Genomic DNA, 115,343 nt, shown 5'->3' with positions numbered 1-115,343 from the left:
TAGCATTCAAAATGGTGCGTCATTACTTAATTGTTTTACTGGGTCTGCTATTGGCGGCTTGCTCCACACCGCAAAGTGAATTTGGCGTCTATCAACAGTCCGATGGCACGATTGGTGTGCATGCACCTAAGGCTGCTAAAGAGACCGAGGCTCAGGAGGTGGCTCTTGCAGAATGCAAGAAGCAGGGTAAAAGAACTGCGACGATTCTAGAAAGCAGAAAAACGGTCAATGACCGTTTTCCCTTAACTTACATCTATCTTTGTAGATAGTGGCGGGTAGTTAATCCACCATTTACTAGTGTTGGTTAGCTAAGCAACCATTTTTTAATCGACTTATTGACGCACATCGCATCTAAAGCAAGACCAAAGAATTCGGAGCCATTGGTAACCATGCTCTCGATTGCCTCCACTTTGCCAGACTTGATGCCACGCAAATAGGTTGCGGCACGGTAACGCAAGAAGTGCTCAGTTTCACCTTCCTCATTCTCGGTTGGGCAGATTTCTAGGCTACCGTAGCGAGTTTCTGGATTGATGTTGAGAACCGCAAGGCTCAAGGCTCCGACCAATTTCTCGGGTACCGGAATCGGTACATAGGAGTAGAGGGAGATGAGCATTTCTTCTTCGTCTACTTCAATGATGTGATCAATATCCAATACATCTTTTTCAGTTAACTCAGTCTCGCCAGAATCACCACCACCAAAAGTAGACTCAAACTGCAACATCGCAGTATTGCTGCCTTTGGAGATCTCAATCATGTCAGGATAGCCAAGCAAGCCTTTCCACCAATACATGAGAGAGAAGGTGCATGGTTTCACTTCAACCAAGCCCTTTTGGGTGGACTTTGCAAAATACAGACCGTAGAACTCATCATCTTGCTCGAGCCCGTATTGGTCTACTTTTGTAGTTTTAGATGAAGCTGGCTTTTTAGTTGCAGTCTTCTTAGCAACTTTTTTAGCTGCTGGCTTTTTGGCCGCAGGTTTCTTTGCCGTTGTTTTCTTAACCGCTACTTTTTTGGTAGCAGGCTTCTTTGCAGCCACTTTCTTCGCTGCTGGTTTTTTCACTACCTTTTTCACTGTCTTTTTGCTTGCTACTTTTTTAGCAGCAACTTTCTTGACGGCTTTCTTTGCAGGGGCTTTTGATACCACCTTGGTAGCTACTTTCTTTTTTGCTGGAGACTTCTTTGTAGCCATGGTCTATTACCCTTCTTTTGGTAGTTATTGTGCTTACTGCACCATCTGATATTACTGCAAATTCCCTTTGGAATACGCCTTTCCTATATGGGGCTTGTCCTCCCAATTACAAGGGTAGTGTTAAAAAATAGGGGGCGACCATTGTTCTTGAATTGCAGGGTTGATACACTGAAAGCTAGTAGTTGCTATTAACTACTAATAACCCAAATATGAAGAGGATCTATGTTTCCTGAATATCGCGAACTTATCACTAAGTTAAAAACCTCAGATCGTCATTTCTCGCATTTATTTGATAAACACAATAATCTAGATCAGAAAATTCAAAGAATGGAGACGCATACAGAACCAAGTACTCCAGAAGAAATTGAGACTTTGAAGAAGGAGAAGCTTTTGCTGAAGGATCAGCTCTATGCCGTCTTAAAAAAGGCGAGTGCTGAGGTTTAGTTAAAGCGGTATCTAAGTAGAAAAGCCTAGATGAAGATCTAGGCTTTTTTCAAGAAGCAGGCCTTAAGCAACATATTGCCGGCTTCAGTTTTGCAATCAACTTCGTGGTCGCCAGAGACAAGGCGAATGCCTTTAATCTTGGTGCCAACCTTCAGTGTCGTGGATGAGCCTTTGACCTTAAGGTCTTTAATGAGGGTAACGGTGTCGCCATCCGCTAATAGGTTGCCATTGGCATCCTTAACGATTAGACCTACCTCCACCTCTTCTGCTGCGCCAGCGATGGGCCATTCATGGCCACATTGGGCGCAAACATAGTTTTCCCCATCAGGGTAGGTCATATCTTCCTGGCATGCAGGACACTTCGGTAAATTATCTGTACTCATGGGTATATTTTAGTCCAGGGGTTCTTGGCTCCCGCCAAACACCTTCACACGATTTAGAATGGTTGGGTGAATAAAAGCCTGAAGATATTCCTGATTGCCCTTATTGGATGCCTTGCTATGGCAGGTCTGGGTGCCTGGTATGCGGCATCCTTTATTAATCCTGCGCAGCTAACCAAGTTACTAAGCTCAACAATTAAAGACTCCACCGGAAGAGAGCTGAAAATTACTGGGCCAGTGAGTCTGAGTGTTTTCCCAGGAATCAGTGTCAGGGCCGAACAGGTGTCTTTGAGCAATGCATCATGGGCCAGTAATCCAAATCTGTTAACGCTCAAGCAGATTGAATTGGACATTCGCCTATTGCCGCTCTTGAAAGGCAGTGTTGAGATCAGCAGAATCGGCCTACAGGGATTGGAGTTGAATCTGCAAACCAATAAAGCTGGAGAAGGCAATTGGAATTTGACCCCTCCAGTATTGGCTGGAGCTATTACAAATGGTCAGACTGGGTCCGTCTCTAATAACACCGCCAATAACTCCACAGATAGTCCCGCAGACAGCGCATTTTTTACATTTAAGACCTTAGACGTTGTCGATGCCCGCATTAACTACCAAGATGGCAATCAAGCGGCAAAAGTCATTCATCTTCCTAAATTGGCTTTTGGGGCTATCGATGGTAAGTCCTCGATTCTGGCTGATGTTCAATATGCCAATTACACCCTCAATCTCAAAGGTACAACGGGTTCTCTGCGCAATGCATACTTTGCTTGGAATCAGACTCCTGTAAAAATGGGTCTCGATTTAAACCTCACATTGAATGGAAAGTCGCTCGCCATTTCGGGTGAGATAGATAAAAAGCCCCAGGCATTAGCGCAATTTAATATTGATCTGAATTCTAAATCCTTTGATTTGACGCCTTTAGTAGGATCAGCTGCAATAGCTGGGGCTGCGGGTAAAACAACTTCCACAGCTTCACACAAACCTCAAGGCAAGTATTTTTTCTCAGATGAGGCTCTGCCATTTGATTTATTGCCTTTAGCCGATGGCACCATCAGTATCAATATCGCCCAGCTTGGGGTGCCCGATCAAGCACCATTTACAAACTTCAAAACCACGCTGCAATTTAAGAAAGACCGAATCAACGCAAATGATTTAAGTTTCAATGTCGGCAAGGGAAGTGCTCAGGCTCAGCTATCCATTTCTGAATTTAGTAGCTCTGCGCCTAAAATTTCCATGAAGGGAATGGCTAAAGACTTTAGCCTGGAGCAAATCATTGCTTCTGCAGATTCAAGCGCAAGAGTTTCTGGCGGAGCCACACAGATTGCTTGGAATTTGAAGGGATCAGGTCTCAGCCCTCATCAATTTGTGAGTCGGGCTTCTGGGGCTATTCAGGTTTCAGTTGGGCAGGGAAAGCTGGATTCGAAATTTATCAACAAGGGCGGAGACTTTGTCGTCACTATTCTTGATGCGGTCAATCCCATGTATAAAAAATCCAATCAGACCGTCTTGGAATGTGCTGTCGCCTATTTGCCGGTAAATGGTGGATTGGTGGCTATTAAGGATTCAGTTGGGGTGGTTACTGATCGCTTGAATATTGTTTTATCTGGCTCCATCAATCTCAATACTGAGGCTTTGGATATCAACATTAATCCAAGCGAAAAATCTGGTTTAACTACAGGAGTTGATCTGGGCGGTCTTGTAAAAATTGAAGGTACTTTGCAAAACCCACAAGCTGGCGTCAATAAAGCAGGGGTTGTAAATAGCGCCGTCTCCATTGGCCTCGGTTTTTTAACTGGCGGCATTAGCATTGCCGCCGAGAATGCTAAATCACTGGCGACCAAGTCGCAGCCTTGTAAAACAGCGCTGCACTCTTGGTCGGAGATTTATCCTGCGAGTAATTAAAGAACGCTTCTTAGAAAACGAGGCCACTAACAAAGAGGCTGAATAAAGAAATAAAGATGCTGGCAAAAAATGCTGTCCAGAAGCTGGAGATCGTAAAGCCGCTAACCAGTGCAGAAACCAGCATCAAAACCAAGGCGTTGATCACGAGCAAAAATAGGCCCATGGTCACTACGGTGAGTGGCAATGTAAAGAGAATTAACAATGGCTTGACGATGGCATTGGCAAAGCCTAAGAGTAGGGCGGCAATCAGCAGCGAGCCACCGTCCGCAAAGCGCAAGCCGCTAAAGATATAACTAGCAACCCAAAGGGATAAAGAAGTTAAGCCCCACTGGACTAGAAATAGCGTTAAGTTGCTCATGATTTTCCTTTAAAGAAATTGTCTTAGGCTGATGCCTTCTGACTATATTAGCAGTTGCTTAATAGTGAGGGGGTATTTCATCTTTAAGACTTCCGCCACCACCCCCACTACTGTTGGCTTGTTCTTTGATTGCTTTGAGTTCGCGATACAAGAACTCAATTTGCTGTTGCTGCTTATAAATAGTCTCATTCAGCTTCTCAATGAGATCTTCTGTGAAGCTAAGCTTGATTTCGAGATTGGTGATTCGTTCTTCTGACATTTTCAAAAACTTTCCTATTCGGAGATGAGCTCAAAGCGCCCATCTTCCATTTCTGTTTTAGGTCTTACCCAAAAATCATGAGACTGCATAGATTCATAAACATAGGCAGGCTCTAAAGTTGCTTCCACATTGGCTAATAGGACGACTTTATAAAAGCCACCCGTCTTGACGTGTCGCAACTTGGCCCCTGGCTTAAAGAGGCCGTCATCTGGGTCAGCCATTTTTGGTTTACTCATGTCAACAATGCACTTTCTCGGTATGATCTAGCGATGGCGAATTCCATCCCGTACTCCGTCAACTAAGTGCGTACTGATGGAGCATGGACATATCTTAATGACTTTATAGATACTGGGAATTTACTGGTTTTTGCAATGTCCATGAAAAAGTGAGATTTTCATGGGTTTTGTAACTAAATGTCCATGCCTTTAGGGGCGGTTTTAGTGTGTACAGTAATGTAATGGCTAATAAAAGTCGGCTAGCTAAATTTTAGAAGCTCCGATGGTTCAATATTTAGCGCATCTGCCAGCTTACAAATATTGATGAGTGCGATATTTCGTTGCCCTCTTTCAACGCCACCCATATAACTTCTGGCGAGACCGCTTTCAAGAGCGAGCTGCTCTTGAGAAAGGCCTATTTCTTTTCGCAATCTTGCAATGTTTGAGCCGAATAAGAGTAGAGGGTCTTTTTTGCTGACATTAGTTTGTTTAGCCATAAGCCGATGCTATGGGTATGGACACTATCAGGCCACGCTCTATGAGTGACAATTTAACCAATTTAAGGTAAATTTATTGTCAATCAGGTGCGACTTTTGAATCCCTCAATAGGAGCCCTGTAGATCTGAGTCAGGAGATGGGTCGTGGAAAAAAGCAATATGGAGAGGCTAAGTAAAGAAGTCTTAAAGCAAGGAGCAGAGTCAGCTTTGCCATGCAATCTCCCCGATGAATGGTTGGATTTACTTGAGAGGGATTTGGAGATGATCCTACAAGAGGGGGATCACAGCTATTTGACTGCGCCATTAGCGATAGTTGCCCATCTTATGTTCCATAAGAATGGGGGGAATCGAAAAGAAGTTACCTTTTCAGAGGGGGATCTCTATAACTATCTACGGTATCTGCACTTTGAGATTGCTCTTGAGACGGTTCGACGCAATACAAATATTGCTCCAGAACCTGCAACACTGGAAACGATCCTTACAAATCGCGATGTTGAGTGGAGCAAATAGGCTCACCCCGTCAGAACCCTTTACCAAACAAAAACACAGCAGAAGCCAAAATTAACTGGACAGCTGATGCTAAGATTGCTTATGAAGAGAAGGTATAGATTTCTCGCTTAGGATCTTATGGGGTCATTCAAGTCTGCAAGGTTACAGCTTTCACCTAAGCAGGCTGCCCTTTGGGCTGCAAGCAGCATCCAAAATATTACCTTCAATATTATCTGGAATCAACATCCGATAATGCATGATCATCAGTTTCATTAAACATACGAGCTAAATTGCCCCTAAATGATAAATATTGAATACATAGCCGTTGAAAATTTACGTAGCTATACATCTACGAAATTAGACATAAAAAATTTAACAGTGCTAGTCGGGGAAAATAATGAAGGCAAAAGCTCATTATTAAAGATGTTAACTAGATTTATGTCGATAGAAGAAAATTTTTGGATTGGTCGGCCACTAGATTTGAATGATCAAGAAATTGAATTTTGGTACCCTGCAAATGAAGCAAAACACAAAGCGCGAAGATTCACGATTGGAGTTAAGTTTTTGGATGGTAGGACGGCTAGAGGTTTTAATCTTAAAAAAGGGGAAACAACAAAATTACGATTTGGAATTGACTCCACTGGCAAATGTAGGCTCAATCTTGGAGATCCAAGAAGAAATGAGGTTCATGATAAAAAGGCGCTTGAATTATTTAAAGTCATCAAAAGAGAAATAAAAATATTCTTCATTCCACCTATTAGGGATGGCAAATCGTCAGATTTTGCAAAAAAAATTACACGTGATGTAAACGAGTCCCTTAAGGAAAAAATACTTCACAATAAGCAGGCTGGATCCCCAATTGAGTATAGGAAAACGAAGGCTGCTATCGACGCGATTAAGGCGATCGTAAAACTTCATAGCAAAGAATTATCAAAATCGAACAGCAGCCCTTTAGCTGCGATGCTTCGAGCAAGTGAAGTTCGGGTTGAGTTATTTCCAAAAGATATATTTGAGTTGATTGAGAGATCAATCGCAATTCACCTGTCAACGGGGGCCCATGACAGCCTGAAGGTTCTTCCATGGGAGGTTGGTAATGGCTTACAAAGTTTAATCGATATTAACTTGACGATTGAGTCCCTACCAAAACTAAACGACTCAAAACAAGTCATAGTCATCATTGAAGAGCCTGAAGCATTTTTACATCCATCCGCGCAACGTCAATTCATGCAATACCTGAGATTTTCCATGGCCCAGAAAGGGTTCTCAACAATTCTTACAACCCATTCACCAATTATTCTAGATGAATCAAGGTACGAAGAAATCGTTTTAGTAAGAAACCAAAAGCATTACCCGCCAACCACCACAGACCCTACAAGAGCGTCAATTAATAACACTTTAATGACTGTGGCAACTTCTGAAATTTTCTTTGCAAGAACGATTGTGTTAGTTGAGGGCGAAGGTGATAGAGCGCTTTTAAATACCATCTTTCGAAAAATAAAAAACATATCTCCGAGTTTGCCAGAGTTAACTGGTCTGGTATTCCAGCCAACAGGTGGAAATACCAACTATGCACCATGGTTAAAATTACTAAACTCATACAAAAACCTAAATGACAGCCCATTTAATTACTTTTGGATTATGGATGGGGACTCTGCAAATAAATCATCTGGCAAAAGGCCGTTAGTGAGATGCATCCATGACAATGACCTGAAGCTTAATGGAGCTGATCTTGCCCATATCGAATCTTTTGGCAACTTAGGATGGGCTATTACGGAAAGAAGTTTTGGATGTAATTTGTCTGTCAATCAAGCAATCGATAGATTTAATGGTCACCTTTTTTGCTGCGATCTGGAGTGGGCGCTTTTCAATGGCAGTTCTAATAAAATTATTGAACAAATTAAAGCTGCCCTTGTTATCGCAGAAGTTTCATTTGACGATCAAAATATAAACCTACCTAGGTTACTTGGATCAAAGATTGATAACGGTAAAAGCAGAGAAGACGGCATCAAAAATCCAAGCGTTCGCGTCTTAATAGCGGAAAATTTAGAATTAAATAAATTGCCCCCAGAAATATTTGAGGTGGTGCATAAAATTCTCTTAAAGTGCTTTAATGACGACACTGCTAAAGTTAATTCACTTATATCTAAATGCAAAATATCTAGGTGATGGGCGCTTTATTAATTGAAGCCGATTTTGACGGCTGATTAATTACAGTGTTTTTATCAACACAGATAAAGATAAGTTCTTGGAAAATTTCCAAGAGTTGAGTTAATCTTCGTTTGTATTGACAAAAATGCTGTAGTTGACCAATCATCTACATCCGTTACAGGTATTAATGCGACTTCTGTTACTTCGCCCTCTATATCTATGGAGCAAGCAAAGGTTAAGTGCTTGGATTTGGGATTTAAAGCGGGTACAGATACTATTGGTCAAAGTGTATTAAAGATATCCAAATAATTATTGAGTTAGCTATTTAATATTTAGTTCGGCAATCGCATTTAACCCTTGAGAGATATTGTTTTGAGCAGCTCTTTCAACAGCCATTTGAATCCTATTAACTGCAATTAGCGCATCGCTGGTGGTGGCTTTACCGGTTGATTTAACTGATTTCTTCATGAGAACGCTTTTATCCGATCTTCTGGAAAGGATCCAGCCCGCCTCCATCGAAACTTCAAATGTAAATCCAAAGGATGGTTTCGAAAGAGAGGCAATGCTGACCTGTAAATCTAGGTCTGAATTTGAATCTTTCGTTATCTCGCTGAAAATTTTGCTTTTATTAATTGCATCCTCTATCGATGCCTTAAATTCTTCGTCAGAAATATTTGTACTTTCCATTGCCCCGGTATCAGAGCCGCCCGATACCAATACGCTTACTGTTTTATTAAATTTCTTAGTAGTGTTAAAGGATGGTAGTGACATTGTCTCCCGGTTAGCTGGAGAGGCGCAACCAGCTAATCCAAGAATTACTGAGACTATCGCAATGAGAAATGCAATACGTAAGAATCTAATATTTTTCATTTGAGTGGTGCGGACTCAGTAACTTTTCCGTTGTAAATATTGTTGATGGTTTCAGCAACCATATCTACTGGAGGGAGTCGTGTAAGTGAGCTGTGATATGAGCTTGCTGTTGCCATTGGAAATTCTGTCTTGGGATCCCGCACTGTTACAGTGAGTTGCAATAAATACATGGTGATATCCCACATCCACTTATCAACATAAGTTATAACTGCATCTACATTACTTGGGGCTGGTCCATCACCATTGCTAGCTTTTACTCCGCGCAGACGTAAGTTGTCAGCAATTAACGTATCAATTCGCTCCTTGTCTTTTGGTTGGTGTAAAACATAGATTGTTTTTAGTGCTGACATATCAGTTGTTGGGGCAACCGTTACCGATTGTCTATTGACACAGCCCGTCATAAATATGGCTGTAAACACAAGAATCAAGGCGCGCAATTTCATTTAATTTCCTCTTTGATGCGGTAAGTTAGGGTTAAACCTTGATTTCAAGGGTATTTATATCAATATATCACTAAGATTTATAATGAAGAAAATAATGTATGCAGGAAAAAATGAGTAAAAAAGCGCTAGAAACGATGCAAGACCTTCTTCAAGAGCGTCTTGGTATTGATAAAAATAAAGTAACGCTAGATTCGTCATTAGAGGATCTTGGCATTGACTCATTAATGCAAATCGAATTACTTTTTGATTTTGAGGATAAGTACAAGGTCAAGATACCGGATCTCACAGAAAAGCCAACAACGATTAGAGAATTGCTTGCAGTTGTTGAGCCATTTATTCCAAAACCTTAAATAACAGAGATCTTCAAGATGGAGAGACGGGTTGCTATTACCGGCGTTGGATTAGTTGATCCACTTGGCGATTCCATTGATAGCTTTTTTAATCGCACAATTCGTGGAGAGTCGTCTATTCGACATTACGCAACAAACGATATTCCGGTGCCGATTTCTATTCCTGCCGTTCATTGCTCAGGTTTTGATGGCGATGCGATTTTAGGAAAACCAAGAACTATCTCTATGGATAGGTTCTCACAGATGGGCTTAGTTGCAGCTTTTGATGCATGGACTAATGCGGGTTTCGATACCAGCGATAAATCACATAAACCTGATGTTGGGGTTTCTTGGGGAACGGCCTTAGGCGGAACTCGGATTTATGAACAAGGTTTAAAGGAGATGTGGCAAAACGGCAGAGAGCGTTTGCCGCCCCTAGCTGTGGTCATGGGGATGAATAATGCATGCTCCTCCCATATTGCAATTCAGTTAGGGCTTGGGAATTCATCGTTGAGTTATACGGTGGCTTGTTCATCAGCATCTGCGGCTATTGGTGAGGCTTATAGAAGGATTCGTGATGGTGAGGCCAACGTAATGGTTGCCGGCGGATCTGATACACCTCTTATATATGGGGTGATTCGAGCGTGGGATGGAATGCGAGTGCTATCGCCTGGCGATGAGAAGACGTCCCCCAATGCTTGTCGACCGTTTGATATAAGTCGTTCCGGCCTTGTGTTGGGCGAAGGTGCTGCAGCGCTAATACTGGAGGACTGGGAGCACGCGGTTGCTAGAAATGCCACAATCATTGCGGAGTTAGCTGGATATGGCTCAAATTGTGACCACACTAATCTAGTTAAGCCTGACTCAAATGGGCAGGTCGCAGCTATATCCCTGGCCCTTGATGATTCAAGTGTTGCTCCTGAGGATATTGGCTATATAAATGCACATGGAACAGCAACCGTCGAAGGTGATCCCAGTGAGATAGAGGCGCTTAGAAAGGTTTTCGGCAATCAAGCCAAGGATTTGGCTGTTAGCTCCACCAAATCGACGCATGGACATCTTATGGGGGCATCAGGGGCTATTGAGGCTGTTATTACAGTTCTCTCCATTAAGAATGGAGTTGTTCCTCCCACGGCTAATTTAAATAATATTGATCCAACTTGTGAAGGGGTGCGTCATATTAAGGTTGGGGATAACAATAAATTAAATCTCAAGGCTGCAATATCAAACTCATTCGCCTTTGGTGGTAGCAATGCAGTTTTAGTATTTAAGTCTGCTCAATAAGAGAGTGGCTTAATGAATTCGTCAACACGCTTTGGGATTAAAGCTTGGTCAGCATGGAGCCCATCACTAAGAACTGAAGAAGACTGGTTGTTATGGGCTAAAAACCCCTCTACACCAATTGGTGAGGATAAGCCAAAGGTAGAGGGAATGCAGCCAATGAATCGAAGGAGATTGAAGCGACTTGGCAGCATGGCCTTGGAGACTGCTTATAGCTTGCCGGAAAAAAATTCCCCAATAATTTTTTGCAGCAAGATGGGTGAGTCTGAAAGGTGTTATGAATTACTTAAAGAGTTAACGGAGACTGGTGCTTTATCCCCGCAGTCATTTAGCCTGGCAGTTCATAATGCAATCCCCAGTCTATATACGATAGACAAAAAGATGAACTCAAATGTTCTAGCCATTTCTTCAGAGGCTGGAGTTTTCTCGGCAATTATTGAGGCTCTGGGACTATTTGCATGCGGCGAACAGGCAGTTCGCATAATCGTTGCTGAAGAGTCTGTACCTAATGCATATAGACAATATTGCGACTTTACGGACGAATCATTTGCGTACGCTCTAGATGTAGTTCCAGAAGGAGACATTTCACTTTCCTTTTCGGGCAATGAAGGGTTGGGTGGAGAGCCTGCAGATTTATCCGTTAGCCTAGAAGCTTTTCGATTCCTTTTATCAGGTGATAGCGTATGCCAACATATTGTCGGCAGGACTTCTTGGAAGTTAAAAAGAGGTTTAGTTTGAATCGTTATTGGCGTATTTTTGCAACCGGTCTTTCATTTGCCATATTTGGAATTGGCGGTGTATTTCTAACCTGTGCGTTAGTTCCTTTTTTGGTTTTTACAAAAGATAGCGAATCTCGCAGAAGGCATGGAAAAAAATTACTTAAAAAATCATTTCAAAGTTTTTTATGGGGTATGCAATTTCTAGGTGTTATGGATTTGCAAACCAAAAATGTAGAGCGCCTAAAATCTGGCGGGCGCCTCGTTTTGGCAAATCACCCCAGTTTGATAGATGCAGTTATATTGATTGCGCTAATTGAAAACCCTAATGGGATTATTAAATCTGGTTTGTTCAATAATCCAAGTATCTATGGATTAGCCAAGATAGCGGGTTTAATGCGGAATGTTGAGGGGCCCGAACTCATTAGAAAATCTATAGAATCCATAAGTACTGGCGATAATTTGATAATATTCCCTGAGGGTACTAGAACAAAGGTTTTGGGGCAGCTTGCATTTAAGCAAGGGGCAGCCTATATAGCAATTAAAGGGGGTTTTAATATAACGCCCGTATTAATTTTTACTTCTGAGCCAGTGCTTAGAAAAGAGCACAGCTGGTATAGAGTTCCTTTGAAGAAGCCTTTATTCACAGTCTCGGTGTTGGAGGAAATTGATGTGGCTACAACAGTTATGCCTAGAGATGATCTGATTTTGGCATCTGAAGAGTTAACTGAGTATCTGGAAGAATATTTTTTACAAGAATTAAGAGAATATGAACGATCTTGAATTAGAGATTAAGAAATTAATTATTATTAGCTTAAATTTAGAAGACTATCAACCAGAGGATATTACCTCTGATGAATCTCTTTTTGCTGATGGTCTTGGCTTGGATTCTATTGATGCTCTTGAGCTGGGCGTTGCGCTCCAGAAAAAGTATGGGCTTGAACTTACAAATGTAACAAAAACCGAAGGTAAGCATTTTTATTCTGTTGCTACTTTGGCTAAATTTGTTGCTGAAAATAGAACAAAGTAAGCTGTTTAATTTAATAAATGGAAGTCAATGGAATTTCTGCTGGCAATTTTGCTTCCTATATCGATCTGGGTGTTCAAATATTTCGAAATACCATTCTGGGTAGCCGGTATTTTTTTGCTTCCTCTTATCTTCCTGAGGAAGAATCCCTACTGGGGTAAGTCGCTTGCGCTCATAGCCTTGGTGCTTGGCGGCGCTTCCTTGATATTTAGATCTTCGGATTTTGTGTATTTCTATCCAGTTATGGTTAATGGAGTTCTATTAGCCACATTCCTCTCAAGTCTCTATAGGCCGCAGACTATCGTTGAAAAAATTGCCAGAATAAGAGACTCAAGATTCTCTGATCGGGAAATACCTTACGCAAGGAAAGTCACAGTTGCTTGGTCAATATTTTTCGCTATAAATGGCTTAATAGCACTCGCGACAGTGTTGATTGAGAATAAGTTTTATTGGTCTATATATAACGGAGCAATTTCTTACGCGCTGATGGGATTTATGTTTGCCGGAGAGTTCTATTGTCGTAAAAGGTTTCTAAAGAGTGCTTAGCCATAGACTGTCGACCTTGCTATTGAGTGGGCATAACGATTCCGTCATTACGGATGATGGCCTAACATTTTCCGATCTCAGGAGTGACGTTGCCAGAGCAAGAGGTAGCATCAAAGTAATTTCTAATGATGAAATTGCATTATTTCATTCAGATGCATATATCTTCCTAGTATGGTTGTTGGCGGCCTGGCAAGAGGGTCGAAAAGTTCTAGTCCCTGTTGATAAAAATATTGCTTTAAGCCCGCGGTTTTCTAGCTGGTTCAAAATAGGCGAGTTTGAGGACCCTGATTTAATAAGTTGGGTCGCCAATAAAGATGCGAATGACGATGTATTTGGTGGGCTTGATCCTAAGTTTGAGGCGTTGGGGGTATTTACTTCGGGATCCACTGGTGAACCGGTGCGGATTGATAAAACGATACGACAACTCGAGAATGAAGTGGATGCTCTTGAGCATACTTTTGGTGAAATGATCCCCAAGACAGTAGTGTTTTATAGAACTGTGAGTCACCAACATTTTTTTGGAATGCCATTTGGCCTTTATTGGCCTATATCCAGAGGGTCAATACTTTCTAGAGTGGTAATTAGGGGTGGCCATGAATGGAATACTTTTAATCCGCAAGTGTTGATAACGAGTCCATCGTTCTTAAAGAGTATTGCTGAGACGGCATCTCAACATAAGAATGTGGGCTCTGGTATTCAATCAATTTTTAGTGCCGGTGGAATTCTAGAGGATTCAATATTCTCCATAATCAAAGAGATTACAAAAACTAGAGTAGTAGATATTTATGGCAGCTCTGAAACTGGTCATATTGCGTGGCGGAGTTCTCCCAATATGCCTTGGCAAGTCCAGGCAGGCGTGGAATTTAAAAGTCCCATTGAAGATGTATTGGAAATTAAATCTAAGTTTTGCGCTACCGATAATTGGTTTCCAACATCTGATTTAGCACGTCAAAATGGGGATTCTTTTGAAATACTGGGAAGAGCTGATCGTATTATCAAAGTTGAAGGCACCAGGGTTTCCTTAAGTCAACTCGTTGCATCCTTAAAGGAATCTGATTTGGTGGATGATTGCCTTATTAGCGACCTAGAAAATGGAAGAAGGTCTCAATTAGGTGCGGTATTGAAGCTAAGCCCATTGGGCATTCTTATTCTAGAGTCGGATGGGAGGCTTCGCCTAGTTAACACCCTTAAAGAATCGCTTCGGGGAAAAGTCAACTCAATCGCAATTCCAAGAAGATGGAGGTTTGTTGAGGAGTTTCCAAAAAATACCCTAGGAAAGGTTTTGAAAGCAGACTTAGATAGGTTATTCCTTGATGGGCTTAAAAGCCCAATCGTTGTAAGTCGTCAAAGCAATGAAAATACTATCGAATTAGTTCTAGACATGGTTAAAAGCCTAAATTGTTTTAACGGACACTTTGATGATTTTCCCGTTGTACCTGGGGTGGCATTAATTGAGTGGGCAATTAGAAGTGCTGATAGCCGCTTTATTAAAGGATTTGTTTTTGACGGTATGTCGCAGATCAAGTTTCAAAAATTCATCAGACCCAATCAAATAGTTCGCCTCAGATTAATTTTTAATCCTGAGTCCATGAATCTAAAATATCAATATCACAGCGGCGATACAATCTACTCCAGTGGTATTTTGAAGTTCAGGAATAAGTAACATGAAGCTTTGCATATTAATACCGTACTTTAATCATCCGGATGCCATTGGGGCTGTGGTTGATCAGTTATTGCCCTATGACCTCAATATTATTATTATTGATGATGGAAGTAGCGCTCATTCAAAGAAGTGCCTTGAGCCACTAATGCAATCTCCAAGGGTCTCATTGGTGACTCGGATAATTAATGGCGGAAAAGGTGCTGCTGTAATTACAGGTATGCGAGAGGCATTAAAGCAAGGGTATACACATACCTTGCAGGTTGATGCTGATGGTCAGCATGACCTAAAAAAAATTCCTGACTTAATTAGTTTATCGAAGCAATTTCCAGAAAAAATTATTTCAGGTATGCCTGTATATGATGAAACCGTACCTACCAATAGAAAGTTGTGGCGGTATGCGACACATATATTGGTTTGGATCCATACACTTTCCTTTGAAATTAAAGATTCAATGTGTGGATTTCGGGTATACCCATTGCAAAAAACTTTAGAGGTTATAGATTCTCGAGAGCAATTCGGGCAGCGAATGGATTTTGATATTGAAATACTTATCAGAGCTCAATGGGCAGGCTTGCATACCGAACAGCTACCTGTGGCAGTGAAGTATCCAATTGATGGGGTATCCCATTTTCAGCTATTTAATGACAATTTTTTGATTACTAAGATGCATATTAAGCTGTTTGTTGGGATGCTATTCAATTTGCCAAAACTTTTACTTAGAAAGTTTGTAGCTTGACACATTGGGCAGATATGAATGAGGTTGCCGCCTCCTTTGGAATGAAAATCCTATTTTTTATATATAGGGTTTTTGGCAGACTTCCTGTATTGGCGATTCTTTACCCCGTCATTCTCTGGTTCTTTATAGTCCGAAAGATCGCTAGAGAATCATCTCGAGATTATTTGTCGCGGCTATATGTATTTAGCAAAGGCAGGTCTCCAAAGCCAACTTCGCTGAATGTCTTCAGGCATATCTATGCTTTTGGGGAGTGCATTCTAGATAAGCTCATTATTTGGAGTGGTCGAATTGATGACCTTCAGTATTCATTGGATGGCCTAGAGGAATTTCATTCTCACGCTCAAGAGGATCTAGGTGCTGTAGTGATGGTTTCTCACTTAGGGAATTTAGATTTTTGCAGGGCCATTGCCAAGCTGTATCCTGACATTAATTTGACGGTTCTTGTTCATACGACCCATGCGGTTAAATTTAATCAACTTCTTAAGGCCATCAACCCTGAAAGCGCATTGAACATTATTCAAGTATCAAAATTTTCAATGCATGATGCGATGCTTTTGTCTGAAAAAGTTCAAAAAGGTGGTTTGATAGCCATAGCCGGAGATCGAGTTCCCTTGATGTGGGGGAATACTGTACCGGCAAAATTTTTGGGTTCCAATGCCGATTTCCCTGTGGGTGCCTACATGCTGGCTAAAACCTTGGGGTGCCCTTTATTCACATTAATGGCAATTAAAGTGGCTGGAAAGTATCAGCTTTCTTGTCGGCGGATTTCTAAATTCGGTGACGCAGGAAAATCTGAGTCCATTAAAGATGCTGCCCAAGTCTTCGCTAATTCACTAGAACAGGGTTGTTTGAAGTCTCCCTTTGAGTGGTTTAATTTTTACCCATTTTGGCAGCGGAAAAATCATGAATAAGATTGCTAAGAAGCTAATGGCAATCGTGTTGGTTCTATTTGCCGGCACTGTTTATGCCGATTCACTAGTAAACCAAATCGAAGGCTTGGTTGGAATATCTCCTACTGTACGTGGAAAATTTACCCAAACGAAAAGTCTTTCAGGGGTAAGTAAAAAACTAAATTCTGAGGGATTCTTTATTGTTGATAAGGCTAAAGGGGTTATGTGGATTACAGAGAGGCCTATTTATCAAACTCTTAAAGTATCTGCCTCTGGAATTCGCATAGCAAATAAGAGCGGTGTATTGATGAATTTAGATTCTAGTAGCGAGCCATCTGTTAAATACATTAACGAATTAGTCCTAGCCATTTTCTCTGGCGACATGGGTGTTTTAGAGAAGTTATTTAATTACTCTGGTGAAGTGACAAATAAGAGCTGGAACCTTGAATTAACGTCCAAAAATTCAGCCTCAATGCTTTTTAAGAAAATTACGATCGTTGGCAGCTCTGCAATCAGTAGCATTACCTTTGTGTCAAAAGAGGGCGACTTAACGGAGATTACTTTTTCTGACGTGCGCCTATCGCCAGTCCTAAGCAAAGATGAAGCCCTTCAATTCCAGTAAGCCCTTTGCGGCTATTTTTCTTGCTATTACTCTAGGGATTGCTGTTTGGGCAGCCTTCAATTTTCATGTTATTTCTAACCATCTGGATAACAACGTCTTTTCCCTACTTCCGAAATCAGAGCGAAATGTAGTGGCTGAGGAATTTATTGATCGTGTAGCTAAAAATGGCGAAAGATCACTAGTTCTACTGATTGGCTCTAGCAATCTTGAGACATCGCTAAGTGCGGAGAAGACATTCAAGTCATTAATCAGCGGTTTGGAGCTCGAAAATGCCCCCTCACAAGATGGCTATTCTAATTATGTGTCCAAACTTGCATCTCATAAGTCAGGATTGGTTACTCCGGACGATATCTCTCTATTGAATAGTCAGCCCGCAGTCTTTTGGGTAGACAAATCTAATGCGATGGCATATTCAATGGGCAGCTCAGCGATTCCGTGGAAAGATGATCCATTTGGGCTGCTGGGTGATTGGCTCTACAAACTCGGCAGCACTACCAAAGTACGGCCTTATGGGGAAAGCTTAATTACTGAGAAAGCGGGAACCACTTATGTTGTGTTGCCGATGGAGGTCAAAAGCTCGATAGACTCTTTATCGGCTCAAATTACCCTAGTTGATGCAATAAATGCGGCAATCGATGCGACCAAACTTAAGCATCAGGATGTTGATGTGCTTAAATCAGGGGTTATTTTCTTTGCCGCTGATACCTCTAAGACTATTCAAAATGATATAGCTTTGATCGGTTTAATTTCTGGGGTGTTCGCATTACTTCTAGTGATTTTTATTTTTAGAAGTCTCTATGCGGTCGGGGTTGTTCTGTTAACGGTATCAATTGGCTTTTTGTATGCTGTTTTGACATGCTTTTTTATTTTCCCTAAAGTCTATATCTTGACTCTAGCTTTTGGAACAAGTTTGATAGGTATGTCTGTTGACTATTGCCTTTATTGGCTAACAGCCTCAATTGACGATGACAAAACCCCGCGTGAGAGAAGGCGGTATTTATTGCCTGGAATGTCGTTGGCGCTAATTACAACCTCAATGGGTTATTTTTTAATGGCCATCACACCCTTTCCAGTGTTATCTCAAATGGCAGTTTTTTCTATTTCAGGTATATCGGCTGCATGGCTAACGGTTTTTCTTTTATTCCCGCATATAAATAAATTGCGGTTTAGTGTGAATAGCTCCATGTTTTTAGTTGGCGGTATTCAGGCTAAAAATTTACGAATTACTAATTTGGTTCGCGGGATTCTAGTAGCTGGAATGATCTTGGTATCTCTCTATGGCCTTATTACCTTTAGAACAAATGACAATCTTAGATCTCTAGCAAGCTTTGATAAAGATCTAGTTGCCCAGCAGCTAAAAATATCTGATATCTTAGATATACCAAGCCCATCCCAATTCTTTATAGTTAGCGGTGCTACTGAGGAAGAGGTGCTCTCTAGGACCGAGCGGTTAACTAATAAGTTAGATCAATTGATCTCTGACCGAGTAATTTCGGGGTATCAGTCGTTGACTAGATTTGTTCCTTCAATTGCCCTCCAATCCATGGCAAGTAAAGCTTACTCATCTCCAAATAAGGATAGCGCTTTAAAGCTAATCGCCAATGAATTTGGCATGGATTCGGAATGGATTAAAAATCAAGGTCAGCCTAATTCACCAATGACAATTGCTGATTTGAAGGGCACACCAATTTATGAGAAATTATCATACCTTTGGTTTTCATCAGATTCGCTATCAATTAAATCAACAGCCGTTCTATTGACTGGAGTGAATGGGTCAAAATCGGTAGACAAGCTTTCTGAGCTCACTGATCCTGATATTTATTGGGTTGATAAGCCTCAAGAAATCTCAGATGTATTTGCGAGGTATAGATTTTTATTCTCTTGCATTATTGCAGTAGGATATTTATTAACTTTTTTTGCGATTTATACAAAGTATAAAAACAATTCATGGCGAGCTGTTTTGCCACCCATTCTCGCAACGTGCATGACCTTGGCAATTCTCACAATTGCCGGGGAGTCTATAACGCTGATGACTGTGATTGCATTTGCCTTACTACTTGGAGTAGGCACTGATTATGGAATTTTTTTGCTCCAGTACCCCAGCGATAAGAAGGTATTGCTATCAATATCAATGGCTGCCTCGATGACATTAATTTCTTTTGGCAGCCTTTCTTTGAGCTCGGTGCCTGCCTTACATAGTTTTGGCATTGCATTGCTCTTAGGTGTACTGCTCTCTTGGGTGCTAACACTGTTTTTTGCAAAAAAGGTAGATCCAAGTGAGTAGGAGCTTAATTATTCGCTGTTTGGCGGTCTTCATCTTGACCTTTGCATTGAGCTCATGCGCGACTGTGTTTTTAAATAACTCCGATGGTGGCAGCCTCAATGCTTTGGGTGAGCCACGTGTTCTTGAGATGCAAATGCACTTAACTAGAGATACAGATTCTTATGCAATGGACTTAGTGGTTGATGTACGTAAGAATGGGTTGACTGTCATTGGCTCATCTTTTGGTGTTCGTATATTTACACTTTCATATGATGGAGATGTAATCTCGGAAGGAGTTGGGGCTGGGCTGCCTTTCTTCGTTCCAAATCAGCTCATTGTGGATGATGTCATTCTGGCGCTATCTTCAGAGCATTCGCTGCAACAATCTTTGCCAAAGAATTGCTTGCTGGTAAAAGATGCCGGAGTTGAGAAGATATACTGCAATCAAAGACTTTTGGTTAGCATGGGCCATCAAATGACCATTGATAAGAATAGGCTGGTTTCAATAGAAAGATTTGAGCCAAAATATAAAGTTAGTTTTGTTATAAGTGAAGTTAAGTGACTATTTATATCAATAATTACGCAATTATTAGTCCGCTCGGTTCAGGGACTATCGAAACACGAAGAAATTTATTTTCAGGCATTAGCCCTGGGATGGTTGTTTCAGAAAAATATAGCCCAGGAAGACCACTTTGTTTAGGTATTGTAAATAATTCTCTGCCAGATTTAAGTCAGTCACCCTTGGAGCATCGATCAAGAAATAACCAGTTACTCTTAGCGGCATTTAACCAGATTGAGGATAACTTCTATTTACTCTCAAGAGGAATCAATAAAAGTCGTATCGCAATTATTATTGGATCAAGCACTTCTGGTATTTCGGATGAGGAAGATGTGTTTCCTTATCTAATGGAAAACAATAGATTCCCGCAGACTTTCGATTTGGCGCAGCGTTTATTTTGTTCGCCAGCAAATTTCCTTGCAGATAGATTGGGCGTTACCGGAATTGTGCATGGGATCTCTACGGCATGTACATCAAGTTCTAAGGCAATTATCAGTGGCGCCAGACTTTTAAAGTCTGGGTTGGTTGATTTGGTTATAGCTGGTGGAGTAGATACTCTGTGTAAATTTACAGTCGCAGGATTTACTGCAATCGAGTCAGTCTCTGCGGATCGCTGTAATCCGCTATCTCTTAATAGATCAGGCATCAATATTGGAGAAGGAAGCGCGCTATTTTTGATGACGCGTCACCCTGGGGATGTATCCCTATCTGGGTGGGGTGAGAGTTCGGATGGTTATCACATATCCGCACCGGATCCGAGTGGCGTTGGTGGCGCACTGGCAGTAAATGGGGCCCTAAAGATGGCCGCAAAGATAAACAATCAAATTGAATATATCAATCTTCATGGTACTGCTACGCGACACAACGATTTGATGGAGTCTCGCCTAGTCGGCAATCTAGGTTTTGAATGTCCTGTAAGTTCTACAAAGCCTCTTACAGGACATACTCTGGGGGCTGCGGGGGCGATAGAGGCGGCGATATCTTGTCTTGTACTCACTGGCGACGGACGATTACCCCCTCACCTCTGGGATGGAGTTCTTGATCCTGAATTGCCTAAATTAAACATAGCCACAGAACGTGAAAATGCGCCTAAGGTGGTAATGACAAATAACTTTGCCTTTGGCGGGAACAATACTTCATTAATTTTGGAGGCATGTTGAGCTCTGAATTTCTTGGCTTGATTCCTCATTTGCCGCCGATGCTTTTGGTGGATAAGCTAATTTCAAAAAATGGTTCATCCGCGGTTATTGAGGCGACTATTAAAGATGACTATCCATTTACAAGTGAGGGCGTGGGCGTCTGGATTGGGCTTGAGTTAATTGCCCAGTCGGCAGCAGTACTATCAAAGCTAAGGCATTCTAAAGAATCGACAAGGCCTTCTCTGGGGTTCTTATTGGGCAGTCGTAGTTTTATTGCTCATAAGCCAGCATTTACTCCAGGACAAAGCATCATGATAGAAATTAATCTGGATCCAGAATCCATTGGGCTTCCAACCATTAACGCATCAGGGGTCATTAAGGATGCTTTAGGTGACCCAATCTGTGAGGGCACACTCACTCTTTTTGAGCCCAATGACGATGCTTTATATTTAACCAAATGAAACTAAATAAAACTGTTCTTATTACCGGTGCGAGTAAAGGCATAGGCAAAGCCGTTGCATTAAATTTGGCGTCAGAAGGTTATGATCTAGCGCTTCACTGTCGATCAAGTATTAATGAATTGGAGTCATTGGCCCACTTAATTAAAAAAGAATTTAATGTTGATACGTCACTATTGCAATTTGATGTTGCAGATAGGCTTGAATCAAAAAATGCATTAGAGATTTATTTGACCAAGGCTGGGGCTCCTTACGGAGTTGTGTGTAATGCAGGCATTACTGCTGATAACGCGTTTCCAGCCATGCTTGGGGAAGAATGGGATAGCGTTCTTGATACCAATTTAGACGCTTTCTATAATGTTCTTCATCCTTTAGTTATGCCTATGGTTTCATCAAGGAAGCCGGGAAGAATCATTACCATGTCATCGGTTTCAGGCTTGATGGGTAATAGAGGGCAAGTTAACTACAGCGCCTCTAAGGCTGGAATTATTGGCGCCACCAAGGCATTGGCAGTGGAATTGGCCAAGAGGAATATTACGGTTAACTGTGTAGCACCAGGGTTAATTGAGACTGATATGGTTTCTAGTGAGGTGGCTGATTCAGCCTTGAAGGCGGTGCCAGCGCAAAGAATGGGTAAGCCAGAGGAGGTTGCAGCAACCGTTAGTTTTTTAATGAGCGCAGGCGCTGCTTACATTACCCGACAGGTTATCTCTGTTAATGGTGGTATGGCCTAATGCAATCAAATAAATAGGGGAAGGGGAAGACCCCTAACTCCTATTTAAAGATGGAAAAACTAGTTATTGACCTGAAGCTTTCTTTTCATCTTTTTTGATTTCTCTCATAACCTTTTGACCGAATTCAGAGCTAACTGGACCTTTGCATCTAAAGTCTAGATCAATAATGCCCATTGTGGCAGTAGCTGGGTCAGGCCTCAAGTCCTCTTTGATAACTTCAATTCCATTGGCGCTCTTCTCGGCGCAGAATTTTTCAGCATGCTGATAAGCGCGCAGCTTAACTTTTGCCATGTCGCCGCGAGATACATTGATTGTATAAATCCCATCGCCTTTAGGGAGAACGCCTGTAGTAGTGGCGCATGCAACGACAAATAATCCAGCCGAAAGAATGAGAGCTTTTTTGGTTTTAGATAATTTCATTTTTACCTCCAATATTCATGGTTATACAAAGCCTACATATGATTATTGTATGTTAAATTTCACCTAATTCTTATAAACAACCTAGGTAGCTATACGAGCTATGATTTTATTAACAGGAGCAACTGGCTACATTGGATCGCACATCTGGATTGAGCTTTTAAGGGGCTCTAAACCAGTTATTGGGCTTGATAATCTATCTAATTCGAGTATTGATTGTTTGAATGCCATTGCCAAAATCTCAGGAGTAAGCCCAAATTTTATTCAGGGCGATATTCGAGATATGGATATTTTGGAGCATATCTTTTCCAAGTACCAAGTTGAAGAGGTAATACATCTTGCAGCTCTGAAAGATATTCAGGAGTCTATGTCCCGACAAACTGAGTATTTCGATGTAAATGTTCATGGCTTAAATCAACTGCTTAAAGTCATGAGAAATAATGGGTGCCATAAAATAATATTTAGCTCGTCTGCAGCTGTTTATGGCGATAAAGTTAAATCTCCAATACAAGAATCAGCAAATCTTGCCCCCACAAATTTTTATGGGGAAACAAAATTGCAAGATGAGCGGATGCTTGAGAGTGAATTTAATAAATCTCCGCCAATTAATTCTATTAGCCTGAGATACTTCAATGTAGCAGGCAGGCACATATCCGGCCTTCTAGGCGAATATGAGTTCTCTAAATCACATTCATTATTTTTTGAGATTGAAAAAGTTATGAAAGGGGAATCTAGCGAGCTATCAATATTAGGCGATGATTGGGGTACACCTGATGGAACATGTATCAGGGATTACTTGCATGTTGCTGACTTAGCAAGGGGCCATGTTCAAGCTCTTAATACTCTAAATGAGTCTGGGGGGTGCTTGGTGCTTAATCTTGGATTAGGTCTGGGAAAAAGTGTTTATGAAGTTATCTCGACTTATGAACAAATATCAGGAAAATCTATTCCTATAGTAATTGCACCCAAAAGAATGGGTGATGTCCCAGTATGTTTTGCTGATACCAATTTAGCAAGCGCGCTAATTGGTTGGAATCCCACTAATTTTCTTCCTGATATCTGTAGGGATAGTTATAGATGCTGTGCCTAATCTCAGATTAGGTTGCGCGCGTATATTATGATCTGAGAAAATCGCTAATCATTTTTCTCATGATTTATTTTGCATTCGAAAAATATAAAATTTTTGCAGCTGGTTGTAGTGCATCCAGTTTTGAAAGTAAGCCATCAACTGTTTCACTTAATTCAAGTATGCGGAGATTGGCATAATTTAGCCTATTCACGGCCGAATCCCTTTGCTTCTTTAGATCGGCATTAACTTCTTTTGCTTCTCGATTCTTACGCCGCTTTTTTAATAGCAATTGACGTTCCGAAACTAATTCATTATTTTTATTAACTTCAATCCATTCTTGAATTTCCATAATCAAGAGTGGATACCGTTTTTTGCGTAGGGCGCTTGCATCACTGCCCGCCTCTCTAGCAACATTATTTTGACTTACTCGAGCTCCTTTGGGCAGAACTTGTGGTGCGCCGATCTTAAGGCGCTCAAAAGCATCCCGTAGGTTATCTTCAGCATTTTTCTTTGTCTTACCGAATGTAGGCAAAATAATTCTCCAATCCTCTACGTTCTTGTTCAAGGTATTGATATCTGGGGGTATTAGGGGAGGTAGATTTGATTTGTTTAACTACCATGTCAAGGCGTACTCTATTTGCATCTGCACGATTCCGGTTAAACAAAGCATTTGCACAAGGCGCTCTGCCATCACCTCCAGTGCAGTCACTCAGTGCGGTGAATCCATCTCCATCGCAGCGACTATTTTTCATGCAGGCACCCACCGCTGTTAGACGAAAGTTAATTTCATGTGCACGGGCAGCCTTTTCATAATGAATTGCATCATTTTCCGAAATTAAGCGAACTGGGTGATCCATGCCAAAGTTAGAAAGGAGCGCCTTCTTTTGTTTTTCGCCGTGCGGGGATATAAATTGCTCGGAATGTAATTTAGCAATATCTTGCCCTATTGCCGCATACATTTCATTGACGATTAAATTTTTAGCCTCTTCATTTAAATTTAGGGATGTGTGCCCTCGACCATAGCAAATTGTCATGATTGGGCTTAAATGCTTTAGTAAGAGTTGGATAGTGGAGTCACTAATCATGCCAGAGGAGAACATATTGACTGCACCGGTACGGCGCAGTTGGTGCCAGGTAAACGGCCATGGCTTACCAATCTGATATGCTTCCCGATTAAGCGTTGGGGTAACCGCAAGAGCTATCTGAAAATCTTCTTCTGTGATTAATATTTGATCACTTTCAAATATCAAGGGATATCTGGATATGATACAAGCGTAGTTAGCTGGAGTTTGGCGAGCGGATAAGTCTACATTGCCCGCATTACTGCTCCATGGTTCAAGAGCATAGTTCATCAGATGTATATTTTCTTCACCAGCATTGCTAGGAATGAAAGGGCTGCGCATTTCGGCGACTGACTGCATGACATTGATTGCGGCCTCTACACTCGGGCTTGTTACCCATAGTGCGATGGGATCATGGCTTGTTTTAGTCGTGAGGCCTTCAATTAATGGTATGCGAGTAAATTTTTCATCTTCATGCCATCTTAGGCAATTAAAACGAAAACTCATTCCCTCATTAACACGAGCAAGGGTAAAATTTAGCGTATACGCTAGACCAACGTAAGAGGCCATACTTAGATAGGCTGAGAACATTCCTATGCCTCTGCCACCACCGTTAATACTTCCAACCCACTTTCTGAGAGTATCTCCGATGCCAAATCGATCTGCGGTTATTGAAAATTTTTCATGAGAAGGGTTGCTACCTGAAAAGGGCAGGAGGTGAGAAGCAGTCTTTCCTGAGTTGCGCGACTCTTTAATACCGCATTTCGAGTAAACCTCAACACAATAAGAAAAGCATTCTTCGATTTGATTTTGATGGGAACGATAGTCATCAATAAATTCTTTGAGTCGTTTAACTTGGTATTGCCAGATGCGTGGCGGGATATACGTGGTCTGACTGCCGCGATATTGGGGTTGGGATGCTTTTAAAAAACGTATCCCATTTGCATCCAATAAGGTAAATCCAATCTCTTCACTTGCATTAAGCAGTGTATTCATTTCGGCTACAAAGTTTTCATAGAGGCTTTCTGGAATCGCTGCCGCAATTTCTTCCAATATTTTTGGATATCGCGATAAATTACTTGCCAGAACTCCATGCCGGCTGCATATTACAAATAATGGCCTAATTAGTGCAAATTTAGTCGCCATTGTTTTTGCTACAAGAATTGGTCGACGCCCCCAAATCTTCCAAGTCATTATTAGCCTAAATAAATCTGCATTCCGCTGATCTATTTGAGGAGAAGTGATCATAGGTTTTTCACCGTCACCAAAATTCAACGAAACTTTTTTTCTGCACCATGGCCATAGGCGCCAAATTGAGTCACCCCAGCGAGTAACTGGATTGCCGTCACAATCTTCAATGCAAACCCAATCCCTTGGCGGAGGCCAGGTGGGGGGTCTATATGAAGAGGCGGATGGAAATATTGGGCTTGACGGCTTAACGCCTAAACTTAATTGATCTACGGATAAAGTGCTATTCATATTTAGTTGCCACACTTTCGATTAAATAGCTCCAATGCTGGTGAAAGTCTCCTTCGCGACAACGATCCAAAGCTTCGATTACCCATTTCTTCCGCTTTTCATTTGAAGATTGAAACCACTTCAATTTTGCCGATAATATTTCCAAAACCATTTCAACCTGACTGCCCATATCAATCTTATTTTTCTTTATAGGGGGAAATCCAGCGAGGATTAATACATTGAGGTGTCTCATGCTTGCAACCGACCAAATGTAATCTTGGCTATCAATGTCTCTGTGATGTTGGCAAAATAAGCAGCCGCCAGGGTTTATGCAATCCGGCTTTGGTGTTTCTGTCGATAATTTTGAAATAGGCAGGGGAATGCCATCGCAAAGACCAGGTGCAGGCGACATGCCAACCTGGGCTTGCTGAAGAGTTGGGTCGGCCATTCTCCAAAATTGAATTATCTCTACCTTAGAGACTTGGTGACTTGGCTTCTCGTAAATCTCTAGAAGCGTCCTTTTCGTGTGTTGCGCCTGCTCGGCAGTTAGATCGGGATCCCGGGAAATCCTAAGCATCCAATTGATCCTGCTTTTTCTCAATTCTCGCGGGCCATGATAGGGTGTATTAACAGCCTTGCAAATATCCCTTATACGGTCAAATGCAGGGGCTTTTGATAAAGGGCTTCCTAAACGTATAAAGGGAAACAAAAGATCATTAGTGTCTTTAAAAATCTCCTTTCTCCATGTGAGATATTTCTCAAAATGAGGTCGATATGCGGAAAATATTTCAAAAGATATATCCCCCTTTCTTCTGCGCTTATAGGCGCTAACTTTATAACCATCAATACTACTTGTGTAACAAGCACTTACCATCTTAAGTTGGTACGCCTGCGATAAATTCATGCCGGTCTGAGTAATGAAGATTAATAGCTCTGCCTCAATGCGGCGATTAATTAGTGGGTAGCGCGTACGTATTGAGTGATCTTTTTCCCAGGCCGACCTCTTTGCAGCGACAATTTTTCTATCCCAGTCGCTACCTTTGAAGTCGGGTAACTGCGATTTTACTTTGCATACATCGATAAGCCCTGACCATTCGCACCACTCTAAGCCGTTTCTCAATTTAATTTTTACTGGCAACTGTCCAAAAATGTCACTTATATTTAAGCCATTTGCTATATCCATTAATAAATCACAAAATTTTAAAAGACTTCCCAAATCTTGTTTGTCGGTGGCGTCAGTATTTTTGCGTTTAGAGGGCGGCAGAAGATTTGTCATAGAGATCAACTGCTGAGTTTTACCAAGTATTGCCGTTAGGACTCTAGATACCTTAACCGCCTTAGAGTAAGCCGTTTCTTCAGTTATTCTTTTGACTCGAGTTAGGAAAAAAAGATGATCAGCCCATTGCCGGTAGGTAGTTGCTACTGAAACAAATTTGAGTTCAATATCCTGTTTGTCTGCCCAAGCAAAAAATTCTCTAAAATGATTGAAGATTGCCTTAAGTGTTAGTTGAGCTTTGCCTCCAATTAATAGCGCATTCATTTCATCATGAATATGTTGAACTAATTCAATCCGTGCTTGGATGGGGCTTCCAAATCTCTCGGCAGCAATCTTATTAAAAACATTCTTTTGATTTTCTGCCGACGCTCCTTGATAAAGTAGAACCCTGAGATCCCACGGGATCTCACGTTCTCCATAGACAATCTTTGGAAACGTCAAATCCAAGGAATCAATATTAATCATTAGGATTCTCCGCTACCTTATTTCCTACGCCAAAAAAAGCGTCAGAAAAGGCATTTGATAACTCAATTTTTGCCTTTGTGTGCTCAAGAAAGGTTATGTAACCAAAAGTTGTAGATTCATGTTTGTGGTGCATGGCTCTTTTTACAAACTCAATTGCCGCCTTGGGTGATGTAACCTTTAAACAAAGTGAAGTTAGCCATGTTCCATAGGTAGCTCGGGTTTGGTGAAACTTGAATTTGGCGAGGAATTTAATGCCCGCTGCCAAACCTTTTCTTCGAAGACTAACCATCTCTCGGTCTATCGATTTTGGCGTATATGGATTACTGTAGCGCGTTAGAAATAAAAATGATTTATTTTCATTATTGGCATTTATTACTCGATCTAAATGCTGTCTAGAGGTTTTATATTCCATTAAGAGCTGCATAACTATGTCAGGAATCATTAACTCGCCGGAAACATCAAATTTCGTCGATATCCCTGTGCCAGGTCCGATAGGCAGACTCCAAACTCCTTTAACTATTGAGGAGCGCATTGCTCTATCTAGTGATTGACTGCGTAAGGTTGTGATGGTGCCTAATCGTGCACCCGTATAGAAACCAATTAGCAACATTAAATACAACTCTTCTGATCCAGTATCTTTTGTAAATCTCATTAATGCATGTTGATGTTCGGCTGAGATTGGTAGTAAACCGTCCTCCAAGCGAATTCCTTGGCGCGCACGATTTGGAATAGAAATATCTGTAGTAATTCTTTGTAGGGTGCGTTGAAACCCTGCGGAATCGTAGTAACTTATAAAAACACTTTTATCTACCCACATATTTTTAAGATCGATAAAATTGCGAGTATTTGCATATCGATAAAATTGGATTACAGCATTCATGCGTGAGCTGATGGTAGATGCACTGAGTACGCCTCTATCCCGCATGTCTATCAAAAAGCCTCGGAATCGAACTAATACACGCTCTGCCTTTAAGATTGGAAAATGCCTCCAATCTATCTGCTCTGCTTCGAGCCAATTTGCATACTTATGTAAATGCTCCATCTGAGTATTTACAGTTTTAAGTTTTACTCCGCTATTCCGTGCTTTTTCAAATGCCCAAAGATTAACTTCATCCCACTGATCACCGTTACGCCAAAAAATTAGAGGCAGATTTTCTATTGGACGAATTGTTTTGCTCGGAACCCATTCCACAACTCCGTTTTCAATCTGATCCATGATTGGGTTTGCGTGGATGTGTTCGAGTGTTGCCATTTACAGTCTTTTTTGTAAAAGAAAATTTCTATTAAACGTTATGCTACCATTTATCTGTATACCAATTAAGATATAAATTTAAAGGTATACAATCACAAAAAGTGATTACAAATTGATTGCAAAATTACATTCAAATGATGGGTGCAAATATGACAACTAAATTGATGGCTAATCCCCAAACCACCAAAGGCTGGGGGGATATTTTGGATGAGCTAAAGCGTAAGGAATCGATTGATAGCGATACAAGTTTGGCGCAAAGTTTAGGAGTCACGAGGGGCTATATATCCTTGATCCGGGTGGGAAAAAAGAAGCTTTCATCAAGGTTAGCTGAAGATGTATTTAGGCGTCTTGGGAGGGAGAATGAAAGTTATGCAATTGAGGCGTCAATAGTTGCAAATAAAATTCGCTCTCATTCGAATAACCTTTCGAAGCTTAGATTGCTTGTGATTGATAGGTCTGGCGGGATTTGTCAGCTTTGCGATAGTCAGGCACCATTTTTAGATAGGAATGGAAGGCCTTATTTGGAAATTCACCATGTAAAGCCACTGTCATTAGGGGGTAGGCATACCGTCGAAAATCTAGTTGCCTTATGCCCAAACTGCCATCAAAAGATGTGGGTTAACCCAATGCGGGCGGATGAAGAGAGGCTAAAGGCTATAAATGTTAGTTAGTGAATCTTTTGACCTATTAGATGGATAAATGGCATTAATTCGAATACGGCTATTTAAGAGGGCTGGGTGCAGACGATGCCTATCGCGGACTACTAGAAATCATTTATTAATTATGTCCATGGTCTAAACTGAGTACCTTCTATGTCAATACCCGCTTGCAAGTACTCAATTCTAGATATATCTCCAATTCCAGAGGGGTTTACTGCTGCAGATGCATTGCGCAACTCATTGGATGTAGCTCAGCATGCTGAAAAATGGGGCTATACCCGTTATTGGGTAGCAGAACATCACAATATGACGGGTAATGCGAGTTCGGCTACTGCTGTGCTCATTGGGTATATCGCTGGAGGCACTTCTCATATTAGAGTAGGTTCGGGTGGGGTGATGCTGCCCAACCATGCACCCTTAGTCATCGCCGAGCAATTTGGCACACTTGAGTCTTTGTATCCTGGGCGGATTGAGTTGGGCTTAGGAAGGGCGCCTGGCACTGATCAAATGACTGCTAGGGCATTACGCCGTGACTTACTGGGTAGTGATGATCGCTTTCCGCAAGATGTTCGCGAGTTGCAACATTACTTTGGCCCCCTGCAAGAAGGGCGGTCCGTTAAAGCGATTCCGGGGATGGATACTAATGTCCCTATCTGGATCTTAGGATCAAGCCTCTATGGTGCTCAGTTAGCAGCGCACTTTGGATTGCCTTATGCCTTCGCTTCCCACTTTGCACCAGAGCAGCTTTTGGAGGCTATGAAGATTTATCGTGAGCTCTACAAGCCCTCAGCCCAGCAAGCCAAGCCTTATTCTGCATTTGTGATGAATGTCGTTGCAGCTGATACCGATGATGAGGCGCAACATTTGTTTACTACACTGCAACAGAATGTCGTCAGAATGCGTCGCAATACTCGTGGCCAATTACCGCCCCCCATTGCCGATATCAATGATTTTTGCGAACCCCACGAAAGAGCAGCAGCAGACCACACTCTGCAGGTATCCGTTGTAGGTTCACTTGAGACAATTCAAAAAGGCATGCGTCACTGGTTAGATTTAACGGGTGCCGACGAGCTGATTTTTACTGGCCAAATACACGACCATCAGGCCCGCTTAAAGTCTTTTGAGATTGCCGCGCAGGCTGCGCAAAGCCTATAGCACTGCTAGCTTGTAATCCGCTGTAATGAGCACTTGATCATTTACAGCTTTTTTCTCAAAGCGCAAGACTTCATTGTCTTTGCTAACCAATGTGCAGGGCTTATTGGTATAGGCCAGATCCAGAAAGACTTGATCATCAGGATCTTGACACACCCAAGGTGCTTTAGTTAACGCCTCATCCGGAATAACTCTTGCTAAGTCATGCCACTGGAGCGTTATTTGCTTCTGTTGCTCCGGGCTTAATGCAAACAAGGGGCGTGCAATCACATCGGAAAATTCTTCTAATGTTTTTGGGCTAGCTAGTGCATCAATTTTTCCATCGATCAAAGCTTGCTTTAAATGAAGTGCTCTAAAGTCATTAAAGACAAAGAGATCTAGCAATACATTGGTATCGAAAACAACAATCTTCATCGATATGAGCTATTGATTGTTGCGCCAGATCTCGGGGGTAATGGTGACTTGGCCATGATCGGATGAAACGTAGGCTTCACCATCTTGAATATTCACATGGAGAACCATGCTGCGCTCAACCAGCTTATTGAGTTCCTCAGCTTGCTCAGCCGGAATGGATATCACTTGCAAGTTGCGTGCACGAGTCAGTTTGTTGGCGATGCCATCCCACCAGATTTTGCTAGTGTGGCCGCCATAACAATAGACAATGACTTGATCAGCGCGACCGCAGGCTTTTAAAATGCGGCGCTCGTCTGGTTGACCAATTTCAATCCACAGTTTGATTGCATCCGTGAGGTCTTTGATCCAAAGGTCGGGCTCATCGGTATCGCTCAAGCCCTTGGTAAATACTAAATCCTCATGGGCCTGCAGCGCAAAGGCGATGATGCGAATCATCATGCGCTGCTCAGTTTCTGAGGGATGTTTGGCAATGGTTAGGGAGTGACTGCCATAGTAATGACGGTCAGAATCTGCGACATGAAGGTCGGCTTTGTGGATAGTTGCGTGTAGAGCCATGACGCATTATCGCCTTTATGCCCAACTATCTAGTGCCAACTGCTCCTGCCTCCAGTATTAACCAGTATTATTTGGCTTATGGCCCTGCATATTGTCTTTAAGGGGCCTGCGAAAGCCTCAATTTACTGTGTATCGTAGAAACCCATGATCCGTATTACCGAACTGCGTTTACCGATTGACCATGCTCCCGAAGCTGTGGAGGCGGCGATTCTGAAGCGCCTTAATTTGACCTCTAAAGACTTGATTCAATTTCAGGTCTTTAAGCGTAGTTATGATGCCCGCAAGAATGTCGCTTTGTCGTTTATTTATACAGTCGATTTATCAGTTAAGAATGAAGAAGTTTTTCTGAAGAAGTTTGCTGGGGATGTTCATATCAGACCATCTCCAGATACGAGTTATCACTTTGTTGCCAAAGCACCTGAATCAATAATTGATGGCAAAGCACTACGACCAGTTGTCGTTGGGTTTGGCCCATGTGGAATTTTTGCAGCCTTGGTCTTGGCGCAAATGGGATTCAAGCCGATTGTTCTTGAGCGTGGCAAAAAAGTACGTGAGCGTACTCAAGATACTTGGGGCTTATGGCGTAAAAACGTACTCAATCCAGAATCCAATGTGCAATTTGGTGAGGGTGGTGCTGGAACGTTTTCAGACGGGAAGCTATATAGCCAAATCAAAGATCCCAAGTTCTATGGGCGCAAAGTCATTAACGAGTTTGTTAAAGCAGGTGCCCCAGAAGAAATCACTTACGTAGCTAAACCCCATATTGGTACATTCCGCTTGGTGGGCGTCGTTGAAAAAATACGCCAAGAAATTATTGACCTTGGCGGAGAGATTCGGTTCACACAAAAAGTGATTGGCTTTGATATTGAGAATGAGCAAATTACCGGGGTCAAAATAGAGGGTCAGCCAGACCTTCCGGCCAGCCATGTGATCTTGGCGCTTGGGCACAGTGCGCGCGATACCTTTGAAGCCTTGCATCATGCTGGTGTCTATATGGAAGCGAAGCCATTTTCTGTTGGCTTTCGTATTGAGCATCCCCAATCGCTGATTGATAAAGCACGCTTAGGCCCTCATGCTGGTAATGAACTCATTGGCGCAGCAGATTACAAATTAGTGCATCACGCCAAGAATGGTCGTGCGGTTTACAGTTTTTGCATGTGTCCAGGCGGCACAGTAGTAGCCGCTACCTCAGAGCCCAATCGCGTTGTAACTAATGGCATGAGCCAATATTCTCGTAATGAGCGTAATGCGAATGCAGGCATCGTGGTTGGTATTACGCCAGAGGACTATCCAGGCGGTCCACTTGCAGGTATTGAGTTCCAAAGGGCAATTGAGTCCAAGGCTTTTGAATTGGGTGGCAGAACATACGAAGCTCCCGGTCAGCTCATCGGTGATTTCTTAGAAGGCAAACCTTCCACTGAGTTTGGTAGCGTTCTGCCTTCATATAAGCCCGGTGTTCATTTAACGGATCTTGCAGAAAGCTTGCCTGCTTATGCGATCGAAGCGATACGGGAAGCGATCCCAGCATTTGAAAAGCAAATTAAAGGCTTTTCCATGAAAGACGCTGTCTTAACAGGCGTTGAGACTCGTACATCTTCTCCTTTGCGTATTACACGTGGTGCTAATTACCAGAGTCTGAATATCAAAGGCCTCTATCCGGCAGGTGAGGGCGCCGGATATGCGGGTGGAATTTTGTCTGCAGGGGTTGATGGGATTAAAGTGGCGGAAGCGGTAGCGCTAGACTATTTATCAAAGCAAATTCCATCAAGAACTCTATGAACTCAGTAGTAAATCATTCAATAGCGGAAGAAAAAGAAGCTTTATTTCATCCGGAGCTGCTGAAGAAGTTTGATATTAATGGGCCGCGTTATACATCCTACCCAAGCGCTGATCGTTTTCATGGACACTTTTCTGAAGTAGATTACTTGGGTGCGCTCAAGCGTGTTGCCAAAGCAAACGAACCCCTTTCTTTATATTTTCATTTGCCGTTTTGCCCCAATATTTGTTACTACTGTGGCTGTAATAAGATCATCACCAAAGATCATGGACGCAGTGCTAAATACATCAAGTACCTTGCTAAAGAGATGGCGATGGTTACCAAGGCTATGGGTGCTCAGCAAAAGATTCCGGTAACCCAGCTGCATTGGGGTGGTGGTACACCGACCTTTCTCTCGCATGAAGAAATGACGGAGTTGATGTATCACACTCGCGAGCATTTTGATTTATTGCCTGGCGGTGAATATTCGATTGAGATTGATCCACGACGCGTGACTGAGCAGGATATTGCGCTCTTGGCGGATCTGGGCTTTAACCGTATTAGCTTGGGTGTGCAGGATTTCAATTTGGCAGTGCAAGAGGCGGTTCATCGCGTACAAACCATTGAAGAGACTCAAGCGGTAATGGATTGGTCTCGAAAGTACGGATTTAAATCACGCAGTGTCGATTTAATCTACGGTCTACCAAAGCAAACGCCGGAGACATTTAAAGAAACGGTAGATGCAGTGCTGGCCATGAATCCAGACCGACTCTCGGTATATAACTATGCGCATTTGCCGCATATCTTTAAACCGCAACGTCGGATTGCTGAGGCTGACTTACCAGCTGCTGCGGATAAGTTGGATATTCTTTCCAATACTATTGCGCGTTTAGGTGAGGCTGGCTATGTCTTTATTGGCATGGATCATTTTGCTAAGCCTGATGATGAATTAGCAATCGCCCAGAAGGAGGGGAAGCTTCATCGTAATTTCCAGGGCTACTCCACTCAAGCAGAGTGTGACCTATTGGCTTTTGGAATTTCTTCTATCGGCAAAGTGGATGATTGCTACTCCCAAAATGTTCGAACCCTAGATGAATACTATGATGCGCTCGATTCCGGTCACTTACCAGTATTGCGTGGTTTGCAACTCGACAAAGACGATCTTTTGCGTCGTGAGCTCATCGGCGAGTTAATGTGCCAATTTGCTTTGGACACTAAGGCTTTCGCAGCATCGCATCAAATCGACTTCTCGACCTACTTTAAAACTGAGATAGAGGAACTAAAGCATTTGGAAGAAGCAGGGCTATTAGACTGGGAGGGCGAGAGTATTTTGGTGCCCACCAAGGGCCGCCTACTTGCAAGGCGGGTAGCAATGACCTTTGATCGACATCTCCGTGAATCCCAGGCCAAAGGCACGTATTCGAAGGTTCTGTAAGGGTAAAGCATTAGCAATTTGATCTAGATCAAATAAGCCTCAAAACACTGTTGCTTTTTAGCAAACAAAAAACGCCCAGGTGCTTTCGATTTGATTTACATCAAATTGCCCCATGCGCATCAATTCGAAAATGATTTCATCGAAATTGATAACAAAAGGGAAACCATCATGCGTATTAAGACACTCGTAGCGGCAATGGCTGCAGTAGCATCCTTAGCCCCAATTGCGGCTCAAGCCCAGGCAGAAGACAATCCTTGGATGGTGCGTGTACGCGCAGTAGATTTGTTATTTCAGAATGGTCAAACCAGCACTGTTGCAGATCTCAATGTAAAAGCTAAAAATCAAGTTATTCCTGAGTTTGATGTTTCTTACTTCTTTACCAAAAATATTGCTGCAGAATTAGTACTAACCTGGCCACAGCAAGTAAATATTACCGCGGGTTCTGGTAACACCAATGTTGGAAAAATCAGTGCATTACCTCCTTCATTGCTAGCTCAGTATCACTTTACTGAGCTAGGCGCATTTAAGCCTTACGTTGGTCTTGGTGTTAATTACACTATTTTCGGAAATCGCCAAAATTTCCCAGCATTGGGCAATTCTGTTCAAGTTGACCAAAATAGCGTAGGTGTAGTTGGTCAAATCGGTGCGGACTACATGTTTGATAAAAATTGGGGTCTGAATTTAGATGTGAAATATGCAACTATGAGCACTAATGTGACCACAGTTCAAGGCGGCACAAATCTCGGCAAGTTGACATTGAACCCATGGATGCCAGCGGTTGGTGTGACTTACAAGTTCTAAGAATTCAGTTCTTAGGTCTTGAGATAGAGCCCCTTAGGGGCTCTATTTTTTTGTCTTCACTGCTTCGTCTTGTTGCACTAAATCATCAATAAGCTTTTCAAAGGCAGCTTCATTAAAAGATAGATTGTCAAAGCGTTGCAGGGCAGAGTGGGTAGGCGGTTCTGTTCTACGCTTAGCGTACTGATCCCAGTGAGCCAGTTTCCATTCATCTCTAGGGTCGGCACGTTTTTCCATCCGCCTTCTAGCTTCTGATTCTTCTAGGTCAATCCAGGCAATCTGAATGGTGGTTTGAAGCGGAACGCCTAGCTTTTGCGGATCAAACATCCTGCCGCTCTGGATTTCTTTAGAGAAAGGCCCAACTAGAATGACATTTACCCCTAAGAGCAAATTTTCTCTAGCAATATCAATGAGGCCTTGATACTCCCAATCACGGAGGTTTTCGAGATAGAAGGGGCTGTCTCGGTCGTTTGGGTTCTGGGTAGTCAGTTTCATGACATGGGCACTAAAGGCGCCATAGGCAGTATCTTTATCTAGGAAGAAAAAATCTTCCCCCGTCTTTTCAATAATCAAAGGCAAGGCCCTCTTAGCCAGGGTGGACTTCCCGGTGCCAGCATGCCCTGCAAATAGGATGAGGTGGGGCGCAGAAGGGATTAATTTGCAAATCATAGGTACTTAGTCTCGCAGATATTGGCGAAAATATCTCCTCTTTTAGGGAAGTGACGATAATGTCGCCATGGCTTTAATCGTACTCACTGATGCAAAACTGGCTTTTGGCCACGTTGACCTCCTCGCAAACACGGCTTTTTCACTCGAATCGGGTGAGCGTGTTGGCCTAATTGGCCGTAATGGCACTGGCAAATCTTCTTTATTGAAGATATTGGCTGGCATAGAAAAAATGGATGATGGTCTGCTGCAATATCAGCAAGGCTTGCGCATTGCCTATGTCCCTCAGGAGCCTATTTTTGAAGCCGAAGAAACGATCTTTGATGCAGTCTCTAAGGGGGTTGCACAAGCGAAGGCCTTGCGTGAGGAATATGAGGCCCTTAGCGTAGGCGAATGGGATGACGCATCTCATCACCGCTTGGACGAAGTGCAGTCCCAATTAGAGGCCCTAAGCGGCTGGAATTGGGAGCAACGCGTTCATGAAACTTTGGATCGCTTGCATCTAGAAGCTGACCTGAAGATTAATACGCTCTCTGGCGGTACAAAGAAAAGGGTTGCCCTAGCGCGTGCTCTAGTCGAAATGCCCGATGTCCTTTTGCTGGATGAGCCAACCAACCATTTGGATTTGGATTCGATTGCTTGGTTAGAAGAGTTGCTCAAGGAATATCAAGGCTCGGTCATTCTCATTACCCATGATCGTGCCTTCTTAGATAACGTCTGTACACAGATTGTGGAGCTAGATCGCGGCATCCTGCGTAGCTATCCAGGCAACTTCACGCAATACGAAGTATTAAAGGAGCAAGAGCTCAATTCTGAGTCTTTAGCCAATGCTCGTGCAGATAAATTGCTAGCGCAGGAAGAAGTTTGGATTCGTAAGGGTGTGGAAGCACGCCGAACTCGAAGTGTTGCCAGAATTGCCCGCCTAGAAAAGTTACGTAGTAGCCGTGCTGAGCGCAGAGACGCGATGGGGCAGGTCAAGCTGGCTGTTTCTGCTGGCGATCGCAGTGGCAAGATTGTGGCTGATTTGCAAAACGTCAGCAAAACCTATGATCGTCCGATTGTGAAGGATTTCACTGCGACGATTTTGCGCGGTGACAAGGTAGGTTTGCTTGGCCCTAACGGTGCCGGTAAGACAACCTTGCTCAAATTGATTCTGGGAACAATTGCACCAGACTCTGGTAGTGCAACCATGGGCACTCGCATCGAGGTAGCTTACTTCGATCAAATGCGTGAAGGCTTAGATCTCAATGCCTCACTCGAAGATTACATCAGCCCTGGTAGCGAATGGATTGAAATCAATGGCAATAAAAAACACGTTAAGAGTTATTTAAGTGATTTCTTATTTGCGCCTGAGAGAACCAATTCTCCAGTAAGCACTTTGTCTGGTGGTGAGCGCAATCGTTTGCTATTGGCTCGCTTATTCGCTCGTCCTGCCAACGTATTGGTCTTAGATGAGCCAACCAATGACTTGGACATCGATACCCTGGACTTGCTTGAACAGCTCCTGCAAGACTACAAGGGTACTGTCTTCCTGGTAAGTCATGACCGTTACTTCTTGGATAACGTCGTCACCAGCATCATTGCTAATGAAGGTGATGGTTTCTGGCGCGAATACGAAGGTGGCTATGAAGATTGGAAAATTCAGAAGGCGCGCTCAGACAAAATACGAGCATCTAATGCTAAGTCTGGCGACAAGGTAGAGACCAAAGCAGAATCTAAAGCAGATGCCAAGACCGAGGCTAAGGTAGAGGCGAAGCCCGCAGCCAAAAGTGGAGTGCAAAAACTCAATGGCAAAGAGCGTCAAGAACTTGAGGCTTTGCCATTGCAAATAGAAGTGCTGGAAACAGAGCAGGCCGATATTGGTATTGCGATGAGTAATCCAGATTTATATAAAAATGAGCCAGAGTTGGCGGCCAGTATGCAGGCACGCCTTAGTGAGATTACTGCTGATTTAGATCAAAAGCTGCAGCGTTGGGAGCGGCTATTGAGTCGTTCAGAATCCTAATTAGTTGCGAGCTGAATTACTTTAAGCGAGCCCGCAACTGAGCGATTTCATCGAGCAGTTCAAGCGCTAGAGCAACACCTGGCACATTCAGCTCAAGATCGTGCGTTAGGTGCGCGGCAGTTTTTGCTCTTCTCAAAGAATCGCCACTGAAGCGCCAATCTTGAGGGGACGATCCTGCTGGGCTCAGCACTCCTTCGGATACCCAAGTCATGATGAGATCTTCAGGTGTACGCGAAGCGTGCGAGAGTTCCACAATGGTCATGTGCACTTCATTCTCAACAACTTCACCTTCAATCCAAGTGATATTTGTTTGTGTCATATCGATCATCCCTTCAAGTGAGTTCTAGGGTTGAAATCAAAAGCCTTTTCAAAGGCTTGATAAGCTTCCTTGTGTGCATCAGAGTCAGCCGGCGGGAGAGCAATAGAAGGCACAACATAAAGATCGCCAGCTTCTTTGCTTGGAATACCTTTGCCTTTGAGGCGCATCTTGCGACCTGCTACCGTTCCCGCTGGAATCTTTAATTCCAAAGTGCTGCCGGCAGGGGTAGGAACATTGACGGTCGTACCCAGTGCAGCCTCCCATGGTGCTAAAGGAATATCAATGAAGACATCCTTGCCTTCAACGCGGTAAATCGCATTTGGGTGGAAATCAATTTCTAAATAGAGGTCACCAGCAGGGCCTTCGCCCACACCAGGGCCGCCTTGACCAGAAAGCCGCAGATTTTGTCCTGCCTTAATGCCTTTAGGGATGCTGACATCAAGCTTACGTTCTTGTGTGCTGACATGACCGCTAGCATCCTGCACTGGCATATGCAATGCGATCGTACGTTTGGCTCCATTGTAGGCATCGGCTAGATCAATCAAAATTTTAGCGTGATGATCTTGACCTTTAAAGTTCATGCCCTGGCGAGTATTGCCACCACGTCCACCTTGACGATGCTTGCCTCTACCGAAAAGGGATTCAAAGAATTCACTTTGATCACCCTCAAAGCTGCCACCATAACCTGGGTTAGCACCACCAAAGCCACCATCAGAATATTCAAAGCCTTCATTCCAATTTGGGGGAGGGGTAAAGTCTTGTCCGTTCTTCCAGTTTTCACCAAAGCGATCATAGGCGGCGCGTTTCTCGGTATCTTTTAAAACGGCATAAGCCTCGCCGACTTGCTTAAATTGCTCTTCAGCACCAGCTTCTTTGTTTACATCCGGATGGTATTTGCGAGCAAGTTTGCGATAGGCTGCTTTGATCTCAGCTTCAGTAGCGCCGCGAGCAACGCCAAGAGTTTCGTAGTAATCCTTAAATTTCATAAGCCTGTTTCAGTTTGGTTTCTATCTGGGTTGAGCTAATAGGATTTATTCTACAGTTCTCTTAGCTCATTACCCCAATTTGCCAGGGAACAAATTCATAGTTGCCCAAGCCCAGGAGCTCGCTTTTAGAGGCTTCGCCCGAGGCTGTGCGCAGGAATAACTCAAAAATCCTTTGACCCATCCCCTGAACCGAGACGGTGCCATCCAAAATTTCCCCACAATTGATATCCATGTCTTCGGTAAGACGTTGATACATAGGGGTATTGGTGGCTAACTTGATGCAAGGGGCCGGCTTAGAGCCAAACATGGAGCCCCGACCGGTGGTGAAGGCAATGAGGTTGGCACCTCCGGCGATCTGGCCAGTGGCAGACACGGGATCAAATCCTGGAGTATCCATGAATACAAAACCTTTGGTATTCACTGGTTCTGCATATTTGTACACTTCCATCAATGGCCCTGTACCACCCTTCATTGAGGAGCCTAATGATTTCTCAAAAATATTGGCTAGACCGCCGATTTGATTTCCAGGACTTACTTGGCCATTAATTTGGACGTCTCTGCCAACGGAGTATTCATCTTTCCACCAACGAATACGCTTGATGAGTTTCTCACCCACCGCTTTATTTACAGCTCGGCGGGTAAGGGTATGTTCAACGCCGTAGATCTCAGGCGTTTCCGAAAGTATTCCTGTGCCACCATGACGAGACAAGATATCAATTGCCGCACCTAAGGCAGGATTTGCTGTGATGGAGGAAAAACCATCTGAGCCACCGCATTGCAAGCCAACGCACAGGTGGCTAGCAGAAACTGTTTCACGTTTTGCTTTATTGGCCTCTGGAAGTAGCGCCTTGACTGCCTCAATTCCCGCTTCAATAGTTTTGCGCGTGCCGCCAGATTCTTGCATGATGAAGGTATGAAGATTGGTGCCCGCAACCAAGTCTTCTTGTTCCATCAAACCTTTGAGTTGATTGCGTTCGCAACCAAGGCCAACAATGAGGGCGGCTGCTAGGTTGGGGTGGCGTGCATAGCCTGCCATAGTCCGTCGCAGTAACTCCATAGGCTCACCACTCATTTCCATGCCGCAACCGATGTCGTGACTAAATGCCACTACACCATCGACATTGGGGAAATCTTTGAGTCGTTCTGGGGTAAACCAATCCGCAATTCGATTAACAACAGTTGCTGAACAGTTTACGGTGGAAAGTATGCCAATAAAATTACGCGTTCCTACTTTTCCATTGGGTCTGACATAGCCTTGGAAAGTGGCGCGTTCGGACTCTGGTAATAATGGAGTTGGTTTGTATTCGCTTGCGTAAGCATAGTCACGATCAAACTCCCGAAACTCAGTATTGTGACTATGAACCATAGTGCCAGCCTCGATATCCGTATTGGCAAAACCTACTATCACGTTATATTTGAGGATGGGTTCACCCTTAAGAATTTTCTTGGCGGCAATCTTATAGCCAGCAGGCACTTGACTGCGGCTTGTGAAATTCTCGCTTGGGACCTCAGCACCAATGGCTACATCTACTCTGGCAACCACAATGTTGTCATTCGGGTGGAGTCGAATAATTGGGCCAGCGAGTTTTTTTTCAGAAGTTTCAATCATGATCTTAAAGATTTAAGGGCGATAATTGATCGTATGCTTAGGTGAGGCAATATTTAATGACTCAAGTCAAAAATCAGCACTTCTGCATCTAGGCCATTGCTGATTTCAAGCTTGGATTCATTGTCAATTAGCAGGGCGTCTCCACCATTGAGCGCATTGCCATTAATGGTGAGCGCCCCCTTGATGAGGTGAGCATAGTATTTTCTCTTTGGATCCAGATCAATTGCTGCAGATTGAGGGCCATTGAAGAGTCCGGCGTATACCTTGGCATCCGCATGAATTTTGACGGCACCATTTTTTCCCTCGGGGGAGGCAATAAGACGCAACTTCCCATCCTTTTCGATTACCGGAATGGTTTTTTGCTCATAGTCTGGGGCTATCTCTAAAACATTGGGCTCAATCCAGATTTGCAAAAAATGAGTGGTTTGATCTTTGGCGTGATTGAACTCGCTATGAGTTACTCCGCTGCCTGCGCTCATGCGCTGAACATCTCCAGGAGGAATCCCTTTGACATTCCCCATGCTGTCTTCATGCGCCAATTCACCCGAGAGAACGTAGCTAATAATTTCCATATTACGATGGCCATGTTTGCCAAAACCCATCCCCGCAGCAACTCGATCCTCGTTAATTACCCGGAGGTTCCCCCAGCCCATAAAACGCGGGTCATGGTAGCCAGCAAAAGAGAATGAGTGAAAGCTTTTAAGCCAGCCGTGGTCAGCATAGCCTCGTTCTTGGGATTTTCTGATAGTAATCATGGTTTAAGAGTGTTAAAAAGCTAATTAAAAGAATATGAATAAGCACATTATCATTAGCTTTGTCCAAAATTGCTGATCGGTAGAGTATGGCAAGTTTTAAAGAAAATGTTAAAGAAACCTTTCTAGGCCTCTCGGAGAGTATTCAAGAGGGGTGGACGGATTTCACCCAGTTTTTGCAAGAGACTTGGCCGATATTGATTTTCCTAATAGTGCTTTTGTTGGGTATCGGGATTTATGCGGATCCGCCGCCCCCAAATCATGTAATGATGGCAACCGGAACGGTTGGTAGTTCCAATGAAATTCTCGGCAAAGAGTATGCGGAGTACTTTGCCAAAAAAGGCATTACCCTGGAGCTGGTTCCTACAAATGGAGCACAAGAAAATATAGATCGCTTATCTGATCGTAATGATCCTTTGCAAGCTGCATTTGTGCAGGCAGGGGTTGTATCAACTAATGACGTCACGGGCATCCATTCCCTTGGTGTCATTGCTTATGATCCAATCTGGTTTTTTTATCGAGGTCCAGAATTAAATTCAAAAGAGTTTCAGGCGGTAGATAGCAAATTTAAGTACTTCCTTAATAAAAAAATCTCCATCGGTCTTAAGGGCAGTGGAACGTACGCGCAGGCCATCAGACTTCTTCATTTATCAGGCTTTGATCCTGGAGTTAATTTTGTAAATCTTCCCGGGGGTAAAGCGGTTGACGCTCTGGAGAAGGGTGAGATTGATGGTGTCTTTATGGTTGATACCTTCTATTCGTCCAATGTTCAAGCCTTATTAAAGAATCCTAATTTAAATATCGCTACATTTGGGCGGGCTGGCGCTTATACAAAATTGATACCTTATCTCACAGTTTTAAAAGTGCCTGAGGGCGCATTTGATTTAAAGCGCAACTTCCCTAATCAGGATATTGAATTGTTAGCTACGACCACCAATCTGTTGATTGATGATCGTATGCATCCGGCCATTCAGTTTTTATTTCTAGAGGCTGCAAGAGAGATCAATGGTAAGGCGACTTTTTTCGCCGAGCGTGGAGAGTTCCCATCGTTCAAAAATACAATGCTTCCAGAAAGCCCCATTGCAATTCAATATGAAAAGAACAGAAGTCCTTTTATGGTCACTTTACTTTCGCACCTGCCATTTTGGCTTGCTGAGTTGGTAAACCATATTGTATTTATTGTTCTGCCGTTTTTAATCATCTCCTATCCTCTTTTGCAAGCATTGCCGAGCTTTCGTAGAAGGAGGATGCAAAACAAAATTAATCGCTTATATAGTGCCTTAAAGTCCTTGGAACAAGAGTTGTTAAATGGCTTTGATGATCAACAGCGTGATGAGTATCTGAAGAGGCTTAATGCACTTGAGAATCAGGCCTTAAATATCAAAATCTCGAAAGGCCTGTCCAGTGATTACTATGCTTTGCGAACCAGTATTGATTACGTACGTAGCTGTTTAAATAGGGGTGAACACCCCTATCAATTCGATATGGGTGTTGACCCAGATTTATTAAGTGCTACTCGCTCTCCCCGCCTCTACTAGGGAACTTAAAGGACGCGTAGCGTACTACGGCATTGGCTAACGCAAGTATGAGGATGGTCAAGCCCATATAGAGAATGGGCAAGTCTGCCTCATGCTTGGTATTGACTAAGTCAATAATGAGGCGAGTGACTGCAGTGATCGCTACGTAGATCAAAAAGCGTACCGGCATATGGTTGGTTTTGAAGTAAATACCAACCATTGCACCAATTTCTAGATAGATAAAAAGCAAGAGCAGATCTTCAATCGATGCAGATCCCTTGTGTACCATTCCGAGAAAGGCAACGGCTGCTGACCATACGGTTGCAGCACCAATTCCAAAAAGCGCAATTCGATGAAATAAAGAGACAAACAAGTTACCAATCGGAACAGTCCATTTTTCAATGGCATCCTCCAGCTTTGATGCGTCTTTTGGTGAGGTAGGGGTCATATTCATAAAGCCTCCAGTTTTTATTTATTCTGCACAGTATAGGTATCTATAGTGGCATATAAACAAAAAAAGAGGCACTCAGGCCCCTTTTTTTTGAAGTGTTGACTTAGGTCAACCCAAGCTATCTGCCCAAATATTGTGAGCCCAACCCCAGGCATATACGCCCTCTAAGGTAGAGGGCGCTGGAGAGAGGCCTCCCGATCCCGGAACTGGCTTGAAGGTTTTTTCGGCAGCAATGTACTGGTGGACGCTAGCGACGTGAACCACTTCTCGGTCATTTACAAAGCTATAGCAGGTGTTGGTGAGTACGGGGGCAGGATTTACTTCCCAGCCACTGAGTTCTGCCACGATTGCTGCAGCTGCCACTTTGGCATGTTGGTTAGCCATATGACCAGACTTGGGCATTGCGTATGCCACCTGAATCGAGTCTCCTAAAACATGAATATCTTTTTGTGCAGTGGATTCGAAGTTTAGGAAATTGACGTTGACCCAACGACCATTAGAGTTCGCTAGTCCAGTTTTGATAGCAATTTCACCTGCGCTCATTTGCGGCAAGACATTAAGGACATCTGCCTTCACGTCGTCCTCAACTTCGAGTTTGAGGGTTTTTGTTTTGGCGTCAACACCTACGACATTGCTTTTTGGACGGTACTCAATAATTCCGGCGTACTGTTCAGCCCACACCTTTTTAAATAGTGCGCCCTTGGATGTGATATCTTGATTGGCATCCAGAATAAGTACTTTACCGGTAGGATTGTGTTGCTTAAGGTAGTTCGCTACTTGACAGGCACGCTCATAAGGGCCTGGAGGGCAGCGGTAAGGGGCCTCAGGAATGCTAATTGCAAAAGTACCACCTGCGCGCATAGCAGCTATTTGCTTATGTAGTGCAACTGTTTCTGGCCCAGCCTTCCATGCTTGCAAAGTCACACCATCCTTATTGGCTTGAGCAAGACCTTCAACGCTCTTAAAGTTGAGTGATACACCAGGTGACACCACGGCCTTGTCGTAACGCAACGTTTTTCCAGAGGCTAACTTAACGGTTTTCTTGTCTGGATCAATGCTAGCAACGCTGTCTTGAATAATCTTGATGCCATGACGTTTGCTAAGGGTGTCATAAGGAGAGGTAATTTCCGCTAAGCTACGTGATCCACCAATGACTAAGTTGGACATTGGGCAGGAAATAAAAGATGTGTTGGGTTCAATCAGAGTGACGTTTGCGGTGTTATTTGAAAATAGGCGTAAATATTTGGCGGCTGTAGCACCACCATATCCACCGCCAATAACGAGGATTTCTGCTTTTTGTAAGTTAGCTCGTGCTTGACCTGAGAAGCCTGCAAGTAAACCGAGGGCAGCTGCGCTGTTCCCAATAAAGTGTCTACGATCCATGATGTGCTTCCTTATTGTTTCTTGCCAAGTTGATTGGCGATAGTTTCGAGTTGCTCGTCTGTGTAGCCCTTGGCTAATTGCGGCATGATGGTGCCTTCGCGTGCGCCAGATTTAAATGCTTTCAGTTGAGTGAGCATTTGTTCGCTGGTGAGATTGTTGATCAATGGCATGCTGCCATTAACAACGCCTTTACCATCAGTTCCGTGACAGTTTGCGCAAGTGGCAGCTAGACCACGTTTGTATAAATTGCTTGCATCGGCATTTTGGGCAAGAGCGCTTCCGCTCCAATAACTTATGCCAATAAGAATTGACAATAAGGCTGCGGGTTTCAAAAACTGTGCTCGCATAAAATCTGTCTCCGTTCAGAATAGTTCTGGGTAATAAATTACATATTGCTTTGCTAGCATCTTAATCAAGAATGTGCTCGAAAAGGGCACTCATTTGATACACATTTTTTATAAGCTCATTCGAAAATCTAGTTATTGCCATTTTTATTCGAGTTTCTAGTAAGCCCTATAAACTATAGGAATGCGAAGTACATTTTCTTATCGTTCCGCCTTATTAATACTGCTTTTAGGTATATTTACCTATCTTTATGGTTTGGATAGCCGATTTGCCCCTAAAAATGGGGACGAATACCCCTATATGCATATTGTGCGCATGACTGCAGATACGGGGCACTGGCTACCGCTCCAATCGCAAATGGATGGCATCAAAAACACGAAACCCCCACTCATTTTTTGGCAGGGTATTGCTAGTACCCAATGGGCAAGCGAATGGACTCTAGCTAACTTGCGTTGGCCCAGTGTTTTATATACAGCGCTCACAGCATTTTTCTTATTTTTGGCGGTGCGTCGTTTCAGTGGCAAAACCCAAACTGGATTACTGGCAGCTTTAGTTTGGCTTTCTTTTTTTGCAACCTATCGTTACGGTCGACCCTTCTTGGCAGATCCGCCAGAAGTATTTTGGATTTCGCTCCCATTCTTTGCAATCTTGTATTGGGGCAAGAGTGCATTTGAGTCTAAATTCTTTTTCCCGCTCTTTGCAGGTGTCTGCTTGGGTTTTGCTCTATTTGCAAAATCGTTCGCTTACATTGCTCCAGCCTCATTTGCTTTGGGACTCTATTACTGGCGCTGGCGTCGGTGGAGTATTTCGCAAGTGCTGCTCAAAGATCTCTATAAAGTAATTATGATTGCCGTACTTGCCCTTGGCGTATTTGCCGTGTGGTTTGCTATGGATCCAAACCCAGAAGCCGTTTGGAAAGAATTCGTTATTGGTGAGAATGCTGGTAAGTTTGCCGCGCGTCAGTCCAATTACTTGATGGATATGCTACGGGGTGGTGACAGCATATGGCTCTTAATACTCACTACGATTGCCAATGCCGGATTATTTAGTGTTGTGTTGATTTCCGCTTTGATTCAGTGCTGGCACAAACGCCGTTTTCTTAACCTTGAAGAAGTTCTTTTGCTCTTATTGATTGCTGCATTCTTCATCGTATTTAGCTTGCCTAGCCAGCGCTCTGGTCGCTATCTCTTACCTGTAATGCCGGCCTTTGCTGCGCTGATTGCCTTGTATTGGGATAGATTGCCTTTATGGGGATTTAGGATTGCTTTGTTTTTGCAGTTGCTAGTGTTATCGATCTTGCTTTGGATTGGCATCAATCTGCAGCTTTCACAATTCATGGGAGATGCAGGCGCTTGGACTTACTCCAATTGCCATTGGGTTTTGATGTTGGCAGGAATTGTGCTTGTCTTGCTTGGTTTATTGAAGCGAACCCTCACCAAAACCTTTTCTTTAGCGGCTTGCTTTTTAGTCTATTGCGCCTTAACCAGCAGTCTTGCTCCACTAGAGGGGAGCTTAGGGCGCTACTCCGCAGAAACGATTGCTCAGTTACAAGATAAAGATGTTTGGATTCCGTGCGACTATCGCGCTAAGGATGAGGAATATCGTTTATTAATTCCGGGCGCAAAACTGCATGGGTATTTGGCAAAAGATGCTGCTGATAGTGCAACCCTGGTGTCCACTTATCCGCTGGTAGCAGTGCATGCACCATTAGGTATTCAGCCTACTCTTTGTGATTCTTGTCAGATTGTTGGGCAAAGAATGGAGATGAGGGCGCGTCACTCCAATGAAGAAATTCAACAAATGTTGATGGGGCAGATTGGAAAGTATTTATTTGTTACTGAGTATTTGGTTTCTACTCCAGCCTCTAATCCGGATTTATCAAACCAAAAGGATGTTTGTAGATGAGTCGAGTCATTGCCCTTTGTTTTTTATTGCTGGCTGCGGTGATTGGCTTTCTACACATAGATAGTCGTCCGGTGTGGGTGCCATTTGTGGTTTCTCCATCTCCTGTTAATGAACAGCTTGACGAGTCTATAAGCGCCAAAGTAATCCCTTTAATAAAAGTCAGCACACCCACGCCTCAATCTAATTGGCTGCCTGATACGGGCATGCCCTCCGTGCATGCTGCATCTCTGATTGCGCTCAATGACGGCGCAGTACGTGCATTTTGGTTTTCTGGAAGTCGTGAAGGCGCTGCTGACGTATCTATCTATAGCTCTGTGTATGACGCGAAGTCTGCAAACTGGAGTGCGCCTACGGTTGTAATGGATCGCATTGGCGCAGAGCGGGGCTTGTCACGCTATATTGCCAAGCTGGGCAATCCTGTTCCCGCTAGATTGGCAGATGGCCGTATGCAATTATTTTTTGTGACGGTTTCTATAGGCGGCTGGGCGGGCAGTTCAATTTCTGCAATCACTTCGGATGATGAGGGTTTAACGTGGAGCAATCCGCAGCGCCTCATTAGCTCACCTTTACTTAACTTAAGCACCCTTGTTAAATCTCCCGGTGTTGCCTATACCGACGGACTCTTGGGTATACCTGCGTATCATGAGTGGATAGGGCGATTTGGAGAATTTCTGAGGGTCGATGCGGGACGGGTAATCGATAAACGTCGCATGAGCTCTGGGCGCAGTGCTATTCAGCCCTTGGTATTTGTAAATGACGATCAGGATGCCAGCGCCTATTTCCGGCAAACGCGCAGCTCCGGATTGCCAAAACAAATTCCTGTGAGCCACACCCAAAATGCGGGTCAAAGTTGGCAACAGTCAGAAGATTTAGCGATTGCTAATCCGAATTCCGCTGTTGCTGGGCTAGCCCTAAAAAGCGGCGCACGTATTTTGGTCTTAAATAATATTGAAAATGGCCGCTATCGTTTGGTCCTGCTGATGAGTGATCCCAAGGTAGGGCAATGGCAAACCGTTGAGGTAATCGAAGACGATGAGGCTTTGCCTGATTCTCAGCGTAAAGAATTCTCGTATCCATACTTGATTACTGTTGATGGTGATGATGCGCACTTGGTATACACCTGGGATCGCAAAAAGATTCGACATCGCTATTTTTCCAGCGCTTGGTTAAAACAGGCTTTTGGCAAGATTCAGACAGAAGCGCGAGCGCAAGATAAATCACAAGAAGAAACTGCCTCAGGTAAGGAGGTTCAATAATGAATTCTTTAATGCAAACCTTGGCCTTAATTGAGCTGTCTATTACCTGTGCGGTAGTCTTTATTTGGGCGCTGCAAAAGCTCTCTCCAAATCCACTACCCTTTGTTGTAAAGCTATTTTTAGCGCTCTTAATTGGCAATCTTTTATTTTGGCCACTAGGTATGGACTTGCCTCTAGTCGCTTATGTACGCGGTGTCACTGGTGATTTGAGTGCTGTTTTGACTTTATTGCTGTGGAGTTCATTGCTGCCTTCTCATAAACCGACGCCGCTTATATTTAAATTTGCAGTGGCAATCATTGCATTTTGTTTTTATCCTTTTGCCTTGGGCTTGGGAATGATTGATCCGTATGCCTGGGGCTATGGATCCATTGTGTTTCTGCTTGTGGTGCTATTGCTTGCTTTGATCTGTGGGTTGGCTAATTGGAATAAGGGCGTTTGGATTATCTCCCTTGCCATCATTGCATGGGCCGCCCATTGGCATGAGTCAGCCAATCTCTGGGACTATCTGCTTGATCCAATCTTAGCAATTTGGGCAATATGTGCCTGCATTGGAATGATGTACAGAAGGAAAAAAGATAAAGCCCGCTCTGGTTATCTCTTTAGACCAGGTTAATAGAGTCAAATGCATAGAAACAAAAAAACCAGCATCTGCTGGCTTTTTCATTGGTGCATTCAGTGCTGCAATCGATGCTTAGTCCGCAATATTAGACTTGCGAATGATTGGACCCCATTTATTAATTTCAGCTTCAAGGTGTGACTTAAGGCCAGTAGGAGTCATCTTCTCCGGTGAGACGATATCAATATTGGCATCGGCTAAACGTTTTTGTACATCAGGAGTATTAAGTGCCTTTTTCAAAGCGGCATTCAATTTATCCAAGATTGGTTTTGGAACGCCTTTTGGTGTGTACATGCCGTGCCAAACTTTCACTTCAAAACCCTTAAGGCCTTGCTCATCCAATGTCGGGACATTAGGAATTGCTGGTAAGCGTTTTAAGGTGGTTGTGCCGAAAGCCTTTACTCGGCCATCCTTGATGTAAGGAATAGTTTGAGTAGTTTGATCGCAAAGAAGATCTACTTGACCGCCTAACAAGTCAGTCAAAGCAGGGCCAGTTCCTTTATAAGGAATATTGGTCAGCTTCACGCCGATGCGACTCTGAAACAGTAGTCCGCATAACTGAGACACTGCACCAGGTCCGGCATTTGCCATGGTCACCTTAGAGCCATTAGCCTTGATGTAGGCTTCGAGCTCTTTAAAGTTGTTTGCTGGCAAATCCTTTTTGCCCAAGAGCACCATTGGTACATCAGCTACTTGACCGATGTATTCAAAGTTTTGCAAAGGATCGTATGGGAGCTTGTCGTACAGCGCATTAGCAGTTGCCATTCCCATGTGATGCAAATAGATGGTGTAGCCATCAGGAGCTGCACGAGCTACTTTGGTAGAAGCGATTGTTCCGCCAGCGCCGTTGACGTTTTCAACCACTACAGTTTGTCCTAGAGTTTGACCCATTGGCACAGCAATCAAGCGAGCCACTGAGTCTGTAGGGCCGCCAGCGGCAAACGGAACAACTAGTGTGATCGATTTAGTAGGCCAATCTTTTTGAGCGAGGGCGCTGGTACTAAGGAATGCGCCAACTGTTAATGCAGCAGCGATTCCTGAAAATACAAATTGCTTCATTTTCATTTTGGTCTCCATCTTGTTTTTATGTTGACCAATTTTGCCAGTTTTATAACTTTTTCAGCAATAAAAGACCCTAGTGTTTACCAGTAATTGCCAGAGTCCTTTGGGCTAATAAAACTACTGGACGATCGATCATGCGGCCATCCAGTTTTACTGCGCCGCCTTTGGAGGTCTGATCGGCTTCAATAACACGCTTGGCCCAGGCCAGCTCTTCCTCTGTAGGGGTAAAGGCTTTGGTCACAATACCCACTTGCTTGGGGTGAATGCAGAGTTTTCCGCCAAAGCCCATGCGTTTTGCACGCTCCGCATCATCCGTAATGCGTTCAACATCATCGGTAGAGGGTGTAACCCCATCAATAGGAGGGGCAATTTGTGCCAGTCGAGATGCCAAGACAATTTGATAGCGCGCCATTTGTAATTCGGTTTCTTGACGATCGCAGATCATGCCCAGATCAGCTTGTAAATCCAAATTACCTAAGGCAAGGCGAATGACTTGATTAGAGCTTGCAATTTCTTTTAGTTGATCCAAGCCAATCGCAGTTTCAATCATCGGGATGATCGCAGTATTGGGTAATATCAAGGCGGCACCATTAATTTGGTCGTGGGATTCGCTCTTTGGAATTAATAAGCAGGCAATCTGCAATTCTTGAGCCAAGATTAAATCGGCAGAATAAAACTTGGTACCGGGTGCATTGGCACGAATCACTAGACGCTTCTTTTGCTCGGGGCTAAAGCTAGGCCACGCAGCACGAATGGCATCACGCGCATTGGCCTTATCTTCTTCAGGCACAGCGTCTTCTAGATCTAGGACAACACCGCTCGCTCCGCTATCAAGGGCTTTTGCAAAACGTTCGGGGCGCGTGCCTGGTACAAAGAGAAAGTTGGTACTAAAGCCTAGGGGCGTTTCAAGTGGATTCATAAATAAGTTTGGAATTTGTTCGCGTTCAGTTCGATGGAAGAAGAAAGCCTATCTTGGCTTGTTTGCGGATATTCCACAAGAGATCAATGGCTTTGCTCATCTCCGCTGGGCTAGCACCATTGCTAAAAGCAGCAAGGCGCATAGCTTTATCGGTAATTTCGGCGCGAGAAAGGGTGTTTCCGGGATCTCCTTTGGGTTCATCAACGCGACCCTCCAAAACTTGGCCATTATTAAGATGAACTTTAACTTTACCAATCCAACGTTGTGGATAAGCGCCATCGACTTCAGGATCTAAAGTCATCGATACGCGCTCACGGAAGGCGCAGATCTCATCATCATGAAAGTGCTGGTCAAATTCTTGTAAGCCGGCAAATTGGTAGTGGGCAACTAAAGCCAAGACAGTGCCCATGGAGAACTTCGATTGGTGCACGGTCGCTGGATCAGTCACTGGGCCTAAAACATCAATAGCACCTTGGTGAACAAGCGTTTCTACTTTGGCAATATCACCTGGAGAAAGTTTATTCACCAGCATTACTTGTAGCAAAGCATCTGCGGCAGGGTGTGTATGGCGGCATGAGGCGTAGTACTTAAAGCTCGTCTCTGCTAAAGCCCAGCGACTGCCTAAACGGTCAATCAATTTACTGGGATCGCTATCGCTAGACATGCCTGCAGCTAAGCCTTGCTTGCCCTCCAAAATATGTTCTGCTCCCGTAAAGCCAGCCTGCGCAATATAGGCAGACATTAATCCTGTGGAAGCAGCATGTGCAGTATGTAGTTGCTTGGAGTCTGCTGCATCACGCAGGAACTCCCAAAGACCGGCTGACTGCGTACCCGCAGAACCAAAGGCATTGAGCATTTGCTCTGGGTTGAGTTTTAGTAGGCGCCCAACTGCTGCTGCCGCTGCCAAAGTGCCCGCTGTACCGGTGGTGTGAAATACCTTGTAATGCGAGCGACCTAAAAATTCTCCTACCCGAATGCCTACTTCGTAGCCCGCCACTGCAGCAACCAATACATCTTCACCAGAAGCACCAATGGCTTGAGCACAAGCAAGTACAGGTGGAAAGACTACGGTTGCTGGATGAAAAACTGAGCCATTGTGAACGTCATCTTGTTCGGCAACGTGGGATGCCGCAGCATTAGCCATTGCTGCTAAAAAGGGGCTAGACGTTTTACGTGATACTAAAACCTCTGCAGGACCCATGTGCGCATCACTAAAACCGCCCATATTTTGTGCAAATTGCGTAATGAGTTCAACTGGGCGAGATCCTTTGCCAGCAATTGCCGAGCCAAGCCAGTCAACCAATAGGTCTTCGGCACGGTTCATCACATCAGCTGGAATATCAGCAGCTTTTAGATTGGCTGCAAAGCACGCTAGTTCACGAGAGAAGTCTTGAGTAGTCATGAATAAAAATCTTTAATGAATTAAGCTAATACAGCAGTAGCTTGCATCGTGAGCCAGCCTTCATGATCTTGCGCCCAAATAGAGATGGTCTTTCCACTAGGATCTTTTTCGAGATCAGGCTTGGCGTTTACTTTGAAGATGTTGATATCGAAAGTAGGGCGTATGGCGCGGAACTCAAAGCTCTTGAGCTTGCAGCCGGGAATGCTTTGACGAACTAAGTCAACTAGCAGAGTTGCAATCAAGGGTCCGTGCACGATTAAGCCAGGGTAACCTTCAACCTCAGTCACATACTTACGATCGTAATGAATGCGGTGACCATTAAAAGTTAAAGCTGAATAACGAAACAGAAGTACATCGTCTGGAGTGATGGTTTTGCCCCACTTGGCATCTGTAGGCGCAGGTGTAGGTGCAGCGGGTTTGTCGTCAGGACCTGGGGCATCGCGATAGACGATGTCGTGTTCTTCGATAATTGCGAGACCATCTTGATTGGAAATCTTGTGATTAACCAATACAAAAATCAAATCGCCTGTCCGACCCGCTTTGTGAGTGACGGACTCAATCGTAGATACACGTTCAATCTCATCGCCAACCGCCAGGGGCTTTAACCATTCAATACGGCTGCCTGCCCACATGCGACGTGGTAACGGTACAGGCGGTAAAAAGCCGCCACGTTTTGGATGGCCATCGGGGCCAATTTCAGATTCGCGAGCATGCGGCAGGAAATACAACCAGTGCCATAGCTCAGGCAAAAAAGTACCCTGGCTTGGCGCAGCATCATCGCGGTCTAAAGTTGCTGATAGTGCGCGTACAGGGGCTGCTGTGACAGTATCCTGAAGAGACTCGGATTTACCAAGCCATTCTTGCAGGTGGGTGATGGTTTGAGGTTCGATTCGCATAGCTCCCATTATGCCAATCCTGGAAAAAATTCACCCCAAAAATCACCCTATCAATATAGAGATGTAATGAAAGAGCAATCCGGCTAGTGCTGAGCCGCCTAATACTGAGAGAACGCCTTTTTGAAACTTAAATAAGGCTAACCCAGCTAAAGCGCAAATGAGAATGGAGACCCAAGAAATCGAGCCGCTAAAGCCCCTTGGTAAAAATACGTGATAAGCAAAGAAGAGGCCTAGATTGGCAATAACGCCAACAACTGCAGCGGTGATTGCCGCGAGTGGAGCGGTAAATCCAAGCTTGCCATGAGTTGATTCAATTAATGGGCCGCCTACTAAGATAAAAAAGAAAGAGGGTAGGAAAGTAAACCAGGTGGCAACGCACGCGCCAATCACTCCAAACCAAAATGGATTGGTATTGCCAATGAGATGCTGAATGTGCCCAGCAAGGTAGCCCACAAAAGCTACCACCATGATGAGTGGGCCAGGTGTAGTTTCACCAAGCGCTAAACCATCAATCATTTGACTAGCGCTGAGCCAATGGAAGTGATCTACAGCGCCTTGATATACATATGGCAAAACTGCATAAGCACCACCAAAGGTGAGGAATGCCGCTTTGGTAAAGAACCACGCGATATTGGGGAATAAAGTCTTCCAGCCGAAAATGGCTACTAAGGCAGCAATCGGTAGTAACCAGCAGGTAGCGGCAACTAGGCTATGGCGAATCGTTTTTGAATACGAAAATGTAGCGTGCTCTGGTGTTGGTGTGTGATCATCAATGTTGGCGCTGCCATATTGTTTTGATTCTTTTCCATCATGCCCACCATCTTGTTGGAAATATTCTGGGTAGCGCTTGCCTCCCCAGTAACCAATGGTAGCCGCAATGGCAACAACGATTGGGAAAGCAAGATTCAGAATGAAGATCGCCAGAAATGATCCCAGAGCAATCCACTGCAGTGCTTGGTTATGAATAGCGCGCTTACCAATTCGCACTGCGGCGTGAAGAACAATTGCGGTGACAGCAGGCTTAATGCCAAAGAAGACGGCGGCGATCCATGGAACTTGTCCAAAAGTAAGATATACCCAAGACAAGCCAATCAAAATAAATAGCGAAGGCAAAACAAATAGCGTGCCCGCCAGAATACCGCCCCAGCTGCGATGCATAAGCCAGCCAATATAAGTAACTAGTTGTTGGGCTTCTGGCCCAGGCAGCAGCATGCAGTAGTTGAGCGCATGTAAAAAGCGCCGCTCGGAAATCCAGCGACGCTTCTCAACTAACTCTTGATGCAGGACGGCAATTTGTCCTGCGGGGCCACCAAAACTAATGAAACCCAGCTTGGCCCAAAACTTCAGGGCTTCACGCAGGGTGACTGATGCGGGAACGCTCAAACTTCGTCCATTCCACCCACAACTTGGCTAAAGCCGTTATCAACGTAAATGATTTCAGCAGTGATCCCGTTAGCTAAGTCAGATAATAAGAAGGCAGCAGTGTTGCCCACATCATCAATCGTCACGTTACGACGTAGTGGGGCTGTTTCTTCAACGGCTTGCAAAATCTTGCCAAAGCCTTTGATGCCTGAGGCTGCCAAAGTTTTAATTGGGCCAGCAGAGATGCCGTTGGCACGAATGCCTTTAGGGCCAACTGAACCTGCGAGGTAGCGAACAGAAGCTTCGAGTGATGCTTTTGCCAAACCCATAGTGTTGTAGTTAGGAACATTCTTCATGGAGCCTAAATACGTCAACGTGAGCAATGAAGATTTATCACGCAACATCGGAAGCGCTTCTTTTGCCATGGCAGGGAAGCTGTAAGCAGAAATATCATGCGCAATCTTGAAGCCTTCACGAGAAAGTCCTTCTAGGAAGTCGCCAGCAATTGCCTCACGTGGGGCAAAGCCAATGGCATGAACAAAACCATCAAACTGAGGCCAGGATTTGGCTAAATCTTTAAAAAGGGCACTGATTTGCTCGTCGCTGCCGACATCACAGTCAAAAATCAGTTCGGTATCGAATTCTTTTGCAAAATCAACGATGCGGTCCTTAAAGCGCTCACCTACATAGGTAAAGGCTAGTTCAGCCCCTTCACGGTGACAGGCCTTGGCGATGCCGTACGCGATAGAGCGGTTTGAGAGGAGGCCGGTAATGAGGATTTTTTTGCCGGTGAGAAAGCCCATGTTGTGTCCTTTGCTTCAAATATGATTAGCTATCTACAATTGTTGCATATATGCCTACCCTGAAACCCATTCGCCAAATTGCCCATTTCTTGCTGCTAGCCCTGCTAGTGGGGCTTGGCGCGAATATGGCACAGGCAGGGCAGGGAATTGCACAGTACGGGAAGCCTAAGTATCCCGACGGATTCACTCATTTTGACTACGTCAATCCCAATGCACCACGGGGTGGAACGCTCACCTTGCCAAATCCGGGCCAAAGAACCAGTTTTGATAAGTTCAATCCATATACATTGCGAGGGGTAACAGCTCCAGGCATTGATTTGATGTTTGAATCTCTAGCTGAAGGAAGTGCCGATGAGGTATCGAGTATTTATGGCTTGCTAGCAGAAGACATTGACGTTGCTAAAGATCGTAAGTCAGTGACTTTTCGGATTCGTCCAGAAGCAAAGTTTTCAGATGGAACTCCAGTATTAGCAGCAGACGTTAAATATAGTTTTGATACTTTAATGAGTGGCTTAGCCCACCCACGTTACAAAACCACTTTTGCAGATGTGAAACAAGCGGTGATTGTTTCTGATCGTATTGTGCGGTTTGACTTTAAAAACAACAATACTGAATTACCAATCATGGTCGGTACATTGCCCATCTTTTCGCGGAACTGGGGTAAGCGTCCTGACGGTAGCATGATTGCATTTGACAAGATTGCCTTTGAGACGCCTATTGGTAGCGGTCCGTATTTAATTGAGTCCTTCAAGGCCGGTAAATCGATTACCTATAAAAGAAATCCACAGTACTGGGCTGATCAGCTAAGTAAACCATTAAATGTGCGTGTGGGTTTTTATAACTTTGATCGCGTTCTATATAAGTTGTATAGCGATGATGCTGTCAGGCTAGAGGCCTTTAAAGCAGGGGAGTTTGACGCTCTGGTGGAGTACCGCGCCAAGATTTGGGCTAAGGGATACGTAGGCTCTAAATTTGATAACGGCATACTCCTCAAGAAAGCTTTCATCAATCACAATGGTGCTGGTATGCAAGGCTTTGCCATGAATGTCCGCAAACCTAGCTTGCAAGATCCGCGCGTTCGTCAAGCATTGGGCTTAGCTCTGGATTTCGAGTGGCTCAATCGTCAAATATTTTTTGATCAGTACGGTCGCATCAACAGCTTCTTTACTAATAGCGATTTAAGTGCCAACTATGATGGCCCACGCAAACCTACTGAAGCAGAGTTGAAATTACTCAGACCGCTTAAGGCTAAATATCCACAGTGGGTTCCCGATGCTGTGTTTGGCCCAATGCCTGCGCCACCTTCGACAAAGTCACCGGGCAGCCTTCGTCAAAATCTACGCCAAGCACGAGAGTTGCTCATGCATGCTGGTTGGCAGTATCGCGACGGCGCTCTGCGCAATGAAAAGGGTGAACCGTTTCGGATTGAGATGGTTGAGAACGGTGGATTTTTCTTGAGAGTCCTTTCTGCTTACGGGCGTAATTTAGAAAAGCTAGGCATCCAGTTAGATATCCGCACTAGCGACTTTGCCTTGTATCAAAAGCGCATGGATGAGTATGACTTTGATATGACCACCAGTCGTTTTCCTGATTCTCAAAATCCTGGCAATGAATTGTGGGACCGCTTTGGCAGTCAAGCAGCCAAAACAAAGGGTTCGGACAATATCATTGGAATACAGTCGCCAGTGGTTGACGCTTTAATAGATGAGATTACAAAAGCACAGAATCGCGAAGAGTTGCGCGCTGCCTGTAGGGCGCTAGATCGTGTTTTGTGGAATAGCTATTACGTCATACCCCAGTGGTACAACCCCACGCATCGTATTGCCTTCCGTACCGAGATGCGTTACCCAGAACCACCTCTGTATTACCAAGCTGAGCCTTGGATTATGCAAAACTGGTGGAAAGAAGAGGCTAAATAATGCAAGGACAAATGCGCGCGTATATCTTCAAGCGTTTGCTGCTCATGATTCCTACCTTGTTAGGCGTGTTGACGCTGACCTTTGCCGTAGTGCAATTTGTACCGGGCGGTCCAGTTGAGCAAATGGTCTTGGAGTTAAAAGGCAAAGGTGATGCGGCAGTTGGAGGTACAGAATCTTCTGGCGCAGGCGCAACTTACCGCGGACGTCAGGGGATTGATGCGCAGCGCTTGGAGGAAGTAAAAGCCTTATATGGCTTTGATAAGCCACCACTCGAGCGTTATTTCATGATGTTGGGTCGCTTTGCACGCTTTGATTTGGGACAAAGCTATTACCAGCATGAAAGTGTTTGGGGTTTAGTGGTTTCTAAATTACCGGTATCGATTAGCATCGGTCTATGGACCTTCTTCATTACGTATTTAGTATCGATTCCTTTGGGCATTGCAAAAGCAGTACGCGATGGCTCACGCTTTGATGCTGTTACCAGCAGCATGATTCTGGTGGGTTATGCGATTCCAGGTTTTGTGCTGGGAGTCTTGTTGCTGGTGCTCTTTGGCGGCGGCAGCTTCCTGCAGTTGTTTCCACTGCGAGGGCTTACCTCAGATAACTGGAGTGATCTGAGTTTGATTGGTAAGGTCATGGATTATTTGTGGCACTTGGTATTGCCGATTACTGCATCTGTTCTAGGTAGCTTCGCAGTAGTGACTATGCTGACCAAAAACTCATTCCTAGAAGAGATTCGTAAGCAGTATGTTCTCACTGCAAGAGCAAAAGGCCTGTCTGAAAAGCAAGTTTTATGGAAGCACGTTTTCCGCAATGCGCTCTTACCGCTAGTTACGGGTTTCCCAGCAGCTTTTATTGGGGCGTTCTTTACAGGTTCGCTGCTGATCGAAACCCTGTTCTCATTAGATGGTCTTGGCTTACTTTCATATGAGTCGGTGATGCGCCGTGACTACCCAGTCGTGTTTGGTACTTTGTATTTATTTACCTTGATTGGTTTATTCACGAAGTTAATTTCTGATCTTTGTTATGTTTATGTAGACCCACGCATTCAGTTTGGTGCGGGAGGGGGCTCATGAGTCGTTGGCATCGCTTTAAAAACAGTCGCATGGGATACGCAAGCCTGTGGATCTTCATGGTCCTATTTGGCTTATCGATGTGCGCTGAGCTCATTGCCAATGACAAGCCTTTAGTGGTTCGTTATGACGGGCATTTCTATTTCCCAATCGTGAAGAGTCAACCAGAAACGGTCTTTGGTGGAGACTTTGCTACACCAACTGATTTCTTGGATCCAGACATTCGTCACAACATCACTAGCAATGGTAATTGGGCGATTTATCCACCGATTCACTATAGCTATGAGACTCTAAATTACTTTTCTCAAGTCCCCAATCCTGCGCCGCCTTCCTGGGAGAACTGGTTGGGTACCGATGATCGTGGGCGCGATGTATTGGCTCGCCTGATCTATGGTTTCCGCTTATCTATTCTGTTTGGTTTAGCGCTCACCATTGTTGGCGTGAGTGTAGGCATCATCACCGGATCCTTGATGGGATTCTTTGGCGGTAAGTTTGACTTGGTCTCGCAGCGCCTGATCGAAATCTGGTCAGCTATGCCTGAGCTCTACTTGCTGATCATTTTTGCTTCAATCTTTAATCCTAGTGTTTCATTACTGATTATTCTGTTGGCAGCATTTGGATGGATGGGTTTATCGGACTACGTCCGCGCAGAATTTTTCCGCAATCGCGCCTTAGAGTATGTGCGTGCAGCCAGAGCATTAGGTCTGACCAATGTGCAGATCATGTGGCGCCACATACTTCCCAATAGCTTGACGCCAGTAATTACCTTTTTGCCATTCCGTATGAGTGCCGCCATTCTGTCTCTGACCAGCTTGGACTTTTTAGGTTTAGGTGTTCCTCCTGGCACGCCAAGTCTTGGTGAATTACTCTCACAAGGCAAAAGTAATCTTGATGCTTGGTGGATTTCCTTATCTACCTTCGTTGTTCTTGTCGCAACCTTATTGCTCCTAACCTTTATGGGTGAGGCCTTGCGCAATGCATTTGATACTCGCAAGGCTGGCGTGATGAGTGGGGGTCGCTCATGAGCACAACTTCAAACCAAAAACCCTTATTGCGCTACGAAGATTTGTGTATTTCTTTTGGTAGCGGGCGCAGAGAAAAATTTGCTGTTAATCATCTCGATTTAGAAATCGGTATTGGTGAACGGGTTGCCTTAGTCGGGGAGTCTGGCTCAGGCAAGACGCTCACAGCATTAGCGCCATTGCGACTCGAGCCGGAAGGTGCCAAAGTTTCCGGAAAGATTCTCTGGGACAAAAAAGATGGGAAGGGCGCAGTGGACTTGCTCTCAATGCTTATGCAAGATATTCGGGAGATCCGTGGTCGTGAAATTGCCATGGTGTTTCAGGAGCCGATGACCGCGCTGAACCCCTTATTCACAGTAGGCAATCAAATTATTGAGGCGGTGCAAATCTATCAACCTCTGATCTCTAAAGCAGATTCGATTGATGCTGCAATTGATTTACTCCGTAAGACCGGCATTCCTGAGCCCGAGAGACGCTTTCATTCTTATCCACATCAACTATCTGGTGGCCAAAGACAGCGCGCCATGATTGCTATGGCATTGGCATGTAAGCCACGCTTATTAATTGCGGATGAGCCAACTACTGCTTTGGATGTGAGTTTGCGTTTGCAAATCTTGGATTTGCTCAAAGAGCTCCAAGAGGAATCTAAAGATCATGGCGGTATGGGGATACTCCTCATCACGCATGATCTCAATCTGGTAAAGCACTTTGCACAGCGTGTAGCTGTTCTCAATCAAGGTAACTTGATGGAATCTGGATCAACCAAGCAAGTGTTTGAGCATCCTAAGGATCCATACACGCGTGCCTTGGTCAATAGTGAGCCGGTGCGTGACTTAGCGCCGCTGATGCCTTTGGCTCCGGTCCTGTTAAAAACAGAAGAGCTCTCGGTTGCTTACCCAAGCTCAGAGTCCTCTTCTTGGTTTAAAAAAGCACCGTCACATAAAGTATTAAAAAAAGTCTCCTTTTCCCTAAAGCAAGGCCAGACCATTGGCGTGATTGGTGAGTCAGGCTCTGGCAAGACTACATTGGGTATGGCGGTGCTGGGTTTATTGGGTGATAGCGCTGCAGAAGTTACCGGCAATGTTGATGTACTCGGTAGTGACTGGCAGAAACTCAAGCCGATTGAGAGACGTGCAATGCGTTCAAGCTTGCAGGTGATCTTTCAGGATCCATTTGGATCACTGTCACCGCGCATGAATATTATGCAAATTGTTTCTGAAGGTTTGGATGTGCACTTTCCAAAACTATCTTCTGCAGAACGCGAGGCACGTGTAGTCGATATGCTTAAAGAAGTGGGTTTAGATCGTTCAGCGCTTCTACGTTATCCCCATGAGTTTTCTGGTGGACAGCGTCAACGGATTGCCATTGCACGCGCACTCATTTTGCGTCCACAGATTTTAGTTTTGGATGAGCCGACATCTGCCTTGGATGTGTCGATTCAAAAGCAGGTGCTTGCACTCCTCACAGAGTTGCAGAAGAAATACAACCTGGCTTACCTCATGATTAGTCATGATTTAGCAGTGATTCGAGCAATGTCACATGAGGTGATGGTTCTCAAGGGTGGCAAGGTAGTGGAGTTTGGCGATACCGAAACCCTCATCAAACATCCCCGTCAGACCTATACCAAAGAGCTTTTCGCGGCTGCTGAGCTGGCCTAGACAGGGGCTGAGCAAAGGCCAAAAATCCCCCTCTAATGGGCTAATTTGGTGCATCCGCCCTGATTTAAAGCAAATTTACCTTAATAAACAAAGACTTAAGGCTATATTGAAGGCTTGGTTAATTAAGGGTTTTTTGTTAAACTGGTTAAATGTCATTGAAAAAAGCACTGCTTTTAAAAGTACTGGCCCTCGGTATGGGTGCCGTTGTCTCTGTATCCGCCTATGCGGTTGATTCAGTGGCTGAGGCGTCTGCTGAAACAGCAGTTCCGAAAGAGAGCATGTTCCAAGCGGGGCGCTCTTACATCGCTCGCGTTTCTGATCGCTTGGCCGATACCGTTACCGGCAAATCCGATGAGTTAATTAACCGCGCTATGGAGGTGATTGGCGTGCGTTATCGCTGGGATACTGAATTACCGCAATCTGGTTTGGATGGCAGTAGTTTTGTTGGTTACGTTTTCAAAGACAAGCTGGGTTTCTTATTGCCGCGCAAGTCGACTCAAATGAGTCGCGTCGGTAAACCAATTACTCGTGAAGAATTACAACCAGGCGATCTCGTATTCTTTAACACCATGCGCCTCACTTTTTCTCATGTGGGAATTTATGTGGGTGACAACAAATTCATTCATTCGCCTTCTAAAGGTACCAATGTTCGAGTGGACGATCTCGGTAGTCTTTACTGGGATAAACGCTTTGATGGCGCACGTCGCTTGGATGGTAGCGACAACCTTGATGACTCAGAGCGTCAAGAACTTCTGAACGAAGTAAAAAATCTCAAGCGTAAGTCACGCAGTCTTTAATAAGGACCCTACGGGCTCTAGCCTTACGGCAGTTAGCCTGCCGCCTTTCAGCTACCAGCCTTTCAGCTTCTCTTTAATGAATCCCATCTGCTCTTGTGCTGCGGCTTCGCCAGCGAGAATGGCAGCATTTCTGGATCTGAAATCACCGCTACTCATTTGTTTGAGTTGAGGCTGAATCACGATATCAGCACTTTTAAGTTCATACTGATTAATACTTCGCTGCATGATGGAAATGGTTTGTTGTAATACACCTAGAGTTCCGCTGGCATCTTGATGTACTGGCTCAGATGAAATATTTACAGCGATCACTAGTGTTGCACCCATTTGTCTTGCATAGCTTACCGGAACGGGAGCAACCAAGCCGCCGTCCACATATTCTTTGCCGCTAATGACTGCTGGCTGAAATACACCAGGCACACTACAAGATGCGCGTACTGCCAAACCAGTATTACCCGTTCTAAATAAGATACCTTTGCCTGACTGTAATTCGGTTGCAACAATTCCCAGGGGAATGCGCATTTGCTCAATCGATTTATTTTGAACTTCACGGTTCACCATATTTTGTAGGGCATCACCTTTAATAAGTCCGCCAAATCGTCCTGCAAAGGGCAGCCCCCAGTCGGCAATCGTGGCTTCATCCAGATTTAGGGCTAGGCGATTAAGTTCGTTGCCGGTGGCTCCCGATGCTAGGAGGGCGGCTATGACGCTGCCTGCGCTACTCCCAACAACGATATCAGGCCGGATCCCTTGGGCTTCCAGAGCTTTTATAACGCCCACATGGGCAAAGCCTCGAGCTGCACCAGCACCCAAAACCAATCCAACCACTGGTTTCTTATTGCCAATGAGGCTGCAAGAGCTCAGACCTACGCCCCCAATAAGGGTGCTCATGCCAATTCCAAGGCCCAAAAGTCTGCGGCGCTCCATGGAATCAGGCGTATTTGGCGTGGATAGAGGGGGTTTAGTGGAATTCTTATGCATGTGGCTATTGTATTGAGCCTACCTTATAATGGGCGCAAGGTGAACGAAAAGGACTTCGTTTCAGCGCGGATATATCCCAATAAGAACTGATGAGATGGGTTGTCCGTAGTCGCTAGAGAACACCAAAACCCATTACTAAATACATTTTTAAAGCCTAATCAGGATTGCTCCTGGTAGCCCGAATTTTATGGACGATCACAATAAGCGTGTAATTGAAACAGCCCTCCTATGTGCGCAGGAGCCACTCACCGTTGCTGATTTGTCTCGTCTATTTGTAGAAGAGATCACGACGGCAGATATCGACGAAGCATTAATCGAAATCCAGCGTGCTTGGGATGACAGGGGTATGGAATTAGTCCATATCGCAACCGGCTGGCGTTTTCAGAGCCGCCTTTCCATGCGTGAGTACCTTGATCGCCTCACACCAGAAAAGCCGCCAAAGTATTCCCGTGCAGTGATGGAAACTTTAGCCATCATTGCTTATCGTCAGCCTGTAACACGTGGTGAGATTGAAGAAATTCGCGGTGTTGCGGTGAGCAGCAACGTGATGAAGCAATTAGAAGACCGTGGTTGGGTGGAAGTAATTGGTCATAAGGAAACAGTTGGTCGCCCAGGTTTGTACGCCACCACTAAGCAGTTCTTGGATGATCTCAGCCTGACAAATTTACAAAGTTTGCCGATCTTAGAAGATGCCGCACCAATGGCTGCTGCAGCGCAGTTGGGTCAAGCAGTAATGGAGTTTGATCCATCCGCTACTGTAGAGACGGTAATTATTGATGCTGAAGCACAAGAAGTTAGCGAGACTGAAGAAACACTAGAAGTAGAAATATCCGAAATCACTGTAGAAGAAACAGTTATTGAAGTGACAGAAGAACTTAACGAAGAAGTTACCCCTGAGTCTGAAGATAAACCAGACGAAACAAAATAATCATTAATGACAAGCTCTAACGAAAACGATTCATCCCCGGTAGTAAATCCATCGGCAACCACATCTAAATCAGACGCAGCGCCATCAAATGCTGATGGCCAGAAGACTGAAGGTGGTGAGCGCACGGAACGTGGTGATCGTCGCCCACGTCGTCAAGGCGCAGGTGGCAGCAAACATCCATTTAATAAGAAGCGTCCTTTCAACAAGGATCGGCCACGCCGCGAAGGTGGTGAAGGCAATGGCCCTCGTGAAGGCGGCAACAATCAAGGCAATCAATCTTCCAAGCTAGCCCCAAATGCAGCAGAAAGCGAAGCTTTATTTGCTTCAGTTGTATCTGGTGAATTTGATGCTGCTTTGGATGCGCCTGAAGTCGAAGAAGTTAAAAATCCTGATGGCGTGAATGAGAGTGAGATCTCCCATCAAACTGGTGCTGAGCGTCGCGCACAACGTGCTCAACGTTCACGTGAGGATGAAGATTCGGATGCGCCAACAGATGAAGAAATGAGCAGTTTGCAATTCGCAAACGTTGATGACCTTCCACTCAGTTTGCGTGATGAAGTTTGGTCTGACCTCGATGGTTTAGATGATGATGCTGATGATGAAGATACTGTTAAGTTACATAAGGTATTAGCTGACGTTGGTATGGGATCCCGTCGCGATATGGAGGACTTGATTATTCAAGGACGCGTATCAGTTAACGGATTACCTGCTCACATTGGTCAGCGCATTGGACCAACAGATCAAGTGCGCATTAATGGCAAGCCGGTCCATCGCAAGATTCAGACTAAGCCACCACGCGTCATCATGTATCACAAGCCGGCTGGCGAAATCGTGAGCCAATCAGACCCAGAGGGTCGTCCAACCGTATTTGATCGTTTACCAAAGCCACGTCAGGGGCGTTGGATCGCTGTAGGTCGCTTGGACTTTAATACTGAAGGTCTTTTGTTATTTACCACTTCTGGTGAATTAGCGAATCGTTTAATGCATCCACGTTATGGCGTCGAGCGTGAATACGCAGTGCGTATCTTGGGTGACTTGAGCCAAGAAAATACTTCCCTATTGAAGAGCGGTATTACGCTTGATGATGGCCAAGCTAAATTCTTACGTCTAGCAATGGGCGGTGGCGAAGGTGCTAACCGTTGGTATCACGTTGCATTAAACGAAGGCCGTAATCGAGAAGTGCGTCGTATGTTTGAGGCGGTTGGTCATGTGGTGTCCCGCCTAATCCGAACTCGTTACGGCATTTTCTTATTACCCCCACGCTTACGTCGTGGCAAATGGGAAGAGATTGAGGCTGGCGGCATCTATAACTTAATGAAGTCTGCAGGCTTAAAAATGCCTCAGCCACAAGATAAGGGCCGCAACCCTAATCCTAATAATCGTGATCGTCGCCCGATGGGTGAGGATTTCCAACCGGATCCAATGCAAACCTCGGTTTCTTACTGGGGTTCGCGTGATGCCTTAACCCTTGCCAGCGGCCACAATGGCTTAACGCACCAGGGTAGAGGCGGCAAACCCGGTGGTGGCGGTGGTTCTGGCGAAGGGCGCGGTCCTTTCCGTGGTCGTACCCAAGGCGGCAGACCTGGCCAAGGTGGCCAAGGTGGTAGAGGTGGGCAGGGCGGTCAGGGAGGACAAGGTGGCCAGGGCCAAAATCGCAGCAAAGGCGGCAAAGTTCACCATGGTCAGTCCGCTTTTGTGACTGGCAACCCCCAAAGTCCTGGAAATGGCCCTAAACGAGGCGCACCAAAGGGGCGCAAACCCTTCAATAAAGGGCCTAGAAAACCGCGTAATCCGGGCGAAAGCTTCTGATTTGTATCGGTTTTCTGCTAAATAGGCTATAATTTTGGTCTTGCAGCAGGGGTTTTGCTGTTTTGAGTAGTTACCGACTGATGTTGCGATCAACGTAAGTCGGCCTGTTCTGAATTTCGAGAATATGGGCTTTGAAGCCCATTTTTTTTTGCCATTTTGGTATGAAGGGGTGTCGTGAAGGATCAGCAGGTTATTTCTGCAGAGCTGGAAAACTTGGGTTACACGCTAGTGGAAATTGAGCGTGAAGCCGGAGGATTGCTGCGCGTCACGATTGAAAACCCAGATTACGAACGCTTGATTTCCGTTTTGGATTGCGAGAAGGTAAGTCATCAACTGAGCTACACATTGCCAGTTGAAAACATCCCTTACGAGCGTTTAGAGATTTCATCTCCAGGATTGGATCGTCCAGTAAAGAGTGCCGCTGATTATGAGCGCTTTGCCGGTATGCAAGTAGATTTGAAGTTGCGTGTTGCCGTTGGTAACCGTAAGAATTTTCGTGGTGAGTTGCAAGGTTTGCTGAGTGGTGAATTGAATTCACCAGATGCAAAGTTTGGTTTGGTATTTGAGGGTGCTGATGGTCAGCCTTCTCAATTGGAGTTCTCTTTAGCCGAGGTCGATAAGACTCGGTTGGTCCCTGTTATTGATTTCAAAGGAAGAAAGTCATGAGCCGAGAAGTTCTCATGTTGGCAGACGCGTTAGCGCGTGAAAAGAACGTTGATCAAGCGATCGTATTCGAAGCGTTGGAGATGGCTTTGGCCTCTGCGACCAAGAAGCGCTACGCTACAGAAGACGTGGATATCCGCGTTTCAATTGATCGCGAAACTGGTGAATATGAAACCTTCCGTCGTTGGTTGGTTGTTCCCAACGAAGCAGGTCTACAAGAGCCAGATAAAGAGATTCTGCAATTTGAAGCTCAAGAGCAACTCGCTGACATGGAAGTTGGCGACTATATCGAAGAGCAAATCGAATCTTTAGCCTTCGGTCGTATCGGTGCACAAGCTGCTAAGCAAGTCATCTTGCAACGTATCCGTGATGCAGAGCGCGAACAGATTTTGAACGACTACCTTGAGCGTGGCGAAAAAGTCATGACCGGTACCGTTAAACGTGCAGACAAGAATGGTTTGATTATTGAATCAGGTCGTGTTGAAGCGTTGCTGCGTCGCGATCAAATGATTCCAAAAGAGAACTTACGTTCTGGTGACCGTGTACGCGCATACATCCTTAAGGTGGATCGTGAAGCACGCGGCCCACAAATCGAACTCTCACGTACTTGCCCAGATTTCTTGATCAAGTTGTTTGAGAATGAGGTTCCAGAGATGGAGCAGGGCTTACTAGAGATCAAAGGCGCTGCCCGTGATCCTGGTGTGCGCGCAAAGATTGCTGTGATTACTTATGACAAGCGTATCGATCCAATCGGTACTTGCGTTGGCGTTCGTGGTACACGTGTAACTGCAGTTCGCAACGAAGTTGCCGGCGAAGCAGTTGATATCGTATTGTGGTCTGAAGATCCAGCTCAGTTTGTGATTGGTGCTTTGGCTCCAGCTCAAGTGTCTTCTATCGTGGTTGACGAAGAACGTCACGCAATGGACGTTGTAGTGGATGAAGAAAACTTGGCAATCGCGATTGGCCGTAGCGGACAAAACGTTCGTTTGGCGAGCGATTTGACTGGTTGGCAGATCAACATCATGACTCCTGAAGAGTCTGCTGAGAAAACTGAAAAAGAAGCTTCTTCCGTGCGCCAGTTGTTTATGGACAAGTTGGATGTGGACCAAGAAGTGGCTGACATCTTGATTGAAGAAGGTTTCAACACATTGGAAGAAGTGGCTTACGTGCCATTATCTGAAATGTTAGAGATCGATTCATTCGATGAAGATACTGTGAATGAGTTGCGTACTCGTGCGCGTGATTCCTTGTTGACTATGGAGTTGGCAAAAGAAGAGCGCATTGGAGAAGTTTCACAAGACTTACGCTCCTTAGAAGGAATGACAACAGAACTGATTGCTAAGCTTGCTGACAATCAAGTTCATACCCGTGACGACCTTGCTGAACTAGCTGTTGATGAGCTGGTTGAGGCGACACAAATTGACGAAGAAACTGCGAAAACGCTCATCATGAAAGCGCGCGAACATTGGTTTACTTCATGAGAGGAAGTAGTGCATGGCAACAACAGTAAAAGTACTCGCTAAAGAATTAAAACGTACCGCGCCCGACCTCTTGGAGCAATTGAAGGCGGCCGGTATCGAAAAAGGTTCTGAGGACGACAGCATTACCGAGAAGGACAAAACTGTCCTTCTCGAGCATTTGCAAAAAGCACATGGCAGCGCAGATACAGGCGCGCGTAAGAAGATCACTTTAATCAAGCGTGAGAGTTCAGAAATTCGTCAAGCAGACTCTGCTGGACGCACTCGTACCGTACAGGTTGAAGTTCGTAAAAAGCGTGTGTTGGTTAAAGCGGGCGATAAAGCTCCTGAGGCAGAAGCACCGGAAGCCGCTCCAGCAAAAGTAGAAACTAAAGCCGCACCAGCTAAACCAGTTATTTCTGAGGAAGAGTTAGAAAAACGCGCAGCCGAGGCAACACGCCAAGCTGAGTTATTGGCTCGTCAAGAAGCAGAAATGAAGGCTGCTGAAGAGGCGCGTCAAAAAGAAGTTGCTGCTCCTGTAGTTGCTAAAGAAGCTACCCCGGTTGATGAAGCGCCGGCTGCTGCTGCAGCTGCTGCGGAGAAAAAAGCAGCGACAGATAAAGCTGCTAAGGATTTGGCTGCAACTAAAGAAAAAGAATTAGCGGATATTCGTGTTCGTCGTGCCGCTGCTGAAGCCGAAGCTTTAGCAATTCGCGACATGATGAGTGCTCCTGCTCGTGTTCTGAAAGCGCCAAGTGAAATTGCTGCTGAAGAAGCGAAAAAAGGTACTTTGCACAAGCCTGCAAAGGTTGAAGGTGCTGATGACAAGAAGAAGGCTGTTGCTAAAGTTGGTGGCAAGACTATTAAATCTTCTGAGACCTCCTCTACTTGGCAAGAAGAAGGCGCCAAGAAACCTGGCGGCCTCAAGACACGCGGTGATTCATCCGGCGGTGTTGGTGGTTGGCGTTCAGGCGGTGGCCGCAAGAAACAGCGTCAAATCGCTGAAGCGAACGTTGATACCAACTTCCAAGTACCAACAGAAGCTATTGTGCGTGATGTTCACGTACCAGAAACGATTACTGTTGCTGAGTTAGCTCATGCAATGGCGGTGAAGAGTGCAGAAGTGATTAAGTTGTTGATGGGTATGGGCCAGATGGTCACTATTAACCAAGTGCTCGATCAAGATACAGCGATGATCCTCGTTGAAGAGATGGGCCATAAAGCCTTTGCAGCGAAATTGGATGATCCAGATTTAGATTTGGGTACCGATGGCCACGATGCAGAGTTGTTGCCACGTCCTCCAGTTGTAACTGTGATGGGTCACGTTGACCACGGTAAGACTTCTTTGCTCGATAAGATTCGTGCAGCTAAAGTGGCTACTGGTGAAGCTGGCGGTATTACTCAGCACATCGGTGCATACCACGTAGAAACACCACGCGGCATGATTACATTCTTGGATACTCCGGGTCACGAAGCCTTTACGGCAATGCGTGCTCGTGGTGCTAAGGCAACCGATATCGTGATCTTGGTAGTAGCGGCTGATGACGGCGTAATGCCGCAAACTAAAGAAGCGATTCACCATGCGCTTGCAGGTGGCGTTCCTATTGTTGTGGCTATTAATAAGATTGATAAGCCAGAAGCCAATTCAGAGCGCGTTAAAACTGAATTGGTTGCAGAGCAAGTGGTTCCTGAAGAATACGGTGGCGATGTGCCATTTATTCCAGTATCCGCAAAAACAGGTGAAGGCATTGACGCCCTCCTTGAAAACGTTTTGTTACAAGCAGAAATTCTTGAGCTGAAAGCACCTAAAGATGCTCCAGCTCAAGGCTTAGTAATTGAAGCACGTTTGGATAAAGGTAAGGGCCCTGTTGCAACCATATTGGTTCAGTCAGGCACACTCAAACGTGGCGATATGTTGTTAGCGGGCTCAACCTATGGTCGCGTTCGCGCCATGTTGGATGAAAACGGTAAGCCATGTAATGAAGCAGGCCCATCGATACCAGTAGAGATTCAAGGCTTAGGGGATGTTCCAGCTGCTGGTGAATCAGTGCAAGTAGTTCCTGATGAGCGTAAGGCTCGTGAGATTGCACTTTTCCGCCAAGGAAAGTTCCGTGACGTGAAGTTGGCTAAACAGCAAGCATTCAAGCTTGAAACCATGATGGAAAACATGGAAGAAGGCGCAGTTGAAGCTAAGTTGTTACCGTTGATTATTAAGGCTGACGTGCAAGGCTCTCAAGAAGCTTTGGCTCAATCGTTAATGAAACTTTCTACTCCAGAAGTTAAGGTTCAAATTGTTCATGCAGGCGTTGGTGGCATTACTGAAACTGACGTGAACTTGGCTGTTGCATCCAAAGCGGTTATTTTTGGATTCAACTCCCGCGCAGATGCTGCAGCACGTAAGTTAGCTGAGAACAATGGCGTAGATATTCGTTATCACAACATTATTTATGACGCTGTAGACGAAGTGAAATTAGCCTTGAGCGGTATGTTGACACCAGACAAGAAAGAAGAAATCACTGGTCTCGTTGAGATCCGTCAAGTCTTCTTGGTATCTAAAGTTGGCGCGATTGCGGGTTGCTTGGTAGTTGACGGTATCGTCAAGCGTACTTCAAGCGTCCGTCTCCTCCGTGACAACGTGGTTGTTTGGAGTGGTGAACTAGACTCTCTCAAGCGCTTCAAAGATGATGCTAAAGAAGTTCGTGCTGGTGTCGAGTGCGGCCTGTCACTAAAAGGCTACAACGATATTAAAGAGGGCGATCAGCTTGAGGTATTTGAAGTAACTGAAGTGGCTCGTTCACTCTAAGCAAGATGCACAAGACTAGTCCGCATCGTAACCAGCGTCTCGCCGATCAAATTCAGCGAGACCTGGCTGAGCTTATTCCGCGCGAGTTGCGCAGTCCGAGTTTGGGTTTGATTACTTTGCAAAGTATTGAGCTCACACCAGACTTGGCACACGCTAAAGTGTTCTTTACAGTTTTAGGTGCTGAACCTGAACATGCCCTAAAGGCACTTCAAGAAAAAGCAGGGTATTTGCATTCATTATTGTTTAAGCGTTTGCATATTCATACTGTTCCTACATTGCATTTTCACTATGACAGCTCAGTTGAGCACGGCATAGAGATGTCTCGATTGATCGATCAAGCCGTGGATAGTGACCGCAGTAGCGATCGCAGCGATCAAGCAGACGAGACGAAGTAATTCATGTCCATCAGAATCGACGGCGTCGTGCTACTAGATAAACCTGCTGGAATGAGCTCTCAAGGTGCGGTTACTGCTGTCAAGCGCGCCTTTAATGCCGACAAAGCTGGTCATACGGGCACTTTGGATCCGATGGCAACCGGTTTGCTTCCTATTTGCTTAGGTGAAGCAACTAAATATTCACAAGACTTGCTCGAAGCTAATAAAACTTACATCGCACAAGTAAAGTTTGGCTCACGCACTGATACTGGTGATGCTGAAGGTCTCATTATTGAAGAATTGCCTTTGCCTGTATTTGCAAGCGAAGCAGAAATCAAAACTGTACTCGATGCCTTGCTCTCGAAATTTACGGGTCCGATTTCTCAAGTGCCGCCTATGTATTCAGCGCTTAAGCGTGATGGTAAGCCTTTGTATGAATATGCTCGTGCAGGTGTTGAATTAGAGCGCGCTCCACGCGATATCACGATTCACTCTATTCGTTGGACCAATATTGCTTGGCCAGAAGCCACTTTAGAGGTGAGCTGCAGCAAAGGAACCTATATTCGCGTATTAGCCGAAGATATTGGCAATGCTTTGGGGTGTGGCGCCCATTTAGTTGGCCTACGCCGTACTGAGGTTGGACACTTGAATCTTGAGCAATCTTTTACGATTGAATCGATTCAGAGTGGCTTGAAAAATACTGCTGACTATATTTTGCCGGTTGACGCGCTCTTACAAACTTTGCCCCATTTAACAGTGGATGAGCAACAGGCTAAACGTCTTGAGATGGGACAACGTGTGCCACTCAATCTACCTTCCATCGAAGCATTGGTACGCATCTATCGCGCTACTGCTGCTCCTCATAACTTTATTGGTACTGCTGATTGGCGCTCTGGTGTTTTACATCCAAAGCGTTTGATTTCGCAGGCACATTAAATATCCATAACTTATAACCCTTTTACTTATCTTTAACTTTAGAAGCTTCACATGACTAAACGCGCACTTCGTAACATAGCAATCATCGCCCACGTTGACCACGGTAAAACTACTTTGGTTGACCAACTCTTGCGCCAATCTGGCACATTCCGCTCCAATGAAAAAATGACCGAACGCGTCATGGACTCAAACGACTTGGAAAAAGAGCGTGGTATCACCATTTTGTCCAAGAATTGTGCTGTTGAATATGACGGCACACATATCAACATCGTTGATACCCCAGGACACGCTGACTTCGGTGGTGAAGTAGAGCGCGTTCTCTCTATGGTTGACGGTGTATTGCTTTTGGTTGATGCTGTAGAAGGCCCAATGCCACAAACCCGCTTTGTAACTAAAAAAGCCTTGGCTTTAGGTTTGAAGCCAATCGTAGTGATTAACAAAGTTGACCGCCCAGGCGCACGTACCGATTACGTCATCAACGCAACCTTTGAGTTGTTTGACAAATTGGGTGCCACTGAAGAGCAGTTGGACTTCCCAGTGGTGTACGCATCTGGCTTGAATGGTTATGCAGGTTTGACTGACGATGTACGTGAAGGCGATATGCGCCCATTGTTTGACACAGTGTTAAAGCACGTACCAGTTCGTGATGACAATCCAGAAGGTCCATTGCAATTGCAAATTACCTCTATTGAATACAGCACATACGTTGGTAAGATCGGCGTAGGCCGCGTGAACCGTGGAACTGTTAAGCCTTTGATGGACGTTGTGTTTATGGACGGTCCTGATGGCGCGCAACGTAAAGGTCGCATTAACCAGGTATTGAAGTTCCGTGGCTTAGAGCGTGAGTTGGTTGACGAAGCACAAGCAGGCGACATCGTGCTAGTTAATGGTATTGAAGATCTAGCGATTGGTACAACAATCTGTGCACCAGATGTTCCAGAAGCATTGCCAATGCTCAAGATTGATGAGCCAACATTGACCATGAACTTCATGGTGAACACTAGCCCATTAGCTGGTCGTGAAGGTAAATTTGTAACTAGCCGCCAAATTCGTGAGCGTCTTGACCGCGAATTGAAGTCCAACATGGCTTTGCGCGTTAAAGAAACCGACGACGACACTGTATTTGAAGTTTCTGGCCGTGGCGAATTGCACCTCACTATCTTGGTGGAAACAATGCGTCGTGAAGGTTACGAATTGGCCGTTTCCCGTCCACGCGTTGTATTCCATGAAGAAGATGGCGTGAAGATGGAGCCGTACGAGAACTTAACAGTTGACGTTGAAGATACTACTCAAGGCGCCGTAATGGAGGACTTGGGTAAGCGTAAAGGTGAATTGCTCGACATGGTGAGCGACGGCAAAGGTCGTACACGTCTTGAGTACCGTATTCCAGCTCGTGGTTTGATCGGCTTCCAAGGCGATTTCATGACCATGACTCGCGGTAACGGTTTGATGAGCCACACATTTGATTCTTATGCACCAGCTAAGGACGGTATCTTGGGTGAGCGTCATAACGGCGTATTGATTAGCCAAGATGATGGCGAAGCAGTTGCTTACGCATTGTGGAAGTTGCAAGACCGCGGTCGTATGTTTGTAAGCCCTGGTGATCCTTTGTACGAAGGTATGGTGATCGGTATTCATAGTCGTGATAACGACTTAGTGGTTAACCCAATTAAAGGTAAGCAATTAACCAACGTTCGCGCTTCTGGTACTGACGAAGCGGTACGCTTGGTAACGCCAATCGCAATGAACTTGGAATACGCAGTTGAGTTTATTGATGACGATGAATTGGTTGAAGTAACGCCGAAGAGTATTCGTATTCGCAAGCGCTACCTCAAGGAGCATGAGCGTAAAAAAGCATCACGCGAGTAATCTCGCTCAAGCCGCACAACAAAAGTCACCTCCGGGTGGCTTTTGTTCTTCATTGAAATCAGATTTCTAAACAATTAACTATTTATAGTTAAAAATCCATTAAATAAATAGACATACATGCTGCCATCCATTGAACAACGTCTTGCCCAAGAACTTTCCGCCAAACCTGCACAAGTAGCTGCAGCTATTGCCCTAATGGATGAGGGTGCCACCGTACCGTTTATCGCTCGTTACCGTAAAGAAGCGACTGGTGGTTTGGATGACACACAATTGCGCTTGCTGGAAGAGCGCCTAAGTTATCTGCGTGAGCTAGAGGATCGCCGCAAAACCATCGTTGCCTCTATTGAAGAGCAGGGTAAGATGACACCCGATTTACTCAAGGCCATCATGTTGGCAGAAGATAAGACTCGCTTGGAAGACCTCTACCTGCCATACAAGCCTAAGAGAAGAACCAAGGCGCAAATCGCATTGGAAGCTGGCTTGGAGCCATTGGCAAATGATCTTTTGACTAATCCAAATTTAGATCCTGAAGTCGAAGCCGCTAAATATCTTAAGGAAGCATTTCAGGTTGATGGAACTGATAACCCTGGAGTCTCTGATACCAAGGTCGCTCTTGAAGGTGCACGTCAAATATTGATGGAACGTTTTGCTGAAGATGCATCATTAGTCCAGTCTCTCAGGGAGTACCTACAAGACCATGGCGTAGTTGAATCTAAGGTGATTGCTGGCAAAGAACAAGAGGGTGAGAAGTTTGCGGATTACTTTGATTACTCGGAGCCGATTAAAGCGATTCCATCGCACCGCGCCTTAGCCTTATTTAGAGGTCGTCGCGAACAGATGCTGATGGTTAATTTACGTTTAGATTCCGAAGAAGAAAAGCCAAAGTGGGATTCACCGCATAATCCTTGCGAAAACCGTATTGCTAATCATTTCAAGATCAAAAATGAGGGTCGCCCGGCTGATGTTTGGTTGGCTGATACCGTTCGCTGGACTTGGCGTATTAAGTGCTCCCTGCATTTGGAGTCAGAACTCATGACAGCGCTGCGTGAGCGCTCAGAGACTGAGGCGATTAATGTATTTGCTCGAAATCTTAAAGACCTTCTACTAGCGGCGCCTGCTGGTCCACGTGTCACCATCGGCCTTGACCCTGGTATGCGTACCGGCGTGAAGGTAGCAGTAGTCGATGCAACTGGCAAGGTAGTGGATACCGAAGTCATTTACCCACATCAACCCAAAAATGATTGGGCGGGTTCATTACATACCTTGGCAAAGTTAGCCGAGAAGCACAATGCCACTTTAATTTCGATTGGTAACGGTACCGCATCGCGCGAGACGGATAAATTGGCGCAAGAACTCATTAAAGCCAAACCAGAACTCAAGCTCACCAAGATTGTGGTCTCAGAAGCGGGCGCATCCGTTTACTCAGCATCAGAGTACGCTTCAAAAGAATTGCCCGGCATGGATGTCTCTTTGCGTGGCGCTGTATCTATCGCTAGAAGACTTCAGGATCCATTGGCTGAATTGGTGAAGATCGATCCTAAATCGATTGGGGTAGGTCAGTACCAGCATGATGTCATGCAAACCCAGTTGGCTAAATCATTAGTAGCAGTAGTTGAGGATTGCGTAAATGCAGTTGGTGTGGACGTGAATACCGCTTCAGCACCACTTCTAGCAAGGGTTTCTGGTTTGAGCTCTACAGTGGCTGAGGGTATTGTGGCTTACCGTGATAGTAATGGTGCATTTAAATCGAGAGCAGATCTCAAGAGTGTTCCGCGCCTTGGCGAAAAGACCTACGAGCAAGCGGCTGGATTCTTGCGCATCATGAATGGCGATGATCCATTAGATGCCTCTGCAGTTCATCCTGAATCTTATCCTTTGGTAGAAAAGATTCTGAAGGATATTAAGAAAGGCGTAAAGGAAGTGATTGGTGATGCTGGCTTGCTGAAGTCACTTTCACCAGAAAAGTATGCTGATGGTCAATTTGGTCTGCCTACTGTTACTGACATCATTAAAGAATTAGAAAAGCCAGGCCGCGACCCACGTCCTGAATTTACTACCGCGACATTTAAAGATGGTGTCGAGAAAATAAGCGATCTCAAAACAGACATGATTTTAGAAGGCGTAGTCACTAACGTTGCTGCCTTTGGCGCCTTTGTGGATATTGGCGTGCATCAAGATGGCTTGGTCCATATTTCAGCGCTTTCCAATACCTTTGTAAAAGATCCGCATAGCGTAGTTAAAGCGGGGCAGGTAGTGAAGGTTAAGGTGCTGGAAGTGGATGAAAAGCGTAAACGCATCGCGCTAACGATGCGTTTGACAGATGAGGCCCCAAGAGACGGTGCGAAAACTGAGCAAAGAAGCCCTAATCGCCCTAAATCAAGCGAACCCAGAAAGCCGCAAGAGGAAAGAAGGCAAGCGCCCCCAATAAATAATGCTATGGCGGCTGCCTTTGGCAAGCTTAAGAAATAATGATTTATTAGAGATTTTTTCCCCGCTGGGGTGTCAAATTCTCTAAAATATTGCTTTGTATGTTTAACCACGAATGACAAGGATTACCGTGAAAATGTCCCAATCTATTTTCCGTATTGCAGCAATTTCGCTGTGTGCTTTAGGCGTCGGCATTTCTGCTGCAAAAGCAGCTGATTTCCCCGGGGATCGCCCAATTACTTTGGTAGTGCCTTTTTCTGCTGGTGGTCCAACCGATAAAGTCGCTCGTGAACTTGCTTTGGCAATGGGTAAACAGCTCAAAGGCCAAGTGATCGTGGACAACAGTCCTGGTGCGGGCGGCACGATTGCCGCTAAGCGCGTCATCAATTCGAAAAATGATGGCTACACATTATTGATTCATCACATTGGCATGTCTACCGCCCCAGCTTTGTACAAGAATCTGGGCTTTGATCCAATGAATGACTATGAGTATGTTGGCCAAGTTGCTGACGTACCGATGATCTTGGTGGGGAATAAAGATCTGCCTCCTAAAAACTATCAGGAGCTTCTTCCGTACATGAAGGCAAACGTAGGCAAGATTGCTTATGCTAATGCTGGGGTAGGTTCTGCAAGTCACTTGTGCGGATTGCTATTTATGAGCCGTATTCAGTTGGATTTGACAACCGTTCCATACAAAGGCACTGCGCCTGCTTTAACTGATTTGATCGGCAATCAAGTGCAATTGATGTGTGATCAAACAACCAATCTCTCAGGTCAGCTTGCTACCAATGCAGTGAAGCCTTATGGCACAACTACAATGCAGCGGATCAAGGCATTTGACAAGATCCCAACCCTGAACGAGCAGGGCTTGAAGAACTTTGAAGTGAAGGTTTGGCATGGTGTATACGCTCCAAAGGGTACGCCTAAAGCAGAGATGGATAAGTTAGCCAAAGCATTGCAAGGCGCTATTCAGGATCCGCTCTACAAACAACATATGGCCGAGCTGGGTGTTGAGATTCCATCACAAGCAAATGCCACTCCAGAAGGCTTGAAGAAGCATCTGAAGGCGCAGATTGATTTATGGACACCAATCATCAAAGCTGCAGGTATTTACGCAGACTAAGATGTGAGTAGCTTGGTCTCTAAATAAGAAAACCGCCTTCGGGCGGTTTTTTATTGGGCTAACAATATTTATTCCTGAATAGGCATCACTGTGACCGCTACCTCTAACGTATGGTCTGCTCCACCATGGATTACTCCACGGATAGGAGAGACATCAGAGTAATCTCTACCCTGAGCTAGATGAACATAATCTTCTCCAGGAGTTCCATATCCCCAGCGATTATTGGTTGGGTCTAGATCACACCAAATACCCTTACCTAGAATGCCATTTTCATCTATGCTGGGAACATAAACTGATGCCCAAGCATGTGAGGCATCTCCACCAATCAGTCTTGCTTGACCGGGTGCGGGATTTGTCAGAATGTAGCCGCTGATATATTTTGCTGGAATGCCGATACTGCGAAGTGATGCAATCAGAATATGAGCAAAGTCTTGGCATACGCCTTCGCGTTTATTTAATGCCTCCAGCGCAGGCGTGTTGATATCAGTACTTTTGCTAACGTAATGAAATTCACTATAGATGCGTTTCATCAAATCAATTGCCGCATCTAATATGGGCCTACCGGCCGTGAAATTGGCTCTCGCAAATTCTGAAAACTCTGGACGTAGGGTGACGAATGGAGATGTGAATAGAAATTCTGAGGCTGCATCCCACTTGGTGTTTGAGTGATAGCGGAAATATTCACGAACTTGTTCCCAGGCGGCAGTTTCCTGTGGCTTGGGGCCGTAAACAACCCTAGAAGTTTCAATTAACGACTTGGCGGTAATTAAAAGCTCGCTGTGTCTGTTTTGGAGCGAGAAAAAGGTGCAAACATTGCCATAGCTATCTTGATTTTCTTTACTCCAAGAGGGTCTAGGATTTACTTGAACTTCTGTTTTTAGTACTCGCTGGGTCTCTAGATCTGCCGGTTTGAGATGAGCAAAATGTTGTGCAATCTCAACATTAGGATCGTATGAATAATGGGTATCGTGGGTAATTTCTAGTAACATAATTTGCGCATTACATTTGGATACTGTATTCATTGGAGTGAATCAGATTAAAATAGCGTGCGCTAATTTCATCAGAAACATTCCAGGCGGACTGCGAGCAATTGCGCAAACAATTTCTGAGATCCGATAGATTACCAAAGCCATCAGCCGTAGATAGTGAAAACAAGTCGTAATCCAGTAAGTTAATGACGCTACGGGTGAGCTCATCAGGATTATTGCGTTCGGTACCCGCTAGCTTTGATAGGCGAGCTCTAAGCGTCTTGCTAACCCAAGCAAGTGATCGTGGATTTTCATCATCCATAACAAGTAAGCTAATTAAGGGAGCGATTTCCCGGCTTTGTTGATGCTGTGCATGGAAGGTGATGGTGCTATCAAATAAATTGAGTAGGGCGGTATAGCCTGAACTATCGACATTTGGATTGTTCAGTAAGCCAGAGGTGATGGCTGAATCTAAAGCATTCGTCAGAAAGGCAAGTCTCTCGATATGCCGACCAATAGAAAGTAGTTGCCACCCATCATCGCGTGTCATACGGTCAGTTTGTGCACCAGTGATCGCAGCTAAGCAGCTACTCGCGCCATTTAAAGCATCGATAGCGAGCGAGGTAGAAAAATCATTAAAGGTGCTGGCTTTATGGCAATCTGCTTGAAATTGCTCGATGCAATGATTGATCGTGCTCCATTGCTCGGTAGAGAGTCGTTCTCTTACATTAGAGGCAGTGCGCTTCATGGCTTGAAGGTTATAGCCCACACTGGTAACGCCATCGCTAGCATTGAGAGAGCTAATTAAAGTGCGCTCAAAAATTCGGTGACGCATATCACTCTGATCAAAATTGCTTGGAACACCTTCAGGCACAATTCCGTAGTAGTGGCATAGATTTTCTAGCCAAGACCACAGTGAGCGGGAAGGGGTGTATTCACTATTAATATTTTCAAGATAGAGCTTAGCCAAGCGCAGAATATTTTCACTGCGCTCGGTGTAGCGCCCAAACCAATAGAGATTCTCGGCGGCGCGGCTGGTAACTAAGCGCTTACGCATCACTTTTTCAGGAGCTTGTATCGGATGCTGCGGTAGTTGCCCTTGCTCTTGGGCGGGCTGCGGGCTTTGAACCCATACATCTGCACTACTACCGCCCCGTTGCATCGAGGCAATACCTGAGTCAGTACTGGCGATACGGGCAAGTCCACCAGGCAATACTTGCCAGCTGTTAGGGCCATCGCTTAAGGCAAAGACACGCAACACATAAGAATGAGGCTCAATCAAAGAGGCATCATTGAGATTAAAAGCATTTAACCAAGTTGGCATTTGTGCCAATGGAATATAGGTTTGTACTGTGTGATCATCTGGCTGGCGCGTAATGCGGCCTACCCATTCATCTAATTGGGCCTGATTCAGATCGCAACCTAGGGCGGATTCATAGCTTTGATGGCCCGTGCCATTCGGATAGGTTGGCTTAATAGCACTATGCCCTAAATTTGGAATAGCAGCCTCTAGTGCAGCGCGTTCACCGCACCACCAAGTATCCATTGCTGGAAGCTGAACTTTTTCATTGAGAAGTCGCTCACTAATCGCCGGTAAGAATCCTAATAGAGCAGGAGATTCAAGGAAGGCTGAGCCAGGAGCATTTGCCAACACAACATTACCGGCACGTATCACTTGCAATAGGCCGGGGACACCTAGGGTGGAGTCGGAACGCAGTTCTAATGGATCTAAAAATTCATCATCTAAACGTTTGAGCAAAATATGTACAGGCTCTAAACCGCGTACTGTTTTTAAAAATAAATGTTGGTCACGTACGGTTAAGTCACCACCTTCAACCAGAGTTAGGCCGAGATACCGAGCGAGATAAGCATGCTCAAAGTAGGTTTCGTTATAGGGACCTGGTGTGAGTAGTGCGATATGCGCGTTTGCACCTGCTGGGCTTTCAAGCTTTAATGCATCGATTAAGTCTCTATAGGCATTAGCTAGTGGGGCAATCTGCATGAGTTCATATGCTTTGGGAAATTGCCTTGCGATAAGATTGCGATTTTCCAAAAGATACCCAAGGCCAGAAGGTGCTTGGGTGCGTTGAGATAGCACTGACCATGATCCATCAGGCGCTCTTGCTAAATCAAAAGCCATGATGTGAAGATGTTTTCTGTTATTAAGCTCGACACCATGCATAGAGCGCAAATAACCAGGATGCCCATGGATTAATGCCGGAGGAATCCATCCTTCCTTCAGTAAATTTTGCGGGCCATATATGTCAACCATGATGGCTTCAAGTAAACGCGCGCGCTGCAAAACTCCAGACTGAATTTTTTGCCAAGAATCAGGATTAATAAGGAGTGGAAATAAATCTACCGACCAAGGGCGCTGCGGACCAAACTCATCGGCATAGACGTTATAGGTAATACCGTTATCCCGAATCTGCCTATTGAGTTCTTGGGTGCGTTGATCGAGATCGCTTAAACCAGCGGAGCCAAGGGATTCAAAAAAAGTTTGCCACTGGGGCAGTAGAGACTTTGATTCCCCTCGCAACTCATCAAAATGTCCCTCTTTAGGCGTGGGTGAAAGACGATTGATATCCTCCACCAGGGAGGGGTTGCTGACGTCTTTCAAAGAATGGGTCTGATGGTTGTCCACAAACTATTGTCTCACCGCCGCATATCCAGGGTAAATGGAAATTCCTTGCTGGCTGGGAGGTCAATATTGGCCTGAACTCCATCGATGGTTCCTGGGGTATGACCCATCCTAAAGAAGCGGGAAAGTCGACGGCTCTCAGCCTCATAGGCATTAATGGGGAAGTTGTCATAGTTTCGACCTCCAGGGTGGGCAACGTGATATTGACAGCCGCCAACAGAGCGTTTCATCCAAGTGTCAACCATGTCAAATATCAATGGCACATGAATGCCAATGCTTGGGTGCAGACTAGATGGAGGGTTCCAAGCCTTATAACGAACGCCCGCTACATATTCCCCGGCAACACCTGTTGGTTGGAGTGGTAAGGGTTCGCCGTTGCAGGTAATGGTGTAGCGGCTTTGGTTTAAGCCGGTGACACGCAATTCAACGCGCTCTAATGACGAGTCTACATAGCGGGCAGTTCCACCAGCGGCGCTTTCCTCTCCCATCACATGCCATGGCTCAAGCGCATTACGCAAGGTAAGTTCAGTGCCCATGACCTGTACCTGTCCGATGAGCGGGAAGCGGAATTCAAGGTGAGGTGCAAACCATTCAGACTTAAAGGCGTAACCATGCTTTTGCATCTCTTCAATAACATCATCAAAGTCCATCTTGATAAATGTCGGCAAGAGACAACGATCATGAAGCTCTGTTCCCCAGCGAGTCATTGGCGCGTCATAAGGCTTATCCCAGAAGCGAGCAATCAAGGCGCGAATGAGTAATTGTTGTACGATGCTCATGTGCGCATGTGGAGGCATTTCAAAAGCGCGTAATTCTAATAGGCCCAAGCGACCTGTTTGACTATCTGGTGAATACATCTTGTCGATACAGAATTCACTGCGATGCGTATTGCCGGTAACGTCAATCAATATATTACGTAGCGTTCTGTCAACTAGCCATGGCGGCATGCTTTGGCCAAACTTCTTACGATTCTCATGAATTTCTTTCAGCGCAATTTCTAATTCATAGATTTGATCATTACGTGCTTCATCTACCCTCGGCGCTTGACTTGTTGGGCCAATAAACATGCCGCTAAAGAGATAGCTTAAGCTCGGGTGGTTGTGCCAATACAAAATGAGACTGGCTAACAGTTCAGGCTTGCGTAAGAAAGGACTATCAATCGGTGTCGCACCACCCATCACAAAGTGATTACCTCCACCTGTGCCGGTATGGCGACCGTCTGCCATAAACTTCTCAGCAGAAAGTCGGGATTCAAAAGCGGCTTGATATAAGAATTCAGTATGCTCAACCAATTCTCCCCAGTTATGGGCTGGGTGAATATTGACTTCAATGACGCCTGGATCTGGCGTAACTTGCAATAGCTTTAAGCGTGGGTCACGTGGTGGGGTATATCCCTCCAGCACAATTTGAAACTGAAGTTCTTCTGCAGTAGCCTCAACTGCCTGTAATAAATTGAGATAGTCTTCAAGGCGAGCGAGTGGTGGCATAAAAACATACAGCACGCCTGATTTACCGCCATGCTCATTCTCAGCCTTAGGTCCATTGGAGCGCATCGGATCACGGGCTTCTACGCACATGGCTGTTCGGGTAACCCATGCAGCTGATTCTTGACGTTTTGGATTTCTTACCTCTTGCGATTGACTCCAAATCGTTTTGCCGGACCCTCTAAATTCGTTACGAGTTGGTTGTTGTTGATGAATAATTGACGCCTGACTGTTTAGCGGCGGTCTAGGAGCAAATGGATCTTGCTCAATGATGTAGGGGTAGTCCGCTTTACTAACCCAGGGCAGGGACTCTAGAGGGAGTCGATAACCCATAGGCGAATCGCCTGGTAACAAATAGAGGCGATCATCACGATATTCCCAAGGCCCAGTCTTCCAGGCGGTATCCAGGTAATTCTTGCCTTCATTCGCCTCAATTGGCAGTACATAACCCACCACAGAATCTAGTTTCTGCGTGAAGACCCGCTTTAAGCGAGTGCGCTCCATCTCATCATCTAGGTTAGATTTAAAGGGGTCAACGTTGACTGGTAGCTTAGATTCTCGCCAGAGGTAATAAAAAACATCCTCATAGGCGGGTTCAATAAATTTGTCCGCTAAGCCTAATTTTTTAGAGAGTGTGTAGACAAATTTTTCCGCATCTTTGCTGGTGTAGTTTGTAGGGTGGCGTTCATCGGCAAAGAGTTTGGAATTTTTCCAAATAGGCTGCCCATCAGCCCTCCAGTAGATTGACAATGCCCAACGAGGAAGTTGCTCTCCTGGATACCATTTGCCCTGACCAAAATGAAGGGAGCCGCCATCACCATATTCCTTGCGAAGTTTTTCTACTAAATCGGTTGCGTAACCCCGCTTAGTTGGTCCTAATGCATCTACATTCCATTCACGTTCATCGCGCCCATTAACGGATACAAAGGTGGGCTCACCACCCATGGTCAAGCGAACATCGCCCGTAACCAATTGCTCATCAACTTGATGGCCCAGATCGACAATTGCTTGCCACTGTTCTTCGGTATATGGTTTGGTTACTCGGGGTGCTTCATAAATGCGAGTGACTTCCATGGAGTGAGCGAATTGCACTTCACATTCGTCAACACCACCTTCAATCGGGGCTGCACCTGAAGGTTCGGGTGTGCAGGCGACAGGAATATGACCTTCGCCAGCAAATAGGCCGGAAGTCGGGTCCAAACCAATCCATCCCGCGCCTGGCAAATACACCTCACACCAGGCATGTAAGTCTGTGAAGTCCACTTCGGTTCCGCTTGGTCCATCTAACGCCTTGACATCTGGCTTCAGTTGAATGAGATAGCCCGAAACAAAGCGGGACGCGAGTCCGCAAAGACGCAAGAGATTCACCATTAACCAGGCAGAGTCACGACAAGAACCACTGCGAAGTTTTAACGTCTCTTCTGGTGTCTGTACTCCAGGCTCCATTCGAATGGTGTAGCTAATATCCTTGTGAACTTTTTGATTTAGCGCAACCAAAAAATCGATGGTACGCATCTTGCTGCGATCAACTGTTTTAAAGTATTTGTTGATTCCATCATTGCGCTTTTTACCTAAGTAAGGGCGCAACTCTTTCTTAAGATCTTGGCTGTAGGTAAAGGGGTAGTCTTCAGCATCTGGCTCTAAAAAGAAATCAAATGGGTTGTATACGGCCATCTCTGTAACCAGATCGACCGTTACTTTAAAGCGTGTCGTTGGCTCAGGAAAAACTAAACGAGCTTGATAGTTTGAAAACGGGTCTTGTTGCCAGTTAATGAAATGACCTTCAGGCTCAATCTTGAGAGAGTAAGAAAGGATATGGCTACGGCAATGCGGTGCCGGTCGCAGACGAATTACCTGTGGTCCCAGTTTTACTGGGCGGTCATATATGTATTCGGTGACGTGGTGTAGGGCGGCGTGTATAGACATGACTCAAAGTCTATAAGTTCACCACAAGGGTGCATTATTGCGGCGCACAAGATGGGTGCGTAAAAGCCAAGCATGCCCGGATTTGGGTAAAACCCGTCAGAAACAGGGCATTTAGCTACCAATCCTTATTTCAGGGGGAATAAGTTGTAGTTGTACCTCATTTGAAAGTTCTTATGCCTAAGCAAACTACCTTGACGATTAGTAGCAAAAATTACTCTTCATGGTCATTGCGCGGTTGGCTGATGCTGAAGCTTTCTGGCCTACCTTTTCAGGAAGTGCAGGTTCATCCGGATGATGTGGATAGCCGGGCAGAGCTCCTACTCTTGTCACCTTCCATTCTGGTTCCTCGTTTAGATCATGACGGCTGCAAAGTGTGGGATACCATGGCCATCGGCGAGTATCTGAATGAATTAAATCCTAAAGCCCATTTATTACCCAAGGATCCGGTAGCAAGAGCGCATTGTCGGTCTATCTGTGGCGAGATGCATTCCGGCTTCTCTGCCTTGCGCGCATCTTTGCCCATGAATGTCAAAGCAAAGTTTGAGTCATTCAAGGTGTGGTCAAAAGCGCAAATTGATATAAATCGCGTTCTAGTCATCTGGCAGGACTGCTTAACAACATACGGTGGACCTTTCTTATTTGGCAAGGAGCCCACATTAGCTGACGCCATGTTTGCGCCAGTGGTAACAAGATTCTTGACGTATCACGTAGAGCTTGACAAGGCGAGCAGGGATTACTGCGCGCACATCATGGCGATGCCTGAGATGAAGGAATGGGTGATGGGCGCCCTCGAAGAACCCGATGACATTGAAGAACTTGAAGTGGAGTTTTAAAAATGAACGCACCCGTAAAATTTAAAAGTGATACCGAGTTTTCTCATGTAAAACCTGCCGATACTCAGTTTTTACCAGGCGGCCTCAGGGATTTTTTTCTCTATAAAGATTTGGGTGTCGCCAAGGCAACCAAAGGTAAGGTCATTGCCCATCTCGTGAAGGCCAATAAACCCCCAGAGAATGGTACCGGCTGGCACTATCACGTAGCAGAGTTCCAGATTGTCATTATGACTAAAGGTTGGGCTAAGTTTATGTATGAAGATAAGGCTACCTTGGTTGAGGCGGGTGATGTTGTTCATCAAATGCCGGGCATCACCCATTTCCTCTTCGACTATTCACCCGACATGGAATATCTCGAGATAGTGGGCCCTGCGGACTTTGGCACTATCCCAGTTTCTGTTGCTCCAGCCGAGGTCCCAGGGGTAACTCCATGGAAGTAGTCAAAAACAATGCGCTGGCATCAGACTTTGCGGTCTTGTTTCAGCGGATTATGACAATTGCTGAGGAGCTCGATGGCATGAAGAGTTACTACCGTGAGCTTTTTCAAAAGATAGAGGCTGGCGAAGTTGCTTCAGACAACCAAGAGTTGCCCGACCTTCTCAAAACTTTTAATGTTGCTGGTTTCGTGAATTTATCCATCGTTGCAGCACGTGCAGCACAAACTGCAGCCATTATTGCCAATGATGTGTCTTTGAGTAGGGTATTTGACCCTGCGCTCAAAACTACCGAACGAGCATTGCGTCATATAGAAAGCGGTGCCCATAGATGATGTACAAAGCTTATCAAACCTTTGCTAATTTGCATAACCCCGTTCGTATGTTTGCAAAAGCATCAGAGCGCGTCTCTACTAATTGGTTTGGAAACTTTTCCCTAAACCCCATGCAGCGATTGGCTGCGCACTATGAGCAAATTTCTTTGCTTGGATTTACGCATACAAGACCTGATTTTAAAATTCAATCCATCATTGATTCGTTTGGGGTGGAGCACCCTGTTGCAGAGGAGCTCATTTACTCAACGCATTTTTGTAACTTGATTCGATTTTCAAAGCCCAATATTTCTGGTCAACCTAAGATTCTCTTAGTTGCTCCAATGTCAGGACACTTTGCTACTTTGTTAGCGGGAACCATTAAGACGCTTCTAACTGATCATGAAGTTTATGTAACCGATTGGTTGAACATTCGCGATATTCCATTAAGTTGTGGTGACTTTGACTTTGATGCTTATGTCGAGCACATCATTAACTTCTTGCAAGTGATTGGACCTCAAACCCACCTGATGGCGGTATGTCAGCCAACAGTAGCCTGCTTGGCAGCTACGGCCATCATGTCAGAAGACAAGAGTCCCTATGTACCGGCAAGCTTGACCTTGATGGCTGGGCCGATTGATGTCAGTCAAAGCCCAACAAAGGTCAATGAATTAGCCACCAGTAAACCCATGTGTTGGTTTGAAGAAAAGCTCATCGGCGTTATACCCAATCAGTTCAATGGCGCTGGTCGTAAAGTCTATCCAGGTTTCTTACAGCTCATGGCATTTATGAGTATGAATCCTGATCGCCACGCAGAGTCCTTCAGAAAGCTGTATGAGTATCGCGTTAATGGTGAGGATGATAAAGCGGATGTCATTCATGATTTTTACGAAGAGTATTTTGCAATCATGGATTTGTCGGGACCTTTCTATTTAGAAACCATTAAAAAAGTATTTATGGATCGCGATCTAGCTAATGGAACTTTGACATACCAAGGTAGATTGGTGAATCCAAAGCTGATTAAGAAAACATTTCTGCTCACGGTGGAAGGGGAGCGAGATGATATCTGTGGCATTGGACAAACTTTAGCGGCGCAAGATCTCTGTTCTGGCTTACCTGGATACAGGAAGTCGCATCATCTCCAAGCGGGTGTCGGCCATTACGGGGTATTTAATGGCAAGCGCTGGGAAAGCCAGATTTATCCAGTAGTTCGTAACCACATTCAGTCAGCACTTTAATCAGGGGGGAAATATGGTCGTCTATATCACTCGCAATATCGTTGCCAGAATGCGTCGTAATGATGGCACGGATAATGGTTGTAGACCTCTAAAGCCCGGAAAGTACGAAGCTAACAATACCAACGATGGGGCGCTAGAGATTCTTCAGGATGCTGATGAGCCCGTCTATCTATTGCCCTTTATCTGGTGGGACAACATGGAGTTAGGTGATATCTTGATTTCAGCTTAGGAGGCGACTCAGTTTTGTCGTTATTTACGCAATCAATAGCGCAGGGAGTCATTTAAAATAGCTAGCTCTAGGCATTGGGTAATGGAGCTTTATGCGCGTTAATTCAGAAGGGGTCTCAGCATCGCGGGTGTATTTACCCGCTGATCAAACTCATCCGAACTTGCTCCAATTCTTTATTGCGCAGTTCCCCCACATTCCAGGAGATGAGTGGGAGCAGCGTTTTACAGAGGGCCTTATCCTTGATCAAGACGGTCAGGCCTTGAGTGCAAAGAGTCCTTACCTGCCCAATACTCATCTGTTGTACTTCAGGCGTCTGGCCCGTGAGCCAGAGATTCCATTTGAAGAGCAGATTCTGTATCAGGATGAACATATCCTGGTAGCCGATAAACCTCATTTCTTGCCAGTAACACCAAGCGGGCTTTATCTCCATCAAACCTTGCTCAATCGACTCAAGAAAAAAACAGACATTCAAACACTCAGTCCCATTCATCGCATAGATCGAGATACCGCAGGTTTAGTGATCTTTTCAGTAAACCCCAATGAGCGCGCACAATATCAAAATCTCTTCAGAGATAGGATGGTGAAAAAAGTATATGAAGCTATTGCGCCATACTCTGAGGAGTTAGCTAAGCAGCTGCCAATGACTTATCTAAGCCGCATAGAAGAGTCTGAGCACTTCTTACAAATGCAAGAAGTTGCAGGAGAACCAAACTCAGATACCTTGATAGAGCTCATAGAAACAAAACAGCCGTGGGCTAAATACAGACTGACTCCAGGTAGCGGGAAGAAGCATCAACTGCGTTGTCATCTCAATGCCCTAAGCATCCCGATTAAGCACGACCAGATCTATCCCGTTCTTACGCCTTACCAAGAATATGACCTAGACTTCTCTAAGCCTTTACAGCTGCTGGCAAAGGAAGTTGCTTTTATTGATCCTTTGGATGGGGTAAAAAGAGTCTTCAATAGCCGTCAAGAACTAACGCTTTAGTTCTTTAGGCCCTTGAATTTATAGCTAAAAAATGCGGTTTGCACCAAATATAGGTATAAAAACTAGTAAAGTATTAGCCCTTAGGCTAACATGCAACCCATGTTGTCCAAACCTCGTTACCGCTGGCTATTAAATCGCTTAAGGCACCAGCCAGCCGGCTTGGAAGAGTGCAGTCCTGATCTAATTGTGGAGTATGCAAAAGCTACTGGTGCAAAAGTCCTTTACCGCTCCAACGAATATCCACGCTGTCCACAATTAAGTCGAGACTTTAACAAACTGGTTAAGCATAATTTAGCGGCACGCAAAAGATCGTTTCTTTATGATCTCAATGGATTTATGGTGAGTCCGCGCGCCACCTTTATATATCGCTTAACACCCGCGGCTGCAAACTCTCTGACTTGGGTTGATAGGGAGTGATGCTGATGAATGGAATAGATAGTCTCTTTGGTATCAAGCCAAAAATAGCAGTGCAGCTTGGGTTTGCCTTGTTATTTTTGATTTTGTTGATCGATATCCTCTCGCCTGATGATTACCGATTTGTTTTGCTCTACTTATTTCCTGCGGCAATCATTGCATTAAATGCCAAGTCAATGAAGGTTGTTATTGCAGCCCTGCTTATTGCAACCTTATTCGAAAATTATTTTCTCCTTAGGGAGGATTATTTTATCCTCTACCAAGCAAAGATAGAGGTGCTTAATTTGCTTGTACGTTTTCTGGCAACCTTATTAATCATTTGGCTTGCCAGGTCACTCAGGCGAAGTCAGTTGCGTGTAAATCTGTTGGCAAATACGGATTCATTAACAGGCTTATGGAATAGGCGCTGGGCACGAATTCTGATAGAGCAGGCCATTGCAAAACTTGAAGAGTCTCGAGAAATATTTTCTGTGGCGCTAATTGATGTAAATGACTTTAAGAAAGTAAATGATGTTCAAGGGCATTTGGTCGGTGATCAGGTTCTGACGAAAATTGCACACACCATGATGAGGTTTTCATCTACTGAGTCCACATTTTTTCGATTGGGTGGGGATGAGTTTCTAGTAGTTTCCCCAAAAACAAATGAAGCGCAGATGAAACAGTTGTGCGGTGATATTGTGACTACAGTGAATCAGGTAATGAAAGACTCGGGCTATCCGGTTACCTTAAGCATCGGCATGGCAACTTATATTGATGCTCCTAAGTCCGTATCAGAGATACTGCATCAAGTGGATCTAGAGATGTATCGCCATAAAACCGAACTGAGAAGTTCTCAGTAAACTTTTTTGTTGAGGTGCTTTTCGGGCTTAGCTTTTTAGTGCGCTGAAGCTTTGGGCCTGGGATCGGTGCCAATACAGCTCAAATACTCTGGGTAAGTTCAGGCTTGGATCAATATGCTCTGCATTGAGCAGCAGCCCAGCAGGCATCTCAGGCAGCAGGAAAGATAAAAGGCGGACTTCATGCTTGTTTATGCGTCGAATGATGTGAGGGGCATCAATCTCACCGGGATGATGTAATCCAGCGGCTTCCACCAGTTCTTTAAGAGTCTTAAGCGTTTCATTATGGAAGTTGTATACACGCTCAGCTTTATTGGGGACAACTAAGGCTTTCTGACGCAATGGATCCTGTGTGGTGACGCCTGTAGGACAGTTGCCTGTATTGCAAACCTGAGCTTGAATACAGCCAACAGAGAACATGAAGCCGCGAGCACTATTGCACCAATCGGCACCTAATGCAAAAGCCACAGCCATATCAAAAGCGCTAATAATTTTCCCTGCACAACCAATCTTGATTTGATCTCGTAAATTTGCGCCCATCAGGGTGTTATGAACTAGGCGAAGACCTTCTTGAAGTGGAGTCCCCACATGATTAGTGAACTCTACTGGTGATGCACCAGTGCCACCTTCAGAGCCATCCACCACGATAAAGTCGGGATGAATACCGGTCTCTAACATTGCTTTAACTATGCCAAACCATTCCCATGGGTGGCCTACGCAGAACTTAAAACCAACCGGCTTGCCGCCAGAAAGATCACGCAATTTTTTTACAAAGTGAATGAGTTCAAGCGGGGTAGAGAAGGCGCTATGAGAAGCGGGAGAGATACAAGCTTCACCTTCCTTAACACCACGTGCTGCGGCGATCTCGGCGGTTACCTTCGAGCCAGGCAGAATGCCGCCATGGCCAGGCTTAGCCCCTTGGCTTAGCTTGATCTCGATCATTTTGACCTGAGGATCTAAGGCATTCTCAGTATATTTTTCTGGATTAAAGCTGCCATCTGGATTGCGGCAACCAAAATAGCCAGAGCCAATTTCCCAGATGAGGTCGCCACCATGGACGCGATGGTATTGCGAGATCGAGCCTTCGCCAGTGTCATGGGCAAAGCCACCTTTTTTAGCGCCAAGATTTAATGCCATGATGGCATTTGCACTCAGTGAGCCAAAGCTCATTGCGGAGATATTAAAAATGCTGGCTGAATACTTTTGCTTGCAATCTTTACCGCCAATTTCTATTCGAAAATCATGACTAGACAAATGCGTAGGGGCAAATGATTGATTCATCCACTGGTAGCCAGGCGCCATTACATCTAGACTGGTGCCAAAGGGTATTTGGTCCGGAACTGCTTTGGCGCGTGAATATACTAAGGTGCGCTGCTCTTTTGAGAAAGGGGTCTCATCATTGTCACCCTCAATAAAGTATTGCCGAATTTCTGGGCGAATAAATTCCAGCATGAAGCGCAAATGGCCAATCACTGGGTAGTTTCTCAGAATGGCTACTTTGGTTTGGAGAAGATCGTAGATTCCCACTAGCGTTAAGAACCCAAACAACACGAAGAAGCGGAATGCTTGTTGATGAAGCTCTAAAGCCACAAAGCTGGTAGTTGCCCCCAAAATACAAAGCCCAAAGGGAATATATCTAATAGGGACGAGTTTATTAGGTGAGAAGGCCATAGTGAGCTTAAATGTGATGAATTTCAGTATACGTATTTAATACTAATTAAACATTTTGACCTAAATCAAGCGCTCTGATGATTCTCCGGCTTGGCAGGAGTATTCTCAAAGGGTAGTCAATATCAATAATAGGAAGAATATGTCATTAAATCATGCGGTAATCTGGATCGACCATAAAGAAGCTCACGTCATGTTTTTGAGTCAAGAGGCTAGCGAGGCTGAAGTGATTCGCAGCAAAACTACTCACGCTCATTTGCATCACAAAGCAAACGAAGTCGGCAGTGGCAAGCTAGCTTTAGATCATAAGTACCTGCATTCAGTGATTAATGCTGTGAATGAATCCAAAGAAATTTTGATCCTTGGCCCTGGCTCCGCAAAATTAGAACTCATTAAGCATGCCCACAAGCATGATGCAGCAATTGCGGAAAAGATTGTTGGCGTTGAAACTGTTGATCATCCTACTGATAAAGAAATTCTTGCCTATGCACGTAAGTTTTTCTATAAAGTAGATCAGATGCTGTAAATCTTGATTTCATAGGACGACACAAATGACTAAAGAAGTAAATAAAGAAGCTTTAGGCCCAGATGGGCTCCCAGGACATGATTACTTTCTGGATGCTGTAAATCATATTGATGAGGCTGTAGCAAACAATACGATTGCTGCTGGGGCTGCCAAGGGTTTGGTTTTTAGCTTGGTTGAAACTCTAGGTGCAATGGTTGGTGATCCTGATCTACCGAATCATTTGAAGTCTGGTTATATGGGGGCTTTGGATCTCGCGGTTGAGTTAGAGGCTAAGCTCGCTAAATTGCGTTAATCAAGTAGATTCTTTGTTTTACTATAAGGGTAACTTCGGTTGCCCTTATGCATTTAAAATGACGGTCAATTGTTATTTAACCGAAGTTCATGACCAATACCCCAAAGAAACGTTTAGCAGTAGCGCCCATGATGGAATGGACGGATCGTCATTGCCGTTCTTTTCATCGCACGCTCACTAAAGAAGCCGTTCTTTATACAGAGATGGTCACTTCTGGTGCCCTGATGCATGGTGACGTTCCGCGTAATCTAGATTATTCGCAAGATCAACATCCAGTAGTTTTGCAACTGGGTGGATCAGACCCTTCCGATTTAGCAAAGTCTGCCGAGCTAGCGCAGCAGTGGGGCTACGATGAGATCGATCTCAATTGTGGTTGTCCTTCTGAGCGCGTGCAACGTGGTGCCTTCGGTGCTTGTTTAATGGCTGAGCCTAACTTGGTGGCTGAGTGTGTCCGCTCAATGAGGAGTGCGGTAGATATTCCGATCTCGGTAAAGCATCGTTTAGGTTTGGACTCGATGGATGCTGCGAATTCTGAAACCGATTATCAATTTGCATTGAACTTTATTCTGGCAGTTGCTGATGCTGGCGCAAGTCAAGTGACTATTCATGCACGCAATGCGGTACTCAAAGGTTTATCTCCTAAAGAGAATCGTAGTAAGCCACCGTTGCGTTATGAAGTAGCTGCAAAACTGAGGCTGGATGCACAAAAGCAATTTCCAAATCTCAAAGTATTGCTAAATGGTGGCTTAGAAACCAATGAACAAATTTCCGGTCACTGGAATGACTTTGATGGTTTCATGGTTGGAAGAGCGGCATATCATTTCCCTGCATTGTTGCTCGGTTGGGATGACATGATTAATACCGATGGCGATGCTGCTGGATACCTTTTTAGTGAGACCGAGTGGCACCGCATTCAGATTGCGCTTGTTAAACAAGTGCATGCCTGGTTTGATGAATGCCAAGCTAAGGGTAAGCCTTTCTATATCGGTGCATTCACAAGACGCATTCTGGGTCTAGCGCATGGCAGGGCGGGATCACGGTATTGGCGTCAACGGCTCTCAGATCACCACGCTTTGGCCAAGGTTCAAAGTAAAGCTGCGATCACCGACTTTTTCATCGATGCGAGCTTATGCCTTGGGGATTGGGCGGCTTTTGAGTTCGAAAGTGCCTAAAAACAGGCATTGAAGGGCTGTTTTTGACAGGTTTTTGAGCAAAAAGCTATAATCTAGGTCTTCAGTGGCGGACGTAGCTCAGTTGGTAGAGTCCCAGATTGTGATTCTGGTTGTCGCGGGTTCGAGCCCCGTCGTTCGCCCCACAGTATTAAATCAAAAAGCCCCTAAATTGGGGCTTTTTGATTTTTGGTAATGATCGTTTATTTCTTATTGCGAGCTGATCTTGCGGACTCAGCAGCAAGATTGGACATCTTCACGGCTTCAGCGGCTGCTATCGCGGCTCGTTTAGTCGCCTCGGCTGCTTCGGCAGAAGCCAAGATAGATGACTCTTCAGCCTGATGAGCGACTGCGGCTGCGGCGGCAGCTGCTGCTGCAGAGGCAGCGGCAGCTGCCTCAATGGCAGCCTCAGCAGAGGCGGCAGCAGCATCAGCAGCAGCTTCGGCTGCATCCACTATTGCCTCAGATGCCGCTAACTTGGCTGCAGTGGCGCAATTCTTGGCTGAGAGAGAGGCCTTTTCAGCTGATATCGCAGCTCTTTTTGCTGCCTCCAATGCGCTTGAGGTAAGGTCTTTTAAGGTGCCTAAGGCTTCCGCATAGCGGGCATTAACCGTAATGTAGCCCTGACGTAAATTACTGACCTCTGTCCCAAGGCTAACGAGCTTCGCATAAATCTTTTCAATATCGTCTTTCATGGATCCTTAATGATGAAATTTCACTTTTATAGTCCGCTTATTTATGATTAATAGCAAGGTTTTTATAGGTTTTAGATCCATAATTAAGATATGAAAACAAAGCCATTAGGTGTGCCATTAACAACTACCCAAGAGGCTATTCAAGAAGAGTTGGAGAAGCGAGGATGGGCCTTATCCGCACTCTCTGAAGCAGCTGCCGCATTGGCGCGTGCTAATTCAACTGAACTACTAATTCAAGAGGTATGTGAAGCAATTGCATCCCAGGGCCCATACGTTCTTGCTTGGGTTGGTAGGGCAGAGGAAGATGCTTTTAAAACCGTGAAAGTGGTAGGTGCGGCTGGAGCAGCTGCGGGGTACATCAAAAATATTGTAGTGAGTTGGTCTGAAACCGAACAAACTGGACGCGGTCCTGCAGGCAGCTGTATTCGAAACAATAAAACAAGCGTAGTTGTAGATAGTGAAATGGATTCTGGATTCATTGCTTGGCGTGAAAGAGCCAGAGAGTTTGGTATTCGCTCTGCGGTGGGTTGCCCAATACCAGATGGCATCTCTGGAATGCCTTTCGGTGTATTGCTGGTCTATTCAAAAGTCCCGAATACGTTTGGCGCTTCTGAGGTGCAATTGTTTGAGAGTCTAGCAAAAGAAATTGGCTTTGGATTGCGATCTATTGAGCGTCAGCATAAGTTGGACGATCAAATTCATGAAAAAGAATTAACACAAGAGCGCTTATCAACAGCCTTGCGATCAACCATTGAGGCCATGTCTAAGACCATGGAGTGGCGAGATCCTTATACAGCCGGCCATCAAAAGAGGGTGGCTAGTATTTCGATGGCGATTGGTCGCCAATTGGGTTGGAGTAATGAGCGTATTCAGTCTATCTATATGGCTGCAATGGTCCACGACATTGGCAAGATGGCAGTGCCATCCGAAATTTTGACAAAGCCATCGCGATTAACTGATCTCGAGATGCAAATGGTCCAAGGTCACGTCGAGGCTGGCTATCAAATTCTCAAAGATATTCCTTTCCCATGGCCGATTGCTGAGATGGTGCATCAACATCACGAGCGCTTAGATGGCAGCGGTTATCCGAACGGGTTAAAGGGGGATGAGATTTGCGAAGAGGCTAGGGTGTTGGCGGTGGCTGACACCATTGAAGCGATGGCAACGCATAGACCTTATCGTCCAGCAAAAGGTTTGGCTGCTGCTTTGGATGAAATTCGAATAGAGGCTGGCACAAAGTTAGACACAAAAGTAGTTGATGCTGCTTTTAAACTCCTTAATGGTGAAAATGAGTTGCAAAAAATTATTGATACACAATAGGTATGGGAGCTAAGTTTTTTTCAATCAGCTTTTATGTGATGGCGGTGGTGGCGCAGGTAGGTGTTACCGCATACGCTCTCAACTTATTTTTTCGATCCAAACAGTATCGCCTGGCTAGCGGTCTATTAGCGCTTAGCTTTGGATTGATGATCGGCAGAAGAGTGGCTCCGATACTGCTTTTCTATACAAGCGGACATTACAACCTATTTGATGCTTTCCTGGCTCTATCTATTTCGCTGCTAATGTTTTTTGGTGTAGTACAGCTCAAAAAAATTATCACTGAATTGGAAATCAAGAATTTTATTTTGGACCGCAGCTCAAAAACAGATTCTTTAACCCAGGCGTTGAGCCGCTCTGAAACCTTTGCTAGGGCAGAATTAGAAATCGAAAGATCGCTACGCAGTCAAGAGCCTGTAGCATTTCTGATGCTAGATATTGATTTCTTTAAAAAAATTAATGATCAATATGGGCATCCACTTGGGGATGTTGTTCTAGTAAACCTGGTAAAGCATTGCCAAGAAGAATTGAGGGTGATTGATATCTTTGGCAGGGTTGGTGGAGAAGAGTTTTTTGTCATTTTGCCTGGGAACTCCATTGACCTGGCGCGTGAGGTGGCTGAACGCCTGCGCAAGAAGGTAACTTCTTTGCCTTGCGCCGTAGTAGATGGCAAAGAGGTATTTATCACTATTAGCATTGGAGTCGCGTGCTATAGCCCCCAAAGCCATGGTGAGACTAAGGCAGATATTGTTTTGAGAGCGTTTTACGCTAAAGCGGATGAGGCCATGTATCAGGCCAAGTCAAATGGCAGAAACCGAACAGAGCTTTGGGCTTAATAAACCAATAAAATCAAGAATATTCAAAAAATATACATTAATGCAAAAAAAGCGAAACATCATTCATGCAACCATTAATGCCCTTGATGGCGTTAAGGAGCTCATTAAGCAAAAGGCAGCTCGCAGAGAGTTATTTCTGGTCTTGATTGCTATTGGGTTTTTTTGCTATCGCCCGAATGTCTACACTGTCTTGATTGCAGTTTTATCTCTAGTCTTATTGGCAATTGAGGCATTGAATACTGCGATTGAGAAGACTTGTGATCTGATTACCTTAGAAGAGCATCCTGAAATCAAGAAGATCAAGGATTTAGGTGCGGCAGCAGTAATGATTATTGTATTGGCAATTGTTCTCATCTTCATTAGGTACTTATCACCATTCTTCTGATGAGTAACTTTTTAAGCGCCTTTCACATACACATCATTCCTAGAATGGATGTGGAGTCATCGGATGAAACATCTAATCACGCTGAACGTGAGAAGCTGATACTTCTGATTGCAAAAATTTGCAAAGATTTTCGTGGCACTGCTTCTGAAGAATTCCAGGGCACTTTGATTTATGGATTTGAGCAAGTCAGTTTTGCGGTCCAGGCGGCAATGGCCATTCAAATAGAGGCGGACGCCTTAAATGCAAAAAATCATTTAGCGCCCATAGGCTTGGCATCGATTGGGATTGTTTCTCTGATTAATCCATTTACTGGGCTCAAGGAAGAAGAGCGCTCGATCCAGTTGGCATCGTTCATGGCTGAGGCTGCTGGCCCTGGAGAGCTTTATCTATCTGAGGGCGCGCACGATTCCTTAAAGAACCCAGACTCACTTTTGTGTCGTTTTACAAGGCAGTTACTGAGAACGGGTGAGGATAGAGCCCTCAATGCCTATGAAGTCTTTTGGAGCCCAACAGAGGTTGATCCGGGAAGGCTCCATAAAGATCCCAATGCCATTGATTTGGAGCTTCAGCCGATACGCTCCTTTGGCTTGAAGTTGGCTGCAGGAATTTTTCTGCTGTTCTTTGGTGTGCTTCTACTTACTGTAGGTTGGGAAGCACTGTGGGTCTGGTTTATTGCATTGGTAAATCGCTAATGTTTATGCGCGATCGTCATTTCAGAATTACCGCAAGCTTGTTCATGTTTGCATTCGGCATTGGCGTCATGATTTACTTCGCCGAGGAATTGCTCAATCTTGGAGGACAGCTATATCTAGGGTGGGGTAGCTTCTTTATTATTTTCCTCATGTCGAAGGTAAAGTATTTCCGCAATCAACCTTGGCGTTCTTTATTTATTGTTCTGGCGCTATTCGTTAGCTGTCGATATATCGCCTGGCGGATCTACGACACCTTAACGTATACCGGTTTCTTTGATTTTATCGGCACCGCTCTGTTGTTCCTGGCGGAGCTATATGGATTCACCTTATTCCTGCTAGACATGTTTGTGAACTTCTCGCCAATGTCTAGTGAAATTATTCCCTTATCTGAGGATGAGTCTTCTTATCCATCAGTGGATATCTTTATTCCTACTTATGATGAGTCTGAAGCTATCGTTCGTATGACGGTGACGGCAGCAACTCAGATTCAATACCCCAAAGAAAAGCTCAATATTTATATTCTGGATGACGGCGGGACTCATGCCAAGCGTCGGAGTAAGGAGACGGGTCATCAGGCATGGAGGCGCCATTACAGCTTAAGAAGGCTTGCTAAAGAGCTCAGCGTGCATTACATCACGCGGGATACTAATCAAAAGGCTAAAGCAGGAAATATCAATCACGCTTTACAGCATAGCAATGGCGATCTCATTTTAATTTTGGATTGCGATCAAATACCGACAAAAGATATTTTGCACAATACAGTAGGGCAGTTTTTAAGCGATCCCAAAATGTTCTTGGTGCAAACCCCGCATTTCTTCATTAATGAAACTCCAGTCAATAACGTGATTACTGGTATTTCTAATCGCCCGGATGAGAGCGAGATGTTTTATCGCAAGATTCAGCCGGCTATGAATTTTTGGAATTCGACTTTTTTCTGTGGCTCTGCGGCAGTGTTGCGCCGTCAGTACCTGATGGAAGTAGGTGGTATTGCTATTAAGACGATTACGGAAGATTGTGAGACTTCACTTATTCTCCATGCGCATGGCTATAACAGTAGCTATATTAATAAGCCCATGGTCTGCGGTCTTTCCCCGGAGACTCCGTCTGACTATCTCACCCAGCATTCACGCTGGGCTAAGGGGATGCTCCAGATCTTGATGCATTACAACCCCTTGTTTATGCGTGGACTCAGCCTACCGCAACGTTTGGCTTATTTTTCTTCGTCATACTCTTGGCTTTTTGGATTTGCACGCTACATCTTTTTCTTGGCGCCATCAGCCTTCTTGATTTTGGGTCTTAATGTTTATTCGGCCAATTGGCATGAGATGGTAGATTTCACGGTTCCTTATGCGTTGAGTATTTTGGTAGTCATCTCATACTTCTTTGCTGGTTCACGTCAACTCTTCTTCTCGGAAATTTATGAAACTGTAAAAGGTTTCAGGATGATTCGAGAACTCATGCCGGTCCTCTTAAATCCCTGGAAGCAAAAGTTTCTGGTAACGCCAAAAGGCCTTACTTTAGAAAAAGAGCAGCTGAGCTGGGACGCTTTCCCGTTATTTATCCTAGTTACCATCAATGCTGTTTCTATTTTTATTGCGGCCCTTCGCTGGCATTACGAGCCGATTTGGCATGACAACATCGTCATTACTGCAATATGGTGTTGTATCAATATTTGGCTGGGCTTAATGTCTCTGGGCGCATTTTGGGAAAAGCGTCAAGTCAGAGCCTATTACCGAATTGGTGGTGGCGGAACGGTCACAGTTAATCGTGGCAATGGTTTGCCTGTTATCGAGGCAAATTTAGAGGATGTTTCGGTGAGTGGCATTGGGTTTGTTCTTCCATTGAATACGGACCTAAAAGTTGGCGAATCCATTGAATTGGCTGTGAATGATAGTTATGGGAATAACTATACATTTAGAGCAAAAGTAGTTCGTATGCAAAAAGAGGCTAATCATTATTTTTGCGGCACACAGTTTGTCGCAGAGCGAATTGGCAGTCCTGAGGCTATTGCCTTCGTTTATGGGGATAGTGGTCGTTGGCAGTGCATTTGGGATGCCAGTGCGGAACTCAAGCATTCAAAACTTCAGTTGTATTTGTTAACGAAGTTGGGTCTTCGTGCCGTTCGCGAGAACTCTGCTGGATATTTTGCTTACATCTCAAAGAGTATCGGCACATTTATTGTGATGCTGTTTAACCCCTATGTTTGGTTTTACGCAATCACTGGCTTAACGAATTGGATTATTTACCTATTTTATTTATTCGTTGTCTATACCATTGGCTTGGTCGATCATGAGCAGGCAAGAACCTTTCCTCGCTTACAGGCCGGGGAAAAGATGACAGTATATTTTCCTAAGTTGGATGCCACGCTAGAAGGATGGGTCTTTGATATCTCCCTTACCGGCATCGGTATCAAAGTTAATTTACCGTTCTTAATTAACGATAACGAATTAATCGAGGTTTCTGTACCCGGCGTATTAAAGGCACAGCAACGTATAGATTGCATAATTCGCCGCGTTATTAAAGAGGGTGACAAAGTCATTTTGGGCGCTGAATTTATTGTGGATAACAGCAATTTCTTCAGGATCGTGAGCTTCGTTTATGGTCAAGGATCGAAGATGGTATTTTCTTTAGCGATTCAGAATTTAAGACGCATTCTGGCTTATCTCTTTTTCACAGGCGAGCTAAAGGATGAGCGCAAGAACCTTGCCTCATCTAATAAGTCTCTAAGCAAGTAAATAAGTAAATAATTCATTTGAAAATAAAAGCCCTTCATCTCTGCTTAGGTCTTGCGTTGCTCTCTTCAGTTGAGATGGTGGAGCTTGCCTACGCTTCTGAAGCAACCCTCAGTAGGCAAGAGACTGCAGAGGCTAGAAGGACGCTAACTCAGGCTACTATTCTGCAAAAAAGTGGCAAGCCAGCTGAAGCAAATGCCTTTCTAAAAGAGAAGTTCCCCAATGGGCCGCCTGCAGGTGATTTGGCGGTTGGTTATTACAAGATTATTGCTAGCTTGCCGGGCGGCTGGAATGAGGCACGTTCGGGGTTAGAGGGCTTGGTTAAATCCGACCCAAAAAACTTGCAGTACACCTTAGCTTTAGATGTCTTATTGGGATCTAAGCGAGAGACTCGTGATCTTGCCATTCAGAATTTGGCTGGAACTTATAAAGTCCGCAAAGTGGATAAACAGCGAGTGCTTCAAGTATGGCGAGAAGTGCTCAATGCCCAAGAGCTTGGTCCCGAACTGATTCCACTTTATGAGCAGTATCTAAAGTTAGATCCCCATAATCAAGAAATTACCGGTCGTTGGATTCTTGAAAAGGATGCGCTTGAAGAGCGTAAACGTATTGCAAATGATCCTTTGCTCAGACGTCGTCAAGTTGGCCTAGATCTATTGGATAAGGGTGACATCGTTGGGGCGGAAGCGCCGCTGATGGATACCCTCAAAGCACGCCCAAAGGATTACTTGGCATTAGGTGGCATGGGCCTCATTCGGATGAGGCAGGGTAATTATGAAGAGGCTGTCGCTTACTATCAGAAAGCCCTAGCGCTCAACCCTGAAAATGCTGGTAAGTGGAAGAGTCTGATATCTACCAGTCAATATTGGCTGCAAATTCATCAGGCTGAGGATGCGAGAGATAAAAAGAACTATCCCTTGGCGATAGAAAAAATTCGTGCAGCTATCAACATGGAACCGCAGGGCGCTGAAGCCATTGCTGTGCTGGGAACCATCGAGGCTGAACGTGGAAATAGCAAAGAAGCAGAAAAGCAATTTCGAGAAGCTTTGAACATTGAGTCTGATAACGGTATTGCGCTGCGTGGGTTAGTTCAATTACTTATTAATTCTGGTAGGCGTGATGAGGCGCTAGCCTTAATTAATGCACAAGCACCTGCAAATAGTGCTGCTGGCAAAGGCTATGACTATTTACGCGTCAAGATTTTGAGTTCACAGGCTGATGACTTGGTAGGTAAAGGGCAGGCTGAAGCCGCGATTCCCTATGTACTGAGTGCATTAAAGCTAGAGCCATTAAATCCCTGGTTACGTTTTCAGTTGGCTGGAATTTATGAGGGCCTAGGCTCTGTCGATAAAGGTTTGGCTGTGATGAAAGAGGGCTTGAGGCTTTCCCCCAATGATCCTGAGATGGTTAATGCGAATGTTCTTTTTCTATTGAGTGCCGATAAAACTGAGGATGCCCTTAGTTTGATGCGGAGTGCTCTTGCAAAACCATCCTCTGACGCCACATCTCTCCGTTTAACCTATGCCAATGTGCTTAATCGTTTGCAGCGTGATGACGAGTTAAGCCCTGTACTACAACAGCTCTCCAAGTCTCAGTTGTCACCGAGTGATAAGTTGAAGTTTACGCAAATACGACTTGATTTTGATATTCGCCAGGCACTCAAGGTGGGTGATACTCAAAAAGCGATTATGCTGTTGCAGCAGGCTATCGCACTAGATAGGGATGAGATCTGGTTGCGTTTGGATTTGGCACGCTTATATGCCAAGTTACATCGCCCAAAAGAGGGCATTGCAATATTCGATGCCTTTCTGAAGACTCATCCCAATAGTGTTGAAGGTTTATACGCTTATGCCTTGTACTTATCTGGCCTCGAACAAAATCAACCCGCTCTAAAAGTATTGGAAAAAATTCCAGCAGCTGAGCGTACTCCTAAAATCATTCGCTTTCAAAGAGGTGTATGGGTTGATCTACAGCTGACTCAGGTAAACAGGCTAAATGCCCAAGGTGATAAACCGAAAGCAATCGCTCAACTCAGTGCGCTTGAAATCGACGTCTCCAATGATCCCGACCTTTCTTCCTTGGTTGCGCTGATGTGGGGAAAAATAGGCAAAGTAGAGCAAGCCAATGCGCTCTTTCAAAAGATAGAGCAAAGCACTCCAAATCTTTCGGTTGAATGGCATTTGCGTTATGCCAATTACCTCCTAAATAATGACCAGCCAGAGGCATTCCAAAGAGAGATGGCACTCGTCTCAGAGCAAAAGTTAAGTCCAGGCCAAAAACAAGATTATGCAGATCTTCAAGAGGCGGCAGAGCTTAGGGCTATTGGTCAATTCATTCGGGATGGCGATATTCAAGTGGCTAAACAAAAACTGCAGCCACTCATTTCTGTAACACCCAATAATTACAAGATGATGTATTTGGATAGCCAGATCCAAAGAAGAGAAGGTTACCTAGATAAAGCAATTGATATCGAGCAGCGTGCTCTCGTACAGTCCCCAGTACCGCTCTCTAGTTACCATAGCCTTTCTACACTCAAGCCAGTAGCAAGCTCTTCTGGAGTTTCTGTCTTTCAGATTGAGCAACCAATCTTGGAGCCCTCAGCTGTTCCTTCGGGAAGTGCATATCAATATAAGCAGATGGCCGACATGATTGACATGCGCACCAATTGGATAGACTCAGCGGTTGATTATTTATCCCTCAACGGTACCCCGGGACAATCGTATTACCGTGCTACAGAGATTCCGCTGGAGTGGAGAATGCCATTGCGTTCAGATGAAAGGGTGACTTTCAGGGCTGACCAGGTCAATATTAATGCGGGCACTATTGATGCCGGCAATGCTTATCAAGTAAGTACTTTTGGCACTATGGCTACCGTTTGTGGGGGCGGTACTGGCTCTGGAAAATGTCCGACTGGTTACTCCAATCAATCTGCTTCCGGCACCGCTCTGAACATCGGGTATGAGAAGCAAAACTTTAAGGCTGATATTGGCACCACTCCATTAGGCTTCCTCACTCAAAATTGGATTGGCGGAATAAAGCAGAAGCTAGATGCTGGTCCTGTTGGGATTTCATTAGAGTTGGCTCGTCGCCCAATGACAAGTACCTTGCTCTCATATGCAGGCACTCGCGATCCCGTTACTGGTTCAGTCTGGGGCGGTATGGTTGCCACTGGTGGAACGGTGGGTTTAAGTCTGGATCAAGGCGGAACCCTTGGTGGCTGGACCTACTATCGAGCACGTAGCCTCACTGGCACAAATGTCCAAAGCAATAGTGATAATCAATTTATGGCGGGTCTGAACTGGCGCATTATTAATGAAACAGATCGACAGCTCTCGAGCGGCCTCACAGGAATGCTCTGGGGCTTTAAAAGAAATGCTGGTGAGTTTACGTATGGGCAGGGTGGTTACTACAGTCCACAAAGCTATCGCTCTGTGACACTCCCTCTAAATTATTCTCAGCGTTTTGCTCGCTTCTCTTACGTAATCGGCGGCTCAGTATCAACCAATTGGTCTCGCACTGATGCTGCACCATACTTTCCGACAAATGCGCAATATCAGGCAGATTCCAATAATGCTACCTATACAGCAAGCTCAGGACCGGGCAGTGCTTATTCTGCATTGGCTGCTTGGGAGTATCAGGTCACACCATCAGTCTTTATTGGAAATCGCTTGAAGTTAGAGCGCTCACCGTACTACGCGCCAAATAGTTTTGTTTTCTATGTTCGTATTGCGCTGGATGGTACTGCGCCAAATCCTGTGCCATTGCAAACGCAGCCAGTAATACCGACATCTCGTTTTTAATGAGCTCTAGATAATGATTAATCGCACCTACGCCTCTATCTTGCTGCTTCTAATGGGCTTGGTTGCTTGCTCAATACTGAGAGCTCAATCTTTGAATGACGCTCCCCAGTTTGATCCCTATCTCCCAGGCGAATTAAATGAGCGAGCGCTATATGAGTTGAAAGCGGGTGATATCTCTACTGCAGTAATCCTGATGGAACGGGCATATCGCTTGAACCCATATAGCCCTGACATTAAAGCCAACCTAGAGTTGGTTCGAAAGATTAATCAGGAAAAATCTGCCATTCAAGTTAATGGTGAAGTTGTCTACCTAGATGCACTTGGTAATACAGTAAACCCTGAAAAGACTGTGGATGTTCCAGCGCTGTGGCCAGACTCACCAAGCAAATCAAAACCTTAGTTATTGGTTTCGAAGAGGTTCCAGTTGATATCGTTGGAGCGGAAGTAGTACGAGGCCCCAAACTTCATAATGACCGAGTCTTCATTCTCAGCAACAAAGCGCGTACTTGGAAGGTTCTTTAGATAGGTCTCTGCGCTTGGGGTATTGGTGCCAAAAGGGGCTTTACCAACAAACTTGGAAATGAGATCGGATGTAGCAAGATAGCTTGTTGGTTGCTCAATAATATTTGTCTTCACCGGAGCATCCACTTTGCTCGTGAACATGATCCCTACGGGAATGTTGGTCACATTTGGACTTGGGATTTCTCGCATGCCCACAATTTCATTTTTGTTTCTTCGTATCGCAGCACCATGCTCGGGAATAAACACAATCACTACTTGCCGGCCAGAACTATTGACCTTGGTGTAAAAGCGATCGATATCACTCAATAATTTACGCGCTCTACGAGAGTAGGTCTCAACACTGTTTTCTAAACGACTACCATCTAATGCTCGATTGCCGTCATGTAATGAGATCGTATTGTAAAAGAGCGCAACTCGCTCATTTGGAGACTTCATACGCGCATCCCACCAGTTAGATAGGACCGAGTAGTCGTCAAAAATCTGTGAGCCATCAAAACCTCTTAGGTAAGGTGTGGCTTGTGTGTTATCAAACAATGGGGCGGACATGCCACCTTCATTGCGGATTTCCTTTAAGAGGTCGCCGTATTTGCCATCATGATTCAAAGCAAGTTGCACCTGAAAGCCAGTTTTATTCAGGTTACTAAATAACAGAGAATCTTCGACGGCGGGTTTGTATAAATCCCGCTGGTCTTGCTGCCCACGGCTGCCACGCAATAAACGAATAATCGAAGGGCCGCTATATGAAGCGGCTGAATTAAAGTTGGTGAATAAATAATGGAAGCGTTGGAACAGCGGATTGTTATCTTCTTTGATGTACTTCAGATCATCCCAAGCCAATGAGCAGATATTGATCACCAAGACATCAAAGGGAGCGCCGCTAGCCTTTTGTGAGCGATTAAAGGCCGTGCGGGATGTTTCTTCAATAAAGAAGCCATCGAGAGATTCGGTGAGTGCTAAATCGCTAGGTAGGCCAATGACCTGGCCGTCTGTATCGTAAGCCAAGGGGGACATATTTGTCCCCAGGGGGAGCAATGTACTCAAGATTGCCAAAGAGGCAATGGTTGTCATTCTGATCTTCTTGGCAAGAAGAAAATAAACAATATAAAGACCGAGCAAGATTGCTATTACTCGCCAATCCAGAATTCGGGTTAAGAGCTCAAGGTAGTACTGAAAACTAAAGTCGAGCAACTGGCTAATTTTTGGGATGATATTTCGGAGCGGTGGAAGAGGGCTATCAAAATACAGAATGACGATACCAATGGGCAAAGCTACCCATTTGCGAATACGAAGCAAAGTCGGGTTAGCATGGGAAAAAATCAGAAAAAGTGCAAAAGCAGCATTAACAAAAAAATGAAAATGAATATAGCCTGTGTAGAACAGGATAATTTTGATAATGAAGTAGAAACTCCAAATTCCCATATTACTTTTTCAAATCCTGAAGAGTCATTTTGGTAAATAAAGACAACATAGAGGAGTAATAACCTTGGGATGGATTAAAGCTTGGTAGTTGACTCGAATCTAAATCGGGATAAGCAAGCGTCATTGCCGCAACACTATAAAAGCCTTCAGATGCATTGTACGTTGCCATTTCGCCGGTATTGACGTTTACCCAGGCCGGTAGAAGTGGTTTCCCAGTAAACGACCCCCAGAATTTTTGGAAAGGCTTTATTGAGGAGGGTGTAGCCTGCTGCCCCCAGATTAAATAGAGGGGAATTCGAATAGCGTCATAGCCAAATTGATCGCCATCTACTGGTTTCAATCTATCTCCCTCAAGCTTTAGCCAGTCGGGCGGTAATTGCCATTTACCAAATTGAGCCTCTTTAATTAGCCAAAGGCCTGTTGCGCGTAGATCCTCCCACTCTGGGGCGGGGTCTAATTTAGATAGCTCAGCAATCGCAGGGAATACCCAATACGAGAGGTTTAACTTAAGACCATCCGGTTTCTCAAACCCCATTGCGCCAGGAAGAATCACGGTGCCAACATTGGTTTTAAGCAAGAGCTTCTGGCGTATCGACTGACTTATTTTGATGGCTTCATATAAGTAAGAGGGCTCATTCCATTTGGTATAAGCCATTGATAAAGCCCATACGATAAAGAGATCGCCGTCACTAGCATTATTGACATCATTAATGCCGACATTAGGTGACCAGCTCCAGGCGAAGAGTTTGTCATCACGTGTTTGTAGGTTATGTTTGGTCCAATCCCAAATCTGCTTAAACGTCTTTTGATCATTATTTTGAACAGCTAACAGCAGCGCCATGCCTTGACCTTCGGAATGACTGATTCCGTCTTGACCCTTATCAACCACTCTTCCGTTGGCTATATAGACGTCTTTAAATTGCTCCCAATTGGTATCCGCTAATGCTGTTCCTAGCTGGGTGAGCAGAATGAGAAATGACATTAGCCAAAAGCGGGTGCGGGTAATGTGAGCCATGAATGTCGTTGAATTATCTGGATTAAGCTGTCAATGCCATTTAGCTTCTAAAGGGTTGGCCTAATGAGTTACATTATGAAGTATTGGCTTATCAAAAGCCCACTTTTTGGCTTATTTAATGCAGTTAGCAAATCAAACCTTCTATTTCGCGAACTTCATTGTTCTTGTTGGGCTGATGGCCCGATTTTTGGCTAATAAGGACGATGATCGCGCCCAATTTAGAGTGATCTATTGGCCGGTAGGTTTAAGCTTTTTGGCGGCCTCTATGCTGGGGTATGCCATTGCCCCATGGGGTGGCAAGATTATTTTGGGTTTAGCAAATCTATTCCTGGTCTTAGGTGTCGCCAGTATTTCTATGTTATTTAGCTTTTGGAATCATTCCTTAAGGCAGTCTAATAAGCTTTTTGCCGGCATGATTACTCTCGGCGCTTGCATTGTGTATATCTTTTTGCTTTTTGTTGGGACAACGCAAGATCGTATTCATTTAATGAATTTTGTCCTCGGTATCTTCTGTGTTTGGCAGATTGTTGTGCTGATACAGCTTCTAAAAAAAGACTCCGCCTATCAAATCAAGTTATTACTTGGGGTTGAGTTATTTTTACTTGGCACCCGTATTGCCCGCTCGCTTTTTGCCTTCATCCAAGACAGTCATCCCGGTACTTTGTATCAAGAGGATGGCTTGGCTTTTGCAATGCGTATCGTATCGATACTTGCCATTGTTACCATTTGTATTTTGATAACCAACTATTACCTGGAAAAGTTATGGCATGAATATAGGCGCAGCTCTCGTGCAATTGAAGATGGAATGCTCAATAGCTTAAATGCCCTATCTATGGTGCGTGATAACGAGACTGGCAACCATATCTTGCGTACTAAAAACTATGTTCGAGCGCTTGCGGAAAGATTGAGATCAACTGGCGTCTATCAAGATGAATTGTCATTAAGAGCTATTGAAAACATGGTTAAGGCTGCGCCCTTGCACGATATAGGTAAGGTAGGCATTCCGGATACCATCCTACAAAAGCCGGGATCCTTGTCCGATGATGAGTGGCAGATCATGAAAACCCATGCTCATTTGGGTCGCGAGGTTCTGAATGCTGCCAAACTCAAGGATGCAAAGAACACCCATGTTTTGGATGCTGCCATCAAGATTGCTGGGGCACATCATGAAAATTGGGATGGCTCAGGTTATCCGCTAGGGCTTAAGGGTCTTGAAATTCCCTTGGCAGCCAGATTGATGTCTTTGGCTGACACCTATGACGCTCTAGTGAATGAGCGGGTATATAAAAAGAAATGGTCTCATGAAGAAGCCTGTTCAGAAATCACAAGGTTAAAAGGCATGCGTTTTGACCCTCGTATTGTTGAGGCATTTATTCAGGAAAAGGAAAATTTCTTGAAGATCTCTGAGCTATATGGAGACTCCGAATGACCATTAGCTTCGAGCCAAGCTCTAACGTGCGTCGTAACTCTCGCCTTATCTTGGGGGCATCCATTGCGCTAGCCGTCATTTTCGTCATCAATGCGGTAATTTCTGGGTATTTGCTGCGTCGAAATACCATCGAGGATAGGGCTGACCAACTGGCGATCTTAACGTTGATTCTGGCAGAGCATACCTCGCAGATTGTTTTCTCAGCAAATACGGTTCTTAATAGTATTGAAGATGTGATGCAGGTGGCAAAAATTGATAATGAAAAATCTTATCGAGAGTTTGCGTCCAGCAAAAAGCAATTTGATTTGCTAGAGGATAAGACTAGATCTAATCCAATTTTGGATGTCACGACCTTTGTTGATAAGGATGGAAAAGTATTAAATTTTTCCCGCTCGTATCCCGCACCCAATATTAATTTAGCTGACCGCGATTACTTTAAATATTTACAAGATAATAATAATTCTGAAACCTTTTATAGTGCTCCTGTACAAAATAAAGGGAATGGTAAGTGGGTCTTTTATTTGGCTCGCCGCGTAAGCGGAAAAAGTAATGAATTTTTGGGTATTGTATTGGTAGGCGTTTCAGTTGAGGTGTTTTCTACGCTCTATGAGCGCTTGGGGTCTAGCTTGGGCGAGGGCGCCGCCATTACTCTTTACCGCAATGACAAGACCTTGCTAACCCGTTGGCCCTTCGTCGATAAACTTATTGGCAAGGTGAACACCAATACCTTGATTGACGAATCGCTAGAGGCTCTAAAGCTGAGCAATGGAGTGATCTTCACCACTAAAACGGGCTTTACCAGGCAAAATCAGGACCCTGTCGAGCGCATGATTTCTTATCGAAAGGTCACTGGCTATCCATTCATAGTTGGGGCAGTCGTACCCGAGTCTTTGTATTTGGCTAATTGGCATAAGAATGCAACTGGTGGTCTGATCGCTACCATTTTGAGCATAATTATTCTTTTTATCGGTACCTATTTCTTATTAACAACTTATCGCCGCAATGCTGAAAATGAATATCGTGCTCATCACGATGTTCTTACTCAGTTACCAAATAGAACCCTATTTAGTGACCGCCTTTCGCTGGCCCTTGCTTCCTGTAAGCGCAACCAAACACAACTGGCATTACTGTTTATTGATTTAGATAACCTTAAAACCATTAATGACGTGTATGGACATACGGCGGGCGATGCTGTCTTAGGGGAGGTATCTAATAGAATGCGCAACTGCTTGCGCGATACGGATACGGTAGCCCGTCTTGGCGGAGATGAGTTTATCGCCTTGCTTCCCGGGGTTGGTGATGAGCCCATAGCCGTTCAGATTGCTGAAAAAATTCGTACAGCATTAGTTGCACCCATCAGCGCAGATGGAAACATGGTCACAACCAGTGCCAGCATAGGTGTTGCTTTATATCCAGTCCATGGCCTTAATGAAACGGATCTAATGAATAATGCGGATATGGCAATGTATGAAGCCAAGTCTAGTGGCCGAAACTCCATTCAAGTGTATGGCGAGAAAGTACTTAAATCAGTCTTCAAAGATATTTCATGAGTTTGATTTTTTATGAATTTTTTGTAGAGCCAAATGAATCCTGATGAAAAAATACAATTTCTCCAGCATTTTTTTTGACCTGCTACTTTCTGCTACAGCGCTGTATTTCATGCTGGGATCTACTCCAAGTCAGAGTGCGCCCAGCTCATCTATTCCTACTGTTCAAATCGATAATTTGATCTGGGATCAAACCGAAATGAATATTGTTGATGTCAAAGCTTACGCATCCTCCACCGGATTTGTAAGCGCCGCAGAAAAGAAGGGTGGCGGTCTTTCTTATGAGGGAGGCTTTGTCCAAAAGCCAGGATGGACCTGGAAGACGCCCTATGGTGTGCCTGCAAAAGATTCTGAGCCAGCTGTACACCTCAATCAAATGGAGGCTGAATCAATTTGTCGCTATTACGGCAAACGTTTGCCAAGCGAGGCTGAGTGGACTAATGCCGCATTTTTAGAGCAAAGAACAAATCCTCCTAGTGGATACACAAAAGGTCAACGCTATCCCTATCCTGGCGGGGCAACCCCATCACCTTCACATTGCTTGAGTGGCTGCGGTGACTACAAGGGCCTTGCACCAGCTGAGGCCCTTAATCGCGGTACAGGACATGTCATCACAGGAAGTACTAAGCCTGGCGTCAATGGCATGTATGACATGGGCGGCAATGTCTGGGAATGGACTGCTACTGAGCGCAATGGTGGCTACATTACTCGTGGTGCTTCATGGTGGTATGGCCCAGAGCGGCAGCAAGAGTCTGATGTCGAGTCTAAACCTGGAGATATAGCTGTGGTTTATATCGGATTTCGGTGTGTAGCCGATACCGTGAAACAATAGGGGATGACCAGTTCCGCTGTAGAAACATCCGATATTGAAATTACTTCCGATTACCAATCGGTAATTGAGGCTATTGAGCGTCACGATCCTTATATTTTTGTTAGTGGTAAAGCGGGTACAGGCAAGACAACCTTAATCGGCTATTTGCGGGAGACCATTCCGGGCAATGTCGTAGTGGTAGCTCCTACCGGTGTCGCGGCACTTCAGGTAAAAGGGGTGACGATTCATTCCTTTTTTAGATTGCCTCCACGCCTGATCTTCCCTGAAGAAGATATCAAGCCGTTGCGTGACAAACGCCTCTATAAAGATATTCGCCTGCTGATCATTGATGAGATCTCTATGGTGCGTGCTGACGTAGTCGATGCGATGGATTTATTCTTACGCGAGAACGGCCCGCAAAAAGGCAAACCATTTGGCGGCATTCAGGTGATGTTTGTGGGGGACTTATTCCAATTGCCACCTGTAGTTTCAAGTGCTGATATGCAGGTCTTATCCGAGAGAGGGTACGAAGGACCATACTTCTTTTGTGCCATGGCGCTGCATCGTAAAGATGTCACGATGGTAGAGCTTTCGAAGATTTTCCGTCAAAAAGACGAGCACTTTGCAGGATTGCTTAATCGCATTCGCATCAATCAAGATGTAGATGAGGCAATTGAGACTCTCAATGCTCAGTGTTTCAAAAAGGATGCAGTGGTCGATGAACAGACCATCACCTTAACGACCACCAATGCAAGGGCTGATCAGATTAATGGTGCCGGGCTCCGTGCCATTACTGCGGAGGGTAAAGTCTACGCAGGTAAGTCAACAGGAAAATTTAATATTGACGAGCGCAATTTGCCTTCGCCTAATAGTTTGGTGTTAAAGGTTGGCGCTAAGGTGATGTTTACAGCAACAGATCCGGGATTTCCGAAGCGCTGGGTGAATGGCACAATCGGTGTGGTGCGCGAGATGCTGCCGGACAAAGTGAAAGTGATGGTTCAGAATGGTCCTTACTCCAATACGGTCGAGGTAACGGGTCATCAGTGGGAATCGTATCGTTACGATCACGACATGATGTCGGGAAAGATTTCCCCGAGCATCATTGGAACGTATGTGCAGATTCCGCTCATGCTGGCATGGGCTGTGACTATTCATAAAAGCCAGGGTAAGACACTCGATAAAGTGAAGGTCGACCTATCATCGGGCGCATTTGCATCAGGGCAAGTCTATGTTGCCCTAAGTCGTTGCAAAACGATTGAGGGCATTTCTCTACAAAGACCAATTGAGCCCAGGGATGTGAGCTGCGATCAAGAGATCAAGCGCTTTTATATGAATTGCTTGCCAGATTCAAAAAGCGCCAAATAATCTAAAACCCAGCCGCTAATCCATCTCTACGGTGATCGCTACCAGCGATAAATACTGAATCAGGATCTTCATTGAGTTTTGCGATTGCTTGCGCGCTACCAAAGTCTAGGCTGTTGGCAGGCTGAACGGCTACTTCATGGCCAAGTGCTTTTAATCCTTCAACAACACTGGTTGGCATCGATGCTTCAACAGTGAGCTTTCCTAAATCATCGATACGCCAGCGGGGCGCATCAGAACAGGCTTGTGGATTTAGGTATTCATCTACAAAGCGCATGACAAACTGAATATGACCCTGAGGCTGCATATTGCCACCCATGACACCAAAGGCCATGGTTGGCTTGCCATCTTTAGTCAAGAAGGCGGGAAGAATTGTGTGGAAAGGGCGCTTACCTGGAGCAACTTGATTGGGATGACCTTCTTCCAGTCTAAAACTCATGCCACGGTTATGAAAGGCGATACCACCCGGGGCAACTACTCCAGAACCAAACCCTTTGAAGTTTGATTGAATATACGAAATCATCATGCCGGATTCATCTGCAGCGCAAAGATACACGGTGCCACCTGAATGTGGATCACCAGCACTATAACTGCCAGCCTTATTGTGATCAATCAGGGCAGCGCGACTAGCCAAGTAATCCCGATCTAATAAAGAACTTACTGGCATTTGCATGGAGCGTGCATCAGAGACATAAGCATAGACATCGGCAAAGGCCATCCGCATTGCTTCAATCTGAAGATGAATACGCTGCGCAGAATTAGCGGGGTATTGCTTCACATTGGCTGCTTGCAAAATACCCAAGGCAATTTGCGCAGCAATGCCTGAGCCATTTGGCGGGATTTCATGAAGGGTGTAGTCGCCGTAATCAAACGCTAGCGGCTCAACCCATTCCGATTGATTATCTGCAAAGTCTTGCATAGTGAAGCAACCACCCGTCGCTTGGGCAAAGTCCACCATGCTCTGTGCAAGAGGGCCTTTGTAAAAGGATTCACCGTTAGTGGCTGCAATTTCTTTCAGAGTTTTAGCTTGTGCTGGATATTTCCAGATTTGGCCGGCTTGAGGCGCTTTGCCATCTATCAAAAAGGATTCGGTAAAGCCAGGTTGATTCTTGAGAATCGGAATCGCTTCCCGCCATTGGCGTGCAATTACTGGTGAAACTGGAAAGCCATTTTCCGCATAGTCGATCGCACGTTTAAATAATTGTGCAAAAGGAAGCTTGCCAAATTTTCTGGAGAGCTCTACCCAGCCGGCGACCATGCCTGGAATGGTTACAGTGTTCCAGCCAATGAGATCCATTGCTGATTTGCCAGAAAAATATTCTGGGGTCCAGGCAGCAGGGGCGCGACCCGACGCATTCAAGCCATGTATTTTTTGACCATCCCACAAAATGGCAAAACCATCTCCCCCGATACCATTCATGGTGGGCTCAACTACGGTGAGCGTGATTGCCGTTGCAAGTGCAGCATCTACTGCGTTGCCGCCATTCTGGAGGGCTTCAATGCCTGCTTGGGTGGCAAGTGGTTGTGAGCTCGCTACAGTGTTTCTAGCAAGAACTGGCGCGCGACCGCCACCAAAAGGAGGGGATATCAACATGGTATTTTTCTATTTATTCAATGCTGCTAATGATTAGTATCAGTCAATCTTAATATTTGCTGACTTCACTGCTTTAGTCCATTTGCTGGCTTCATCGGTCGTAATTTCAGATAATTTCTCGGAGTTTGCAAACTGCGGGTGAATACCCTGGGACGCCATACGGGCTTTGAAATCTGGATTCGTCAAAATCTTCCGAATCTCTCGCTCTAATTTTGCAATGATTGCTGGTGAGGTGCTCTTGGGTACGTAAACCGCATAGAAATTTTCTACATCAAATTGCTTCATGCCATCCTGACCTAGTGTTGGAACATTTGGCATCAGGGGTGAGCGCTCTGCTGCAGCAATCGCAATCGGGCGGAGCTTACCGCTCTGGATGTGGGGCAGCGATGCAGTTACGCTATCAAACATCATGAGGGTATTGCCGGCAATGAGGTCTGGTAATGCGAAGCTACTTCCTTTGTATGGAATGTGCGTACCAGTTGCGCCAATTCTCTGCATGAATAAGGTTGACTCGAGATGGGAGAGGCTGCCATTACCTTGTGATGCGTAATTGAAGTCACCCTTTTTGGATTTAATAAAGGCAATCAGCTCCGGAAGATTTTTTGCTGGAACGCTTGGGTTCACCACGATTAAGTGGGGGATTGTCCCAATCAATGCAACTGGTGCAAAATCTTTTTGCAAGTCTGCGGGTGGATTCTTAAATAAGGCCGAAGAAATCGATTGATTAGTCAAAGCGCTGATATGAATGGTGTATCCATCTGGGGCAGCTTTGGCTGCAGCCTGTAAGCCAATCATGCCGCCAGCACCAGGTTTATTTTCAACAACGACGGATTGACCTAGGGCTTCAGCTAAAGGCGCGGTCACACTGCGTGCAAAAATGTCGGTAGAGCCACCAGCGGGAAACGAGACGATTGCAACAATCGGTTTTTTAGGCCAATCCGTCTCAGGGGCTGCTAAAGCCATATTGCTGATGGCTAATACGCCAACAGAGCCAAGAAATAATGATTTAAGAAGGTTCATTTAATGATCCGATTATTAGATGAATGCGTGAGACGAGTACTATAGTATTAGATATTCAGAATCTAGTTTTTAAAAGATCAATAGAGAGACATATGACAACATCAAATAAGACCGCCGGCGGAATCGATATGTCAGCCTATTGGCTGCCGTTCACCCCCAACCGCTACTTTCAGCATCACCCTAAGATCATGCAGTCAG

The 115,343-nt window shown here is 44.9% G+C and carries 107 protein-coding genes and 1 tRNA gene (1 of these 108 only partly in view); 69 read left to right on the top strand and 39 right to left on the bottom strand.

All coding sequences use genetic code 11. From position 1 onward, the window contains the following. Positions 1 to 11: 11 nt before the first annotated feature. Positions 12 to 269: a hypothetical protein gene (locus ICN18_RS06160; RefSeq protein ID WP_216189641.1), complete on the top strand. Its 258-nt coding sequence runs from the start codon at positions 12 to 14 to the stop codon at positions 267 to 269. A 35-nt stretch (positions 270 to 304) separates the two neighbouring features. Here ICN18_RS06160 and ICN18_RS06155 read toward each other — a convergent pair whose 3' ends face one another. Beyond that, complete coding sequence (locus ICN18_RS06155) at positions 305 to 1,189, bottom strand: hypothetical protein (protein ID WP_216189640.1); 885 nt, start codon at positions 1,187 to 1,189, stop codon at positions 305 to 307. A gap of 222 nt (positions 1,190 to 1,411) precedes the next feature. Here ICN18_RS06155 and ICN18_RS06150 point away from each other — a divergent pair, with 222 nt between their 5' ends. Then, positions 1,412 to 1,633, top strand: coding sequence for an HP1242/YdcH family protein (locus ICN18_RS06150; protein ID WP_216189639.1), 222 nt, complete (start codon positions 1,412 to 1,414; stop codon positions 1,631 to 1,633). Positions 1,634 to 1,671: 38 nt separating this feature from the next. Here ICN18_RS06150 and ICN18_RS06145 read toward each other — a convergent pair whose 3' ends face one another. Continuing rightward, complete coding sequence (locus ICN18_RS06145) at positions 1,672 to 2,016, bottom strand: zinc ribbon domain-containing protein YjdM (protein ID WP_216189638.1); 345 nt, start codon at positions 2,014 to 2,016, stop codon at positions 1,672 to 1,674. A gap of 66 nt (positions 2,017 to 2,082) precedes the next feature. On the opposite strand from ICN18_RS06145, the gene ICN18_RS06140 reads away from it, so the two are divergent. Continuing rightward, positions 2,083 to 3,912, top strand: a complete 1,830-nt coding sequence (locus tag ICN18_RS06140; RefSeq protein ID WP_216189637.1) for an AsmA family protein — start codon at positions 2,083 to 2,085, stop codon at positions 3,910 to 3,912. 10 nt (positions 3,913 to 3,922) lie between these two features. Here ICN18_RS06140 and ICN18_RS06135 read toward each other — a convergent pair whose 3' ends face one another. From ICN18_RS06135 to ICN18_RS06120, 4 genes are all read right to left on the bottom strand, one after another. After that, positions 3,923 to 4,273, bottom strand: a complete 351-nt coding sequence (locus ICN18_RS06135) for a phage holin family protein (RefSeq protein WP_216189866.1) — start codon at positions 4,271 to 4,273, stop codon at positions 3,923 to 3,925. Between the two features lie 55 nt (positions 4,274 to 4,328). Next, a complete protein-coding gene (locus ICN18_RS06130; RefSeq protein WP_216189636.1) occupies positions 4,329 to 4,529 on the bottom strand; it encodes a SlyX family protein in 201 nt (66 codons plus the stop codon). 14 nt (positions 4,530 to 4,543) lie between these two features. After that, positions 4,544 to 4,765: a hypothetical protein gene (locus ICN18_RS06125; RefSeq protein WP_216189635.1), complete on the bottom strand. Its 222-nt coding sequence runs from the start codon at positions 4,763 to 4,765 to the stop codon at positions 4,544 to 4,546. 239 nt (positions 4,766 to 5,004) lie between these two features. Continuing rightward, complete coding sequence (locus tag ICN18_RS06120; protein ID WP_216189634.1) at positions 5,005 to 5,241, bottom strand: helix-turn-helix domain-containing protein; 237 nt, start codon at positions 5,239 to 5,241, stop codon at positions 5,005 to 5,007. A gap of 144 nt (positions 5,242 to 5,385) precedes the next feature. Between ICN18_RS06120 and ICN18_RS06115 the strand changes: the two genes are divergently transcribed. Continuing rightward, complete coding sequence (locus ICN18_RS06115; protein ID WP_216189633.1) at positions 5,386 to 5,751, top strand: hypothetical protein; 366 nt, start codon at positions 5,386 to 5,388, stop codon at positions 5,749 to 5,751. A gap of 279 nt (positions 5,752 to 6,030) precedes the next feature. After that, positions 6,031 to 7,896 carry an ATP-dependent nuclease gene (locus tag ICN18_RS06110; protein WP_216189632.1) on the top strand — a complete coding sequence of 622 codons (1,866 nt, stop codon included), beginning with the start codon at positions 6,031 to 6,033 and terminating at the stop codon, positions 7,894 to 7,896. 303 nt (positions 7,897 to 8,199) lie between these two features. Here the strand turns inward: ICN18_RS06110 and ICN18_RS06105 are convergent, their stop codons facing one another. Further along, complete coding sequence (locus ICN18_RS06105; RefSeq protein WP_216189631.1) at positions 8,200 to 8,748, bottom strand: hypothetical protein; 549 nt, start codon at positions 8,746 to 8,748, stop codon at positions 8,200 to 8,202. After that, positions 8,745 to 9,191, bottom strand: a complete 447-nt coding sequence (locus ICN18_RS06100) for a hypothetical protein (RefSeq protein WP_216189630.1) — start codon at positions 9,189 to 9,191, stop codon at positions 8,745 to 8,747. The genes ICN18_RS06105 and ICN18_RS06100 overlap by 4 nt, the downstream gene beginning before the upstream one ends. Before the next feature lie 110 nt (positions 9,192 to 9,301). Here ICN18_RS06100 and ICN18_RS06095 point away from each other — a divergent pair, with 110 nt between their 5' ends. The 14 genes from ICN18_RS06095 to fabG all read left to right on the top strand — a co-directional run bounded on the left by ICN18_RS06095 (position 9,302) and on the right by fabG (position 22,154). Beyond that, the gene (locus ICN18_RS06095; protein WP_216189629.1) at positions 9,302 to 9,541 is read left to right on the top strand and encodes an acyl carrier protein; all 240 of its coding nucleotides are present in this window, start codon (positions 9,302 to 9,304) and stop codon (positions 9,539 to 9,541) included. Positions 9,542 to 9,559: 18 nt separating this feature from the next. Further along, positions 9,560 to 10,804, top strand: a complete 1,245-nt coding sequence (locus ICN18_RS06090) for a beta-ketoacyl-[acyl-carrier-protein] synthase family protein (RefSeq protein WP_216189628.1) — start codon at positions 9,560 to 9,562, stop codon at positions 10,802 to 10,804. Between the two features lie 12 nt (positions 10,805 to 10,816). Beyond that, positions 10,817 to 11,539 (top strand): beta-ketoacyl synthase chain length factor, encoded by a 723-nt coding sequence (locus ICN18_RS06085; RefSeq protein WP_216189627.1) that lies wholly within the window; start codon positions 10,817 to 10,819, stop codon positions 11,537 to 11,539. Continuing rightward, a complete protein-coding gene (locus ICN18_RS06080; protein WP_216189626.1) occupies positions 11,536 to 12,300 on the top strand; it encodes a lysophospholipid acyltransferase family protein in 765 nt (254 codons plus the stop codon). The genes ICN18_RS06085 and ICN18_RS06080 overlap by 4 nt, the downstream gene beginning before the upstream one ends. Continuing rightward, positions 12,287 to 12,547 carry a phosphopantetheine-binding protein gene (locus tag ICN18_RS06075; protein WP_216189625.1) on the top strand — a complete coding sequence of 87 codons (261 nt, stop codon included), beginning with the start codon at positions 12,287 to 12,289 and terminating at the stop codon, positions 12,545 to 12,547. The genes ICN18_RS06080 and ICN18_RS06075 overlap by 14 nt, the downstream gene beginning before the upstream one ends. A gap of 559 nt (positions 12,548 to 13,106) precedes the next feature. Next, positions 13,107 to 14,753 (top strand): ApeI family dehydratase, encoded by a 1,647-nt coding sequence (locus tag ICN18_RS06070; RefSeq protein ID WP_216189624.1) that lies wholly within the window; start codon positions 13,107 to 13,109, stop codon positions 14,751 to 14,753. Between the two features lies 1 nt (position 14,754). After that, entirely contained in the window at positions 14,755 to 15,489 is a 735-nt protein-coding gene (locus ICN18_RS06065; protein ID WP_216189623.1) for a glycosyltransferase family 2 protein, read from the top strand. 14 nt (positions 15,490 to 15,503) lie between these two features. Next, positions 15,504 to 16,400 (top strand): lysophospholipid acyltransferase family protein, encoded by an 897-nt coding sequence (locus ICN18_RS06060; protein ID WP_216189622.1) that lies wholly within the window; start codon positions 15,504 to 15,506, stop codon positions 16,398 to 16,400. Next, positions 16,393 to 17,001 (top strand): outer membrane lipoprotein carrier protein LolA, encoded by a 609-nt coding sequence (locus ICN18_RS06055; protein WP_216189621.1) that lies wholly within the window; start codon positions 16,393 to 16,395, stop codon positions 16,999 to 17,001. The genes ICN18_RS06060 and ICN18_RS06055 overlap by 8 nt, the downstream gene beginning before the upstream one ends. 256 nt (positions 17,002 to 17,257) lie before the next feature. Next, the gene (locus tag ICN18_RS06050; protein ID WP_216189620.1) at positions 17,258 to 19,285 is read left to right on the top strand and encodes an MMPL family transporter; all 2,028 of its coding nucleotides are present in this window, start codon (positions 17,258 to 17,260) and stop codon (positions 19,283 to 19,285) included. A 34-nt stretch (positions 19,286 to 19,319) separates the two neighbouring features. After that, complete coding sequence (locus ICN18_RS06045; protein WP_216189619.1) at positions 19,320 to 19,826, top strand: DUF3261 domain-containing protein; 507 nt, start codon at positions 19,320 to 19,322, stop codon at positions 19,824 to 19,826. After that, a complete protein-coding gene (locus ICN18_RS06040) occupies positions 19,823 to 20,983 on the top strand; it encodes a beta-ketoacyl-ACP synthase (protein WP_216189618.1) in 1,161 nt (386 codons plus the stop codon). The genes ICN18_RS06045 and ICN18_RS06040 overlap by 4 nt, the downstream gene beginning before the upstream one ends. Next, positions 20,977 to 21,423 (top strand): hotdog family protein, encoded by a 447-nt coding sequence (locus ICN18_RS06035; protein WP_216189617.1) that lies wholly within the window; start codon positions 20,977 to 20,979, stop codon positions 21,421 to 21,423. The genes ICN18_RS06040 and ICN18_RS06035 overlap by 7 nt, the downstream gene beginning before the upstream one ends. After that, on the top strand, positions 21,420 to 22,154 hold the full coding sequence (gene fabG / locus ICN18_RS06030; protein ID WP_216189616.1) for a 3-oxoacyl-ACP reductase FabG: 735 nt from the start codon (positions 21,420 to 21,422) through the stop codon (positions 22,152 to 22,154). The genes ICN18_RS06035 and fabG overlap by 4 nt, the downstream gene beginning before the upstream one ends. Positions 22,155 to 22,217: 63 nt before the next feature. On the opposite strand, the gene ICN18_RS06025 is transcribed toward fabG, so the two are convergent. Then, complete coding sequence (locus ICN18_RS06025) at positions 22,218 to 22,574, bottom strand: hypothetical protein (protein ID WP_216189615.1); 357 nt, start codon at positions 22,572 to 22,574, stop codon at positions 22,218 to 22,220. Positions 22,575 to 22,674: 100 nt separating this feature from the next. On the opposite strand from ICN18_RS06025, the gene galE reads away from it, so the two are divergent. Beyond that, entirely contained in the window at positions 22,675 to 23,661 is a 987-nt protein-coding gene (galE, locus tag ICN18_RS06020) for a UDP-glucose 4-epimerase GalE (RefSeq protein WP_216189614.1), read from the top strand. Between the two features lie 64 nt (positions 23,662 to 23,725). Here galE and ICN18_RS06015 read toward each other — a convergent pair whose 3' ends face one another. The 4 genes from ICN18_RS06015 to ICN18_RS06000 form a co-directional block, all read right to left on the bottom strand. Continuing rightward, positions 23,726 to 24,172, bottom strand: a complete 447-nt coding sequence (locus ICN18_RS06015) for a hypothetical protein (protein WP_216189613.1) — start codon at positions 24,170 to 24,172, stop codon at positions 23,726 to 23,728. Beyond that, positions 24,156 to 25,976 carry a site-specific integrase gene (locus tag ICN18_RS06010; RefSeq protein WP_216189612.1) on the bottom strand — a complete coding sequence of 607 codons (1,821 nt, stop codon included), beginning with the start codon at positions 25,974 to 25,976 and terminating at the stop codon, positions 24,156 to 24,158. The genes ICN18_RS06015 and ICN18_RS06010 overlap by 17 nt, the downstream gene beginning before the upstream one ends. A 196-nt stretch (positions 25,977 to 26,172) precedes the next feature. Further along, the gene (locus ICN18_RS06005) at positions 26,173 to 27,900 is read right to left on the bottom strand and encodes a site-specific integrase (RefSeq protein ID WP_216189611.1); all 1,728 of its coding nucleotides are present in this window, start codon (positions 27,898 to 27,900) and stop codon (positions 26,173 to 26,175) included. Further along, entirely contained in the window at positions 27,893 to 29,152 is a 1,260-nt protein-coding gene (locus ICN18_RS06000; RefSeq protein WP_216189610.1) for a tyrosine-type recombinase/integrase, read from the bottom strand. The genes ICN18_RS06005 and ICN18_RS06000 overlap by 8 nt, the downstream gene beginning before the upstream one ends. Before the next feature lie 116 nt (positions 29,153 to 29,268). Here ICN18_RS06000 and ICN18_RS05995 point away from each other — a divergent pair, with 116 nt between their 5' ends. Further along, the gene (locus tag ICN18_RS05995; RefSeq protein WP_255532115.1) at positions 29,269 to 29,823 is read left to right on the top strand and encodes an HNH endonuclease; all 555 of its coding nucleotides are present in this window, start codon (positions 29,269 to 29,271) and stop codon (positions 29,821 to 29,823) included. A gap of 141 nt (positions 29,824 to 29,964) precedes the next feature. Further along, positions 29,965 to 30,966, top strand: coding sequence for an LLM class flavin-dependent oxidoreductase (locus ICN18_RS05990; protein ID WP_216189609.1), 1,002 nt, complete (start codon positions 29,965 to 29,967; stop codon positions 30,964 to 30,966). On the opposite strand, the gene ICN18_RS05985 is transcribed toward ICN18_RS05990, so the two are convergent. Together ICN18_RS05985 and ICN18_RS05980 are read right to left on the bottom strand one after the other, a co-directional pair. Further along, positions 30,961 to 31,377: a putative toxin-antitoxin system toxin component, PIN family gene (locus ICN18_RS05985; RefSeq protein WP_216189608.1), complete on the bottom strand. Its 417-nt coding sequence runs from the start codon at positions 31,375 to 31,377 to the stop codon at positions 30,961 to 30,963. The two genes, ICN18_RS05990 and ICN18_RS05985, sit on opposite strands and share 6 nt — an antisense overlap. Positions 31,378 to 31,386: 9 nt before the next feature. Beyond that, positions 31,387 to 31,932: a YaeQ family protein gene (locus tag ICN18_RS05980; RefSeq protein WP_216189607.1), complete on the bottom strand. Its 546-nt coding sequence runs from the start codon at positions 31,930 to 31,932 to the stop codon at positions 31,387 to 31,389. Positions 31,933 to 32,076: 144 nt separating this feature from the next. On the opposite strand from ICN18_RS05980, the gene ICN18_RS05975 reads away from it, so the two are divergent. The 3 genes from ICN18_RS05975 to ICN18_RS05965 all read left to right on the top strand — a co-directional run bounded on the left by ICN18_RS05975 (position 32,077) and on the right by ICN18_RS05965 (position 35,924). Next, positions 32,077 to 33,711 carry an NAD(P)/FAD-dependent oxidoreductase gene (locus ICN18_RS05975; protein ID WP_216189606.1) on the top strand — a complete coding sequence of 545 codons (1,635 nt, stop codon included), beginning with the start codon at positions 32,077 to 32,079 and terminating at the stop codon, positions 33,709 to 33,711. Then, entirely contained in the window at positions 33,708 to 35,123 is a 1,416-nt protein-coding gene (hemN, locus tag ICN18_RS05970) for an oxygen-independent coproporphyrinogen III oxidase (RefSeq protein WP_216189605.1), read from the top strand. The genes ICN18_RS05975 and hemN overlap by 4 nt, the downstream gene beginning before the upstream one ends. A gap of 168 nt (positions 35,124 to 35,291) precedes the next feature. Continuing rightward, on the top strand, positions 35,292 to 35,924 hold the full coding sequence (locus ICN18_RS05965) for an OmpW/AlkL family protein (protein ID WP_216189604.1): 633 nt from the start codon (positions 35,292 to 35,294) through the stop codon (positions 35,922 to 35,924). Positions 35,925 to 35,966: 42 nt separating this feature from the next. Here the strand turns inward: ICN18_RS05965 and ICN18_RS05960 are convergent, their stop codons facing one another. Further along, a complete protein-coding gene (locus ICN18_RS05960; RefSeq protein WP_216189603.1) occupies positions 35,967 to 36,590 on the bottom strand; it encodes a P-loop nucleotide/nucleoside kinase family protein in 624 nt (207 codons plus the stop codon). Positions 36,591 to 36,657: 67 nt separating this feature from the next. Here ICN18_RS05960 and ICN18_RS05955 point away from each other — a divergent pair, with 67 nt between their 5' ends. Continuing rightward, entirely contained in the window at positions 36,658 to 38,592 is a 1,935-nt protein-coding gene (locus ICN18_RS05955; RefSeq protein ID WP_216189602.1) for an ATP-binding cassette domain-containing protein, read from the top strand. A gap of 16 nt (positions 38,593 to 38,608) precedes the next feature. On the opposite strand, the gene ICN18_RS05950 is transcribed toward ICN18_RS05955, so the two are convergent. The 4 genes from ICN18_RS05950 to ICN18_RS05935 all read right to left on the bottom strand — a co-directional run bounded on the left by ICN18_RS05950 (position 38,609) and on the right by ICN18_RS05935 (position 42,261). Continuing rightward, positions 38,609 to 38,911 (bottom strand): chaperone modulator CbpM, encoded by a 303-nt coding sequence (locus ICN18_RS05950; RefSeq protein ID WP_216189601.1) that lies wholly within the window; start codon positions 38,909 to 38,911, stop codon positions 38,609 to 38,611. 5 nt (positions 38,912 to 38,916) lie between these two features. Continuing rightward, the gene (locus ICN18_RS05945) at positions 38,917 to 39,897 is read right to left on the bottom strand and encodes a DnaJ C-terminal domain-containing protein (RefSeq protein ID WP_216189600.1); all 981 of its coding nucleotides are present in this window, start codon (positions 39,895 to 39,897) and stop codon (positions 38,917 to 38,919) included. A 61-nt stretch (positions 39,898 to 39,958) separates the two neighbouring features. After that, positions 39,959 to 41,506 carry a UxaA family hydrolase gene (locus ICN18_RS05940; RefSeq protein WP_216189599.1) on the bottom strand — a complete coding sequence of 516 codons (1,548 nt, stop codon included), beginning with the start codon at positions 41,504 to 41,506 and terminating at the stop codon, positions 39,959 to 39,961. A gap of 53 nt (positions 41,507 to 41,559) precedes the next feature. Continuing rightward, positions 41,560 to 42,261 carry a pirin family protein gene (locus tag ICN18_RS05935; protein ID WP_216189598.1) on the bottom strand — a complete coding sequence of 234 codons (702 nt, stop codon included), beginning with the start codon at positions 42,259 to 42,261 and terminating at the stop codon, positions 41,560 to 41,562. A gap of 86 nt (positions 42,262 to 42,347) precedes the next feature. Between ICN18_RS05935 and ICN18_RS05930 the strand changes: the two genes are divergently transcribed. Beyond that, positions 42,348 to 43,796 (top strand): TAXI family TRAP transporter solute-binding subunit, encoded by a 1,449-nt coding sequence (locus ICN18_RS05930; RefSeq protein WP_216189597.1) that lies wholly within the window; start codon positions 42,348 to 42,350, stop codon positions 43,794 to 43,796. On the opposite strand, the gene ICN18_RS05925 is transcribed toward ICN18_RS05930, so the two are convergent. The 3 genes from ICN18_RS05925 to ICN18_RS05915 all read right to left on the bottom strand — a co-directional run bounded on the left by ICN18_RS05925 (position 43,771) and on the right by ICN18_RS05915 (position 45,956). Further along, positions 43,771 to 44,229, bottom strand: a complete 459-nt coding sequence (locus tag ICN18_RS05925) for a phosphate-starvation-inducible protein PsiE (RefSeq protein WP_216189596.1) — start codon at positions 44,227 to 44,229, stop codon at positions 43,771 to 43,773. The two genes, ICN18_RS05930 and ICN18_RS05925, sit on opposite strands and share 26 nt — an antisense overlap. 105 nt (positions 44,230 to 44,334) lie before the next feature. Continuing rightward, positions 44,335 to 45,609 carry an NAD(P)/FAD-dependent oxidoreductase gene (locus ICN18_RS05920; protein WP_216189595.1) on the bottom strand — a complete coding sequence of 425 codons (1,275 nt, stop codon included), beginning with the start codon at positions 45,607 to 45,609 and terminating at the stop codon, positions 44,335 to 44,337. An 11-nt stretch (positions 45,610 to 45,620) separates the two neighbouring features. Then, positions 45,621 to 45,956 (bottom strand): c-type cytochrome, encoded by a 336-nt coding sequence (locus ICN18_RS05915; protein WP_216189593.1) that lies wholly within the window; start codon positions 45,954 to 45,956, stop codon positions 45,621 to 45,623. Between the two features lie 181 nt (positions 45,957 to 46,137). On the opposite strand from ICN18_RS05915, the gene ICN18_RS05910 reads away from it, so the two are divergent. The 3 genes from ICN18_RS05910 to ICN18_RS05900 are packed head-to-tail and all read left to right on the top strand — an operon-like array spanning position 46,138 to position 49,729. Next, on the top strand, positions 46,138 to 47,859 hold the full coding sequence (locus tag ICN18_RS05910) for an ArnT family glycosyltransferase (protein ID WP_216189592.1): 1,722 nt from the start codon (positions 46,138 to 46,140) through the stop codon (positions 47,857 to 47,859). After that, on the top strand, positions 47,856 to 49,115 hold the full coding sequence (locus ICN18_RS05905) for a sialidase family protein (protein WP_216189591.1): 1,260 nt from the start codon (positions 47,856 to 47,858) through the stop codon (positions 49,113 to 49,115). The genes ICN18_RS05910 and ICN18_RS05905 overlap by 4 nt, the downstream gene beginning before the upstream one ends. Further along, complete coding sequence (locus ICN18_RS05900) at positions 49,115 to 49,729, top strand: hypothetical protein (RefSeq protein ID WP_216189589.1); 615 nt, start codon at positions 49,115 to 49,117, stop codon at positions 49,727 to 49,729. The genes ICN18_RS05905 and ICN18_RS05900 overlap by 1 nt, the downstream gene beginning before the upstream one ends. A gap of 78 nt (positions 49,730 to 49,807) precedes the next feature. Here ICN18_RS05900 and ICN18_RS05895 read toward each other — a convergent pair whose 3' ends face one another. From ICN18_RS05895 to fabI, 6 genes are all read right to left on the bottom strand, one after another. Next, positions 49,808 to 50,797, bottom strand: a complete 990-nt coding sequence (locus ICN18_RS05895; RefSeq protein ID WP_216189588.1) for a tripartite tricarboxylate transporter substrate-binding protein — start codon at positions 50,795 to 50,797, stop codon at positions 49,808 to 49,810. A gap of 70 nt (positions 50,798 to 50,867) precedes the next feature. Then, positions 50,868 to 51,713: an HpcH/HpaI aldolase/citrate lyase family protein gene (locus ICN18_RS05890; protein WP_216189587.1), complete on the bottom strand. Its 846-nt coding sequence runs from the start codon at positions 51,711 to 51,713 to the stop codon at positions 50,868 to 50,870. Positions 51,714 to 51,738: 25 nt separating this feature from the next. Continuing rightward, positions 51,739 to 53,115, bottom strand: a complete 1,377-nt coding sequence (locus ICN18_RS05885) for an MmgE/PrpD family protein (RefSeq protein WP_216189586.1) — start codon at positions 53,113 to 53,115, stop codon at positions 51,739 to 51,741. Positions 53,116 to 53,135: 20 nt separating this feature from the next. Then, entirely contained in the window at positions 53,136 to 54,020 is an 885-nt protein-coding gene (locus ICN18_RS05880) for an HTD2 family dehydratase (RefSeq protein ID WP_216189585.1), read from the bottom strand. 33 nt (positions 54,021 to 54,053) lie between these two features. Continuing rightward, positions 54,054 to 55,394 (bottom strand): chromate efflux transporter, encoded by a 1,341-nt coding sequence (gene chrA / locus ICN18_RS05875; protein ID WP_216189584.1) that lies wholly within the window; start codon positions 55,392 to 55,394, stop codon positions 54,054 to 54,056. Continuing rightward, positions 55,391 to 56,176 carry an enoyl-ACP reductase FabI gene (fabI, locus tag ICN18_RS05870; RefSeq protein WP_216189583.1) on the bottom strand — a complete coding sequence of 262 codons (786 nt, stop codon included), beginning with the start codon at positions 56,174 to 56,176 and terminating at the stop codon, positions 55,391 to 55,393. Before fabI ends, chrA begins: the two co-directional genes overlap by 4 nt. Positions 56,177 to 56,226: 50 nt before the next feature. On the opposite strand from fabI, the gene ICN18_RS05865 reads away from it, so the two are divergent. From ICN18_RS05865 to ICN18_RS05845, 5 genes are all read left to right on the top strand, one after another. After that, entirely contained in the window at positions 56,227 to 58,095 is a 1,869-nt protein-coding gene (locus tag ICN18_RS05865; RefSeq protein ID WP_216189581.1) for an extracellular solute-binding protein, read from the top strand. Between the two features lie 11 nt (positions 58,096 to 58,106). Continuing rightward, entirely contained in the window at positions 58,107 to 59,171 is a 1,065-nt protein-coding gene (locus ICN18_RS05860) for a microcin C ABC transporter permease YejB (RefSeq protein WP_216189579.1), read from the top strand. Next, a complete protein-coding gene (locus tag ICN18_RS05855; RefSeq protein WP_216189578.1) occupies positions 59,168 to 60,193 on the top strand; it encodes an ABC transporter permease in 1,026 nt (341 codons plus the stop codon). The genes ICN18_RS05860 and ICN18_RS05855 overlap by 4 nt, the downstream gene beginning before the upstream one ends. Next, a complete protein-coding gene (locus ICN18_RS05850; protein ID WP_216189577.1) occupies positions 60,190 to 61,848 on the top strand; it encodes an ABC transporter ATP-binding protein in 1,659 nt (552 codons plus the stop codon). The genes ICN18_RS05855 and ICN18_RS05850 overlap by 4 nt, the downstream gene beginning before the upstream one ends. Before the next feature lie 149 nt (positions 61,849 to 61,997). After that, entirely contained in the window at positions 61,998 to 62,645 is a 648-nt protein-coding gene (locus ICN18_RS05845) for a C40 family peptidase (RefSeq protein ID WP_216189575.1), read from the top strand. A 51-nt stretch (positions 62,646 to 62,696) separates the two neighbouring features. On the opposite strand, the gene ICN18_RS05840 is transcribed toward ICN18_RS05845, so the two are convergent. After that, positions 62,697 to 63,623 carry a patatin-like phospholipase family protein gene (locus ICN18_RS05840; RefSeq protein ID WP_216189574.1) on the bottom strand — a complete coding sequence of 309 codons (927 nt, stop codon included), beginning with the start codon at positions 63,621 to 63,623 and terminating at the stop codon, positions 62,697 to 62,699. Between the two features lie 187 nt (positions 63,624 to 63,810). On the opposite strand from ICN18_RS05840, the gene scpB reads away from it, so the two are divergent. From scpB to ICN18_RS05790, 10 genes are all read left to right on the top strand, one after another. Then, entirely contained in the window at positions 63,811 to 64,551 is a 741-nt protein-coding gene (scpB, locus tag ICN18_RS05835; RefSeq protein WP_216189573.1) for an SMC-Scp complex subunit ScpB, read from the top strand. 6 nt (positions 64,552 to 64,557) lie between these two features. Further along, complete coding sequence (locus tag ICN18_RS05830) at positions 64,558 to 66,360, top strand: pseudouridine synthase (RefSeq protein ID WP_216189571.1); 1,803 nt, start codon at positions 64,558 to 64,560, stop codon at positions 66,358 to 66,360. Positions 66,361 to 66,534: 174 nt separating this feature from the next. Then, positions 66,535 to 67,026 (top strand): ribosome maturation factor RimP, encoded by a 492-nt coding sequence (rimP, locus tag ICN18_RS05825; protein ID WP_216189570.1) that lies wholly within the window; start codon positions 66,535 to 66,537, stop codon positions 67,024 to 67,026. Then, positions 67,023 to 68,504 (top strand): transcription termination factor NusA, encoded by a 1,482-nt coding sequence (nusA, locus tag ICN18_RS05820; protein ID WP_215346624.1) that lies wholly within the window; start codon positions 67,023 to 67,025, stop codon positions 68,502 to 68,504. The genes rimP and nusA overlap by 4 nt, the downstream gene beginning before the upstream one ends. 13 nt (positions 68,505 to 68,517) lie before the next feature. Further along, positions 68,518 to 71,283 (top strand): translation initiation factor IF-2, encoded by a 2,766-nt coding sequence (infB, locus tag ICN18_RS05815; protein ID WP_216189569.1) that lies wholly within the window; start codon positions 68,518 to 68,520, stop codon positions 71,281 to 71,283. Between the two features lie 5 nt (positions 71,284 to 71,288). Then, positions 71,289 to 71,678: a 30S ribosome-binding factor RbfA gene (rbfA, locus tag ICN18_RS05810; RefSeq protein WP_216153831.1), complete on the top strand. Its 390-nt coding sequence runs from the start codon at positions 71,289 to 71,291 to the stop codon at positions 71,676 to 71,678. A gap of 3 nt (positions 71,679 to 71,681) precedes the next feature. Further along, positions 71,682 to 72,593, top strand: a complete 912-nt coding sequence (truB, locus tag ICN18_RS05805) for a tRNA pseudouridine(55) synthase TruB (protein WP_216189567.1) — start codon at positions 71,682 to 71,684, stop codon at positions 72,591 to 72,593. Positions 72,594 to 72,644: 51 nt separating this feature from the next. Then, entirely contained in the window at positions 72,645 to 74,462 is a 1,818-nt protein-coding gene (gene typA, locus ICN18_RS05800; RefSeq protein WP_216189566.1) for a translational GTPase TypA, read from the top strand. Positions 74,463 to 74,579: 117 nt separating this feature from the next. Continuing rightward, entirely contained in the window at positions 74,580 to 76,931 is a 2,352-nt protein-coding gene (locus tag ICN18_RS05795) for a Tex family protein (protein ID WP_216189565.1), read from the top strand. 94 nt (positions 76,932 to 77,025) lie between these two features. Next, positions 77,026 to 78,012 (top strand): tripartite tricarboxylate transporter substrate-binding protein, encoded by a 987-nt coding sequence (locus tag ICN18_RS05790; protein WP_216189563.1) that lies wholly within the window; start codon positions 77,026 to 77,028, stop codon positions 78,010 to 78,012. Between the two features lie 68 nt (positions 78,013 to 78,080). Here ICN18_RS05790 and ICN18_RS05785 read toward each other — a convergent pair whose 3' ends face one another. The 3 genes from ICN18_RS05785 to ICN18_RS05775 are packed head-to-tail and all read right to left on the bottom strand — an operon-like array spanning position 78,081 to position 85,031. After that, positions 78,081 to 79,034: a transglutaminase family protein gene (locus ICN18_RS05785; protein WP_369411873.1), complete on the bottom strand. Its 954-nt coding sequence runs from the start codon at positions 79,032 to 79,034 to the stop codon at positions 78,081 to 78,083. Then, positions 79,012 to 81,624, bottom strand: coding sequence for a circularly permuted type 2 ATP-grasp protein (locus tag ICN18_RS05780; protein WP_216189562.1), 2,613 nt, complete (start codon positions 81,622 to 81,624; stop codon positions 79,012 to 79,014). The genes ICN18_RS05785 and ICN18_RS05780 overlap by 23 nt, the downstream gene beginning before the upstream one ends. Positions 81,625 to 81,635: 11 nt before the next feature. Beyond that, a complete protein-coding gene (locus tag ICN18_RS05775; RefSeq protein WP_216189560.1) occupies positions 81,636 to 85,031 on the bottom strand; it encodes a transglutaminase family protein in 3,396 nt (1,131 codons plus the stop codon). 173 nt (positions 85,032 to 85,204) lie between these two features. Here ICN18_RS05775 and ICN18_RS05770 point away from each other — a divergent pair, with 173 nt between their 5' ends. From ICN18_RS05770 to ICN18_RS05735, 8 genes are all read left to right on the top strand, one after another. Then, positions 85,205 to 85,864 (top strand): glutathione S-transferase family protein, encoded by a 660-nt coding sequence (locus ICN18_RS05770; protein WP_216189559.1) that lies wholly within the window; start codon positions 85,205 to 85,207, stop codon positions 85,862 to 85,864. Positions 85,865 to 85,866: 2 nt separating this feature from the next. Beyond that, the gene (locus tag ICN18_RS05765; protein WP_216189558.1) at positions 85,867 to 86,304 is read left to right on the top strand and encodes a cupin domain-containing protein; all 438 of its coding nucleotides are present in this window, start codon (positions 85,867 to 85,869) and stop codon (positions 86,302 to 86,304) included. Then, on the top strand, positions 86,295 to 86,633 hold the full coding sequence (locus ICN18_RS05760) for a hypothetical protein (protein ID WP_216189557.1): 339 nt from the start codon (positions 86,295 to 86,297) through the stop codon (positions 86,631 to 86,633). Before ICN18_RS05765 ends, ICN18_RS05760 begins: the two co-directional genes overlap by 10 nt. Then, positions 86,630 to 87,847 (top strand): polyhydroxyalkanoate depolymerase, encoded by a 1,218-nt coding sequence (locus ICN18_RS05755; protein WP_216189556.1) that lies wholly within the window; start codon positions 86,630 to 86,632, stop codon positions 87,845 to 87,847. The genes ICN18_RS05760 and ICN18_RS05755 overlap by 4 nt, the downstream gene beginning before the upstream one ends. A gap of 13 nt (positions 87,848 to 87,860) precedes the next feature. Beyond that, positions 87,861 to 88,076, top strand: coding sequence for a hypothetical protein (locus ICN18_RS05750; RefSeq protein WP_216189555.1), 216 nt, complete (start codon positions 87,861 to 87,863; stop codon positions 88,074 to 88,076). A gap of 91 nt (positions 88,077 to 88,167) precedes the next feature. Next, positions 88,168 to 89,064, top strand: a complete 897-nt coding sequence (locus tag ICN18_RS05745) for a pseudouridine synthase (RefSeq protein WP_216189553.1) — start codon at positions 88,168 to 88,170, stop codon at positions 89,062 to 89,064. Positions 89,065 to 89,163: 99 nt separating this feature from the next. After that, positions 89,164 to 89,481 carry a hypothetical protein gene (locus ICN18_RS05740; RefSeq protein ID WP_216189552.1) on the top strand — a complete coding sequence of 106 codons (318 nt, stop codon included), beginning with the start codon at positions 89,164 to 89,166 and terminating at the stop codon, positions 89,479 to 89,481. A gap of 5 nt (positions 89,482 to 89,486) precedes the next feature. After that, the gene (locus ICN18_RS05735) at positions 89,487 to 90,317 is read left to right on the top strand and encodes a GGDEF domain-containing protein (protein ID WP_216189551.1); all 831 of its coding nucleotides are present in this window, start codon (positions 89,487 to 89,489) and stop codon (positions 90,315 to 90,317) included. A gap of 27 nt (positions 90,318 to 90,344) precedes the next feature. Here ICN18_RS05735 and ICN18_RS05730 read toward each other — a convergent pair whose 3' ends face one another. Further along, a complete protein-coding gene (locus tag ICN18_RS05730; RefSeq protein ID WP_216189550.1) occupies positions 90,345 to 91,985 on the bottom strand; it encodes an FMN-binding glutamate synthase family protein in 1,641 nt (546 codons plus the stop codon). A gap of 139 nt (positions 91,986 to 92,124) precedes the next feature. Between ICN18_RS05730 and ICN18_RS05725 the strand changes: the two genes are divergently transcribed. The 4 genes from ICN18_RS05725 to ICN18_RS05710 all read left to right on the top strand — a co-directional run bounded on the left by ICN18_RS05725 (position 92,125) and on the right by ICN18_RS05710 (position 94,115). Then, the gene (locus ICN18_RS05725) at positions 92,125 to 92,508 is read left to right on the top strand and encodes a translational machinery protein (protein WP_216189549.1); all 384 of its coding nucleotides are present in this window, start codon (positions 92,125 to 92,127) and stop codon (positions 92,506 to 92,508) included. 25 nt (positions 92,509 to 92,533) lie between these two features. Then, entirely contained in the window at positions 92,534 to 92,800 is a 267-nt protein-coding gene (locus ICN18_RS05720) for a hypothetical protein (RefSeq protein WP_216189548.1), read from the top strand. 89 nt (positions 92,801 to 92,889) lie between these two features. Beyond that, positions 92,890 to 93,972 carry a tRNA dihydrouridine(20/20a) synthase DusA gene (gene dusA / locus ICN18_RS05715; RefSeq protein WP_216189547.1) on the top strand — a complete coding sequence of 361 codons (1,083 nt, stop codon included), beginning with the start codon at positions 92,890 to 92,892 and terminating at the stop codon, positions 93,970 to 93,972. A 67-nt stretch (positions 93,973 to 94,039) separates the two neighbouring features. Continuing rightward, a tRNA-His gene (locus tag ICN18_RS05710) sits at positions 94,040 to 94,115 on the top strand. Between the two features lie 57 nt (positions 94,116 to 94,172). On the opposite strand, the gene ICN18_RS05705 is transcribed toward ICN18_RS05710, so the two are convergent. Further along, complete coding sequence (locus ICN18_RS05705; RefSeq protein ID WP_216189546.1) at positions 94,173 to 94,664, bottom strand: hypothetical protein; 492 nt, start codon at positions 94,662 to 94,664, stop codon at positions 94,173 to 94,175. 90 nt (positions 94,665 to 94,754) lie between these two features. Here ICN18_RS05705 and ICN18_RS05700 point away from each other — a divergent pair, with 90 nt between their 5' ends. From ICN18_RS05700 to ICN18_RS05670, 7 genes are read left to right on the top strand one after another with little or no spacing between them, the layout of a single operon-like run. Further along, entirely contained in the window at positions 94,755 to 95,984 is a 1,230-nt protein-coding gene (locus tag ICN18_RS05700) for an HD domain-containing phosphohydrolase (protein WP_255532112.1), read from the top strand. A gap of 2 nt (positions 95,985 to 95,986) precedes the next feature. Then, positions 95,987 to 96,817, top strand: a complete 831-nt coding sequence (locus ICN18_RS05695) for a GGDEF domain-containing protein (protein ID WP_216189545.1) — start codon at positions 95,987 to 95,989, stop codon at positions 96,815 to 96,817. A gap of 40 nt (positions 96,818 to 96,857) precedes the next feature. Beyond that, complete coding sequence (locus tag ICN18_RS05690) at positions 96,858 to 97,202, top strand: diacylglycerol kinase (protein WP_216189544.1); 345 nt, start codon at positions 96,858 to 96,860, stop codon at positions 97,200 to 97,202. Next, positions 97,202 to 97,894 carry a hypothetical protein gene (locus tag ICN18_RS05685; RefSeq protein ID WP_216189543.1) on the top strand — a complete coding sequence of 231 codons (693 nt, stop codon included), beginning with the start codon at positions 97,202 to 97,204 and terminating at the stop codon, positions 97,892 to 97,894. The genes ICN18_RS05690 and ICN18_RS05685 overlap by 1 nt, the downstream gene beginning before the upstream one ends. A gap of 5 nt (positions 97,895 to 97,899) precedes the next feature. After that, a complete protein-coding gene (locus ICN18_RS05680; RefSeq protein WP_216189542.1) occupies positions 97,900 to 100,629 on the top strand; it encodes a glycosyltransferase family 2 protein in 2,730 nt (909 codons plus the stop codon). 17 nt (positions 100,630 to 100,646) lie between these two features. Next, on the top strand, positions 100,647 to 104,426 hold the full coding sequence (locus ICN18_RS05675) for a cellulose synthase subunit BcsC-related outer membrane protein (protein WP_216189541.1): 3,780 nt from the start codon (positions 100,647 to 100,649) through the stop codon (positions 104,424 to 104,426). A 13-nt stretch (positions 104,427 to 104,439) separates the two neighbouring features. Continuing rightward, complete coding sequence (locus ICN18_RS05670) at positions 104,440 to 104,826, top strand: tetratricopeptide repeat protein (protein ID WP_216189540.1); 387 nt, start codon at positions 104,440 to 104,442, stop codon at positions 104,824 to 104,826. Here the strand turns inward: ICN18_RS05670 and bcsG are convergent. Both bcsG and ICN18_RS05660 read right to left on the bottom strand, forming a co-directional pair. Then, complete coding sequence (bcsG, locus tag ICN18_RS05665) at positions 104,823 to 106,367, bottom strand: cellulose biosynthesis protein BcsG (RefSeq protein ID WP_216189539.1); 1,545 nt, start codon at positions 106,365 to 106,367, stop codon at positions 104,823 to 104,825. The two genes, ICN18_RS05670 and bcsG, sit on opposite strands and share 4 nt — an antisense overlap. 1 nt (position 106,368) lies before the next feature. After that, positions 106,369 to 107,382, bottom strand: a complete 1,014-nt coding sequence (locus ICN18_RS05660; protein WP_216189538.1) for a family 8 glycosyl hydrolase — start codon at positions 107,380 to 107,382, stop codon at positions 106,369 to 106,371. Between the two features lie 118 nt (positions 107,383 to 107,500). Between ICN18_RS05660 and ICN18_RS05655 the strand changes: the two genes are divergently transcribed. Genes ICN18_RS05655 through ICN18_RS10480 form a run of 4 tightly spaced genes read left to right on the top strand, consistent with a single transcriptional unit; the run spans position 107,501 to position 112,534 of the window. After that, positions 107,501 to 108,811, top strand: a complete 1,311-nt coding sequence (locus tag ICN18_RS05655) for an HD-GYP domain-containing protein (RefSeq protein ID WP_216189537.1) — start codon at positions 107,501 to 107,503, stop codon at positions 108,809 to 108,811. Beyond that, positions 108,808 to 110,361, top strand: coding sequence for a bifunctional diguanylate cyclase/phosphodiesterase (locus ICN18_RS05650; RefSeq protein WP_216189536.1), 1,554 nt, complete (start codon positions 108,808 to 108,810; stop codon positions 110,359 to 110,361). Before ICN18_RS05655 ends, ICN18_RS05650 begins: the two co-directional genes overlap by 4 nt. 43 nt (positions 110,362 to 110,404) lie before the next feature. Further along, entirely contained in the window at positions 110,405 to 111,190 is a 786-nt protein-coding gene (locus ICN18_RS05645) for a formylglycine-generating enzyme family protein (RefSeq protein WP_216189535.1), read from the top strand. Positions 111,191 to 111,193: 3 nt separating this feature from the next. Continuing rightward, positions 111,194 to 112,534 (top strand): ATP-dependent DNA helicase, encoded by a 1,341-nt coding sequence (locus tag ICN18_RS10480; RefSeq protein ID WP_216189534.1) that lies wholly within the window; start codon positions 111,194 to 111,196, stop codon positions 112,532 to 112,534. 1 nt (position 112,535) lies between these two features. On the opposite strand, the gene ICN18_RS05635 is transcribed toward ICN18_RS10480, so the two are convergent. Further along, positions 112,536 to 114,125 (bottom strand): gamma-glutamyltransferase family protein, encoded by a 1,590-nt coding sequence (locus tag ICN18_RS05635; RefSeq protein WP_216189533.1) that lies wholly within the window; start codon positions 114,123 to 114,125, stop codon positions 112,536 to 112,538. Between the two features lie 39 nt (positions 114,126 to 114,164). After that, positions 114,165 to 115,145: a Bug family tripartite tricarboxylate transporter substrate binding protein gene (locus ICN18_RS05630; RefSeq protein WP_216189532.1), complete on the bottom strand. Its 981-nt coding sequence runs from the start codon at positions 115,143 to 115,145 to the stop codon at positions 114,165 to 114,167. Positions 115,146 to 115,237: 92 nt separating this feature from the next. Here ICN18_RS05630 and aptA point away from each other — a divergent pair, with 92 nt between their 5' ends. Continuing rightward, positions 115,238 to 115,343 carry the 5' portion of an omega-aminotransferase AptA gene (gene aptA, locus ICN18_RS05625; protein ID WP_216189531.1) on the top strand. The gene runs 1,244 nt beyond the window's last position, so only the first 106 of its 1,350 coding nucleotides appear in the window; its start codon is at positions 115,238 to 115,240; the stop codon falls past the right edge of the window.

It is taken from the genome of Polynucleobacter parvulilacunae (genome assembly GCF_018881715.1).
GTDB classification, from domain to species: Bacteria; Pseudomonadota; Gammaproteobacteria; order Burkholderiales; family Burkholderiaceae; genus Polynucleobacter; species Polynucleobacter parvulilacunae.
The sequence above is the reverse complement of the archived record's forward strand: the minus strand, read 5'-3'. Positions and strand labels throughout refer to the sequence as shown.

Excerpts from the sequence above, each read along its gene's own strand:
- ICN18_RS06160 (WP_216189641.1), top strand. The coding sequence starts at position 12 with ATGGTGCGTCATTACTTAATTGTTTTACTGGGTCTGCTATTGGCGGCT.
- ICN18_RS06155 (WP_216189640.1), bottom strand. The coding sequence starts at position 1,189 with ATGGCTACAAAGAAGTCTCCAGCAAAAAAGAAAGTAGCTACCAAGGTG.
- ICN18_RS06150 (WP_216189639.1), top strand. The coding sequence starts at position 1,412 with ATGTTTCCTGAATATCGCGAACTTATCACTAAGTTAAAAACCTCAGAT.
- ICN18_RS06145 (WP_216189638.1), bottom strand. The coding sequence starts at position 2,016 with ATGAGTACAGATAATTTACCGAAGTGTCCTGCATGCCAGGAAGATATG.
- ICN18_RS06130 (WP_216189636.1), bottom strand. The coding sequence starts at position 4,529 with ATGTCAGAAGAACGAATCACCAATCTCGAAATCAAGCTTAGCTTCACA.
- ICN18_RS06125 (WP_216189635.1), bottom strand. The coding sequence starts at position 4,765 with ATGAGTAAACCAAAAATGGCTGACCCAGATGACGGCCTCTTTAAGCCA.
- ICN18_RS06120 (WP_216189634.1), bottom strand. The coding sequence starts at position 5,241 with ATGGCTAAACAAACTAATGTCAGCAAAAAAGACCCTCTACTCTTATTC.
- ICN18_RS06110 (WP_216189632.1), top strand. The coding sequence starts at position 6,031 with ATGATAAATATTGAATACATAGCCGTTGAAAATTTACGTAGCTATACA.
- ICN18_RS06105 (WP_216189631.1), bottom strand. The coding sequence starts at position 8,748 with ATGAAAAATATTAGATTCTTACGTATTGCATTTCTCATTGCGATAGTC.
- ICN18_RS06100 (WP_216189630.1), bottom strand. The coding sequence starts at position 9,191 with ATGAAATTGCGCGCCTTGATTCTTGTGTTTACAGCCATATTTATGACG.
- ICN18_RS06095 (WP_216189629.1), top strand. The coding sequence starts at position 9,302 with ATGAGTAAAAAAGCGCTAGAAACGATGCAAGACCTTCTTCAAGAGCGT.
- ICN18_RS06090 (WP_216189628.1), top strand. The coding sequence starts at position 9,560 with ATGGAGAGACGGGTTGCTATTACCGGCGTTGGATTAGTTGATCCACTT.
- ICN18_RS06085 (WP_216189627.1), top strand. The coding sequence starts at position 10,817 with ATGAATTCGTCAACACGCTTTGGGATTAAAGCTTGGTCAGCATGGAGC.
- ICN18_RS06075 (WP_216189625.1), top strand. The coding sequence starts at position 12,287 with ATGAACGATCTTGAATTAGAGATTAAGAAATTAATTATTATTAGCTTA.
- ICN18_RS06065 (WP_216189623.1), top strand. The coding sequence starts at position 14,755 with ATGAAGCTTTGCATATTAATACCGTACTTTAATCATCCGGATGCCATT.
- ICN18_RS06060 (WP_216189622.1), top strand. The coding sequence starts at position 15,504 with ATGAATGAGGTTGCCGCCTCCTTTGGAATGAAAATCCTATTTTTTATA.
- ICN18_RS06055 (WP_216189621.1), top strand. The coding sequence starts at position 16,393 with ATGAATAAGATTGCTAAGAAGCTAATGGCAATCGTGTTGGTTCTATTT.
- ICN18_RS06035 (WP_216189617.1), top strand. The coding sequence starts at position 20,977 with ATGTTGAGCTCTGAATTTCTTGGCTTGATTCCTCATTTGCCGCCGATG.
- fabG (WP_216189616.1), top strand. The coding sequence starts at position 21,420 with ATGAAACTAAATAAAACTGTTCTTATTACCGGTGCGAGTAAAGGCATA.
- ICN18_RS06025 (WP_216189615.1), bottom strand. The coding sequence starts at position 22,574 with ATGAAATTATCTAAAACCAAAAAAGCTCTCATTCTTTCGGCTGGATTA.
- galE (WP_216189614.1), top strand. The coding sequence starts at position 22,675 with ATGATTTTATTAACAGGAGCAACTGGCTACATTGGATCGCACATCTGG.
- ICN18_RS06005 (WP_216189611.1), bottom strand. The coding sequence starts at position 27,900 with ATGATTAATATTGATTCCTTGGATTTGACGTTTCCAAAGATTGTCTAT.
- ICN18_RS06000 (WP_216189610.1), bottom strand. The coding sequence starts at position 29,152 with ATGGCAACACTCGAACACATCCACGCAAACCCAATCATGGATCAGATT.
- ICN18_RS05990 (WP_216189609.1), top strand. The coding sequence starts at position 29,965 with ATGTCAATACCCGCTTGCAAGTACTCAATTCTAGATATATCTCCAATT.
- ICN18_RS05985 (WP_216189608.1), bottom strand. The coding sequence starts at position 31,377 with ATGAAGATTGTTGTTTTCGATACCAATGTATTGCTAGATCTCTTTGTC.
- ICN18_RS05980 (WP_216189607.1), bottom strand. The coding sequence starts at position 31,932 with ATGGCTCTACACGCAACTATCCACAAAGCCGACCTTCATGTCGCAGAT.
- ICN18_RS05975 (WP_216189606.1), top strand. The coding sequence starts at position 32,077 with ATGATCCGTATTACCGAACTGCGTTTACCGATTGACCATGCTCCCGAA.
- hemN (WP_216189605.1), top strand. The coding sequence starts at position 33,708 with ATGAACTCAGTAGTAAATCATTCAATAGCGGAAGAAAAAGAAGCTTTA.
- ICN18_RS05965 (WP_216189604.1), top strand. The coding sequence starts at position 35,292 with ATGCGTATTAAGACACTCGTAGCGGCAATGGCTGCAGTAGCATCCTTA.
- ICN18_RS05960 (WP_216189603.1), bottom strand. The coding sequence starts at position 36,590 with ATGATTTGCAAATTAATCCCTTCTGCGCCCCACCTCATCCTATTTGCA.
- ICN18_RS05955 (WP_216189602.1), top strand. The coding sequence starts at position 36,658 with ATGGCTTTAATCGTACTCACTGATGCAAAACTGGCTTTTGGCCACGTT.
- ICN18_RS05950 (WP_216189601.1), bottom strand. The coding sequence starts at position 38,911 with ATGACACAAACAAATATCACTTGGATTGAAGGTGAAGTTGTTGAGAAT.
- ICN18_RS05945 (WP_216189600.1), bottom strand. The coding sequence starts at position 39,897 with ATGAAATTTAAGGATTACTACGAAACTCTTGGCGTTGCTCGCGGCGCT.
- ICN18_RS05940 (WP_216189599.1), bottom strand. The coding sequence starts at position 41,506 with ATGATTGAAACTTCTGAAAAAAAACTCGCTGGCCCAATTATTCGACTC.
- ICN18_RS05935 (WP_216189598.1), bottom strand. The coding sequence starts at position 42,261 with ATGATTACTATCAGAAAATCCCAAGAACGAGGCTATGCTGACCACGGC.
- ICN18_RS05930 (WP_216189597.1), top strand. The coding sequence starts at position 42,348 with ATGGCAAGTTTTAAAGAAAATGTTAAAGAAACCTTTCTAGGCCTCTCG.
- ICN18_RS05925 (WP_216189596.1), bottom strand. The coding sequence starts at position 44,229 with ATGAATATGACCCCTACCTCACCAAAAGACGCATCAAAGCTGGAGGAT.
- ICN18_RS05920 (WP_216189595.1), bottom strand. The coding sequence starts at position 45,609 with ATGGATCGTAGACACTTTATTGGGAACAGCGCAGCTGCCCTCGGTTTA.
- ICN18_RS05915 (WP_216189593.1), bottom strand. The coding sequence starts at position 45,956 with ATGCGAGCACAGTTTTTGAAACCCGCAGCCTTATTGTCAATTCTTATT.
- ICN18_RS05910 (WP_216189592.1), top strand. The coding sequence starts at position 46,138 with ATGCGAAGTACATTTTCTTATCGTTCCGCCTTATTAATACTGCTTTTA.
- ICN18_RS05905 (WP_216189591.1), top strand. The coding sequence starts at position 47,856 with ATGAGTCGAGTCATTGCCCTTTGTTTTTTATTGCTGGCTGCGGTGATT.
- ICN18_RS05900 (WP_216189589.1), top strand. The coding sequence starts at position 49,115 with ATGAATTCTTTAATGCAAACCTTGGCCTTAATTGAGCTGTCTATTACC.
- ICN18_RS05895 (WP_216189588.1), bottom strand. The coding sequence starts at position 50,797 with ATGAAAATGAAGCAATTTGTATTTTCAGGAATCGCTGCTGCATTAACA.
- ICN18_RS05890 (WP_216189587.1), bottom strand. The coding sequence starts at position 51,713 with ATGAATCCACTTGAAACGCCCCTAGGCTTTAGTACCAACTTTCTCTTT.
- ICN18_RS05885 (WP_216189586.1), bottom strand. The coding sequence starts at position 53,115 with ATGACTACTCAAGACTTCTCTCGTGAACTAGCGTGCTTTGCAGCCAAT.
- ICN18_RS05880 (WP_216189585.1), bottom strand. The coding sequence starts at position 54,020 with ATGGGAGCTATGCGAATCGAACCTCAAACCATCACCCACCTGCAAGAA.
- fabI (WP_216189583.1), bottom strand. The coding sequence starts at position 56,176 with ATGGGCTTTCTCACCGGCAAAAAAATCCTCATTACCGGCCTCCTCTCA.
- ICN18_RS05865 (WP_216189581.1), top strand. The coding sequence starts at position 56,227 with ATGCCTACCCTGAAACCCATTCGCCAAATTGCCCATTTCTTGCTGCTA.
- ICN18_RS05860 (WP_216189579.1), top strand. The coding sequence starts at position 58,107 with ATGCGCGCGTATATCTTCAAGCGTTTGCTGCTCATGATTCCTACCTTG.
- ICN18_RS05855 (WP_216189578.1), top strand. The coding sequence starts at position 59,168 with ATGAGTCGTTGGCATCGCTTTAAAAACAGTCGCATGGGATACGCAAGC.
- ICN18_RS05850 (WP_216189577.1), top strand. The coding sequence starts at position 60,190 with ATGAGCACAACTTCAAACCAAAAACCCTTATTGCGCTACGAAGATTTG.
- ICN18_RS05845 (WP_216189575.1), top strand. The coding sequence starts at position 61,998 with ATGTCATTGAAAAAAGCACTGCTTTTAAAAGTACTGGCCCTCGGTATG.
- ICN18_RS05840 (WP_216189574.1), bottom strand. The coding sequence starts at position 63,623 with ATGCATAAGAATTCCACTAAACCCCCTCTATCCACGCCAAATACGCCT.
- scpB (WP_216189573.1), top strand. The coding sequence starts at position 63,811 with ATGGACGATCACAATAAGCGTGTAATTGAAACAGCCCTCCTATGTGCG.
- ICN18_RS05830 (WP_216189571.1), top strand. The coding sequence starts at position 64,558 with ATGACAAGCTCTAACGAAAACGATTCATCCCCGGTAGTAAATCCATCG.
- nusA (WP_215346624.1), top strand. The coding sequence starts at position 67,023 with ATGAGCCGAGAAGTTCTCATGTTGGCAGACGCGTTAGCGCGTGAAAAG.
- infB (WP_216189569.1), top strand. The coding sequence starts at position 68,518 with ATGGCAACAACAGTAAAAGTACTCGCTAAAGAATTAAAACGTACCGCG.
- rbfA (WP_216153831.1), top strand. The coding sequence starts at position 71,289 with ATGCACAAGACTAGTCCGCATCGTAACCAGCGTCTCGCCGATCAAATT.
- truB (WP_216189567.1), top strand. The coding sequence starts at position 71,682 with ATGTCCATCAGAATCGACGGCGTCGTGCTACTAGATAAACCTGCTGGA.
- typA (WP_216189566.1), top strand. The coding sequence starts at position 72,645 with ATGACTAAACGCGCACTTCGTAACATAGCAATCATCGCCCACGTTGAC.
- ICN18_RS05795 (WP_216189565.1), top strand. The coding sequence starts at position 74,580 with ATGCTGCCATCCATTGAACAACGTCTTGCCCAAGAACTTTCCGCCAAA.
- ICN18_RS05790 (WP_216189563.1), top strand. The coding sequence starts at position 77,026 with ATGTCCCAATCTATTTTCCGTATTGCAGCAATTTCGCTGTGTGCTTTA.
- ICN18_RS05785 (WP_369411873.1), bottom strand. The coding sequence starts at position 79,034 with ATGAATACAGTATCCAAATGTAATGCGCAAATTATGTTACTAGAAATT.
- ICN18_RS05775 (WP_216189560.1), bottom strand. The coding sequence starts at position 85,031 with ATGTCTATACACGCCGCCCTACACCACGTCACCGAATACATATATGAC.
- ICN18_RS05770 (WP_216189559.1), top strand. The coding sequence starts at position 85,205 with ATGCCTAAGCAAACTACCTTGACGATTAGTAGCAAAAATTACTCTTCA.
- ICN18_RS05765 (WP_216189558.1), top strand. The coding sequence starts at position 85,867 with ATGAACGCACCCGTAAAATTTAAAAGTGATACCGAGTTTTCTCATGTA.
- ICN18_RS05760 (WP_216189557.1), top strand. The coding sequence starts at position 86,295 with ATGGAAGTAGTCAAAAACAATGCGCTGGCATCAGACTTTGCGGTCTTG.
- ICN18_RS05755 (WP_216189556.1), top strand. The coding sequence starts at position 86,630 with ATGATGTACAAAGCTTATCAAACCTTTGCTAATTTGCATAACCCCGTT.
- ICN18_RS05750 (WP_216189555.1), top strand. The coding sequence starts at position 87,861 with ATGGTCGTCTATATCACTCGCAATATCGTTGCCAGAATGCGTCGTAAT.
- ICN18_RS05745 (WP_216189553.1), top strand. The coding sequence starts at position 88,168 with ATGCGCGTTAATTCAGAAGGGGTCTCAGCATCGCGGGTGTATTTACCC.
- ICN18_RS05740 (WP_216189552.1), top strand. The coding sequence starts at position 89,164 with ATGTTGTCCAAACCTCGTTACCGCTGGCTATTAAATCGCTTAAGGCAC.
- ICN18_RS05735 (WP_216189551.1), top strand. The coding sequence starts at position 89,487 with ATGAATGGAATAGATAGTCTCTTTGGTATCAAGCCAAAAATAGCAGTG.
- ICN18_RS05730 (WP_216189550.1), bottom strand. The coding sequence starts at position 91,985 with ATGGCCTTCTCACCTAATAAACTCGTCCCTATTAGATATATTCCCTTT.
- ICN18_RS05725 (WP_216189549.1), top strand. The coding sequence starts at position 92,125 with ATGTCATTAAATCATGCGGTAATCTGGATCGACCATAAAGAAGCTCAC.
- ICN18_RS05720 (WP_216189548.1), top strand. The coding sequence starts at position 92,534 with ATGACTAAAGAAGTAAATAAAGAAGCTTTAGGCCCAGATGGGCTCCCA.
- dusA (WP_216189547.1), top strand. The coding sequence starts at position 92,890 with ATGACCAATACCCCAAAGAAACGTTTAGCAGTAGCGCCCATGATGGAA.
- ICN18_RS05705 (WP_216189546.1), bottom strand. The coding sequence starts at position 94,664 with ATGAAAGACGATATTGAAAAGATTTATGCGAAGCTCGTTAGCCTTGGG.
- ICN18_RS05700 (WP_255532112.1), top strand. The coding sequence starts at position 94,755 with ATGAAAACAAAGCCATTAGGTGTGCCATTAACAACTACCCAAGAGGCT.
- ICN18_RS05695 (WP_216189545.1), top strand. The coding sequence starts at position 95,987 with ATGGGAGCTAAGTTTTTTTCAATCAGCTTTTATGTGATGGCGGTGGTG.
- ICN18_RS05690 (WP_216189544.1), top strand. The coding sequence starts at position 96,858 with ATGCAAAAAAAGCGAAACATCATTCATGCAACCATTAATGCCCTTGAT.
- ICN18_RS05685 (WP_216189543.1), top strand. The coding sequence starts at position 97,202 with ATGAGTAACTTTTTAAGCGCCTTTCACATACACATCATTCCTAGAATG.
- ICN18_RS05680 (WP_216189542.1), top strand. The coding sequence starts at position 97,900 with ATGCGCGATCGTCATTTCAGAATTACCGCAAGCTTGTTCATGTTTGCA.
- ICN18_RS05670 (WP_216189540.1), top strand. The coding sequence starts at position 104,440 with ATGATTAATCGCACCTACGCCTCTATCTTGCTGCTTCTAATGGGCTTG.
- bcsG (WP_216189539.1), bottom strand. The coding sequence starts at position 106,367 with ATGGGAATTTGGAGTTTCTACTTCATTATCAAAATTATCCTGTTCTAC.
- ICN18_RS05660 (WP_216189538.1), bottom strand. The coding sequence starts at position 107,382 with ATGGCTCACATTACCCGCACCCGCTTTTGGCTAATGTCATTTCTCATT.
- ICN18_RS05655 (WP_216189537.1), top strand. The coding sequence starts at position 107,501 with ATGCAGTTAGCAAATCAAACCTTCTATTTCGCGAACTTCATTGTTCTT.
- ICN18_RS05650 (WP_216189536.1), top strand. The coding sequence starts at position 108,808 with ATGACCATTAGCTTCGAGCCAAGCTCTAACGTGCGTCGTAACTCTCGC.
- ICN18_RS05645 (WP_216189535.1), top strand. The coding sequence starts at position 110,405 with ATGAAAAAATACAATTTCTCCAGCATTTTTTTTGACCTGCTACTTTCT.
- ICN18_RS10480 (WP_216189534.1), top strand. The coding sequence starts at position 111,194 with ATGACCAGTTCCGCTGTAGAAACATCCGATATTGAAATTACTTCCGAT.
- ICN18_RS05635 (WP_216189533.1), bottom strand. The coding sequence starts at position 114,125 with ATGTTGATATCCCCTCCTTTTGGTGGCGGTCGCGCGCCAGTTCTTGCT.
- ICN18_RS05630 (WP_216189532.1), bottom strand. The coding sequence starts at position 115,145 with ATGAACCTTCTTAAATCATTATTTCTTGGCTCTGTTGGCGTATTAGCC.